We start from the raw sequence: 114302 nt of genomic DNA on the forward strand, positions 1-114302 counted from the left end.
CCTCGACGAGGAGTTGCCGGGCGTGGATACGCTTTTTGACCCCGACGCGATCGACGACGACGTGCTGGCCTTGATGTTTATTTCGTGCCATCCGGTGCTATCGAAGGAGTCACGGATTGCCTTGGCGCTGCGCGTCGTCGGTGGACTGGGTACCGGCGAAATCGCGAAGGCTTTTCTCGTGCCAGTGCCGACGGTTCAGGCACGCATAACCCGCGCCAAAAAGACGCTCGCTGCGGCCAAAGTCCCCTTCGGTGTGCCGGAACCGCACGAGTTGGTCGAGCGGCTTGGCTCAGTCCTTCAGGTCATCTACTTGGTCTTTACGGAAGGGTCGTCTGCATCGAACGGCGACGAATGGATTCGCACGAAATTGGCCAACGAAGCACTCCGGTTGGCCCGCGCGTTGGTGCGTCTCCGGCCGCAGCCTGAGGTATTCGGGCTGCTCGCATTGTTGGAGCTCACTGCAGCCCGTTTTCCAGCACGACTTGACGCGTCTGGCTGGCCTGTCCTGCTGGAGGACCAGGATCGACGCCTATGGGACCAGTCGGCCATCCGGCGCGGACGCGCGGCGCTCGCTCAGGCTGTGGCGGCTGGGCGTGGGCTGGGCGCGTACGGTCTCCAAGCGTCCATCGCCGAGTGTCACGCGGTGGCGCACTCCGTGGCTGAGACCGACTGGCAGCGTATCGTCATCCTCTACGAAGCTCTCGGTCGGCTGACACCGTCACCCGTGATCGACCTGGGCCATGCTGTCGCAGTCGCGATGGCCTCTGGTCCGGCGGCCGGGCTCGCTCTAGTTGACGCCATTGCGTCACGGGGCCATTTGGATGGCTCACACCTGTTGCCCGCGATCCGGGGCGAATTGCTTACCCGACTTGGCCGTCCGGACGAGGCGCGGGCAGCGCTCGAGCAGGCCATCGAGCTGTGCGCCAACGTCGTCGAAAGCGCCATGCTTCAGCGCAAGGTCGACGGTGTAGCCCACTCGTAGAGATACTTACCGATGAACCCAAAGCAACGAAGACATAAGCAGCTGCCACTCGTACAGCTGGCGCCGACGCCAAAGCCAGCCAGCTCTAAGGATGTTTCTCGAAGGCTGTCCGGCTGGGGGGCTAAATTCAAAAGTTATTCACTAGGCCCGAAGGAGAATAGACAAAAATGTTACTCAAGAATATTGACCTAAAAGTCACTGAGTACATCGAAAACTCAGCCGATTTTGCCAGACCCATCCTCGATCACCTTCGAGAGCTGATACATAGAAACTGCCCCGATGTAGTGGAATCCATCAAGTGGGCGATCCCGCATTTTGACTACAAAGACGATTTTATGTGCGTTCTGGCTTCCGCCAAGAATCACTGTTCGCTCACATTCATAAAGTCAGAATTCATGAGCGATCCCCGGTTCGCTGGTGGCAAAAAGGTGAAGCCGGGTCAGCGATTCATGAGCAGAATCACGAGCATGACCGAGCTGCCATCAGATGAAGAGCTCACAGGCTTTGTCAAACAAGCGATGGACTTGAACGAAAGAGGCGTAAAACTCGACAAGACTGCCAAAGCTGCACCAAGCAGCAAATCCTTGGACACTCCGGGATATTTCCTGCAAGCACTCTCCACGAATCCCGTTGCAAAACAAGTTTTTGAAAACCATTCACCGTCATTCCGCAAGAACTATATTGTGTGGCTTGAAAGTGCAAAGACCGAGGCCACTCGACAACGAAGAATCGACGAAGCCCTGGAATGGATTGCCGATGGCAAGGGACGATTCTGGAAGTACGAAAAATAGAACGGCGCCGTCGAGCTGCCAGCGCCCCGGTTCTCCATCCCAATCCCGACCCTAGTTGGCGCGCGCACTACTTGATGTGTCACCATGGCGCCATGGAAACGCATGTATTGATCATTGGCGGCGGCATTGCTGGACTGTCTCTGGCGTGGCAGTTGGCCCCGACTGTTCCCGTAATTCTGGTGGAGGCTGAGAGGACGTTGTCGTATCACACCTCCTCACGCTCGGCCCGGCAGATGCAGCCCGGCTACGGGCCGGCTCCTATTCAGGAATTGACGCACCGGAGCATAGCCCTGGTGGAGCAAATTTCCGCCGGCCTGTCTTCGCCCATTCTCATTCCCCGGCACCTCATGACCCTTGGTACGGTGGCAGAAGTTCAGGCACTCGTGGCCACACACAGTTCCTTGACCGCGCTCGATCAGGCCCAGACCATGCATCGCAGCCCGGATCTGCGCCCGGAGACCTTTGAAGCCGCAGCGCTCGATGAGACAGCCCACGAAGTGGACGTCCCTGCCCTTCTGGACTTTTACCGGCGCGAGGCCGTGGCGGCAGGTGCGGTATTTCTGACGGAGCACCCTGTCACCGCGGTAGAAGCCACGGGCGCCGGATTCACCGTGACGGCTGGCGGGCACACCATCGAGGCGCGGATAGTTGTCAACGCCGCCGGGGCGTGGGCAGACACGGTGGCGCAGATGGTGGGTGCCCGGCCTCGTGGTCTACGGCCATACCGGCGCAGCGTAGCCATTGTGTCCACTCAATTCCCAGTGGATCCCGCCGGGCCCATGGTGGAGCCAGCTGATGAGTCCTTCTACTACAGGCCCGACGGCGGTCACCTCCTGATCTCGCCGTGCGAGAGTGTCCTTGCCGAGCCAGGTGACGCACAAGTGGTGGAGGCAGACATCGCCCAACTAATCCAGCGCATTGATGCCGTGACCACCCTGAGGATCACCGGCGTCGTCCGGGCATGGACGGGGCTGCGGACCCAGCCGGCCGACGGATTGCCGGTGGTGGGAATGGACACGGAGGAGCCCAACTTTTTCTGGCTGGCCGGGCAGAGCGGCTACGGAATTCAAACGTCGGCGGCACTAGCCACCATGGCCGCGCAGCTGGTCACCGGGACGCTGCCCGATGAGGACAGTGCGTTGGCCGCTGCACTGAGTCCACAGCGTGCGGGACTGAACTAGCTGGTGGCCCCGGAGGCCACGACGCCCACGCCCAGCACGGCCAAGATGCCGCTGCTGATGCGTTCAATGAGGGTGTTAACCTTGGGCTTGCGCAGCCACTTCATGGCCCGGTAGGCGAGGAATGCGATGGTGGCCAGGTAGAGGAATCCGATGACCGCCAAGGTGAGTCCTAGAATCATGGCAATGGCCAGTGTATTGGCGCCCTGGGGGATGAACTGGGGCACAACGGCCAGATAGAACAGGCCCACTTTGGGGTTGAGCAGGGTGGATACGACGCCGGCGCCATAGCCTGCGCGTTTGCTGTAAACCAGCGGTTGGTGACCGTCGCCGCCGGCGGCGATCCCGGCTTTGGCGGCCTTGCGGGCCTTCAAAAATGAGGAGATGCCCAAGTAGAGCAGGTACAAACCACCGGCAATCTTGATCCAGCGGAACACTTCGGCGGACTGTTCCAAAATGGCGGCTAGGCCAAAGCCCACCAAGGCGGCCCAGACTAATGCGCCCGTGCCAGAACCGGCTGCCGCAGAAATGCCCGCGCCCACTCGGCTCAGTGAAATGCGCAGCACCATAAATGTGTCAGGCCCGGGAATAAGGGCCAGCATGAGGCACAGTCCGGCAAAGGCCAAGAGCGAAACAAAGGTCATGAAGTCCATTCTCCGGCCCAAGTTCCCACTCCCGCAAGCTGGCCGGCATGCTGGTGTCCGTTATCCCAGACTCAACCCCGCGCTGAGGCACCCCAACCAGCCCGCCGCCGTCGTACGCTAGGGCCATGAGTGAACTGATCAGCAATATTGGCGAACTGATGACCCAAGACGGGGAGCTTGGCACCTTGCGTGACGCGGCCATGGTCCTTGAGGGCGAGCGCATTGCCTGGATCGGCCCCAGCAGCGAGGCTCCGGCCGCCGACAAGCACACGGATGCGCAGGGAAGGGCGGTGCTTCCTGGCTGGGTGGATTCGCATTCGCACCTCATTTTTGCAGGGGATCGGACGGCCGAATTTGAGGCGCGCATGGCCGGCGAAAGCTATAGAGCCGGTGGAATTGCGCTCACCGTGGAGGCAACACGCGCCGCCACCGATTACGATCTCACCCGCCTCGGCTTGGGACGTTTGGCGGAAGCCGTATCCCAGGGCACTACTTATCTGGAGACGAAAACCGGGTACGGCCTGGACGTCGAGCAGGAGGGTCGCAGCGCCAGAATCGCCTCCACCGTGGCCGATCAAGTCACGTTTTTGGGTGCCCATCTTGTCCCCAGCGGCATGGACGCCGACGCCTACACCGAGCTGGTCTGCACCGATATGCTCGACGCCGTGCGCCCCTACACCGATTGGGCCGACGTCTTTTGTGAGCGTGGCGCCTTCACCCCGGACCAGTCGCGCGCAGTGCTCACCGCCTGCCGCGACTCCGGCTTGGGATTGCGCGTGCACGGCAACCAGCTGGGTCACGGAGCAGGTGTTGAGCTCGCCGTGGAGTTCGGCGCGGCGAGCGTTGACCACGTGAATTTCCTGACGGACGACGACGTTGCGCTCCTTGCGCAGTCCTGGTCCGGTTGGGACGGGGGAGCCAACGCGGGGCGCGGGGCTGGGCAGCGCGGCACTGTCGCGACGGTGCTTCCCGCCTGCGATCTCTCCACCCGAGCTCCGTTGGCTCCCGCCAGAACGCTGCTGGATGCCGGTGTGCAACTGGCCATTGCCTCCAACTGTAATCCTGGAACGTCGTACACGTCCTCGATGGCATTTTGTGTGGCCACTGCCGTGCTGCAGATGGGACTGAGCATCAATGAAGCCGTCCGGGCGGCGACCTATGGGGGAGCGCTGGCTCTGGGAGTCGAATCCGGCCGGGACGAGGATGGTCAGCGGGCTGTGGGTTCGCTGGCTGTGGGGCATCGAGCAGATGTGCACATGCTGCGCGCGCCGTCAGCAACGCATTTGGCGTACCGTCCGGGTATGCCCCTGACCGCCGGGGTTTGGCGGGCCGGGGTCCGGAAGGCTTAACTGCGCCGGTGAGGTTGATGTGTTCTCAGCCCAGTGGTGAGAGGTATTGCAGCAGATATTCACGGGCTTCGGGGGCGTGAGTACACAGCAAACGCGGCGTTTCCGGTAGTTTCAGATCCGTGTCTTTGGTGGGTTATTGGCACCTCGGCCCTGTGTGCAGCCGGAATCGCCAGCTTGGCAGTAGGGGCCGCGGAGGTTGTTGCAGCCTTTGCAAAAGCTGACAAGATTGTGAAAGCAAGCAAGCAAGCAAGCAAGCAAAGCAGTAGTTAGCTCGTATTGGGCACTAGCGGGGACCCACTAGAGAGGGAGGAATATTCACATGGGATTCATGATCTTTTTGGCAGTCTTCGGACTCATGGCATCAACCGCGCTCTTAGGATTTACTGTTGGAGGTTTTCATGAAATCGACAGAGAGACCGGCAAGAAGGCTGAAGGATTTAGTGCTGCCGTGACGGTGGCCCTTCTATTTGTGGCGGTCTGCTGCTCTTTCATCATTGTTGATCCGGCCGTCATCTCGCCGCTCTGGCTGCAGTACGTTACCTTTGCTGCGGCCCCCGCCGTGATCGGATATTCTGCTCGTTTGCTTCTTGCACAGAAACTCAGCAACTCGCAAGCCTAGATGGGTCACCCACGGCGCGCCCGGTGTCCCGTTGCTGGGATGGGTTGCGTCGTGGCTCTCACCGCATCCGACTCTTCATACGTCATTGCCCGTGGCCATACAGGGATTCAGGGCTGTTGATTCGGCGGGTTCGGGAGTACTTGCCGCGGACGCTGCCAGTATTGCCTACGCTCTCAATTCTGCAGACCCGGAGAAAAGTGGCATTCACATCAATTTGCCGAACCGTATCATGGGGCAGTTTGAAATTCATCGAAAATGACCGGATGGACCATCACTTTAACATATTCGAACCTTTTGATAATTATTAGTTTTAATCAAACATTGTATTCGAATGTGTTGACAGTAACCAAGGGTGGTGGAATTGTGGGATTAGCAGTTGGGTAGCTTTGGGGTCCGATCCGTCAACTTATTTCAGGGGATTTTCATGAAAAACAAATTTTCAAGAACAGCGGTTTCAATATTCTTGGCGTTTGGATTGCTGGCCAGTTCGGCGGCAATCAGCTCAGCCAGCCCTCAACAAGATCCACCCAACAACGAGCCCGGGCAAACCAGTGTTTTGACGGCTCTCCGCGGTTCGTGGTGAATTCCATTGTTGTCATGGATGATTCACCGCTATTCGGGCGGCGCTCCTGAGCATAATACGAGTTGTGTAGTTGGTGCTATTGACGAAGCCACGGGCGGTGCGTTTGATGTGTTTGATGCTGGTGTTGTTGGCTTCTACTTTTCCTGTAGTGGCACCGGTGACGATGAGGACCTCGATCTCTTTCCACCAGCGGCAGATGGTCCGCCACAGCCTGGTCGTCTCGGGCTGCTTTGATTCCTTCACCAGCCGCTCGAGGTCTTCCTTGGCTAGTTCGGCGTCTTCCAAGGAGCCGGTACGCAGCAGTGTCCGCACTTGTTCCTTCACATCCCACGCTGCCTTGAGTTTCCCGGTCGGATCGTCGGTGGCGAAGATTTTCTCCAACCGGGCCCGGGCCTGATCGGAAAGTGAATCGCCGGCGCGTAGGAGCAGCATCCGGTGCGCCCACGCCGGATCCACAGCCCGGCCACGACGACCCCGCACCTGGTGAGAGAGCGCCTGCCGCACCTCTGTCAGTGCCTGGTTGGCGAGCTGGATGAGATGGAAATGGTCCACCGAGACGGCGGTTCGGGGTAGCCACATCCGTAGCGCTTTCCTGAATGCTGCCGAGGGATCAATAGCTACAACTTGCACGAAGAGCCGCCACTCCAGGGGGCGTTTGATCAGCCACGCCCCGACCCCGGTGTGGTCACGGCCGTCAACAACACCAAGGATCTGGCTCGTATCTAGGTCAACAATCGTGGTCATCCACGGCTCAATCCGCTGCCATAGGTTAGTTTCCGGGTCCTTGAAGAAACGGAAGGACCGGAAGCGGTGTTCATCGATCCCCAGCATCCGCGGGCGCAGCAGATCCACGCTGGGAAGCTTCGTTGCAGCCATGTTCAAGGCCTTTTGCACCAACCACCAGGAGACGCCGTGAGCGGTTGCGGTTTCCGTGGCAGCACGGCCAGAGTCAATGACGGCCTTCACGAGAGCGCTACGGAGCCGGCTCGTAGTACGTGCCCTAGCCGGGACCTCTATCGTGGCTTCAAAGAACGTTTTGCGCGGGCACAATAACTCGTCGCAAAACAGCCGGCGCTTGGCCCAGACAACTTCCACCGGACCAGCCACAGGGATATCGCGGACGCGTTGTTGCCGGCCAGAATGGCGACGGGTGCTGATGACCCCGCAGCCAGGGCACCCGGATTCAACAGTGCTTTCAATATGGATCCTGCGTTGGCCAAAACTCAGCGTCTGGGTTTCTAGGACACGGTAGTCGTCCAGATTGAATATCGTGGTGGCAGCATCAGGGTGCACCAAAGTAAGCTCGTTCAAGGCTCGTAGTCCTGTCAAAGATGAATGCGTCAGAACATCCATCACAACAGGGCTACGAGCCACCTTTATTCAAGGACACGAAACCAGAATTCACCACGAACCACGGAGAGCCGTTTTGACGTCCGAAGAGCAGAAAGCTCAGGACGTAAAAACTCTTCAGATAGCCGAGGCCATAAGGGCCCAACGTCTGGCAGTCACTCCGTCATCTGAAGACCGAGTCCCTGACGCGGCTGCTCAGGCTGGATCTGACCAAACTCTGGAATATCACCACTGACCACCGGAGAGTATGACCGATTCTGTGTGGCCTTGAATGGAACAACAACTGCTTGGCCCGAGTGGCAGGCACCCGAACTGTGTCAAAGCATGGTGGATGTGTATATTTCAGGAGGCCAAGTCGCGCACTACAATCCGTATCTGGTGTGGCTCGTACAACTCAACGAAGCATCAGTGTCGGTGGAGTGCCTCTTGGGCGTTGTCTATTACGTGATTGCTCTCCCCGCCGAGGCGCCAACCCCGGCAGGCTGGGCGCTCATAGCCTTCGGTACGTCACTACTTGTGGCTACGTGTTCGTAAGCTCTGCCAACCGAATGGAGGAACATAATGACCAAGCAAGATGTCACTCGTCGCTACTTATGGTTTAGCGTGGGACTGGGGGCCGTTGTTACCGTATCAACGCTAGTATTTTCTGCCAAAATAACTGCGACGACAATCGCAGCAATAGCATTCGTCGTCATATGCGCAATATTCTTGATAATTTCCTATTACAAGAAAAGTGCAAACAACTAACCCCAAATTTGAAATAAGCATAGAGACGCACCCACCTGATACCAGGGAGCATCCATGCGATGCGCCCTGGTATCAGGTGTGTGCGTCTTTTAAGTGCACTGTTCAGCCTTGACACTAGCCCCAATGTCATGAGGCTAGGTCTCTGGCGTATCCGCGCGAAGCTCGTGCCAGGTGCCGTCGGTGCACGCCTTCCAACTGGATGCCGATTCGTTCACAGATGGTTGCAGGCGCGCTGTTCCGAGTGTCTAGGCTGGGCTCCAGTTGACGGAAGCCTGGATCACGGAAACCCCATTGGGAACCATCTTGGCCGCCTCGGAGGCAAAACCAGACCCCTGTGCCGTTGGCGCGAGGGACTAGTCCAGCTTGCCGACCCGCTGAGAGCCAGATTCAGTGGTCCTTGGATTGCTGCCGACCATGACGGCACCGGCAAGTCCCATCCCCAACCACTTGAGGTGGTGTCCAGCGAGTGACATCAAGAACTCCCTAAACATCTTCTGTAGGGTCCACGTGCGCATTTTGCGCGCTTGGTCTGATGATGCTTGTTACAGCTGCGGCGCGACAGGTATGCCCCGCGTCGCGCTGTTATCCATTACAAAGGACCCTTATTGCCACCCTGTGATTCTGATGGCAAGGATCTTCCCGGCGCTCAAGAAAAGTACTTAATCAGGGCACACACGGAGCGAAAGTGATTGTTTGTGATTTTTTCAGCGTACAAGCAATCAAGATGTGTTAGAATTTGGTCAACGAAATGCTTTGCGCAACGCCCCTGCGGCATCCGCGAAGCGCCTATCGAGGAGAGTGCGCGTACATGAGCGAGAACACCCAGCTTGGCCCCTTCATGGAGGCCGAACTCATCAGCCAGCCCGACGTCTGGGCCACGGCGATTGCCCAGTCCAAGAGCGAAAACCTGCTACCGGCCGACGGACAGCGCGTGGCCGTCATTGGTTGCGGTACCTCGTGGTTCATGGCGCAGAGTTATGCCACTGCCCGCGAAGCTGCTGGTAAAGGTGTTACTGACGCATTTGCTGCCTCCGAAGCGTTCCTTGGTGCCGAGCGTGGTTACGACGCCGTCATTGCCATCACCCGCTCAGGCACCACCACCGAGGTGCTGGAAATTCTGACGGCCATCAAGGGCACCGTGCGCACCGTTGCACTGGTGGGAGATGTTAACTCCCCGATCATGACGTTGGCAGACGCCGTCGTGGAACTTCCCTACGCCGATGAGAAGTCGGTGGTGCAGACCCGTTTCGCGACCACGGCGCTGACGTACTTGCTGACCAGCGTGGGTGTTGACCTGAGCCAGGCCATTGAGGACGCCAAGACCGCCGTCACCGCCCCGGTGGAGCAGGAGCTCATTGACGCCGAGCAGTTCACCTTTCTGGGCACCGGTTGGACAGTTGGCTTGGCTCACGAGGCTGGCCTGAAGATGCGCGAAGCTGTTCAGGGCTGGACGGAATCGTACCCGGCCAAGGAATACCGCCACGGACCCATCTCCATTGCAGCCCCGAACCGAGTCACCTGGATGTTCGGCGATCAGCCCGAGGGCCTGGATCGCGACATGGTCAAGACCGGTGCGCTTTACATCAACACCACTGTGCACCCGTTGGCGGAGTTGGCCCGCGTGCACCGCGTCACGCTGGAGCGCGCCCGCGCCCGCGGCATGAACCCGGACCTGCCGCGCAACCTGACCCGATCGGTCATTCTGGACGACTAGCAGCGCTGATTTCCCCGTCATTCCGGACCACGAGCAACTCCTGATGACTCTGTCAGCGCAGCAGCCCGGCAAGGGCTCTGCCGCTGGCTAAAATGTTAGGCACCCCACGTTCTTCATTGCGTGGGGTGCCTGCCGTTTACTTCCACCAGTCCCGCGCATTTTGGATGCCCGCGGGCGCTGCACGCCGAAAGAGACTTTCATGAACACCTTGACTAACCGCGGTGACGATCCCGGCGCGCAGCACACCCCCGAGCTGGTGAATGCCGTTCTGGCCTTTGACGTTGGCGGAACCGACATGAAATCCGGGATCGTCCTCGGCGACATCACCAGCGGTGACGTGGAGGTGGTGGATGTTGCGCGCAACCCCACTCCATTGGACGGTGCCCGCTCGGGAGAGACCGTCTGCGCCAGAATTGTGGAGCTGACGGCTGCGTACCGTGCGGCCCACCCCGAGCTGAATATCTCCGCCGTGGGGGTGACGGTGCCGGGCATTGTGGATGAAGCCGCAGGCGTTGGCGTGTACTCCTCCAACCTGGGCTGGAAGGACTTCCCCTTTACTGCGACCTTGAGCAAGGCGCTCGGTCTGCCTGTGGGATTCGGGCACGACGTCGGCATGGCCGGTGAAGCTGAATTCCGTCTGGGTGCCGCTGTGGGCAAGAAGGATGTGCTCATCTTGGTGATTGGCACAGGTATCGCTGGAGCAGTTTTGTGCGACGGTCGCCGTGTGGCTGGCGGCGGATATGCGGGCGAGATTGGCCATGCTCTGGTCCCGGCGCCCGACGGTTCCTTGGTCATTATGGAATCGCTGGGCTCCGCTGGTGCTGTTGCCCGGCGCTACACCGAGGCTACCGGCAACACTGTGGCTGGCGCCCGCGATGTGGTGGCTCTGGCCGCTGAAGGCGACGCCGCGGCCAGCGCCGTGTGGCGCGATGCCATCAATGCTCTGGCATTCAGTATTGCCCAGTGCGTGTCCATCCTGGGCACCGAAACAGTGGTTCTGGGAGGCGGGCTCTCCATGGCCGGAGCTGCCCTCGTTGACCCACTCGCCGCCCGCGTGGATGAACTGCTCACCTTCCATCGCCGCCCCGAATACCTGCATGCGGCGCTGGGCGAAAACGCCGGACTCATTGGGTCGGCGCTGAAGGCACGGAGCCTGGCGGCGCAGGCATGAACACCAGTAGCCCAGCCAGCCAGGCCGCCGGAGCGCAGCCAACCAGCTCAGCCAACAATGTAGTCCTAACAGTCACCCCGAACCCTGCCGTTGACGTCACCTATACGGTTGCCGGAGTGCATCTTGGCTCCTCGCATCGGGTACCGACGCCGCTGAGCAGGGCTGGCGGCAAGGGCCTGAATGTCTCACGCGTGGCACACCAGCTGGGTCACCCCACGCTGGCCCTTGCCACTGCTGGCGGCGCCACTGGTGAGCAGCTCCGGCAGGATCTGGAAGCCGCCGGCATCTGGCACCAACTGGTTCCCGTTATGGCACCGACCCGACGCACCATCGCGCTGGTCGATACCGCTGCGAATAACACCACGAGCATTTTCAATGAGGTCGGCCCAGCCCTGCAAACCGCCGAATGGCAAGCGCTGGCGGCCGCAGTGGTGGATAACCTTGCCGGTGTTCAGACCCCTGACGGCGTGCGCCGGCCAGGTGTCTTGGTAGGTTCGGGCTCCCTGCCTGATCAGGCACCGGCTGATTTCTACCCGGCGTTGGTGGCTCTGGCTCATGCGGCAGGAGTGCCGGCCATCATAGACACCTCTGGTGACGGTATTCTGGCCGCAGCAAAGGCCGGCGCGGATCTCCTCAAGCCCAACAACCACGAGTTAATGGAAGCTGTGGGGGAGCAGGATCTGGTGGCCGCTGCCCGGACGCTCATGCGACTTGGGGCTCAACGCGTCCTGGTCAGCGTGGGAGAAGAAGGCATGCTGGCCTTCAGTGCCGATGTCCCCGGTAGCTACCTGCAGGCCAGACTCCCCGCACCATTGAGCGGAAACCCCACCGGCGCGGGAGACGCGGCGGTGAGTGCGGCCGCCGTCGCACTTGCCAATGGGGAAACTGATCTGCGGGAAATTCTGCGCCAGGCCACCGCCTGGAGTGCTGCGGCAGTCCTCATGCCTGGCGCCGGGGAAATCTCGCCCACGTACGCCGAGTTGGCCAGCGCGCTCATCTTCACTAACCACTAGTCTTCTGCCACGTCGGGCAGCACCGAGAACTAAGGAATGCATTTCATGGCTTTGAGCAACACACGCGACATCATGGATCTAGCGGCGAAGGCCGGCACCGGCCAGGGTGCGTTCAACGTGATCCATCTCGAGACCATCGAGGGCCTTATTGGCGGCGCCGAGGCAGCCGGACGCCCTGTCATCTTGCAGATCTCGGAGAACTGCGCCGCGTTCCACGGTGGCCTGGAGCCGGTGGCGTTGGCTACCTTGGCGGCTGCGCGCAAGGCCTCCGTGCCGGTGGCGGTGCACCTGGACCATGCCGAAGATGAGGCGTTGGCATACCAAGCCGTTGATCTGGGCTTTGGCTCCATCATGTTCGACGGCGCGCACTTTGAGTATGAGCAAAATGTTGAGGTGACGGCCCGCGTGGCCGCGTATGCTCACGAGCGCGGCGTGTACGTTGAAGCGGAGCTGGGCAAGGTGGGCGGCAAAGATGGTGCGCACGCCCCCGGTGTGTTGACCGATCCAACCGAGGCTGCAGCGTTTGTGGCTGCTACTGGCGTGGACGCACTCGCCGTTGCAGTTGGATCATCGCACGCCATGACCGAGCGCAGCGCGGCCCTGAACCTTACCCGGATTGCGGAGCTGAAGGCTGCTTTGTCGGTGCCGTTGGTGCTGCACGGGTCCTCTGGGGTGTCCGACGAGAACATTGTGGCAGCGATTGCCGCAGGCATGACCAAGATCAACGTGTCAACGCATTTGAATGGCTTCTTCACGCGCGCTGTGCGCAATTACCTGGATGAGAATCCGGCAGTGGTCGATTCACGCAAGTATCTTGGCGCCGGCCGGGCGGCCCTGATTCCGGAAGTCGCACGGTTGCTGGATCTTTTTGCCGGCGCGACCCACATCCACAACTAAATGCGAGCGGCGATTCGCGGCCTAGGATTGAACAATGAACAGAACTGAACGACTCACCGCGATCATGAACCTGCTTGCCGCAGAGGGTCAGGTGGAGGTCGATGAAATCGTGGAGAAACTTGCTGTTTCTCCTGCGACGGCACGACGCGATCTGGACTCATTGGCCAACGAGCGCTTGCTGACACGTACCCGTGGTGGTGCCACGAGCGGTTCTGTTTCCTATGACCTTCCGGGGCGGTACAACCGCGACGATCATGCCGAAGAAAAGCAGCAGATCGCCCATGCCGCCAGTGCGCTGATTCCCAAAGGTGCTGTCATTGGTCTGTGTGGTGGAACCACCAGCACGGCCTTGGCCCAGGTGTTGTCCACGCGTGAGGACCTGATGGTCCAATCGAACCGGCCCACCTTGACTGTGGTCACCAATGCCATCAACATTGCCGCCCAGCTGGCCATCCGCCCCAACTTCAAGATCATGGTCACCGGCGGCATTGTTAACCCGCGCTCCTACGAGTTGGTGGGTCCCTACGCGGACACCATCTTGGCGCGCGTGGCCCTGGACTTCGCCTTCATTGGTGTCAACGGCATCGAGCCCGGTTCCGGACCCACCACCAATGATGAGGGTGAGGCGTCGGTGAACTCCAAGATGGCCCGCCGCGCCTCCGAGTCCTACATTTTGGCTGACGCCTCCAAGATTGGAAAGCGGGCCTTCGCCACCATGGAGGAACATGATTTCCGCAACCTCATTACGGATTCACGGATCACGGCCGCTCAATTGGCAGCCTTCAACGAGGCCGGCACGCATGTGATTGTGGCCCCGGAGATCTAGCACGGAGGTCTTGGTTAGGAGATCAGCGGGGGAGCAGCCAGCTGTACTCCAGTTCCGGGCGGCCGGGGGAACCGTGTCGTGGCGACTTACTCGCGGAACCGGTTTCCACCAAGTGATCCAGATACCGCCGTGCTGTCACCCGGGACATGGCCAGTTCGGCAGCGGCCTCGGTGGCTGAGGCAGGATGGTCATGGGTGCGGAGCCAATCAACTACCGTGCGGAGCGTCTCCGTCAGCATGCCCTTGGGCAGCACCAATTTTCCGGTGGGCCGCAACGCCGATAGCGCCAGATCGATGGCTTCCTGCGAGGTCTGTGCCCTGTTCGCCAGTACGGAGTGGTAGCTGCGGTAGTTCTCCAGTTTTTCCCGGAACGCGGAGAAGGTGAAGGGCTTGATCAGGTACGCCGTGATGCCCAGCGCTATGGCCGATCTCACCACGTGGACATCTCGCACCGCCGTGATTGCCACAACATCGGGGACGAGTCCCAGACCGTGGATGCGACGCAATAGATCCAGGCCGTGCCCGTCGGTCAGGTTCATATCCAGCAGCAGCAGCTGCACGGAGGGGATGGCGGGATCGTTCAGTGCATCCAACGCGGCTTGCATGCCGTGTGCCTCGGCCACCACCTCAAAGCCGTCCAGCCGTCGCACATAGGCGGCGTGCGCGGCCAGCGCGATGGGTTCATCGTCCACCACGAGGACCCGGATGGGTGAAGGGGTGCTCATGGTGTTCCATTCGTTGAAGAGGAGTGTGCTTCAAGGGCGTCCAGGGGGAAAATCGCTGTCATGAGGGCACCGCCGTCGTTCTCCCCGGTGATGGTTCCACCGAGAGCGGCGGTAGCGCGGCGGATCAGAGCCATGCCGTAGCCGCGTCCGCCCGGCACCACTGAGGACTTATCGGTGGTGCCTATTCTGCCAAGAATATCCAAATCGGTGGTGGGCAGGCCGGGGCCGTTGTCGGCAACCGTGATGGTGAGTTCGCCGTCGGCTACTAGCAGATCCACCCATACTGTGGGGCTCTGGGCACAGCGTGCGGCTGCATCCATGGCGTTGTCCACCAAGTTGCCCAACAGTGTCACCAATTCGCGCGGATCCAGAGTGTTGGGCGGCAAATCGCCGGAGGCCGTCAGCTCCAGCGTCACACCAAGCTCAGCTGCTTGGGCGCGTTTTCCCAGTAGGAGCGCAGCCAGAAATGGCTCATCGAGGGCTTCGACAAACTTCCCGCCCAACTGCACCGTGTCACGATGCTCAGCCGTAGCGAAGTTCAAGGCTTCGCGGGGCCGGTCCAGTTCGATCAGCGAAATGATGGCATGCAGCCGGTTTGCATGTTCGTGGGTTTGCGAACGCAAGGCCTCCACCAAGGTTTGAGTACTGCTGAGGTTGCTGGCCAGAGCCGTCAATTCTGTGTGGTCACGCAACGTTGCCACCGTGCCGGCGGGGGCGTTCTTTCCCGGGGAGAGGGCCGGGCGCTGGCTCACCACCAGGAGGCGGTCCCCGGCGAGATGGACCTCATCGGTGGCGGTCCGCCCGCTCTTCAGCAGCTCCCTGAGCGAATCGGGCAGTCCGAGGGAATCCAGACTGGGCTGCGCCGCTGATGCCGGCCCGGTAGGGGGCGCGTTGATCCCCAGAAGCAGTGCGGCGTGATCGTTGTAGAGCACCATGGCGCCGCGTGTGTCCACCAGAACCAATCCCTCACGCACCGAATGCAGCACCGATTCGTAGTAGGTAAACAGCTGGCCCAGTTCTTCAGGTCCCCAACCAAAGGTGACCCGTTTGAGGTACCGGCCCAGTGCCCAAGCGGCCAAGGAACCGGCGATCAGGAGCGCGGCTGCTAGAGCAGCTACGGCCGGGAGTCTGCTCGCTACCAGCACCTGGACATTGTCCACGGTGGTTCCTGCGGCCACCATGCCCAACACCGTCCCGTCACTGTCCTGGATGGGAACAATCACCCGGACCGAAGGGCCCAAGGTTCCGGCTGTGGTCTCAAAATATGTGTGTCCGGCCTGTGCCTGGGCGATGGATCCAACATACTGCTTGCCAATTTCTTGTGGATCGGGGTGGGTCCAGCGCACACCAGCGGGCGACATCATGGTGACGAAATCGACGTGGGCATCGGCCATAACGGACTTGGCATACGGCTGCAGAGTGGCGCTCGGATTTGGTTCTTGAGCCGCAGCCTTCACGGCAGGGGAATCGGCGATCGCGGTGGCGACGGCAAGCATACGCGCGCTGGTCTGCTCATAAGTGCGGGAGCCGGCGTCGTACACCATTACGGTGGCCAGCCCGGCGGCCAAGAGCACCACCAAAATCAGGTTGGCAACAAACAACCTGCGGGCAATACTCCAACCGCGCCACACCATGAATAACCTTTCGTGCGACCAATATGAACACAACGGTGAGATAAGTCACGTTGCGGGGCAATCTTATGTGAGGCGGATCGCATAGCCCACCTACCAATGCTAATCACCAGCGGCGCACACCAGCAAAGCAAAACGCAAGGAGTCACCATGAGCTCTCAAGGACGAGGGACCCTCAGCACGGCCAAACCCACGCGGCGCAGAATGGATAAGACCCACTGGCTGTATATTGCGGTCATCGCGGCCGTGGTATTTGGCGCCGCCATTGGTTTGCTGGCCCCTGAAGTTGGCAAGTCGCTCAAGCCACTGGGAACCATGTTCATTGCGTTGATCAAGATGGTCATTGCGCCCATCATCTTCTGCACCCTGGTGATCGGCGTTGGCTCCATTGCCAAGGCTGCCACCGTGGGCAAGGTGGGCGGCCTGGCTCTGCTGTACTTCATGACCATGTCCACCGTGGCGCTGGCCATTGGCCTACTGGTTGGCAACATTATCCACCCGGGCGCCGGCCTGCACCTGCAGCCGTACAAGGCCGGTGGCGGCGCCGAGGAAAACTCCACGGTGAAGTTCCTTATGGAAATGATTCCCGGTGACATCCCCGTGCTACCCACCCTGGTGCTGGCGCTCATGGTCGGTTTCGCCGTGCAGTCCCTAGGTAAGGCTGGCGAGCCGGTGCTCAACGGTGTCAAGCACATTCAAAAAGTGGTCTTCAAGCTGATGACCATGATCATGTGGCTCGCTCCGGTCGGCGCGTTTGGTGCCATTGCCGCCGTTGTCGGCGCCACGGGTTGGGCCGCCATTGGTTCCATGGCCATCCTCATGGGCGCCTTCTACCTGACGTGTGCACTGTTCATCGTGGTGATTCTGGGCTCCCTCCTGCGCCTGGTGACTGGCCTGAACATCTTCACCCTGATGCGTTACCTGGGCCGGGAATACCTGCTGATCTTCGCCACATCCTCCTCCGAATCCGCGCTGCCTCGCCTCATGGCCAAGATGGAACACGCAGGAGTTTCCAAGCCCGTTGTGGGCATCACCGTTCCTACCGGTTACTCCTTCAACCTTGACGGCACCGCCATCTACCTGACGATGAGCGCCTTGTTCATCTCCACCGCCATGGGCCTGCCGATGAACCTGGGTGAGCAGATTGGCCTGTTGGTCTTCATGGTCATTGCCTCCAAGGGCGCTGCCGGTGTCACCGGAGCTGGTCTGGCCACTCTCGCTGCCGGTTTGGCCGCTCACAAGCCCGTTCTGCTCGACGGCATGGGCGTCATTGTTGGCATCGACAAGTTCATGTCCGAGTGCCGCGCCCTCACCAACTTCACCGGCAACGCTGTGGCCACCTTGCTGATTGGCAAGTGGACCAAGGAGCTGGACATCGACAAGGCCCGCGAAGTGCTGGCCGGCCGGAACCCGTTCGATGAAATCAACATGGAGGACGACGACCACGGTTCTTACTCCGGTGCTGCCGATGACGCTGCTGGTGCTGCTGGGACGCGTGGTTCAGATGGCCCCGCTCAGGGCGATCGCGTCCCCGCAACGGTCTAGTCCCGAATTTCACCCGCACCACCGCCGAGTGTCCACATAATGTACGTTTCAGGCCTGAAAACGGCCTGAAACGTATCTTATGTGGACACTCGTGCTTGTGGGGGCGCCCAAAACGGCCGTTTCGGTGGGTCTGGAACGGATCAGTAGCGCCTTAGGCGAAGAATTCCTTGCCATAGTAGCTACCGGCCGCGGGCAGACCGGCGGGGACGGCGAAGACGCCCGAACCCACGTGGCGGATGTACTCGTTGAGCCGATCCGATTTGCCCAGTTTTCGCTGCAGGGCAACAAACTGCTCCGGGCTGCGTTGGAAGCTCAGGAACATGAGCCCGGCATCCAGCCGGCCCACTGAATCCAGGCCGTCTGTGAAGTTGTAACCTCGGCGCAGAATCTTGGTTCCGTTGTTGTTTTCATGAGCGGCCAAGGCTATGTGTGAGTTCGCAGCGATGATCGGCTCTTTAGCTGTGCCGCCAGCTTGTACCGCATGGAAGTCGGGAACGTCGTGTTCTTTAGTTCCCGTCAGTGGAGCGCCCTCCTTCTTGGTCCTGCCAAAAATGGATTGTTGATCGCCAATGGGGTCTTCATCCCACGTCTCAATCAACATGTGAATCTTCCGGGCCACGAGGTAGCTGCCGCCCACCATCCACGGCTGGCCGGCTTCTTCGCCAACCCACACCTGGTCCGAAAAATCGGCGGCTTCTTGAATGTTGCGGGTGCCGTCCTTGAACCCCATAAGGTTTCGCGGTGTGGCTTGCTCGGCTCCGGCAGATGCACGGCCAAAGCCCAGCACTGTCCACTTGGTCCGCACCGAGGTCCGGGCCATTCGAGCCAGGTTTCGGACAGCGTGATAGGCCACCTGAGGATCGTTGGCGCAGGCTTGAATGCAGAGGTCGCCTCCGGTGAAGGCCGGATCCAGGGACTCGCCGGCCATGGCCGGAAGGTCCGCAAAATCCATTGGTTTGAACTTCTCCAGCCCAAACCTGCCGTCAAATAACGATGGCCCAAAGCCCAACGTCAGCGTCAGCCCCTGTGGCCCCATGTCCGTGGCTTCACCGGTATCAACAGGGATGCCGTGTTCGCGTTCAGGCTGCACCTTCCCTACTGGGGAACCCGCCGTCAGCTCAGACATGGCGGCCGACCACTTGGCCAACACCAGCTGCAATTCCACGGCCGTTAGCGCTGTCACGTCAAAGGCAGTAATAACCAGATGGTCCTGCGGGGGAGTTTCTATCCCGCCCTGATGTTCCCCATAAAAGGGGTACGTCAGCGACGCCCGCTCGGCCAAGCGGTCCGCTTCGGAGACCGGCGCGGGCGCCGCGGCGTCGGCAACAGCCACACCGCCAGCGGCGCCCAAAACAAGTCCACCGGCACCGGCCACGGCGGCAGATCCGCTAAAGAACCTGCGCCGGGAAAGCTTGTCCGCGGCAGGAGTGATCTCAGTCATTTAGACAGTGGCTACTTTCTCAGCGATTTTGGCCAAGGGTGCCTGCAACGACTGAATCAGGGCGGTGAGCTTGGCGGCGTCGGACTTCTTCAATTCGTCGGTGTAGGCCTTGAACCCACCCAAAGCGTTGGCATCCTTGTAGCCATCCAGTGCCGTATTGACAGTCTCGAACTGGCCGGAAATCTGCTTGGTCAGGGTGGCATCAATCTCGTTCAGCGCCGGCTTGAGGTACTCAAATGCCTGCTGTGAACCTTCAATGTTGGCAGCAAAATCCACCAGGTCCAGCTTGGAATATGCCTCTTCTTCGCCGGTGATCTTGGAGGACTGAACCTCTTCAAGGAGTCCGCTAGCACCGTTGGCCAGCTCCTCAGGCTTGTAGGACGCATTAGTCTCGAGCTCCGCCGTCAGCGTCTTCAGCGTGGCAACATTCTTCACAATGCCAGCGGCCAGGGCCTTGGAGGACGCCGTGATGGCCTTGGCCTCGAACAGGTCCTTTTCCAACGGGTGGAAGCCAGTCCACTCTGTTCCAGGCTCGACGTCGGCCACGCGCAGGTCGAGCGCGGGGTCCAAATCGGGGAAGCTCTCAGCTACCGGTTCGATCCGCTCGAAGAACGGGCGGGCTTCAGCGTACGCCTTCTGGCTGGCGGTAACATCGCCGGAATCAACGGCAGCCTGTAGGGCAGCCGCTGCCAGCACCAAGCTATCCACCTGACCGGAGACATACTTGGCGTATCCATCGGTACCCTGCTTGAGCAGATCGCTCACACCATTGGCGGCGGCCGATGCTGCTGCGCCGGTCACGGTGAACGGCTGGTATTCCTTGCTAGCCCCGGGGCAGTACAACTGGTATTCGCCACCGGTGAGCGTGACGGTGAAGCTCACGGACTTCAAACCGGGGATCACGTTTTCACGCTCGCCCAGGATGCGCTTGTCGCTGAGTAGTTCTACCTCGCTGACAGCGGAAGCGTCCTTGTTAGCGATGGTAAACGTGACGGGACCGGCCGGGGCCGAGGTGAATTCGGGGACGCAAGCATCCTCGCCGTCGACCTTTTCAACACTGACAGCGATCTGGGCTGCGCCGTTGCTGACAGTTGCGGCGCCACCCTTGAGAGCATTAGCGGCGTTATCCGTGGTTGCCGCGCTGCCGCACGCTGACAAGGACAGGGTGAGCACGGCCATGCCGGCTAGAACGGCAGGTGCCGCTGAGCGGAAGGAGCGGGGTGCGAAGGAGATCATGAAAGTCCTTGAATTTAGGGATGGAAAGAACATGGGTGAAGGTCGTTTGGGGAGCACAAAGAGACGTTTGGTATGGACCAAGCGCGAGAGGCGGAGTTACGGGGAGGGTGCTGTCACGAGCAGCTGGCGCCGGTTGCGGCGGCCAGCAGCGAGAAGACCCAACGCGGCAATGAAGAATACGGCAGGAAGGTAACGGGACCACAACACGTTTTCGGTACTAGCCGATTCAAAGCTGTTGAGCTCGGTGACGGCGGCCGTGACGATCTCTTCGGGCACCAACCAACCGTCCTGGCCGGATACGGCAATGGTACGCGGGGTGTTCAAGCCGCCGCCGCTCAGGGTCAGGGTGGCACTCTGCGTATTGGAGGCGTCGATGATGGCATCGTTGACGAGCCAGACGGAGATTTTTCCCTTGTGGGTCCAGGCTGCCGTGAACGGTCCGGGGTTGCTGGAGCTGCTGATACCTACCGGCGTCCGCCCGCCGTTGAGCTCGGTCAAGGCATCCATTGACAGGGTGGCGGGCTCGCCCTGGCCATCAGTGGTTGCCACGGCGGTGTAGGCGGAGACTGTACGCCCGGCATGGGATTCGCTGCCATGAGGGGTGAGCGGGTAGCTGCTCTGAGCGCCGTCGGTGGCTGTGACAACGAGTGTCTTCTGGGCCGTGGCAGCGGCGCCGGAGACTGCCTTGGAACCTGCCCCAACTCCGGCAGCAACAGCCGCGCTGGCGGCGTCGCCCGAGGTGAGTTGCAGCTTGACTCCCGCATGACCTGCGGAGGTGATGGCCGGCGTCGTACCTGTTGGCGAAAGCGGATTAGCGGGGATGGCAAGAGGGGCTGCGATGATCAGCACAATCGCGGCTGCGCCGAGGACGCCTGCGGCGATGTATTGCACACGCGGCAGGGTTGCTGCGGACGGGCGCCAGGTGCGCGGCCACAGGATGAACGCCAGCATGGGGAGCAGATAGAGCGCCCAGCCCAGGACCTCCACCACGCGCGGATCGCTGGGGATGCCCAGAACGCCTGTCAGGATTGCTGCCCGCGCGCTGCCGTTGGGAGCCAGCCACGCCAAGCTGACGGTGGGATCCTGGCCCACGTTGACCCAGCCGGCCTCGTGGGCGGTGCGCAGGGATTTCATGACCAGACCGGCGGCGACGAACACCAAAAAGACGCCCGTGGCCTTGAAGAACTTGGCCAGGTTGAGTTTGATGGCGCCGCGGAACAGGAGGAAGCCGACCCCTGCGGCAATGGCCAGGCCCAGCACGGCGCCGGTTCCGGCGGCGAGTGGATCCAGGGAGGATTGGAACGCGGCCACCATGAAGACGGCGGTTTCCACGCCTTCGCGCAGGACGGCGAGGAAGGCCATGGTCGCCATGGCAACCACTGATCCGCCCTTGATGGCCGATCCGGCATGAGCTTCGAGCGAAGATTTCATGGATCGGGCGTTCTTGCTCATCCACACAATCATGAACGTCACGATGACCACAGCCACGGCACCGATGACGGTTTCCATGGCCTCTTGCTGCTGCTGGGGGAGCGCGGCGGAGACGATTTCCAAGATGATGCCCACGAGTGCGCTGAGAACCACAGCTGCGCCCACTCCCAGCCACATGGGCTTGAGGGAGACGGAATTGCGGCGCAAGAAAGCGGCAATCATGCCCACGATCAATGCGGCTTCAAGACCTTCTCGCAGGCCAATGACTAGTGTTGCAAGCACCCAATGCTCCGGGATTCCATGGATGGGAAAAACTGGGGAGTGCCTCAGCTCTCAGGCAAGGCTACCCTTAGGCCGCCAAAATCTATAATTAGGCCAGCCAAGTGTTGCCTATTGGGAAGGGTATGCGCGGTGCCGGGGAGCGGGCCCTATCGGGGTTCACCAAATGTGCTCAGGGGCGTCCATGACAGTTGTCCCGGGTTCTGCTGGTGTCCACTGTTCGAACGGTTTGTCCAGAAGGTAGCGGTCACCGTCCTTCACGAGCGTTCGTGTTGCGGCATTTTCTGGGTTGTTCAGTGATTCGAAGTACTCCACCGACCAGTGGAACCAGCGCATACAAAACAGTCGCATGGTCAGCCCGTGCGTCACGAACAGGGCGTTGGGCGCAGCATCAGCTTTGGCCCATTGGCGGAAGAGTGTCTCCATGAAGGACGACACCCGGTCGTACACATCGGAGCCGGATTCGCCCTCGCGGAAGCGGTAGAAAAAGTGACCGTAGGCGTTGCGTAATTCCTTCTGATCGGCAATCTCCGCCGGGTTCTGGAAGTTGGCCCAGTCCTGCTCGCGCAGCCGCGGCTCCTCCATAGTGGTGTCCACGAGGTCGCCTAAGTTCATGGCTTCCAGCGTCTGATAGGCGCGCAAATACGGCGAAACGTAGACCCGGACCTTCTCCCCGTCGAGCTGCCTCCGGACCTTCTCGCCGGCAGCCTTCGCCTGCAAAACACCGAGTTCGGTCAGCGGAATTCGGTAGTCGGGCAGCCGGTTGTAAATGGTCTGGTCAACATTGGCCGCCGACTGTCCGTGCCGCACCATGATGATCTGTCGGGGAGCGCTCATTCCCCGAGCTTACCGACTTGGCATGCACAACTGCGTCAGGAGCGGCATGATTACCTCTATGACTGAACCGTTGCCTTCCTTCGCCAAGCACGACGGCGTTGCTCCCGCCAGTGCCCCCGTCGCCCCCGGTGCCGGGTCGCCACCGGCGCAAGGTGCCGCATCCGCCGTCGACCATCAAGGGTGGGGCACCAAATCCCGGCGACGCCTCATTACCGAGGTGCTGCTGGTGCTGGGCGTTTCGATCGGTCAATCGGCTGTGTATTCGGTGGTGTCGCTGCTGGACAAACTCAGCCGGGCGCCCATTTCTCAGGGGACCTCCACGCTTAACGTGGTCCGCAACAACCGTGAATTCTTTGATTTCACATACCAAATTCTGGACATCTTCTTCGCCTTGGTGCCTGTCATGCTGGTGTTTTATCTGCTGGCCGAGCCCGGGAAATCCGTGTTCCGCAGCATAGGACTGGACTGGCGGCATCCGCTGCGCGACGGTCTAGCTGCGTTGGGGTTGTTGGTGGTTATTGGGGTGCCGTCGCTGGGGCTTTATGCTGCCGGGCGGGCCATGGGGATCACTACCGAGATCATTCCCAGCGCCCTGAATCAGTATTGGTGGACGGTGCCGGTCCTGGTGCTGTCGGCCATCCGGGCGGGTGTGCTGGAGGAGGTCATCCTCAACGGGTACCTGCTGGGTCGGCTGGCGAAAATTGGGCTGGGGCCCTGGGCCGCGATCGTGTTGGTGGCACTGCTCCGTGGAAGCTATCACCTGTACCAGGGGTTCGGGCCGTTCATTGGCAACGTGGCCATGGGCTTGCTGTTCGGCTGGGTCTACAAGAAGTGGGGCCGTGTGGCGCCGTTAGTGGTGGCGCACGCACTGGTGGATATCGCGGCGTTCACGCTGGGTCCGGCACTGGGCTTCGGCGGCTAGCACTCGCCGCCGTCCGCTGCCGATGCCGCGCTCGGGGGTAGAAGTTACCAAACGCGGCCGCTAACCCCGTTTAACTCAAACGTGGGGGTAGTTGTTAGCTTTCGCCCCCGGTAGACCACGGGCAAAAGGTAACAACTACCCCCTCAACTCAAAAACTAGATGGTCACCGGGCCGTTGGCCGTTTCAAAGGTGACGCTCATGATGCCGGGGGTGCCTCGCGGTGCGATCCACTCCACGGCGACATCGTTCAACGGCGCCTCGACGGGCTCACCCAACCACTCGGTGACGCGTTCGGCGCTGCCAGCGATGGTCAGCGAGGACAGGCGCACCTCGGAGGGCCGCGCCAGCGAGGGATGCAATGCAGGATCGCCTTCCCATTTGAGCATGTAGGGCACCTGCGGGTCCGCGATCAGGCCCTTGATGCCGATCTGCTGCCAGATCAACTCTTGGCCGTCTGGGAACTTGCGGTTACCCGGAACTGCGCTGCGGCCCAGTCGTTCCTCGAACGGGGCCAGATCGTCCACGGCCACGCACCAGCCCATCCAGCCGCCGCCCGCAGCGGAGCGGGCCTGCACGGCCTGTCCGAACGGTGCCTTGTCCGATGCCGGGTGGTTGAGGCACTCCACGATCTCCAAATAATGGTGGTCCGTGAGAGGAATAATCATATTGCGGGTGCCGAAACGGGGGTGCACACCACCCTTCACCGCCTTGACCCCGAGGGCTGTTGCGATTCGCTCCGTAGTGGCAGCCAATCCGTCTGATTCACTGGCGTAAGAAACATGATCCATTCGCATAACTTCATCTTGGCACTTTGTGATCCGGCTCTCGACTTAGCGTTACCTAACTCACATGGGATGTGTGATGTTGCGGGGGTCCCGGAGAGCCTGCGCCGTGGGGCAGAATTGGAGAGTGAACCAGAGCCCTGCACCCCTGAATCTGCCCACCGCCGCCGCCCAGGCCGAGCGCATCATCAACACCATTGCCGCTGAGCTGGGTGTGCGCCCCGCTCAGGTCCGTGCCGCCATTGGACTGATGGACGACGGCGCTAGCGTCCCCTTTATTGCCCGGTACAGAAAAGAAGCCACCGGTACCCTCGACGACACCCAGCTACGTGAGCTGGACGAACGCCTCCGGTACCTGCGCGAATTGGAGGCCCGCCGCGTAGTTGTCCTGGAAACCATTCACGGGCTCGGGAAGCTGACTCAGGCCCTGCGCCGTTCCGTGGAAGCCGCCGCCACGAAGTCCGAACTGGAGGATTTGTACCTCCCGTACAAATCAACGCGCAAGACCAAGGCTGATACCGCTCGCGAGGCCGGGTTGGAACCGCTGCTGGATGCACTGCTGGGAGATCCAGCGAAGTTCCCGGCCGTTGCAGCGGATGCATTTGTCAGCACAGAGCGCGGGGTGGCCACAGCAGACGATGCCTTGGCGGGTGCCCGGGCCATCCTGATTGAACGCGCCGGCCAGGATGCGGCGCTGGTCGGTGAGTTGCGTGAAAGGCTTTGGAAAACCGGCCGGCTGCGTTCCACCGTCAAGGCCGGTAAGGACGCCGACGGGGAGAAGTTCAAAGACTACTTTGACTTCGCTCAACCACCGCACACCCTGCCCAGCCACCGCGTACTGGCCTTGCTGCGAGGTGAAAAGGAGGGCGCGCTTTCGCTGGATCTTGCTGAGGGCGACACCCGTGACAAGGAGGCAACAGCCCAAGCCCGCGCGGCGTACGAGAACGCTGTAGCCCGCTCCTTGGGCATCGCCGAATCCGGACGCGGCGCCGATGCCTGGTTGATGACAGGTGCCCGGTTGGCTTGGCGCACCCGCATTCTCACCCGATTGTCAGTGGATCTGCGCGTTCGGTTGTTCCAAAGCGCCGAAGAGGAATCGGTGCGTGTGTTTGCCGCTAATCTGCGCGACGTTCTGCTCGCAGCCCCCGCTGGCAACCGTGCCACACTTGGGCTTGATCCGGGACTTCGCACGGGCACCAAGGTGGCTGTTGTGGACGGCACCGGTCAGGTGAGCGCCACCGAGACTATCTATCCCCATGCGCCGGCCAAGCGCTGGAATGAAGCACTCGCCACCTTGGTATCGCTGTGCCAAAGGCATGAGGTGGAGCTGATTGCCATAGGCAATGGAACTGCCAGCCGCGAGACTGACAAGCTGGCCACTGAACTTGTGGCCGAACTCAAGCGCGTCAACCCCGACCGTTTGGTCACCAAGCTGGTGGTCTCCGAGGCAGGTGCCTCAGTTTATTCGGCGTCGGCGCTAGCCAGTGCGGAGCTGCCCGGCATGGATGTCTCCCTACGTGGAGCCGTGTCCATCGCGCGTCGATTGCAAGATCCGTTGGCCGAGTTGGTCAAGATTGAGCCCAAATCCATCGGCGTCGGCCAGTATCAGCATGACCTCACCCCGGCCAAGCTGGACCGCTCGCTCGACGCCGTGGTTGAAGACTGTGTGAACGCGGTGGGAGTTGACCTGAACACGGCCTCGCCGGCGCTCCTGGCGAGGGTGGCCGGCGTCGGGCCTCTTTTGAGCGAAAATATTGTGGCTCACCGCAATGCGAACGGCCCCTTCAGTAAGCGCCGCGAGCTGCTCAAGGTGGCTCGGTTGGGTCCCAAAGCGTTTGAACAATGCGCTGGATTCCTGCGGATCACCGGGGGAGCGGAGCCGCTCGACGCCTCCAGCGTTCACCCCGAAGCGTACGGTGTGGCCCGGAAGATTCTCGCCGCAGCCGGGGCCAAAACTCAGGAGATCGCCGGAGGAGTGGGTGCTGTTGCGTCCGTGAACCCTGCCCAATTCATTGAGGGTGAGTTCGGTCTGCCCACTGTCAAGGACATCATCGCCGAGCTGCAAAAGCCCGGCCGCGACCCCCGGCCGCGCTTTGAGACGGCCACTTTCACTGACGGCATCGAGAAAATCACCGATCTGCACCCGGGCATGATCTTGGAAGGCACCGTCTCCAATGTGGCCGCGTTTGGCGCCTTTGTGGACATTGGCGTGCACCAAGATGGCCTGGTGCATGTCTCGGCCATGAGCAACAGCTTCGTTTCCGACCCGCACACCGTCGTCAAATCCGGTCAGGTGGTGCGCGTGAAAGTGTTGGAAGTGGAGCCGGATCGCAAGCGGATTTCGCTCACCCTGCGCCTGGACGACGAGGTTGGAGCTGGTGCGAAGTCGGGATCTCCTGCTGGCTCCCGAGGCGCGCCCCGGGAACGTGGCGGGAAGTCCGACGGCGGCTCCCGCACTTCAGGGCGCCCCTCACCTGCGGGTGGCGGAGCCAAGGGTGCCCCTCGTGCTGGGCAGTCCGGCTCGGCCCAGCCGCGCTCCCCGCAATCCGGTTCGGCCCAGTCTGGTTCGGCCCAACCAGCGGCACGCCAGAAAGGTGCCCAGCAAGGGCGTCCCGGCGCTGCGCCGTCGGCCAATACGGCCATGGCTGAGGCGTTGCGACGGGCGGGCTTGGGCAAGTAACCCCTCTGGGTGCGTCGAGTGTCCGCATAATGTCGCTTTGGAGGCTCAAAATGGCCTCTAAGTGGCATTATCTGGACACTCGAGGGTCAAAGGGGCCCCAGATGCCGGCCATCAGTCACTAATTCAGTCGGTCTCACTTTTTGTGCGGATTTTCAAACACATGTTCGCCAATAGTCATAAACTCGTCATAATCTTGCGGCTTTCCGCGCGATCTTCCACACTGGATGCAGGTCATGAGTGTCAGCGAATAGCCCCGGCTTGCTGACCGGCAACCCTCCTTCCGCGGTGGGGTGCCCCGGGTGAAGACCAGGCACCGAACCGACCGGTTCACGGTGCAAGCGCGGGCCATACTCCATAAGGACTTTCCGGCAGCGATGCGCAGGAAGGCCTTTGCCGTAGGCCACTAGTGTGAAGGAATCCATCCATGAGTAACGGTTGGTCATTTGAAACCCGTCAGATCCACGCAGGCCAGGAGCCGGACGTCACCACCGGCGCGCGAGCCTTGCCGATCTATCAGACAAGTTCGTTCGTGTTCCCCTCGGCCGAGAGTGCAGCGGCACGGTTCGCGCTAGCTGAACTGGAGCCGATCTACACGCGCATTGGCAACCCCACCCAGGACGCCGTTGAGCAGCGCATCGCCAGCCTCGAAGGTGGAGTCGGCGCGCTCCTGCTGGCATCTGGGCAGGCAGCAACCACTTTCGCAATCCTGAACATTGCCGAGGCCGGTGACCACATTGTCTCCAGCCCCAGCGTCTACGGTGGCACGTTCAACTTGCTGGCCCACTCGCTGAAGAAGCTCGGCATCGAGACCACCTTCGTCTCGGACCCCGACAACTTGGATGAATGGCGTGCAGCCGTCCGCCCGAACACCAAGGCGTTCTTCGGCGAGACTGTCTCCAATCCCCGCCAGGACGTGCTTGACCTCGAAAACATCAGTGCCATCGCCCACGAAGCCGGCGTGCCTCTCATTGTGGACAACACCCTCGCTACCCCGTACCTGATCCGTCCCATCGAGTGGGGAGCCGACATTGTCATCCACTCGGCCACCAAGTACCTGGGCGGACACGGCACAGCCATCGGTGGCGTGATTGTGGACAGCGGAAACTTTGACTTCGCCGCCAGCCCCGAGAAGTTCCCCGGATTCAACACCCCGGATGAGACGTACAACGGCCTGGTTTACGCTCGCGATCTCGGCGTGGGCAGTGCACTGGGCGCCAACCTGGCCTTCATCCTCAAGGCACGCGTCCAGCTGCTTCGCGATCTCGGCTCGGCCATCTCCCCGTTCAACGCCTTCCTCATTGCCCAAGGCATCGAGACGCTGAGCCTGCGCGTGGAACGCCACGTCAGCAACGCCGTCGAGGTGGCCACGTGGCTTGAAGGCAATGAAAACGTTGAAGCAGTGGCTTACTCTGGCATCCCCTCCAGCCCTTGGTTTGAGCGTGGCCGCAAGTACGGTCCCAAGGGCACCGGCGCGGTTGTGGCCTTCGATATCAAGGGCGGTGCCGAAGCAGGCACGCGCTTTGTTGACGGACTGGAACTGCACTCACACGTTGCCAACTTAGGTGACGTGCGCTCTCTGGTCATCCACCCGGCGTCGACCACTCATGCTCAGCTCTCACCCGAGCAGCAGCTGGCCGCTGGTGTGCGCCCGGGGCTGGTCCGCCTGTCGGTCGGCTTGGAAAACATCGCAGACATCATCGCAGACCTTGAAGCCGGATTCCGCGCTGCAAAGTCTTCAGTGAACTAAGTGACTCAAGTGATTGACTCGGCTTCGGAGCGGAACACGATTTCCCCTGGCGTTGAAATTGGTGTTGAAACGCCAGCTCCCGAGCCCGACGGCGGTCCCTGGTCGGCCGCCGTTGGGCGCGGGGGTGGCGTGCTGCGCTCCATCCACATTGGTGCGTTGCCACTGGAAGCCGGAGGCGAACTGCCGTCGGTGAGCATGGCGTTCGAATGCTGGGGGACTCTCAATGCCGCCGGTGACAACGCCGTGCTGATCCAACACGCCCTGACCGGCAGTACCCACGTCAGCCGAGGCGATTCCGATGAAGACGGTTGGTGGGAAGGCCTGGTAGGTCCGGGCGAAGTCATCGACACCAACAAGTACTTTGTGGTGTGTGCCAACATGATTGGCGGCTGCTACGGAACCACCGGCCCCTCCAGCATTGCCGCCGATGGCAAACCGTACGGCTCCAGGTTCCCGTTTGTCACCATCCGCGATTCCGTTGACGCGGAAGCACGCCTGGCTGACAGGCTCGGTATCACTACCTGGTACGCCGTCATTGGCGGATCCATGGGTGGCGCGAGGGCTCTGGAATGGGCTGTGAGCTACCCGGAGCGTGTCCAGCGTTGCGCCGTGGTGGCCTCCTGTGCTGCCAGTACGGCCGAACAAATTGCTTTTGCCCAAGCTCAGGTGCTCGCAATCCGGCAGGATCCTCACTTTGCTGGCGGGGACTACTACGAGGGGGCTGCCCCCGTCGCCGGGCTAGGGCTGGCGCGCCGCATTGCCCATATCACCTACCGTTCCGAAGCTGAGATGGGTGGCCGTTTTGGCCGTAAGGCCCAGGACGACGGCGGCACCATCAGTCATGCGCGCACCGCACCTTTCGCAGCGGGCCGTGCAGCTGATGGCCGCTACCAGATCGAAAGCTATTTGGATCACCAGGCACACAAGCTGGTGGGCCGCTTTGATGCCAATAGCTACATTGTCATCACCGAGGCACTCATGAGCCACGATGTCACGCGTGGCAGGGGAACCTTGGAGGAGGCCCTGGCTGTGGCCGCCGATGTGGAGTTCGTGGTGGCCGCCGTCAAGAGCGACAGGCTCTACTTCCCCTCTCAATCTGAGGAATTGGCTGCCGCACTTCCCGGCGAAGTTGTGGTGGGACACATTGATTCGCCCATTGGCCATGACGGCTTCCTGACAGAAGTTGCCGCAGTGGGCGCCCTCTTGCGGGATTCATTCTTCGCAGCCTAGGTGGCCGAGGTCTTGAACGCCTGGGCCTTGAAATCTAGCTCTTGAACGCTTAAATAATGGTTGGTCCCACCCTGCGGTGGGACCAACCATTATTTAAGAAGCTATTTGGCTAGAAGTTCTTGAAGATCGTTTCGCGGTGAACGGCGTACTGCTCAGCAGTCACTTGACCGTTGCGGCGGGCGGTATCCAACTCGTCGAGTTGGCGCTTGAGCTCTGCTTCGGCCCGCATACGCTCGTTGGCGAATCCGGTGGTCTGGTGACCGTGGGAGGTGTCGTAGTTGTTCAGCGGAACACCGTTGAGCAAGGTGCCCACATACGGGGCGTTCGTGGGCTGGTGGGCTACCCCGGTCCGGCCGGACGGCTTCGTGGCCGCGTAGGGATTAGCGCGCTGTTCGCGCTTTTTGCGAGAGGCGGCTTTGATCAACGAGCTCAGCAGCACCACGCCAATGATGATCAGCACAAAATAGGGAGGGGTACTAAAGGAACTACTGTTCGATGCGGCAACAGTGCCAGCAGCTAGTGGCTCAAACATAAGCGTCACAATGCACCTCTTCTAGGTAGGGCGCACCTACAAACTGCGCTTCACCCCATCCTAGTCGTGAATGCCCGCGGACCCATGGCGTGCCGCGGGCACGGTCAGCAGCGCCCCGCAACGCCGGGCCCTACTTATCCGTGTCGGAGCCTAGAATTTGACCGAACACAGGCCCAGGTGTGGGGCGCTTGGCCGTGATCCCATCGCCTGAGGACTGGTGCCGCAAGCGCCTCAGTACCCAAGGGAACAAGAACTCCCGGGCCCAGACCAGATCCTCGGCACGGGCCGCCTGCCACTTTTGGAGTGGCAGTGGCGTGGGTTCCAGTGGCACCAGCGAGTGCTGCACGTTCAGGGCATCGAGCGCCATCATGGCAATGGTGTGGTGTCCCAGCGGTGAAAAATGCAGCCTGTCCACGTCCCACATTTGTGTGCCGGCGGGCTGCCGCAGGGACCACATGTCCGCAATAATGGCGTCATGCCGAGCGGCGATGGTGCGCAGGTTCTCGTTGAAGATGGCAACCCGTCCGCGCACTATGCCCAGAACGGGAGTGTCACGGATGTCAGGACCGTTGAAGAGCAGCACCGTCGCACCAGACGCCGTCATGCGGGCCACGGCGGCATCGAGTTGTTCGGCCAAGGCGTCGGGGTCTGAGCCCGGGCGGATCAAATCGTTGCCGCCAGCGGAGATGCTGATCAGATCCGGCTTCAGTTCCAGTGCCGGTTCCAGCTGCTCGCCAAGAATCTGGCCCAGCAGCCGGCCGCGGATGGCTAGATTGGCGTACTTGAAATCCTCAGTACCATGGCTCAATTCTTCTGCCACCCTGTCGGCCCACCCGCGGTAGCCGCCGGGGCTGGAAGGCTCGGGGTCACCAATCCCTTCCGTGAAGGAGTCGCCCAAGGCGACATAGCGGGTCCAGGGATGCATCAGTATTGAATCGTTCACCTCTCCATACTGCCCGGTAACTTGGCATATGCGCTACCCGCTTTTTTGGAGAGGGCAAGCTCCGTGGAAAGATGGGCCCATGAATGCAACCCCTACAGTCCTTTGGTCACGTCCAGAAAATGAGCGCGCCGGAACTCCTCTTCTAGTCATCTTTCACGGCTACGGCGCCGATGAGGCGGACCTGTTTTCCTTGGCAGATCAGCTCCCCACGGAGTTCACTGTCGCCTCTGTCCGGGCGCCGCTGCAGGCTGGCCCCGGATACTCGTGGTTCCCGTTGAGGGACGATCTGAGCTACTCGGTGACGACAGTGACGGAGTCCGCATCCGCCGTCGAACAGTGGATTGATACGCTCCGTGACAACCACTCCTCTGTGAGTTTGCTGGGATTCTCCCAAGGCATGTGCCTGGCCACGTCACTGCTGCGCCACCGCCCGTCCGATTACGCCGCCGTGGTGGGACTGTCCGGATTTGTGGTTGATGCGCAGGGTGACCCGTACTTTGATGACGCCGCCGTTGCCGCCGTGAAGCCAGAGATTTTCTGGGGGCGCGATCAAGCCGATCCGGTCATTCCGCAGGCAGCCGTCGAGGCAACGAACACGTGGATGCACGCCCATGCCAAGCTCACCAAGGTCCTCTACACAGGTATTTGGCACGGCATCAACGCCCAGGAAATCGCGCACGTGGGCGAATTCCTGCAGTACAAGGTCTTGAACGCGCAGGCTGCTAAGTAATTCTTAAAGTACGACGGCGGCACCCGAGTTGGGTGCCGCCGTTCGTTCGCTGCCTCCCAAGCCTCGCAAGCTCGGCTCGGGACCCTCGGCAGCTCTCTAAGCGCTGGGTGGTGCGTTAGCCGCCCGTGGTGATACGAACCGATTCGCCGTTCACCGTGACGGTGTCGCCGGGGTGGAGCTGGCGGCCGCGGCGGTCATCGATCTCGCCGTTGACCTTAACCAAGCCGTTTTTGATGAGCTCGGTGGCTTCGACGCCGTCCTCGACCAGGCTGGCAAGCTTGAGCAGCTGGCCCAGGCGGATCATGTCGTCGCGGATGGGGATTTCAATGATCTCGTGTGCACTCATGTAGTTAATTGTGCCGCATGGATGGGGCGGCTGTTTACGCTCTGCCAAAGCCTAGTTTTGAGCGGCGGCTTACGGCTGCTTTGGTCCGCGGACGAGGCCAACGATCAGCAGGTAGAGCGCCACGATGATCGGCAGGGCCAGCACAACAGCGATCGCCAGCTCGGGGAGGGAGAATCCCAAGGGGTTGTAGTCCGAGATGATCACCTCTTCCCCCGGGGATCCGAAGCTAAGCGTCTGCCTCACAGGCAGAATGGCAAGCAGCAATGCACCCGGAACCCCGCCGGGAATCAGGACTGTGCCCATGATCTTCTCCCACGTCTTCCAGCGGGTCCCCATCCATAGGCCGGCCACCCCGAAGAGCCAGCCGATTCCGGCCAAGAATGCACCAAAGGGGAGAAGGATGCAGGTGGCCACCACCCACAAGGTTGAGGACTGGTGGCGCTGTGCCGGCAGTTGCTTCTGCGGCGCGCCGGGCGGGAACTGCGCGCTAGGAAACGGTTTGGCGAAATCATGCCCACCGGAGCCATCCATGTCTGACCCTGCCAACCCGGCGGCGATGTCGTCCGGGCTGCCCAGTCCGGCCAGGATTTCCGCGGTGGACTGTCCTCCTCGCTCGAGCGCTTCCGCAATGTGTTCGCGGACTCCAAAGAGAATTTCCCCGGACTGCTCGGCGGGCAGCTGTGCCAGCCTCGCCTGGATGGCGGCCAGATAGCTGCGAACCTCGGGTGCCGCATGATCGTGATTCATGGTGTTCCCCCGGTAGTGGATTTGAGTGTGTCAGACACAGAAGCGCTGAAGGTTTCCCAGACGCTGGCAAAAGCAGCTAGTGATGCACTCCCGGTGTCCGTGAGCGTGTAGTAGCGGCGGGGCGCGCCCTGCGCGGATTCCTGCCAGCTGGTTTCCACTAGTCCGTTGCGGCGCAGTCGGGCCAAGAGTGGATACAGCGTGCCCTCGCTGGTGAGCAGCCCGCGGTTCTGGAGGCCGTTTGCTATGTCCAGCCCGTACATTTCTCCGTCACCAATCGTGGCGAGGACGCAGTACTCCAGAACCCCTTTCCGGAGGTTGGTGCTGACGGTGTCGTTGAGTACCATGCAATGCACAGTACCTTGTGTTGCGCAGTCATGCAACGGTTTTTGGGCGGTGGGCGCGGTAGCGTAGACGCAGAATTCCAGCATGAGAAGACACAACGATCAGGAGAGCCAAACATGCCCACCACCCCCGAACTGATTGTCAGCGGCTACACCAGGGAAGGTTATGGTGCTGGGCCCGGGATGGTGCGCTACGCGTTGTTGGCCGATGGCACCGTGGGGGAGCAACTGGCACAAGGCACAGCCGTATCAAATCCATCGTTCCTGGCCGACGGCGGTGCCGTTCTGTTCGCTGTTGAGGAGATGGAACACGGCAACGTGGTCGCGGTGGACCCATGGTCACTAGAGGTGCTCGGTAGGGTTTCCAGCGGTGGCGCCGACAGCTGCCATGTGGCACTCGTGGACGGTGCGGTGTGGGTTGCCAACTACTCATCGGGAACGGCGGCAGTCCTTCCCGTTGAAGATGTTGTGGGTGTGGGCATTAATTCCGTTTCGCACGTAGCACCCGTCCAGCCCATAGTCCTGGCACATCCGGGCAGCGGTCCCGTGTCGGATCGCCAAGGTGAATCTCATGCGCATCAGGTCAAGGCCACGCCGTGGGGCACCGTTCTGGTCGCGGACCTTGGCGCGGACAGGGTGGATGAATACTCCGCCGAGTCCCAGGTTCGCCTAGGCTCCGCAGAACTGCCGCCGGGGACGGGTCCGCGCCATGTCGCCATCAAGGGCGAGTTTCTTCTGGTTGCCGGTGAACTCGATGGCTGCCTGCACGTCATGAGGCGCACGGTACGCGATGCGCACGGCGAATATTTTTGGCACTGGCTGTTCAAGGTCCCCTTGGCAGAGAACAGCCAAGTCATAGCGGATGCGGATCAGTTCTTCCCCTCGCACATTCAGCTCTCCGATGATGGCAGCAAACTTTATTCCGCAGTTCGCGGTCCCGACACCGTGGTGGTTTTAGACGTCAGTGGATTGAACGTTCCGGAGAACTCCGACGCGGCACCCACTCCGCCGCGGTTCCTGCAGCAGCAATCCAGCGGAGGAATGTGGCCGCGGCACTTTGCCGTTGCCACTAACAAAATGTACGTTGCCAATCAAAATTCCAACTCCGTGGCTGTCTTTAACATCGACAGCCAGGGGCTGCTCGGCCTGGAGCCCATCCAGTCCGTGGAATTTGGCAGTCCCACCTGCGTTTTGCCGCGCTAACAGCGCAAGGGTGGGCCAACAGCTCAAGTCTTGAGTCCGGCGTCGTGCTTCCTGCCTTTTATGCGCCAGACTGACGGCGAGTTCGGCGCACAAGGGACCCACCGTTGTTTTATGCGCTGAACTTGCAGGCGAGTTTGGCGCATAAGGCACCCCGCCCACTTTTATGCGCCAGACTGACCACGAGTTTGGCGCACAAGACACCAGGCGCCGGATTCCTCCCCGGTTCAGCGCATAAGGGAACAATTCCACCGGATGGCCACCGAACTGTAAGCTTGAGCGCGGGACGGACCGCACCCAGCGGCCTCGTAAGTAATAGGAGTAATACAGTGGCGCCTCAGTCCAAGCTTGACCAGGTCATTTCACTCGCGAAACGTCGCGGCTTTGTTTTTCAGGCCGGTGAGATTTACGGCGGTTCACGCTCCGCCTGGGACTACGGCCCCCTCGGTGTTGAGCTGAAGGAAAACATCAAGCGCGAATGGTGGCAGTCCTTCGTTCGTGGACGCGAGGACATGGTGGGACTCGATTCCTCCATCATCTTGCCCAAGGCCGTTTGGGAAGCCTCAGGCCACGTGGCAACGTTCACCGACCCGCTGGTCGAGTGCACCCAGTGCCACAAGCGCCACCGCCAGGACCACCTCGTCGAGGCATTCGTGGCGAAGAAGAAGCGCCAGCCCGAAGATGGCATGAGCGAGATCGTGTGCCCCGACTGCGGCACCAAGGGCCAGTTCACGGAGCCGCAGTTGTTCTCCGGCCTCATGAAGACGTTCCTCGGCCCGGTCGACAGCGAGGCCGGCATGGCCTACATGCGCCCGGAAACCGCGCAGGGCATCTTTGTGAACTTCAACAACGTGCTGACTACCAGCCGTAAGAAGCCCCCCTTTGGCATTGGCCAGATCGGTAAGGCGTTCCGCAACGAGATCACACCCGGAAACTTCATCTTCCGCACCCGTGAATTCGAGCAGATGGAAATTGAGTTCTTTGTCCCCGGCGAAGACGCCGAGAAGTGGTTCAAGGAATGGGTTGAGCTGTGCTGGGATTGGTTCATCGATTTGGGTATCAACCCGGAGAACATGCGCCGCTTTGACGTCCCCGAGGACGAGCGTGCTCACTACTCCGCCGGTACCATCGACTTTGAGTACAACTTTGGTTTCCAGGGTTCCAAGTGGGGCGAGCTCATGGGTGTCGCTAACCGTACCGATTATGACCTCGGCTCGCACTCCAAGGGTTCCGGCACGGACCTGAGCTACTTCAACCAGGCCACGGGCGAGCGGTTCACCCCGTACGTGATCGAGCCCTCCTTCGGCCTGACCCGGTCCATGATGGCGTTCCTGGTGGATGCATTTGTGGAAGATGAAGCCCCCAACGCCAAGGGCGGCGTGGACAAGCGCACCGTTCTGAAGTTGGATCCGCGTCTGGCCCCCGTCAAGGCCGCCGTGCTTCCCTTGAGCCGCAACGAGGAGCTGTCCCCGAAGGCCAAGGAGCTCGCCAACACGCTGCGCAAGCACTGGAACATCGACTTCGACGACGCCGGCGCCATTGGCCGCCGCTACCGCCGCCAGGATGAGATCGGTACCCCGTTCTGCATCACGGTTGACTTCGATACCCTCGAGGACAACGCCGTGACCATCCGTGAACGCGACACCATGAGCCAGGAACGCGTGCCGTTGGATCAGGTTCAGGCGTACTTGGCCACCCGTCTGTTAGGTGCCTAAAAAGTGGCTGAACTTTCGTATCGGCCGTGGGAGGACGGCGACGATCTGACTCTCTTGGAGATTTGGGGAGACGCTGATTCGGCCCCGGCCGGGCAATTCCGTGCCGCTTTGACCCCGGCAACTGACGCTAATCCTTGGCGTCGCACCATCGTCGCCGAGGATCAGGGCATTCCGGTTGCGGCCGGCGTGGTCTATTCCACGAAGCTGCACCCTGCCCGGCTCTGGGTCTATGTTGAGGTCGCCAAGGACCACCGTCGCTCAGGCGTTGGCGCCACCTTGATGACCATGTTGCGCCGTGAAGCTGACGGCGCGCTTGCTGCCGGTTTAGTAAGCACGACGGCGTTGCGCACCAAGGTTGCCCCCGGCACCTCGGGCGCGGAGTTCGCCGCGGCCATGGGGCTGAGCGTTTTGCAGCGCAACAGGGTTGTCGAGGTGGGCCCCGGCGCGCTGAAGCTTCCCATGTTCGGTGAGGGCACCGAGGAGGAAGCCACTGCACGCGTGCAGGATCTGGCAACCGGTTCGGTTGAGCTGACTGGAGTTGTGGGCCGCTACTACGAGTCCGTGAACCAGTGGGACCCCACCGGTCCGGTGAGCCCTGGCCTGGTTCAGCGCATGTTCCTGGACGATCTCACCGGCGCCCACGGTGCCTTGGTACTGCGGGCCGAGCCCGCCAGCGCCTTTGGTGGAGATGTTGCGCCGAGCAAGAAGGGCAAGATCCAGGCCTTTGCGCTCAGCTACTCACAGGGGCATATCGAGGCGTCGGAAGATGTCGCGGCCAGTGCCTCGGAGGTGTTCCTCGGTGTTGAACCGGCCCTGGAGAACGATGCGGCGGTGCAAGCCGTCTACGACCTGCTGGCCCTCATCACCCACCAGTACCCGGTCCTCCTGGAACTGGACGACTCCATGGAAGCTCTCTCCGCCGTGGTCAACCCCATGATCGCCGTCGGGGCAGCCAAGGTCCGCGGCACCGAAACCCTCGTCGTCGGCGAGTAACAGTTGGTCGGCGGCGGACTCGGACCCCTCGCGAGCAGTAAGATTTCTTCGGCCGCGGGCGGCCTCAGAAATCCATCCTCGCTCCGGGGCCCGAGCTCGCCGCCTCGTCAGTCGTCGTGCGCGCTGACGCTGAGCTCCGCCGCCGGCAGACGCTGGGTCTTTCGGCGCGACGGACTGGACAAGGAGTCGGGCTGGACTCCCGGAGCGGGGATGGATTTTCAAGGTCGCTCAGCGCCCGAGGAAATCTTACTGCCCGCGAGGGAGCCCAGCCCGACTCCGCCCCCACCCCAGCCGCCAACCGAACACAACCACAAGGACTGATCGCAGCCCATGGGCCATTCACATTCGCACGTTGATGAATCTTCCCTGAGCCGGCCGGAGTTGCGCCGCCGTAAGGCGATGCGGCGCCGGGCGGTGGTGCTGTTGAGCTGGATTCTGGTGCCCTTAGCCGTGCTGACCATAGTGGCCATGGTGTTCATGTGGCCCAACGCGGACAGTGCCCCCGCGCAGACCGGAAATCCTTATGCTGCGGCGCCCGGGGCAAGCATCGATTCCGGCAAGGTGGTGCGCACCGTCACCGAGGACTGCTCCCTCAATACCGGAGGCAGCCCGGGGACCAGTTGCTTTGTTGCTTTTACAGCTGTTGAGGGCAAAGGGGAAGTCCCCGTCCTGATCAGCCCGGACATCGTGCAAACCCGTGGCGTCCACACCGGCGACACCATTAGATATTTGAACCTCTCCGAGTTGTCCGCCGTCACTGGTGTGGAAGCCAACGGTCCCCAGTATGTGTTTATGGACTTCGTACGGACCTTCCCCATGGGCTTGCTGGCCGTGCTGTACGCCGTAGTGGTGGTGGCCGTGGCGCGCTGGCGTGGTTTCCGGGCCATTGTGGGTCTGGCCGGGGCGTTCGGACTGCTTGCCTGGTTCATTCTGCCGGCGTTGGCGCAGGGCCAGCCACCCATGCTGGTGGCGCTAGTAGGCTCCTCGGCCATCATGTTTGGGGTGTTGTACTTTGCCCACGGCTTCTCAGCCCGAACCTCCACGGCCCTGCTAGGCACCTTGTTTGGGCTCGGCGTCACGGCAGGACTCGCCTGGTGGGCAGTGGATGCCGCGGCCTTGGCGGGCCACTCAGGCGAATACGGCTACCAGCTCTTGAACATGACTCAGGGGATGTCCCTGTCCGGCATGATCCTGTGCGGTCTGGTGATCTCCGGCCTGGGCGTGCTCAACGATGTCACCATCACCCAATCCTCCGCCGTGTGGGAACTCTACGAACTTGCGCCCAACACCAGCACCCGGGAACTGTTCACCTCGGCCATGCGCATTGGCCGCGACCACATCGCCTCCACGGTCTACACCATTGCCTTTGCCTACGCAGGAAGCGCCATCCCGGTGCTGCTCATGGTGTCGCTTTTCGACCAGCAATTACTCCTCGCCCTCACCGGATCCGAGCTCGCCGAGGAGATTGTGCGCATCCTTGTCGGCTCCATCGGCCTGGTTCTGGCCATCCCCGTCACCACGGCGGTGGCGGTTGCCGTGGTCAAAGCCACCGGCCGTCCCCAGGCTCAATCGGTTCAGGACTCACCGGACGCTGTGCATGGTGAAGCGGCGGGCCACAAGGTTTTGGACGGCGTCTAGCTCCACTATTCGGCGCAGCACGGCGTTGCGCCAATGAAGGTACGACGCCGGGGCCCTGCGTCCCAGCGCCATGTTCAGGTGCGCTTGCCGTGCCGCTGTGCGAGCGGCTCGCATCCGTTTCCGCTCGAACGCTGCCAGCCGAGTCCCAGTTCGCTTGCCTTGGAGGGCAGCGACCACAATGGGTGCCAGACTGAGCGCATCGAGCCATCCCAGATTCATGCCCTGCCCGCCGATGGGGCTGATTTCATGCGCGGCATCGCCCACCAGCGCCACTCTGCCTGCAACCATGTGCCGGGCTAGCCGAGTCCGGACACCGAAGGCGCTGAGCATGCTGTTGGCGCCGGCATCCACCCGTGCTCCGCTGCGTTCGTCGATAAGCGTGGCTAGCTCAGCTGCGCTGGCGGACTCTTGCAGGGAATCCGTATGTGCCACCCAGCGGCGCAGCCCGCCCGGTAGCGGAAATGACTCGAGGATCCCGCCCGGCTCCAGATAGAGAATGGCGGCGGCGCCATCTGTTCCGGTGTCCGGAAAATCGCCCATCAGGTACTTGTCTGGGTAGTCCCGACCACTCGTAGGAATGCCCAACAATCTGCGCACAGTTGAGCGTGCACCGTCTGCACCAATCACCAGACGGGCCTGATAATGCGTGGCAGCTGCCGCCTCCGAAAGCGAGCCGGAGAGCGTGACGAACGTGCCGCCGTCGTGCATGGCCGTGACGCAGAAACTGCGGACGAGAGCTGACGGATCGAGTTCAAGGACCCGAGCCTCCAGCAGGGCTTCCGTGCGGGCTTGCGGGAGAGCCAGCACAAACGGATACTGGACGGACAACTTCGCGAAGGACAGCCGGGCCACCTCGGTGCCGGAGCTGCGGGCGATGCCGAGACCGATCTGCACGCCCTCGGCCACCATGGCCGCTGCGACGCCCGCCGCATCCAACGCAGCCAGCGCCGGCGGGTGGATACCAATGGCGCGAGAATGAGTGCTGGGGCCGGTGCGCTGTTCCAGAATCCGCACGGAGAGACCCTCTTGGAGCAGGAGCGCGCCGAGGAACAATCCCACGGGCCCGGCGCCAACCACAATGACGTCAAACATGCTGCTGCCCGGGTGAATAAAGCAGCAAATTCCGGTAAGGTCGCTCGGACTCAACGCGCCACCCGGCGGGCAGAATGGCGCGCAACTCTGTGGGTGTGTAGCTGCGGCGAATCGAGGTCAGGCCGTCGGGCCGAATGAACGATCCCACGGCTAGCGGAAGCGTCGCCACAGAGAACAGCGCGTAGCCTAGGCGGCTGCGGGCAATGTCGCTGTGGACCACTAACTCCTGGGCCAGCGCCGTCGAATCTGAGAGCAGGTCCGAGAATTCTGGCGGTGTCAGGTGGTGGAGCATGTGGTTTGAAATCACCACGGTGAACATGGCACCTTCGGCGAGCAGTTCGCTGCTGTGGGCCTGACGAAACTCCACATCGGATCCTGCGAGATGGCTCCGGGCGTAGGTGATGGCGCGGGGATCGGGATCGATCGCGGTGATGGACAGGCGCAGCCGGTCGCGTGCCGCCCAGCGGGCCAGCGCCGCGGGGATATCGCCTCCGCCGCAGCCAATATCCAAAAGGGTGCTGTTGCGGGTTGCTGAGAGCAGGGGGCGGATGCGTTGCTTGTACACGCTGTGCCACCGCGAGACCACGCTGTTGATCACGGGGAATTGGGCGTAGGTGCGGGCCAATGCGGCTGGATCGCAATCGGCCTTGTCCATTTCCTCAACGGCATGTTCATCACGAACGGCCAAGAATCGCTGACGGGTCAAGGCCCGGCCGGGGCTGTCCTGACGCGGGTGTTCAGGCATTGACGTCCACTGCGTGCACGCGGTCCGTTGTAGGCGCAGCAGGCACGAGGGCTGCAGCGCTAACGACCTTGGTGAACAGCCCGGTTTCCACTGTGAGGCCGGGACCAAAGGCCATGGAGCAGATGCGCTCTCGCTCAGATTCCGCGGGTTGCTCCAGGATGTGTTTGAGCACAAACATGACGGTTGCGCTGCTCATATTTCCGTAGTTGCGCAACGTTTCCCGGGCCGGAATGAGCTGTTCATCGCTGAGCGCAAGCTTGCTCTGGACCTTATCGAGAATGCTGCGCCCGCCCGGATGAATGGCCCAGTGCCGGATATCGGAATATGGCAGATTTTGCAGCTCTGGAGCCGATGCCAACAGCGGTTCCAAGGCACCCACAATGTGCTCGTCGATGATCTTGGGAACGTAGCTATCGAGCACCATTTCAAAGCCGTGATCGCCAATATTCCAGGCCATGGAGTCTTCGCCTACGGGCGTCAGGACCGTTTCAAAGTGGTCCAGTTCAAGGGCAGTAGCGCCATCGGGTAGCTCCCGCGCTGTGACTACTGCAGCCGCGGCGCCGTCGGCAAAGAGCGAGGATCCCATGATGGTGTCGGGATTGTTGGAGGTGCGCACATGCAGCGAGCAGAGTTCCACACTCACCACCAGCACCACGGCCTCGGGATCCGCCTCGCAGAAAGATTTGGCTGCACGCAATGCAGGGAAAGCCGCATAGCAGCCCATAAAACCCAGATGATAGCGCTGAACTGACGGGTTCAGCCCCAGTGCACGAACAATCTTGTAGTCGGGGCCCGGGTTAAAAAAGCCGGTGCAGGAGACGGTGATGACATGCGTGATATCTGCTGCGGCCACCCCCTGACAGGCGGCTACAGCCTTTCGCGCGGACTCGATGAACAGGGCGGTTGCGGCCGTGGCAAAGAGATCGTTGCGGTCTTTGGTGGTGGGGTTCAGCAAGAGCCCGGAGGCGCCGTCGTAAAACAGCGGATCAGGGCCACGGAAGTCCACATGCATTTCTTCCACGGCCGTGTGTCGGGTGTCGATCGCGGCTGAATCAAAGCACGTGCGCACTAGCCGCTGCCCTAGCCGGGTGAGGCCAGGTTGGGCGGCAAAGACATCGCGTGCTTGTTCTTGAACAAGGATGGTGGGCGGAACAGCTATTTCGAGAGACCTCAACATGACCGTCATAGTCCATTCTTAGGGGGTTCGGGCACAGAACACAATGGGTCGTGTAAGCCGAGGGGCCTCGATTCGTGGAACACCCCGCCGGTGCCTTACGATTGCGGTAACGCCCGGATTCGGCATGAATCCCTTTTGAGGGCAGTACATACGCCCGGGATGGGCCTTGGAATGTTGGAGGTGAGCCGCACATGGACGACGGACATAGTCGATCTACGTCACCGCGCGAGCCTCGCCGGCTTCACCGGAATTCCCGCTCTTTCTAATTTCTCCCAACTCGTGGCACCACGCGGATGTTTAGCTCCGTGTGAGATTGCTGAGCGAGCTGTGGATGATAAGCCTGGCAGCGTTCAGGCTCTTGAGAAGAGCATTCCCACCGGCATTGGTTTGTGCGGTAGCGCCTCGTAGCAGCACGCCACACACCCATATTCTGCACACGCCCGCGGTAAGCGCCGCGTTATGCCCGCGTGTGTTTTTACCGGAGGGATTCGGATCATGATCAAGTACCCAGTTCAGACTTTTGAGGACAGCGCAGAGCTGCTGAGCCGCGCGTTGAGCCAGCAGGATCTGGCTGCCATTTCCAGGGCGCTCTTGCCCTTGAATACGGCCGAGACCTTGGAACAGCTGGAACGGCTGAACACCATTGAGCGGGCGCTGGCCTACCGCACGCTGCCCAAGGGCCGTGCCGTTGAAGTCTTTGAGCGCCTCGATGCTGCCTTGCAGGCCGACCTTGTGACAGGTCTGAAGGAAGCTGAAGTTGCCGAGGTTTTTGCGCAGTTGAGCCCTGATGACCGTGTGGCACTGCTCGATGAGCTTCCTGCTTCCGTAGCTCACCGGCTCATTTCCGGGCTGGATGAGAAGGAGCGGGCGCTGACAAGCACCGTGTTGGGCTACGCCCAAGGTGCCGTTGGTCGGTACATGAGCCCGGAATTTGTCACCACTCATCCGCACCTGAGCGTGGCGCAGACGTTTGCCCGCGTGCGTTCTCAGCTGGATGACGCGGAGAGTGTTTACACCATTCCGGTGACTGATACCGGCCGGCATTTGGTGGGTGTGGTGTCTCTGCGTGATGTGTTGCGAGCCGAAGATTCGGCCTTGGTATCCAGCATCATGAAGGACCCGCTGAGCTTTCCTGCCACCGAAGATGTGGAGGAAGCTGCACGGTATTGTGCCGACGCCAAGATTCTGGTGTTGCCCATAGTCGACGCCGAGGACCGGCTGGTGGGCATCCTGACAGTTGACGACGCTCTGGCGATTCTCGAGGATGCCGAAACCGAGGACGCAGCCCGCTCGGGTGGGACCGAACCGCTACGCCGGCCGTATCTGGCCACTCCTGTGGGCGCCATTGTCCGCGCCCGGGTGGTGTGGTTGCTGGTGCTCGCAGTGGGGGCGACCCTCACGGTCCAAGTCATCGGCGCGTTCCAGGCCACGCTGGAGGAACAGGTGGTGCTCTCGCTGTTCATCCCGCTGCTGATCGGAACCGGCGGCAATACCGGCAACCAAGCCGCAACCACCATCACCCGCGCCCTGGCACTGGGCGATGTCCGTCCGCGAGATTTCCTCAAAGTCTTCGCCCGCGAGGTGCGCGTTGGCGCATTCCTGGGCTTGCTGCTGGGAACTCTGGGCTTCGTGATCGCTACGCTCGCCTTCTCCGCGCCACTGGGCTGGGTCATTGGCCTGACACTGCTGGGCGTGTGCACCATGGCGGCCAGCATTGGCGGGCTCATGCCGCTCCTGGGTAAGGCGGTCAGGGCTGATCCGGCAGTGTTCTCCAACCCGTTCATCTCGACGTTTGTCGACGCGGCCGGGCTGATCATTTACTTCCTGATCGCCACCACCATTCTGGGCCTCTAGCCACCGAAAAACGCTCCCTCACCAAATGGGGTGTTTTGGGCAACGCTCCCTCACCTGGCCCTTCTTGCCAGCCTCGGGTGAGGGAGCGTTGCCCAAAACACCCCGAAAGGTGAGGGAGCGTCTGTGGGAGTTAGGGCACTAGCTTCCCTGAGAACGTGAAAAGGATGGCGGCGGAGACTTCTTCCACGGGTGTTTCCGGGCTGAACAGCAGCCATTCCAGCCCGCCCATGAGCGTGGCTCCGAAGATGCCGCCGGCCATCAAGAGGCGGCTACTCTCGGATGTGCCAGCAGGGACCAATGGCAATAGGGCTGCACCAATCTCCGTCACGGCCTCACGACGCAGCCCCGTCACAGTTGTCTGCCAGGCCCTGTCGGTGCGGAAAATCTCAGCTGCCATGAGTTTGGCCAGGGCCTGGTTGCTGGCGATCAGGGTCAGCATGTCAGAAACCATGGACTCGATCGCGGCAAAGCCGGCACTCCGCACACGTGCAGCCGCTAAGGTTTCGGCCAGTGAACAGACTCCCGTGGTCAGCAGTTCCTCGAATAGCTTGTCCTTGGAGGCAAAGTTGTAATAGACACTGCCCTTGGCCACGCCAGCACGCTCGGCTACCTCATCCATGGTGGTCCCGGAAATACCGTGGACTGCACCGAGCTCCAGCGCGGCAGTGAGAATGGCCTTCTTGGTGGGGGAGATGCGGGGCACGGGATTCCTTGGTTTGGAGCGATGGGATCTGGATCGATGGGTACTAGACCGATGGTTACTGGGCGGAGCCCACAAGACGTGTGGCAAGCAATATCACCGAGGCCCACAGACGGGAGTCTATTCCACCAGTGAACAACTCCCGAAGTCCAGGCACAAGCTAGGCCACTGCCAGGATCTTGCGGAGGAGTGCCCTCAAGAACGCGATGGGACCCGGGCTTTTGCGTGATCTTGTTCACGAAGGAAGCTACATCCTGTCCGTGAATCCGGTGGCGACGGGGGATTCGCCAGATTTCCGGCCGGGGCACCGCGCAGAATTTGGCAGGATTTGAGAGAATTGATTTGTGACTGTTACAGACATCCCCACCAGCGATACCAAACTGGACCTCCCGCCCCTGAAACTCGGCAACATTACGGTGGACACCCCCGTGATTCTTGCCCCCATGGCCGGGATTACCAACACCGCGTTCCGCAGGCTCTGCCGCGAACACGGTGGTGGCGTTTTCGTGTCCGAGATGGTGACCTCCCGCGCACTCGTGGAGCGTACTCCGGAATCCATGCGCCTCATCAGCCACGACGACGATGAGCAGATCCGCTCCGTTCAGCTGTACGGCGTGGACCCTGAAACTGTGGGCAAGGCCGTGCGCATGCTGGTCGAGGAAGATCACGCTGACCACATTGACCTGAACTTTGGATGCCCCGTCGCCAAGGTGACCCGCCGCGGAGGCGGCGCCGCGCTGCCTTGGAAGTTGGACCTGTTCACCTCCATTGTTCAGACAGCTGTGCGCGAAGCCTCCAAGGGTGGGTTGCCGCTGACCATCAAGATGCGTAAGGGTATCGACGAGGACCACCTCACGTATTTGGAAGCTGGCCGTATTGCGCGCGACGCCGGAGTTGCTGCGGTTGCGCTGCACGGCCGCACCGCCAACCAGTTCTACTCGGGTCAGGCTGACTGGGACTCCATTGCACGATTGCGTGAGGCTCTCCCCGATATTCCGGTCCTGGGTAACGGGGATATCTGGAGTGCCGAAGACGCCATCGCCATGGTGCGCCAGACAGGCGTCGACGGCGTAGTGGTAGGCCGCGGTTGCCAGGGCCGCCCGTGGTTGTTCGGGGACCTGATGAACGCTTTCGAGGGCAGCGATACCCGCCACAAGCCCGGAATGGCTGAGGTTTCCGCTGCCGTGTACCGCCACGCCGAACTGCTGGTGGATACCTTCGACGACGAAAACAAGGCCTTGCGCGACATCCGCAAGCACATGGCATGGTACTTCAAGGGTTATGTGGTGGGCGGAGATCTGCGCGCCAAGCTGTCCTGCGTCCCCACACTTGAGGTGCTGCGCGAACTGCTGGATCAGCTCGATATGTCGGGGGAGTACCCCGGGGTTGACGCTGAAGGACCTCGCGGCCGTGCAGGCACCCCCAAGCGCACAGCTCTTCCTGCCGGTTGGCTGGATGCACGCACCCTGAGCGGATCACAAAAGGTGGAACTCGTCGGAGCTGAACTGGACGTCTCCGGCGGATAGTCCCAAGGCTCTCCCGATGGGCAGCTCGCAGAGCGAGCCGACCGTGGGCCCCTCGAGCCTGTGGGCCCAGGGCTCTCCTCATGGGCAGCTCGCAGAGCGAGCCGACCGTGGGGCCCTCGAGCCTGTGGGCCCAAGGCCCGTGGGACCCATGACGCTACGGCCAGCCTGTGGACAACGTCCCCGACCGCCGCGGCGTTGGCCCTAAACTGGGATTTATGGCCAACGAATCACAGTCTGTCTACCTGCCCCACGATCAGCAACGCTGGGTACAGGAGGCGCCAAAAACCAGTTTCCGCACGGTCTTTGAGCGGGACAGGGCACGTGTGCTGCATTCTTCGGCGCTACGCCGGCTGGGCGCCAAAACCCAAGTGGTGGCCCCAGACACCGATGACTTTGTGCGCACCCGCCTGACCCACAGCCTGGAAGTGGCCCAGATTGGCCGTGAGCTGGCAGGCACGTTGGGCTGCGATCGCGATGTGGTGGACACCGCGTGCCTGGCCCATGACCTCGGCCACCCGCCTTTTGGGCACAACGGCGAATCGGTCCTCAATTCTCTGTCCCACGCCATTGGCGGATTTGAAGGCAACGCCCAAACACTGCGGTTGTTGACCCGGCTCGAGTCCAAGGTCTTCACGCCCGACGGCGGATCGGCAGGCCTGAACCTGACCCGTGCCTCGCTCGACGCCTCAGCGAAATACCCGTGGTTTGCCGTGGATGCACCCATCATTGATGGCTTGCGGACGGGTAAATTCGGCGCCTATGCTGACGATCTTCCCGTCTTCAACTGGCTGCGCCAAGGCGCCCCGGAAGGCAAGAGTTGCATCGAGGCCCAGGTCATGGACCTCGCTGATGACATTTCCTACTCGGTCCATGACGTTGAAGATGCCATTGTTGCCGGGCATGTCCAGCTCAAGTGGCTGGCCAACCAAGACCAGCGCAACCGGGTTCTTGGCTACACGCAGCAGTGGTACCTGCCCAACGTGGATGTGGCCGAAATTGACGCCGCTCTCAAGCGCCTCGAGGCCGGGGACGTGTGGGTGCGCCACGCCGACGGCAGTCGCCGTTCCATGGCCGCCCTGAAAGATATGACCAGCCAGCTAATTGGCCGCTTCTGCCAGAGTGCCGTCGCCGCCACCCGTGCCGTGCATGGCACCGGGCCGTTGGCACGCTACGCAGGCGAGGTGGTGGTGCCGCAAGAAACGCTGCTGGAAATTGCCGTCATGAAGGGTCTGGCCACCACATTCGTCATGACCACCGATCACCGCCAGCCCATTTATCAGCGCCAGCAGGACATTCTCAGTGAGCTGGTGGCCGTGCTGAGTGTGACCGGGGATGCGCATCTGGAGACCATGTTTGCCGCCGATTGGCGGGACGCGCACGACGACGCGTCCCGGCTTCGAGTGGTTATCGACCAGATCGCTTCACTGACGGATGTATCGGCACTTGCGCTGCACGAGAGGCTCGTGGGCACCGAACGCACGCTCTTGTAGGCGCGTCCAGGGCAAGGCGCAGGGTTGCTACGGAGCTACTTACGGAGCTGTTGCGGAGTAGCCCTGCATCATGGTGGTGATCTGGTCCAGTTGTTCGGGGCTGGCAGTGGAGATAACCAGCGCCATAACGGCTGTCAGCAGCAGTGCCAGGACAACTCCAGCAAGCACAGTGATCAGGATGACTTTAGTGTCATCGTTCATGCGCGGGGCAGCGGCGACGTTTGTGTCCAGGCTCGAGTCCGTGGCGGTGGTCTGGTGAATTGCGGTAGTCATGGGGTTCCCTTTGGCTAGCTCAGTGAAAATAGTTTTGGTTCGGTTTCGAACACTTTTCCACGCCATTGGGGCGCTTCCAGTCTACGGGTGGTAGGGCTGTGAGTAGGGCGAGAACGCGGGTGATTCTAGCCACCTAGGCTGTTACCCGCAGGTTTTTGCCGGTGGTCCCGTTCGGCGTCTGGGCGCAGGAATCTCACGTAAACTGACCGGGTGGCTGGCCTGATTAAACGAGAAGATATTGATGAGGTGCGCACGCGCACCGACCTCAAGGAGATTGTTGACGCCTACGTCACCTTGAAGTCAGCCGGGATTGGTTCCTTTAAGGGCCTGTGCCCCTTTCATGACGAGCGGAGCCCGTCTTTCCACGTGCGCCCACAAATGGGTTACTTCCATTGCTTTGGCTGTCAGGAGAGTGGCGATGTCATCTCCTTCATTCAGAAAATGGACCATATCTCCTTCTCCGAGGCCGTGGAGAAGCTGGCGGGACGGATCAGTTACGAGCTGCGCTACGAGGACGGCGGAACAGGTCCGCGCCGCGAAGATGTAGGCAAGCGCCAACGCCTTCTGGACGCCCATAAAATTGCCGGTGAATTCTTCCGCGCCCAACTTCTGACTCCCGGCGCAGCCGCAGGACGGCAGTTTTTGGACGAGCGCGGCTTTGACCGTGAAGCCGCTGAGCGGTTCGGCGTGGGCTTTGCCCCGCAGGGCTGGGATGCGCTCCTCAAGCACCTGACAGGCAAGGGGTTCACGCAGGAGGAGTTGAAGATGACAGGCATGTTCTCCGAAGGGCAGCGAGGTATTTATGATCGTTTCCGTGGCCGCCTCATCTGGCCCATCCGCGATATTGCCGGGGACACCGTGGGTTTCGGTGCCCGCAAGCTTTTCGAGGACGATCAGGGCCCGAAGTACCTGAACACTCCCGAGACCAGCCTGTACAAGAAGTCCCAGGTGCTCTACGGGATTGACTTGGCGAAGAAGAGCATCGCCTCTAAACGCCAGCTCGTAGTGGTGGAAGGCTACACGGACGTTATGGCCTGCCATCTGGCCGGCGTGGACACCGCCGTGGCCACCTGTGGAACCGCCTTTGGTGCTGACCACATCAAGGTCGCCAGGCGCCTGCTCTCGGACGACGGAACTGGCGGAGAAGTAGTCTTCACCTTCGACGGCGATGCGGCAGGACAGAAGGCCGCGCTCAAGGCGTTCGACGAGGACCAGCGCTTCACAGCCCAGACGTTCGTGGCCGTTGAACCGACAGGTGCCGACCCGTGTGAGTTGCGGCAGCGCAAGGGCGATGAGGCTGTTCATGCCTTGATCCGTTCACGGCGCCCCCTGTTTGAATTCGCCATCCGCACTACTTTGGCCAAGTTTGATCTGAGCACCGTGGAGGGCAGGGTCAGCGGCCTGCGCGCCTCAGCCCCCGTGGTGGCCGCCATCCGTGACGGGTCCACCCGGATGGGCTACAGCCAGGAGCTGGCCGGCTGGCTGGGCATGGCTGACCCCAATGAGGTGCTGCGCGCGGTGAAGGGTGCTGAGCGTCGTGCTCACAGTCAGCCCGGCACTCAGGGCTCGGGGCAGGGAAACGCGAGGAGCGACGTCGTTCGTCATCAGCAGGCTCCGGCAGCCACAACCGAGGTGGAGCAGGCGCCACCCACCATGTCCCGTCCGGATCCGCGTGATCCGCAGGGACGTATGGAGCGGGAGGCGCTGGAGGTTGTTTTGCAGCATCCGGGGTTCTTGTCGGCGGGGAATTGGCAGCACTTTGCAGCCACAGAGTTTGTGGTGCCCGCTTACAAAGCCGTCCAGCAGGGAATCTATCTGGCGGGGGAGTCACAGGTGGCGTCGTCGCAGTGGCTGGAGGCGGTCCGGGAGCATGTTCCGCCTGAATTGGGGTCACTGGTGGCTGAACTGGCGTTGAGCCCGCTGCCGGCCACACGTGAGGAAACGTTGACGCGGTACTGTCGCGATATTCTGCGCCGACTTTTTGAGTTGCAAATCACCCGCCTGAAGGAAGAGCGTTTGGGAGCCTTGCAACGGATGGATCCGGCCGTAGATCCAGAGAGCTACAACCTGTTGCAGCGCGAATTGATGGAGCTGGAAACGGCTCGCAGGCAGCTGCGCGGGGACGGCTAGGGAGCCGGGGACCACTCGATTTCACAACTGGGCAACCCTTTGTTATTGTTGTTCCTGCACGATCCCCTATAGCTCAATTGGCAGAGCGTTCGACTGTTAATCGAAAGGTTCCTGGTTCAAGTCCAGGTGGGGGAGCCAAGGCAATAAATTGTCTCCGGCCCTGATGTGGGCCGGAGACAATTATTGTGTTGAGTGTGTGGAAATGATCGGTTTTGATCTAATTTGATTTGAACTGATTGTTACTGCTAAGATTTACTTGCCGCATTCCCCTATAGCTCAATTGGCAGAGCGTTCGACTGTTAATCGAAAGGTTCCTGGTTCAAGTCCAGGTGGGGGAGCCAAACACTAAAGAATCCCCGTACTCCATGCGAGTGCGGGGATTCTTTTTTGTGTTTAATAGTCCGGCTGCGGTGTGAGGTCAGGGGTTAGCGGCCACTCACATTCCAACCTGCAGGTAATGCGAAAAATCCCGCTGATTTATCGCATTACCTGCAGGCTGGAATCGAGAATGCCTGTTCAGCCGCGACTGCAGTGGAGTTGGCATTCTTGGCGGGCGGTTGTTAGCAATCCCACGCCCGGCGAGAGGACATGGTTGCGCTGGGGACTGAAAACGTTTACAGTGATTCACGTAACTGAAAACGTTTACAGTAATTCCGGTGGACTTGATCATCCTCATGTAGCGCCGGGAATGACCCAAGACTTCTAGTAAGTAGAAATTCTGCAACGACTCAAAGGAGAGCGCAGACATGGCTAACATCCACGATGTTGCGCAACGCGCAGGAGTTTCCATCGCCACCGTCTCACGCATGCTTTCTGGCGAGAATATTCGTAACAGGGCTGCTGTAGAGGGGGCCATCGCCGAACTGGGTTACCGGCCCAACGCCAGTGCGCGTGGTCTCAGGCTGGGGCGCCACCACACCATCGCCGTCATTGTCCCGGACATAGCCAACCCCTACTTTGCCACGTTGGTCCGCGGCATCGAGGAACGGGTCATGACCAAGGGCTTCCGAATCATCGTCGCCAGTAGTGATGAGCAGTTCACGGCCGAACGCGAAGTTCTGGGCGGACTTATTGACGCTGTCGACGCCGTCGCCATTGTGCCGGCTGAGGCGAGCGACCGCACGCACCGGATGCTTGCAGATCTAGGAAAACCCGTGGTTCTCATCGACCGAACCGTTGGCGATGACCCGGAATTTGATCTGGTGCATGTTGACAATGCCGGTGGTGCCCGCATGGCGGCTGAACATTTACTATCACTTGGACACCGCCGCATCGGCATCATCAGCGGCCGTCAGGAAACGCTGCCGGGCCAGGTTAGACACAAGGTATTTTTGGACACTCTTTCGTCAGCTGGTGTTCAAGTCGAGCCTGAAGACACCAAGATCGGTGAGTTCACCAGATCATTCGGCGAACGTGCGGCGCAGGAAATGATAGCCGCCAATACTGGAATCACTGCGGTTTTTGTCGGGAACAACACCATGGCCCAAGGAGCACTGCTCTCGTTGCATGCGGCTGGGGTCGGTATTCCGGGCCGACTGTCATTCCTATGTTTCGATGATTTTGACTTAGCCGAGTTACTACCCTCACCTGTGACTGTTATTTCACGTCCGGCCATCGCCGAAGGTCATGCGGCAGCAGATTTGTTGCTGGCGCGCATCGATGACCTGGAGACCGGCAGGCAACGGAAGTTCATGCACAAGGTCCTGCCCGTTGCGTTGACCGTGCGCCAGTCCTGCGCTGCTCCAGCGACTTCATGAACTAAATAGCAGACTCCACCAACCACACTCTTCAACCCCAAAGGAACTCCATGACGTTTACTATGCCCAAAAATGGCAGTGTTTTGGTGATCGGAAGCATCACCTGTGACCTCACCAGTTTCAGCGAACGGTTGCCACGGCCCGGTGAAACCGTGCTTGGTGAGGCATTCACCATGGTCCTTGGTGGCAAGGGAGCCAATCAGGCATTGGCAGCTGCACGAGCTGGCAGCTCAGTCTCGCTGATCGGCAGCGTCGGCGATGACTCATTCAGCCGACTTGTATTGGGCACGCTTGCTGAGGAAAAGATCAACACAGAGCACGTACTTCGCAGCAAGGGAGCCACCGGAATCGCCCATATTCGGGTGGACGCATCAGCTGAAAATGACATTGTCATGATTCCGCTGGCCAATTCACTCCTGAGTCCCAAGCACGTGAGGGACTCGCTGACTGCGCCTACCATGGACGCTACGGTGGCCTTGATTCAGCTTGAAATCCCTTTCGATTCAGCGTTAGAAGCTGCCAGGGGATGTAAAAAACGTGGCATTACCGTGATTCTAGATCCAGCACCTGCGCCGGAGACACCTCTGAATGAGGAATTTTGGCAGTATGTGGACATTGTTACGCCCAATGAAACCGAAGCCCAAATGATGACAGGCATCAAGGTCTATGACCAAGAATCCGCCGTCGAAGCCGGACGGTGGTTCACGGACCGAGGAGTCAGCCGCGCTGTTGTAACTCTGGCAGGTGCTGGCGCGGTTGTCGTCGAACGGCTTGGCGACCAAAAGGACGCGTCAACGCAGGTCAGCTTCCAGAAACCCTTCAAAGTCGTGGCCGTAGACACCACAGCGGCGGGAGACGCCTTTGCCGGGACACTCGGCAGCGCACTTGCCCAAGGGCTCCCTTGGGAGGACTCGCTGCGGCGAGCCATGGCAGGCGGAGCGCTGGCGGTCACCGTGGCTGGGGCCAGTCCCAGCCTTCCCCAACGCGACAGCGTTGATCATTTCCTAACCGTCAATTCGACGATCTTGTAGAACAAACCAATTCCCAGTAAGCACGCCCTCTCTACACACCCTCTACAAAGCAGTGGAGTAATAATGCGAAAAAACAGCGGTACCCTCAACCCGGCATTGTCACGGGTCATCTCCGAACTCGGGCACACCGATGAAATCGTCGTGACCGATGCCGGACTACCTATCCCCAACGGCGTAGAGCGGATCGATCTGGCACTCACGGCCAACGTCCCTGAATTTCTGCAATGCCTTGATGTTGTGTTGGCGGAAGCCAAGTTCGAAGGCGCCATTGCGGCAAGCGAGATCACCATTCATAGTCCCGAGCTTTATACCGCATTGAGTGAACGACTCAACCAGCACATGATTGCCCTTGAATTGGTGCCCCACACAGAGTTCAAGGCGCGAACTTCACAATCCAAGGCTGCCGTTCGATCCGGTGAGTTCACCTCTTATGCCAACGTGATTCTCATCGCTGGGGTGGTGTATTGAGATGACGATTTCCCTCAATGGCATCACGAAGTCTTTTGGGCCGAATCATGTACTGCGCGGTATTGACCTAAGCATCGAGCCAGGCGAAATCGTATCGCTGGTTGGGGAGAACGGCGCAGGGAAATCCACCCTCACCCGAATCATTGCCGGTGCATACCAACCCGATTCCGGTCAGATCATGATCGAGGGCGCACCCCGTAGCTACAGCGTCCCTCAGGACGCAATGGCCGATGGCGTCCAAGTGATTTACCAAGAGTTGAAAAACAACCTCTTCCCTCAACTTGATGTCGCCTCCAACATCTTCGCCCACGATGGAACCGGCGAGTTTGGCCGCTTCTTTGTCAACAAGGACAAGATGCACCGGCGCGCTGCCGAGCTGCTCGCTCAGGTAGGAATTGACGTCGACACACGGCTTGCCGTTGAGAAGTTGAGTTTTGGTGAACAGCAGTTAGTCCAGATCGCCCGATGCCTGAACCACTCCGTGCGGTTGCTGATCTTGGATGAGCCAACGGCTGCCTTGGATGACAGGGAGTCAGAGATGCTCTTCCATCAAGTCCGGAAACTCCAAGAGGCTGGTGTATCCATTATTTACATTAGCCATCGGCTACCCGAGGTGTTTGCGCTCTCGGACCGGATCGTGGTGATGCGTGACGGCCAGGTTTCGCTCAGTGGTACCCCAGCGGAACTTAGCGAGAAAGTGGTAGTTGCTGCCATGGTGGGTGGCGACGTGGAGAATTTCTACCCCAAGGAACACCACGCTACAGAGCGGGTCCGGTTGGACGTCCAGAATCTCCAGGCCGACGGCGTCAACGGCGTCTCCTTTCGGGTGCACGCGGGTGAAGTTCTTGGGATCGGTGGTGTCATGGGAAGTGGCAAGGGTGAAGTTCTCCGCGCACTTTTCGGTCTCAACGACTCCAGCGGAGCCGTTGAATTGGACGGCGATATTGTCACCCTTTCCTCGCCAAAACGCGCCATAAAAGCAGGAATCGCCTACCTCACGCCGGATCGGCAAGCAGAAGGGTTGACCCTTGCGCAGCCCATCTCGCACAACGAATCACTGGCAACCTTGGCGGACATCACACGGAACGGTGTTGTTTCCCGAAAAGCCGAATGGGAACGGTGCCAAGAAGTCTCAACCCGGCTCAGTATCAAGTGCAACAGCATCGACGATGCCGTCGGGACCCTCTCTGGTGGAAACCAGCAGAAGGTGTTGCTGGCCAGGTGTCTGCTGAGCAACCCCGCAATCTTACTGATGGAAGAACCAACGCGGGGTGTGGATGTGGGGGCCAAGGCAGAAATCTATTCCATCATCAATGACGTTGCCGCCCAAGGCGTGGCAGTTGTCCTTGTCTCATCCGATCTTCCCGAATTAGTCGAAATGTCAGACCGCGTTCTGGTCATGCGAGAAGGCAGCATCAACGCTGAACTGTCCGCCCCCGCATTGACTCAGCAAGCCGTCCTTGAAAACGCAATGGAGACCCTAGCCCGATGAAAAAAATATCAATCTTCAGTGACCAGCTGCGTGCTGTTTGGATGTTGGCGCTGGTGGCCATCGCCCTTGTCTTCGCCACACCGTTGTTCCTGCAATCCTCAAATATGCTCAACATTCTGCTCACAGCAGCTGTGGTGGCATTGATCGCCGCGGGTCAGACGTACGTCATTATTCTGGCCGAAATCGACTTGTCCGTAGGTGCCGTGTTGGGCTTCAGTGCCATCATCACGGCGTCCGTGATGAGCGATCATGGACCCGTGGCCGGCCTTGCCGCTGGTCTGCTTGTTGGAGCCTTGGCAGGAGCCATCAACGGACTGTTGGTTACCAAAACAAGGATGCCGTCATTCATCGCGACTTTGGCTACCATGTCTATTTTTGCTGGCCTTACCCTGCAATTCTCCCAAGGTAACCCGGTCAAAGTCACCAGTGAATCATTTCTATTCCTGGGTCAGGGACACCTCTTGGGGATACCCACACCAATCTGGATCATGGTCGGCGCTACCGTGCTGTTCGGCTACATCCTTGCCCGGACGCGATACGGCCGCGAGCTTTACGCCACCGGCGACAACGAAGATGCTGCGCGCCTTGCCGGAGTCAACACCGCTCGCGTGAAGATCATGGCTTTCATGATCTCCGGTGTACTTGCAGCTGTTGCTGGGTTCATCCTCACGGCACGTCTGGGCACTGCCCAGCCCACGGCAGGCTCCGGGCTTGAACTCTCCGCCATTGCAGCTGTCATTATCGGTGGTACCAGTTTGGCTGGCGGACGTGGCGCCCTACTGGGCACCGTGGTTGGTGCTGTCCTCCTGTCCATGATTGACAACGGACTGAACCTCTTGAATGTTTCCCCGTTCTTGCAGGGAGTGGTTAAGGGTGCCGTTATCTTGTTCGCTGTCTACATCGACCGCAACTCCGGTGTCCTCATGCGAATCTTCCGCCAGCCACCGCCCTCCGGGCCGAAGACCTCAGCCGGCTCCTTGGAAATGGGTGCGCGGGCACGCACACCTCAGATCGCAGCGATTACGATTCTGGCGTTGCTGGTGGCAGGAGCTGGTGTCACTACAGTTGTTCGCGCTAATGCTGAAAATGGCGCAGTAGGCTCGGCTAAATCGGCCACCTTGGTGATCTCCACTCTCAACAACCCGTTCTTTGTCTCTGTGGCCGACGGCGCCAAGAATGAGGCAATGAAATTGGGTATGGCCCTCGACGTGCAAAACGCCAATAACAATGACACGCAGTCCTTGAACCAGGCCACCACGGCGTTGGTGAAAAAGCCCGATGTACTAGTTCTTGATCCCACTTCTAGTGAGGCCGGAGGGTCCATCACGGTCCAGGCAAACCAAGCGAACGTACCGGTTGTAGCCTTTGACCGCATGCCGGATCAGGGAAAATTGGCGGCCTTCATCGGTTATGACGCAGTACAAGCGGGCCGTAATGGCGCAAAAGCACTGTGCGATGCAATGGGCGGATCCGGAAAAGCAGCCGAGCTTCAGGGAATCCTGGGTACAAGCGTGGCCCGTGATCGCTCTAACGGATTCCAAGAGGGTATGAAGAAATGCTCTGGAGTGGAACTGGTAGCGGTTCAGTCGGGAGATTTTGATCGAGGCAAGTCCTTGGACGTGACAACAAACATGCTCCAGGCCAATCCGAGCATCTCTGGAATCTACGGAGCCAACGATGAAATGGCGCTCGGTGCCGTTGCGGCCGTCAAGTCTCGCGGACTGTTGGCCTCGATCAAGATCGTTGGAAACGATGGCATCGGAGATGCGCTCGATGCGGTCAAGAACGGTGAAATGTACGCAACCAACGCAGAATCCCCGTTTGCCTTGGGCCAGGCAGTGATCAAAACCAGCCATGCAGTAGCGGCAGGTGAAACTGTTGAGGAATCCCTCGTTTTGCAAGGAAAGCTTGTCACCGGTGCCAGCGTCAGCGAATTCTGTGATTATCTTCGCGACTTGGGCGACGTAGACACCTGCAAGTAAACCGGTCGGGCGGAGCCTGACAGGACATAAACCAACTAGAGAAGGATGAACATAATGAAACTGACCCCGGAAATCTTGGCCCAAATGGTCGACCACACGTTTTTGCAGTCCACAGGGACTCAGGCCGAGGCCGAGTCAGCCGCAGCAGACGCTGCGCGCCTAGGCGCCTACTCCGTGTGTGTCTCGCCGTCCATGCTGCCATTGGCGACTTCCACGTCCAAGATCGCTGCGGTGTGTGGCTTTCCGTCTGGCAAGCACCACAGCCAGATCAAGGCAGCGGAAGCTCAATTGGCAGTGCAAAATGGCGCGGATGAGATTGACATGGTCATTGATGTAGGAGCGGCCTTGGCCGGAAACTTCGACGCTGTCCAAAGCGACATTGCGGCAGTTCGTGCAGCCGCCCCCGCACCTAGCGTCCTGAAAGTGATCTTGGAGACGGCAGCGCTCACTGATGAACAGATTGTTCGTTGCTGTGAGATTGCAGAGAGCTGCGGCGCTGATTTCGTCAAGACGTCCACGGGCTTCCATCCAGCCGGCGGCGCTAGCGTTCACGCCGTCGAGCTGATGGCCAAAACCGTGGGTGGGCGGCTAGGCGTCAAGGCATCGGGTGGTATTCGCGACTGGGCAACGGCCCAGGCCATGGTCGACGCCGGAGCCACGCGACTTGGGTTGTCTGGCACCGAGGCTGTCCTGAGCGGCAGTACTTCGGTGGGGTACTAATACCAAAATAGAGTTTTCGTTACTACCCGGGCCTCAAAATCTGCGCTAGTTGACCCGCACAGCCAAAGAAAAGAACCGCAGCCCCAACCTTGGTAGGGACTGCGGTTCTTGGCGTACGGGTTCAGATCGACGGGACCATCCGCGGACGCACAATGAACCACAGTGCAGCCATGGCCAGCAGAATGCTGCCACCCATGACAATCGCCATGGGGGTGGCCGTGGTGACGCCCATGAAACCAACCACTGGGGTGATGAGGCCGGCGAAGCCAAAAGTTGCGGCACCGAGCAGTGAAGCCGCAGTTCCGGCTTGCTTGCCATTGCGTGCCAAGCCCAAGACCTGGACGGAGGGGAACATGAACCCGGTGGCGCAGATGAAGAACCACAACGGCACAATAACGCCCCACAGGCCAAGGCCTAGTTGGTCGCAAATAATCATGGCAGCAGCGGCGGCTACCTGCGCCACTGTGGCCCACGCAATGACCCACTGCGGGCCAGTGTGGCGCATGATCCTCGAAGCGACTTGAACGCCAACCACCACTCCGATGGAGTTCACGGCAAAAAGATACCCGTATTGCTGTGGCGTGAAACCAAAGGTGTTTTGGAAAAGGAATGTTGACGCAGAGAGATACGTAAAGAGTGCCGCGAAGTTCAATCCGCCCACAAAGAGCGTGCCGACAAAGATTCTGTCGCTGAACACAGCCTTATAGCGGTCGGCGACACTCACGCCGTCGGACTTCCGCTTTTCAGGAGGCAGGGTCTCAATGATGAACACGGATGCTGCCACTACTACCAGAGCGCCGTACCCGGCCAAGAACCAGAAGATGCCTGGCCAGTCCATGATGCCCAAGAGTTGGGAGCCAACCACGGGCGCCAAGATGGGGGCCATGCCGTTGACCAAGGCCATGCGGGAAAGCATACGGACCAGCTGGTACCCGCCGAAGAGGTCCCGGACCATGGCCATTGCCACAACGCCGCCACCGGCGGCACCCACACCCTGCAGGACACGGAATACGCCCAGCATGGTGATATCAGTGGACATGGCGGCACCGATGGAGGCCAGCACATGCAGTGCTGTGGCCAGAATCAGTGGCATCCGGCGACCAAACTTGTCGCTGAAGGGTCCTACGACCAGCTGGCCAGCCGCGAAGCCGATGGTGGTTGCCGTCAGGGTCAGCTGAACAGCGGTGGCACTGACGGCGAACTCTTCGCCGATGATGGGAAATGCGGGGAGATACAGGTCAATCGTGAACGGGCCAAGAGCGGTGAGCAGTCCCAGTACGAGAATATAGATCAGCTTTTGGCGGCGGGATAAGGAATCGCCGGGGTGAACGGTGGTGGTCAAGTAAAGAATCCTCAAAAATGGGGGTGTTCGCGTTGCTTAGGTCTTGTGGTGAAAGAGTGCCACTTCCTGAATTATGTAGTGCCCCTGTGAAACGGTGCAACTAGGGTCCAATTCGCATCAGGGCCACTCCCATGTGAGCAACTCAATGGGAAGCTTTCCTATTCCGCAGCGGTGCCACGGCAGGAGGGGGCCCACTGCAGGGGCGATGGATGGTAATTTTGACATTAAGGTAGTGCCACCGCGGTGGAGGTGCTACAAAGAATTCGGGTTCGTGCCGGTGTCTGCACCGTCAACACGGACCCTCACTACGGAGGCGGTCTCAGTGACGGATGCTCACAAGGAGCTGCATATCGGGGCGGGCGAAAACCGAAGGGACAACGGTTCTGTGCTGCTTGATGCAGCCAAGACAGCAACACGGTTGCTGCCACGGCAAATCAACGATGAAATTGCATTAGCCAAGCTGGAGCTGGAACACAAAAAATCCAAGGTCAGCGGCGTGGCAATCTTTGCAGCCCTGGCCTTGGTATTTACTGTGTTACTAGTCATTGCCCTAGTAGTCGCCGCCATCGCTGGCCTGGCTACAGTGGTGCCGCTGTGGCTATCGGCACTAATTATTTGTGCAGCCCTGCTGGTGGTTGTGGGGATCAGCGGTCTCATTGGTTACAAGAAGTTCAAGTCCTTGCTGCCGCTGCTGCCCCAGCAGGCCTGGCGCGGGATTCGCCATGACATCGGCATAATTAAGGAAGGCCGGGACTTTGACCCGACCAGCCTGGACCGGGTTGAACTGACCAAGGAACAGAAGAAGGCGGCCGCCGCAGAAGCCGATGCTGCCGCAGCCAAGGCCAAGGCTGAACGGGCTGCCAAGGAAGCCGAGCATGGCCCCAAGGCCAACGAAAACGAACTCTTGGCACGCACTGCGGCACGTCGCGAACACTTATTGGGCTTGCGTGAAGACCTGGTGTCCGAGGCTGACGTGAAGAAGCAGGCCACGTATTTGATGGATTCCGCCAAAACGCGTGCACGGGAAACCATCAATCAGGCAGCCTCCGGTGCGGTAGGTCAGGCAGTGGAAACGGCTAAGGAACGGTGGAAGCCTTTGACGGTTCTGGCCGTGTCGGCCACGGTATGTGGGCTCTTGCTGCGAAAGTTGTTGAAGAAATAATCTGCACCCAAAATAAGGCGATTCAGGGGACCGGCACTTCCGGAGCTGCTCAGGCAGCCCGCTGTGACGGCTCTGGGGGAGGTGACCGAAATGGCTGAGCGTGCTGCCACGAACATTGACAAGTCCAATGCCATTGTCACGATTCCTAACATCATTACGGTGATCCGGTTCCTGGGCACGCCCTTGTTTGTGTGGTTGGTGCTGTCTAAGCAGGAGTACGGCTGGGGCGTCTTCGTCTTGGCCATGATGGGCTGTACCGACTGGATTGACGGTTACGTTGCCCGCAAGCTCAATCAAACGTCGCAGCTTGGCAGAATCATGGATCCGCTGGCGGATCGCGTGGCCCTCGTGGCGGTTACGATCACCTTGGTTCTGGCCGACATCCTGCCCTTGTGGCTCCTGCTGCTCTTGGTGATTCCCGACGTCGTGCTTCTGGCGGTAACGCTGTACTTCTTCCGCGGAGATGCTGATCTCAAGGTCACCATGTTGGGCAAGACCCGAACCGCCGCGCTGATGGTGGGCACGCCCATGTTGCTGCTGGCCAAGGCGTTGGATTCTGATTTCACGTTCGTGACGGCCTGGGTGATCCTTGTCGCAGGCATGGTCATGCATGTGATTGCGTTCACTCAATACATGGTGGTAGTTCTGGCCAAGCACCGAGACCTGCATATGCCTGCCGGGTCTGATCAGGCTGGGTCTGCTAAATCAGGCCGTGGTGCTCCACAGCGAGGCAAGCCATGATGTGGGTGGCGGTATTGTGCGCCGTGGCTGGGGCCTTCTTCCTGGCCTTCGGTGCACAACGCCAAGGCAGTGCAGTGAAGAACAATACTGGCGGACTGGCACTTGGTGGCTCCGGCTTCTTGCGCCTACTCACCAACCCGCGCTGGGTGTTGGGACTTGTCCTGCTGGGTGTTGGCATGGCTTTGAACGTGGTGGCCTTGACGCTCGGGACCTTGACAGTAGTGCAGCCTATCGGGGCGATCGCTCTGGTCATCACCACGATTGTAAATTCACGCGATGAGGGGATCAGGCTCAACCGCGCCACGGTGGTTTCCATCACAGCCTGTGTTGCCGGCAGTGCGCTGTTCGTCCTTCTGGCAGTCAACGCGGTCCGGGAAAGTACCCACGTGACGCCCTCTGAAGAACTGACGGTTGTGATGCTGCTGGCGGTGGTGGTCACCGTTTTTGGTGGCACTTTCATCATGTTCAAGCGCCGCCTGAAATCCTTTTTCTACATCGTTGGATCCGGCGTACTTTTTGGTTTTGTCGCCGTCTTGACGCGCATCATCTCCAAACAGATCTTTGATCCGAATGGCTTATTTCTCCTCAATGTGCAGTGGTATTCAGTGATTGCCATTGCAGCGGCTGGGGGACTGGGCAGTTGGTTTGTACAAAGCGCCTACTCCAACGGCCCGCCTGATTTGGTGATCGCCGGGTTGACTGTCATTGACCCGATTGTGGGTATTGCCATTGGAATTGCCATTTTGGGTGAGCTTCGCGACGATGTGCCCGCCGTGCTGGCGATTGCCATGGCTGGGGCCGCTATCCTTGCTATCGTTGGGGTCATAGCGTTGTCAAGACACCACCCGGATGTGGTGAAGCGGCGTCGAGCTGCAAAGAAATAGCAATGTAAACAAGGTCCAGCCCGTGGGCCAGTTATGAATCCACCAGGAGTTTTATCCGTGTCATCAACCACGAGTGATAGCGCCCAAAAGCCGCTAACCATTTTGATTGCGGCAGATACTTATCCGCCCCACATCAACGGGGCAGCACAGTTCTGCTTCCGCTTGGCGACAGGGATGAAGGCCCGTGGGCACAAGGTGCACGTGATGGCATGCCGCGCCGACAGTGGCCCCATGTTTAAGGAAGAGCGTTCCGAGGCAACCGTACACAGGCTCCGCTCGCGTTCGGTTCCCACTAACGAATACTTCCGAATTTGCCTGGGCTGGGAGATCAAGAAGGACATTGTGGCCCTCTTCGACGTCATCAAGCCTGATGTCGTGCATGTGCAAAGCCACTACATGATTGGCGGCCGCGTTGTATCCGAGGCGCAGCGCCGCGGCATCCGCATTGTGGCTACGAACCATTTTATGCCCGAGAACTTGAACCCGTTCCTGCCGTTCCCACAGTGGTTCAAGAACATCGTTGGCCGTGTCTCCTGGCGTGATATGGGCAAGGTCATGAGCAAGGCCGATGTCGTCACCACGCCCACGCCCCTTGCCGCAAAGGCCATGCATGAACATGCATTCCTGCGTAAGGTTTTGCCGCTTTCCAACGGCATTGATTCGGGAAACTACGAGCTGGCTGAGGGCGAAGTAGCTCCACGCAACCCGTATCCGACAGTCGCCTTCGTGGGCCGTCTGGCGCAAGAGAAGCATATTGATGTGCTTATAGACGCGATTTCCAAGACACCTGCTGACCTGAACCTGCACCTGGTGGTTGTGGGTGGCGGCGAGGTCAAGAACGCGCTCAAGGCCCAGGCCGAGAAGTTGGGGCTTACCTCACGGGTGAGCTTCACGGGTCTGATCAGCGATGAAGAATTGCGCGAGGTTTACCTCAAGGCAGATCTGTTCGTCATGCCGGGCACCGCAGAACTGCAGTCACTGGTCACGTTGGAAGCCATGAGTGCTTCGACTCCTGTGGTCCTGGCTAACGCCATGGCTCTGCCGCACTTGGTTGAAGATGGTGTCAACGGCTACTTGTTCAAGCCAAACGATAGTGATGACCTGAAGGAAAAGATCACCACCATCATGCGTCTGTCACCTGAGGACCGTGCTGCGATGGGTGCGGCGAGTCACTCAATGGTGGCCCGCCATGGGCTGACCAAGACTCTGGACACCTTCGAGGACATTTATCGTGGCGGAAGCTACGAGGATCATGCGGTTTAGCTCGTGATCCCCTAAGATCGTAGGAGTGCTTTTTCCTTCTACTGCAAAGTTGGCAAGGATGAGGTGCCCTGCATGGGGCCATAGCTCAGCTGGTTAGAGCGCGGGACTCATAATCCTAAGGTCCTCGGTTCAAGTCCGAGTGGCCCTACATGTAAAGTGCCCCTGAACTGCGGAAACGCAGTTCAGGGGCACTTTTGTTTTGGATGTTCAGGGGGTGAATCACGTCCGACAACTTGGCTTCCGCGAATGCCGTTCCACCGTGGTTGACTCATCGCATGACTATTCCAAAGACAAAAACTAAAGCCGCCAAGATGGCAGGTGATGCCATCATCGGTTGGGGAACCATTGCAGCAATTATTGGATTCGTTCTTGCATTCGCCACCGCTGGGAGTGGCAGCGGGCTGGCCGCAACTCTGACGCTCACCATTGGTGGACTCCTGATGGTCATCATCGGATACCTGAAACGCATATCGGAAGCCCTCAAAAACAGACCTTAACTGGATTGGTGCTTCCGCCGCAGGTCAAGATGCCCTTGGGGGATTCCAGGCCTGCGGCTTGACTATTTATAGTGATCGTTCGGGTAGGAGGCTCCGTAGCTACCTTGTCTTCGTGTTGCCTGCGCCACACCTCTTGCTGTAAGTTACTGGTGAGTAACATATTTGGCTTTCGGCCGAACAGCTGATGGTTTAACAAAGAGTACAAGCGAAGGAATTTCCGTGCCCAAGGCTGCAGTAGATATTAACAACCTCCCCTATGCTGATGGCGACTTCTATGGATTTGAGCAGATGCTCTCCGAGAAAGAGCGCGCGCGTCTGCAGGAAATCCGCGATTTCCTAGCCAAGGAAGTCAAGCCGATTGCCACGGATTGCTGGAACCGTGGCGAATTCCCGATGGAGATCATCCCCAAGCTGGCCGAGCTGGACATCATGAGCCCTGTCCACCGCCAGGGCTACTCGAACCTCTTCGCTGGACTTGCCCACGCGGAATTCACGCGCGCCGACGCCTCCATTGCCACGTTCATGGGTGTCCATGACGGGTTGTTCACCGGCTCCATTGAAGCGCTGGCATCCGAAGAGCAGAAGGCCGCGTGGCTACCGGATATTTACTCTCTGAAGAAGATTGGTGCGTTCGGACTGACTGAACCTCTTGGTGGCTCCGATGTAGCTGGTGGAACCCGAACCACCGCTGTGCGAGACGGCGATAACTGGATCCTCAACGGCGCCAAGCGCTGGATCGGCAATGCCACGTTCTCCGACTGGGTAGTTATTTACGCTCGCGACGTCGCGGATAACCAGGTCAAGGCCTTCATGGTGGACACCACGCTCAAGGGCTACAGCGCTACCAAGATTGAAAACAAGACTGCATTGCGTACCGTCCAGAACGCCGACATTGTGCTGGAGAACGTAGTGGTCCCGCACAGTCACAAGCTGGCCGGTGGCAACAGCTTCCGTGACACCAACAAGGTTCTGAAGGTCACTCGCCTCGCTGTCGCGTGGCAGGCTGTGGGACAGCAGATGGCAGCCTTCGATGTCACCCGCCGCTATGCCATCGAACGCGAACAGTTTGGCCGACCCATCGCTTCCTTCCAGATGGTGCAGGATCAGCTGGTCAAAATGCTGGGCAACACGGTTGCTTCCACCAGCATGATGGTCAGGCTGTCACAGCTGGAAGATCTTGGTCTGGCAAAGGACGAACAGTCTGCACTGGCCAAGGCGTTCACCACGGCCAGGATGCGCGAGACGGTAGCCATGGGACGCAGCCTCTTCGGTGGCAACGGCATAGTCACGGACTACGAAATTGCCAAGATTTTCGCAGACTCCGAGGCCATCTACTCCTACGAAGGCACCTACGAGATCAACACCCTCGTTGCAGGACGCGCCATCACGGGAATCTCCGCCATCGTCTAGTCCCGCAACAACGCTTATGCGAGAATCCCAAGACGAGTCTGGCGCCAGTGCACAACTGGCGCCAGACTCGTCTGCAATCCAGCGCATAGGGAACCGCGTCGCTTGAGGCGCTTAGGAAGTTCGCGTTCACGGGCAGTCCGGAGAACGTCAGTCCATGGATCATTCAGTCCACCAGCGACAGCAGCACCGATGGGCGCAGATCGAGGATGAACTGCAGGGGATTGAGGTAGTCATCCCCATCCCGCACGCCCCAGTGCAGACACGAGGGCGTCGCGGAACCGTCGCAATGCGTTGGCCCCTTCACCGTGCCAATCTGCTGCCCTCGAACCACCGTGTCGCCGGCTTTGAGCGGTGAAAGCACTGGCTCGAAGCTCAGCCGCAAACCATTGTCCACGGCGATGGTCAAGACTGCTCTATTTACGACGACGCCGGAGAAGGCCACCACCCCGGATGTTGGCGCCAGCGCGGCGGCGCCCTGAGGAGCGGCCAAATCCACTCCCCGGTGCCCACTGAGCCAGGTCTCCTCCGGTGGGTCAAAAGCACGCGTCACCGCGGGTTTGCCCGCCAGTGGCCACCCCCAGGCGAGGGAAGCTGGGAGTGGAGCGGCCGACGTCGTACGTGAAATAGTTGCGGCAGAAACCGCGGGGGAGACCAGAGCGGATCCAGGCGAAAAGATCAGGCCTAGCAGTGCTGAGAGAAGCAGTGAAAGCCGGCCGAAAGTGATGTTCATCCATTTAGCCTGATCCCACAGTGGGGTAATCGCGAGAGGACAGCTGCCAAATGTGGGCAGTGGGCCGCAAAGTACAGGCTGTGGGGGACTGAGCTTGGTACGTCAGCGCGGGCCCACTGTAGTAACATTGACAGAGCAGTGTGCTATTTGTGCGCTGACTACGCGCACCCCACCCTGATGAGCATCCTAAGAGTGATCTTGGATCCTGCTGATGGATTGTGCCCATACGGTCCACCTCACGGTGGTTCATGGAATGCACGATGGGTGCCAGGAGCAAGGAACCAGTTCGGGAAACCGCTGGAACCAAGGCTAAATAACCGTAAATTATCAAAAAGGAGCGTCGGCATGCCCGTCGTAACAATGCGCCAGCTGCTTGACAGCGGCGTCCACTTTGGACACCAGACCCGTCGTTGGAACCCGAAGATGAAGCGATTCATCCTGACGGAGCGCAACGGCATCTACATCATCGACCTGCAGCAGTCACTGTCTTTCATTGACCGCGCATACGAGTTCACGAAGTCCACCGTTGCACACGGCGGAACCGTACTCTTCGTCGGTACCAAGAAGCAGGCTCAGGAAGCCATCGCAGAGCAGGCCACTCGTGTTGGCATGCCTTACGTAAACCAGCGCTGGTTGGGCGGTATGCTCACCAACTTCCAGACGGTTTCCAAGCGTATTGCTCGCATGAAGGAACTCGAAGAGATCAACTTCGAAGATGTTGCTTCCTCGGGTCACACCAAGAAGGAGCTCTTGCTCCTCAAGCGTGAACTCACCAAGCTGCAGACTAACCTCGGTGGTATCCGCAACCTGACCAAGGCACCGTCCGTGCTCTGGGTTGTTGACACCCCGAAGGAACACCTCGCCATCGACGAGGCTCACAAGCTGAAGATCCCCGTTGTTGCCATCTTGGACACCAACTGCAACCCTGACGAAGTTGATTTCCCGATCCCGGGTAACGACGACGCCATCCGCTCCGTTGCACTGTTGACCCGCGTCATCGCCGATGCTGTTGCAGAAGGCCTGATCGCCCGTAACAACAAGGCAACCGGCAACACCGAAGCACCGGCTGAGCCGTTGGCTGAGTGGGAGCGCGAACTCCTCGAGGCACCCGCCGCTGAAGCTGCTGTTGAAGCACCGGCCGCTGAAGCTGCTGTTGAGGCTCCCGCCGAAGCTGCAACCGAGAAGTAAGAATCTTTTCCCGGTAGCCCTGATGGATTCATCCATCTAAGTTGCCACCCAAGGAATCAGACGCTGGCAGGATCGCACCGCTCACAAGGCACAGCGGTCCTGCCAGAACTGGCCTACTGCTTATTTACATACTTAAACATTTACACTGAGGGGTTCACATGGCGAACTACACCGCCGCTGATATTAAGGCTCTGCGCGAGCGCACGGGCGCAGGCATGATGGACGTCAAGAAGGCTCTCGACGAGGCCAACGGCGACGCCGACAAGGCCATGGAGCTCATCCGCATCAAGGGCCTCAAGGGTGCCACCAAGCGCGAAGGCCGTTCAACTGCTGAAGGCCTCGTTGCCGCAGCTGTTGAAGGTGGCGTTGGTGTCATGGTTGAGGTCGCTTGCGAAACTGACTTCGTTGCCAAGGCTGCTCCCTTCATCGAATTTGCCAACACGGTTCTGGCCACGGCTGTCGCCTCCGGTGCAGCCGATGTTGAGACCCTGCTGGCTGTTGACGTTGATGGCAAGCCCATGTCTGAGGCTGTCATTGCAGCCGGCGCACTGTTGGGCGAAAAGGTTGCCATCCGCCGCCTGGCCCGCATTGAGGGTGCAACTGTTGACGCTTACCTGCACAAGACTTCCAAGGACCTCCCGGCCCAGGTTGGCGTGCTGTTCGCTATTGACGGTGACAACCAGGAAGTCGCTCACGACGTAGCCGTGCACATTGCTGCAATGTCCCCGACATTCCTGACCCGCGACGAAGTTGCTGCTGACGTCGTCGAAAGCGAACGCCGCATCGCTGCAGAAACCGCACAGGCAGAAGGCAAGCCTGAAGCTGCTATGACGAAGATCGTTGAAGGCCGCTTGACCGGCTTCTTCAAGGAAATCGTTCTGGTTGACCAGCCCTTCGCTAAGGATTCCAAGAAGAGCGTTGCCGCTGTTCTGTCCGAAGCTGGCGTCAAGCCTGTTGCCTTCGCACGCTTCCGCGTCGGAGCATAATTACACAATTGTGAACCGCACCCTTTAGTGCGATAACAAGGATGTGACGAAGAAGGGGTGGCCGCAAACTGCGGTTGCCCCTTCTTTGCGCCCAAGCATCGGATATGATCTTAGACGCACCTCCTGCGCCGGTACCGCCCGGCGTGGCGCGATTGCAGCCTGCATCAAGCATCAAGCATCAAGCACAATGGCACGTAGCAGTTGGTATCGAGAGCACCCCAACACCAGCAGCCAAATATCTGTACCCACGGAAGGCACTATGACCACGAATATTTCGCAGACAGAGCAGAGTAGCGCAGCACCTACAGCGGGAGTCACCAAACGCCGTCGTGTGTTGCTGAAGCTCTCCGGCGAGGTCTTTGGCGCAGGCAAGCTCGGCGTTGATCCCGATACCATCCGCGGCATTGCCAAGCAGATCGCCAGCACCGTCGGCCAGGTCGAGGTGGCCATTGTTGTAGGTGGCGGCAACTTCTTCCGCGGCGCCGAACTCTCCGCTTCCGGTATGGACCGCTCCCGCGCGGACTACATGGGCATGCTTGGCACCGTCATGAACTGCCTGGCTCTGCAGGACTTCCTCGAGCAGGCAGGCGTGGACACCCGTGTCCAGAGCGCCATCACCATGGGCCAGGTTGCCGAAGCCTACATCCCGCGGCGTGCCATCCGTCACATGGAAAAGGGCCGTGTTGTCATCTTCGGCGCTGGCGCCGGTCTGCCGTACTTCTCCACCGACACCGTGGCTGCCCAGCGTGCGCTGGAAGTCCACGCTGACGAGGTCCTCATGGCCAAGAATGGTGTTGACGGCGTCTACACCGCTGACCCTAAAAAGGACCCCACCGCCGTCAAGCTGGACAGCCTCAGCTACGACGAGGCTATGGCCCGTGACATCCGCGTCATGGACCAGACAGCGTTCAGCCTGTGCAAGGACAACAACGTGAACATGCTGGTCTTTGGCATGGAAGGCGAAGGCAATGTAGCCCGCGCCATCCTCGGTGAAGAACTGGGTACCCGGGTCACCCCGTAAATATCCGGCAGACCTACCGACTGGCGGGGCGCTGCGGCGCGCCCGTCACGGTAGGATGGTTTCAGAATTGCCGTGGGCATGTGCCGCGGAAAGTAGTAGAGACACTTATTGAGGGAGAGACGCGTGATCGAAGATACCTTGCTCGAAGCCGAAGAGAAGATGGACAAGGCCGTTGAGGTAGCCAAGGAAGAATTCTCCGCGGTTCGCACCGGCCGGGCCAACCCTGCCATGTTCCACAAGGTCATGGTTGAGTACTACGGTTCACCAACCCCCTTGCAGCAGCTCGCCTCCTTCGCTGTTCCGGAGGCTCGCACCTTGCTCATCACGCCGTTCGACAAGACGGCCATGCATGACATTGAGCGTGCCCTGAGCTCCTCTGAAGTGGGTGCGAACCCGTCCAATGACGGTAACGTCATCCGCATCATGATGCCGGAACTGACCCAGGAACGCCGCAAGGAATACGTCAAGATTGTGCGCACCAAGGGTGAGGACGCCAAGATTTCCGTCCGCAACGTCCGCCGCAAGGCCAAGGAGCAGCTGGACAAGCTGGTCAAGGATGGCGACGCTGGCGAAGATGATGGCAATCGTGCCGAGAAGGAATTGGACGCGCTGACCAAGTCTCACACGGAGAACATCGATGAGTTGCTCAAGCGCAAGGAAGTCGAGCTTCTCGAGGTCTAATGAAGGACCCAAAGCGCACGCCGGCCGGTTCCGACAAGGAGCCGGCCGCGTCAAATCCGGACGTCGAGCTGGTTCCGTCGCCAGCCGACTATCAATTTCCTTCTCGGAAAGCACGCCGTCAAGCTGAACTGACTGGCATGATTCCCATCATCGTGCCCAAAAAGAGCGTGCCTGAGTCTTCTGTGCCCTTGGCCCCTGTGGCAGCGGTGCAGGAATCAACTGATTCAAAGGCTCCCGTTTCCGAGGACGCTACGGCGCGCCCTAAGAAGAGCAAAGGCCCCAAGAAGAACGACGGCGGCACTCGCCAAGGTGCCGCTGGCACCGACAGCGTCGATGCCACAGGCGCCGAGACTTCCGAGACCGGGGCCTCAGACTCGGAGACAGCAGCGGCTCAAACTGTGGATGCTGGTGAGCCCAACACTGACAGCGCCAGCACCAATGTCTCAGCCACCGAGCAATCCACCGTTGACTCATCTGAGAAGGCTGAGAAGGCTGAGAAGTCTGAAATATCTCAGACATCTGAGAAATCTGAGACGCCAAAGAAGCCCAAGCAGGCACAACCCGCTACGCCATCCACAACGCAAGAGCAGGAAGAAGCGGCAGTAGCCGCAATTTCCCAGGCCAGCAAGGATAGCGACACGGACACTGTCTCCGGCAACGGTGCAGACAACGGCACAGATGACGGCGCGCCCAGTGCCGCTCATGACGGAACAGCAACTGCCACGGAGACCAGCACGGTTGAGTCCGTGGTGGAGAAGGGTGCTGTCCAGGATATTGTTCTGGACGATGACACTCCTGCTGGCCTCGCCGAAGCAGCGGCGCCTGAAGAGCTTGTGCCTGCTATGGCAGGTGCCGCACCGGGTCCGGTCTCCGCATTCCAGGTGACGGGCCTTCCCGTCATCCCTGTTCCGGGGGCCCCCATCGCGGGAATGCCTGCTGGTGCCACAGCCCTGAAGCTGCCACGAACCCCCAAGGCTGGACGGGACCTTCCAGCGGCCATCACCGTTGGTATTCTCTTGCTGGTGGTAGTCCTTGGTCCGATGCTTTTCTTCCCCGTTGCTTTTGTAGTTGTAGCCACAGTATTTGCGTGTCTTGGTGTCTGGGAAGTTACTCGAGCAATTGCCGGGCGAGGGATCAAGGCTCCCTTGACACCTGTCATGGTAGGAGCCTTGGCCATGCCAGCGTCGGCTTATTTTGCCGGCTCTGAGGGGCTGCTATTCGCTCTCGTTGCCAGCGCTGGTGCCACTGTTTTGTGGCGTTCTTTGGATCCGGAGCCGGGTGCCGTCAAGAGCATCCTGTCCGGTGTTTTCTCCTTGATGTGGATACCGTTCCTGCTGAGCTTTGTTTTCTTGATGCTGCGCGGGGAAGACGGCCCAACGGTAGGATTGACGCTGGATCTGGCCCACGTGAACCCAGGCGTGGTTCAGGTGATCATCATGCTTCTGCTGGTGGTTGCCAACGATACCTTTGGTTACTTGGTGGGTGTGTTGTTTGGAAAACATCCCATGGCACCAAAAATTAGTCCGAAAAAATCCTGGGAAGGATTTGCCGGGTCGCTGGGTGGAGCTACCTTGGTAGCCATTCCCGCAACCGTGTTTCTTCTGGACCAGCACTGGTGGGTGGGCTTGGCCCTGGCCATCGGCATGGTCTTTGCCGGAACTGGAGGAGACTTCGCCGAGTCTATGGTGAAGCGCGAACTCGGCGTCAAGGACATGAGCAACCTCCTGCCCGGCCATGGGGGAGTTATGGACCGGCTGGACTCCATCTTGTTTGCTGCTCCCGTGGCTTACGCGATCTTTACTGTTTTAGGCCAGTTCTAAGGCTAGGACCCTGTGCCATGCAGCGTGAGTTGCACCTCTGACGAGAAAAATTCAAGGAATGACTGTGACTGTGGAAGAAACAACCCGGACCAACTCCAAGTTCAAACTGGTGGGTCCCAAGGACGTTGGCTACAACGTCAAGCAAGTGGACGTGTTCTTGGAGCGCGCCCGCGCATACTTCCTGAACACGGATACTCATGGGAAGGCCATCACCAGCCGCGACGTGCGAACAGCCTCCTTTGATCCCGCCCGCGGCGGCTACAGTGCTCAGGCCGTTGACGCCGCCATGGACCGGATCGAAGATGAGTTTGTGCTGCGTGAAAAGGAACTGCTGATCGCAGACCAGGGCGAGAAAGCCTGGATGATGAAGATTGGCAAGACAGCGTCAGTGTTGCGCGCCCGCTTGCACCGTCCCGACGGAGAGCGTTTCCGTCGCCCGTCCAAGCGCAACGCACAAAGCTACAGTGTTGAAGACGTGGATCTGCTGTGCCGCGAACTTCTTGTCTACATTGAAGACAACGGCGAGCTCAGCGTTGATGTTGTGCGCCGTGCAGTGTTTGCCCCCGCACATGGTGGCGAGGGCTACGAGGAGAGCCAGGTCGACGCATTCCTCGATCGCGTAGTGGAGCTTATGGCGTCGATTGACCCGGTGCCCGGAAAATAGCAATGGCTCAACGCCGTTCAGCTGGCCTGTGATCTGGGATTCTCCTGTGCCAGAGGCCGCTCTGGCACATGTAGTTTTGTCATAAACCGTGAGAGCGATGCGCTGCGCCGGTGCTTGGTCGCCTTCGAGACCACAATAGTGACTATAAAGGCGGCCGGCACTGTCCATGCAGCGGGCTGCGTCAGGACATCGCGCCACGGGGAGTCCATGCCCATCCGTGAGCCTGCCAGGATGGCGGCACCGCATAGCACCGCCCCCGTGAGCATTCCGGCAACCGCACCGGCATCTGTCAGTCCGCGCCACCATATCCCCAGCAACAGTAGGGGGCAGATGGTTGAAGCCGTGAAAGCAAAGACAAGGCCCACACTGCCCGCCAGGGCCAGCGAATCGGTCATCATGGCAAAACCGAAAGGCACCACGGCGGCCAGGACGGCTGCCAGTCTGAAACCCCTCACGCTTCCGCCCAGTAGGTCCTGACTGATGACACCTGCCAGTGAGACCACCAAACCCGAGGTTGTAGACAGGAATGCGGCGAAGGCGCCGGCAACCACAAGGGCCGAGAGTAAGTCTCCGCCCAGGCCACCAATCAGCGCGCCCGGCAGCAAAAGCACCGTTGCGTCGGGAGAGCCACCTTCTGCAAGTGAAGGCAGGAACACCCTTCCCAACACTCCGTAGATGGTGGGGAAGATGTAAAAAATCGAGAGTAACCCCAGAACTATCAGGGTGGTGCGGCGGGCGGCTGCGCCGTCGGGGTTGGTATAGAACCGCACCAGCACATGAGGCAGGCCGAGCGTGCCAAAGAGCAGCGCGATCAGCAAGGAAAGAGTTCGATACGTCGAGCCGCCGTCGATTGCTTCAGGTGGCGGGAACAGCTCGGTGCCGGCCGGGATGATGGGGCCGCTGCCACCGCCACTGAGCGTCAACAGGATGAAAATGATTGGGACCGCCAAAGCAGTGAGCTTGAGCCAGTACTGGAAGGCCTGTACAAACGTGATGGACCGCATGCCGCCCGTGACCACCGTCAAAACCACCACCAACACCACAGCCCCCGCGCCCACCCACGACGGCAGGCCTGTGGTGGTGCGAATGGTGAGAGCGGCCCCGTGCAATTGCGGGACTATGTAAAACCAGCCCACTATGACGACCAGAATGCTGGTGACATACCGGGCGGTGCTGGATTCAAGCCTGGCCTCGGCGAAATCGGGGATGGTGTACGCCCCGGAGCGGCGCAGAGGTGCTGCCACAAAGAACAGCAGCATCAGGTAGCCGGCGGTGTAGCCGATGGGGAACCACAAGGCATCGATTCCAGAGATGACGATCAAGCCAGCGATGCCCAGAAAGCTTGCCGCTGAAAGGTACTCCCCGCCAATGGCTGATGCGTTCCACCAGGGTTTGACGGTCCGTGAGGCTACGTAGAAGTCGCTGGTGGTGCGGGAGACTCGAAGTCCGTAAAAGCCAATGACAGCTGTGACCACAGAGACCACTATCAGTGCCGCATACCCAATGGCCGGGTTCACTTTTCCTCCACCAAGTCCCGGTACTGATCTTCATTCTTCGTGGCAGCCCTGACATACAGCCAGGCACAAATGCCGATGATGGGATACGCGCCTACCCCGAGCAATAGCCATGGCGCGGGGACGCCCAGAATTCGCCAATCGGTGAAAAGTGGAACCCAGCGCACCAAGGCCCAGCACACCAGGAGTGAGGCCATGAAACCGGCGGTGACCACCAACCCCAGCCGCAATTGGGAACGGATCAAGGACTGTACCATGACCTCTCCCACGGCGGTTTGTTCAGCAACTTCTTGTGAAACGCTGGTTTCGGCGAAGACGTGCCGGGCCTGTGTTCGCGGCGCTGCCACCCTGACGCGACCCCGGGCCGGGGGGCGGCTGGGGCCGATGTTCACGGCGCCGGCCGCACGCGGGTGGCCTGCAAATGTTCGCGCAGCACTGGCACGTGCCTGCGGCTGACCGGCAGGACCGCGTTGCCCACAGACACTGTTGGTTTGGCAGCGCTGAGCTTCAACGCGGTAACAAACGCCATGCACACCAGATACGACCGGTGAATGCGGACAAAACCAGAGTCAGCCCAGCGTAATTCCAAATCGGTCAACGGGACACGGATAAGGTAGCTGGCCTCGGCGGTGTGCAACCGGGCGTAGTCACCCTGAGCCTGAACAAACTTCACCTCGTCGAGCCTGATGATCCGGCTGATACCACCTTGATCCACGGTGATCATCTCCACGTCTTCGGCAGCCACTGAGGGGTGGGCCACCAGCTCCACCACTCGGTCCACTGTGCGGGTCAACCGTTCGGTCCGCAGCGGCTTGAGGAGGTAATCAACGGCGGCCAGTTCGAAGGCTTCCAGGGCCCGGTCGTCGTCGGCCGTGACAAACACGACGACGGGCGGGTTGCTTCCCCGGCCAATCACCTCTGCCAACTCCAACCCTGACAGCCCGGGCATGTGAATGTCCAGGAACACCGCGTCAACTCTATGTACTGCCAGCAGCGCCAATGCTGCGGCACCGCTCATGGCCCGGTGGATGGTGCCTACCCTCGGGTCGCGACCCAAAAGAAACGCCAACTCTTCCACAGCGGGCAACTCGTCGTCGGCGACCAGGACATTAATCATGGGGCTAAGCCTAACGGCCGCGGGGCCCCAAACGTGGGCCCACGCCCGCTAGGGGCCCGCGGCGAGCTTGCGAGCGGTGGGGGCGGGTGGGGAGAAGCGAGTTTAGGGGAGGGCGTAAGGCGCTAACCTCCGAGGGGCCCGACGCGAGCCCGGGAGCGGTGGGAGGGCGTAAGGCGCTAACCTCCGAGGGGCCCGCCTGAGCGACGCGAGCCCGGGAGCGGTCAAGCCTTAGGCATCATTGCCTGGTTGGTTCTTCGGTACGGTCATGGTGATGAGCATGCCGTGACCAACGCCGGTGTCGATGGTGAGTCCGTGGTCATCCCCGTAGACCTGGCGCAGGCGCGAGTCCACATTCCGCAGTCCTACGTGCGTCCCGTCGTGGCGCCCCGCCAAAACGAGCCGCAGTTGCTCGGGGTCCATCCCCACGCCGTCGTCCTCGATAGTGACCTCGGTGTAGGCGCCCAGATCCCTGGCACTGATCTGTACCAAGCCCTTGCCCACCTTGGCCTCGAGCCCATGCCGGACCGCGTTCTCCACGAGCGGCTGCAGGCTCAGGAACGGGATGACCGTGCTCAGGACCTCGGGGGCAATCTGCAAGCTGACCTGGAGCCGGTCACCGAACCGGGCATTCTCCAGCAGCAGGTACCTGTCAATGCAACGGAGCTCTTCAGCCAGCGTAGTGAAGTCCCCGTGACGGCGGAACGAGTAACGGGTAAAGTCGGCGAACTCCACCACCAGGTCCCTTGCTCGCTGCGGATCGGTGTTGATAAAGGAGGCGATGGCGTTGAGCGAGTTGTAGATGAAATGCGGGCTGATTTGGGCTCGAAGAGCACGTACTTCCGCTTCCGCCAGCAACGTACGCGAGGCACTCAGCTCAACCAATTCCAGCTGAGCTGAGACCCAAGCCGCCACCTCATTCGTGGCGCGTACAAGACCCGCAGTGGGTGACTTTGACAGGATCATGACGCACCCTACGGCCCGGGAATCAACCTTGAGCGGACAAATGACGGCCGCCTTCAGGTCACTATCCGGCGCCAGACCAAGGGCTTTGCGCAGCGGCTGGTCCAGGTTAGCCACCTGAGTTCTGCCATTGCTGAGCGCTCTCGCCACAATGCCCATGACGACGTCGGACTCGGGTTGCCGGGCCGCGGCACCGGTGCCATCCCACGCGAGGAGAGCGGCGTCATCGGTCATGGCAAATGCTGCACAATTGAGCAGCGTTCGCAGCTGCTTGCTCGCCTTCAGAGCGCCCGCAGGCTCAAGTCCGTCTCGTAACTGTTCGCCGGCTGCGGCAGCTGAATGGAGCGCAGCAAAAGTGGCGTGCTCAGCCTCGGTGCCAAGTTCCCGGTGCGAACTTGAGAGCCGGAAGCCCACAGCTGCCACCACGGCGGCGGCAGCCACCACGACAGCGATGGCTGTAATGAGCAAGAGGGTGGATTCGCTCAGCAGGGGAGTGGGCATGCTGTAAAGAATAGCGGCCAAGTCACCGTTCGGCGCACCGACAATGCCATTCACCGCGGCAAGGCCCAAAGTGCTCATGAATGTGACCTGCAGCACTCCATAGTAAAGGGGATCGCATCACTCAAGGAGGAATGATGGGTAATTCAGCCCACGCAAGCAAGAAGAATCCCGTGGACTTCATCGCTGAACAGAACTCGGAAGAGTTCAAGGCGCTCAAGAAGTCCCATAGGAATTTTGTCTTCCCCGTAGCCATTGGCTTTTTAGTTTGGTACTTCGCCTACGTTCTACTGGCCGCCTACGCCCATGACTTCATGTCCATCAAGGTTTGGGGCAACTTCAATATTGGCCTGATCATGGGCCTGTTGCAGTTCGTCACCACCTTTGGCATCACCACTTGGTATGTCACGTACGCCAACCGCAAGCTCGATCCGCAAGCTGCAGTCATTCGCACCCGGCTGGAAAAGCAGATCGATGATGCCGGCATGACTAAGGAAGAGGTTTAGCTCATGAGCCTGTCTTCAACACTTTCCGCCGCAGCGCCGATGGCAAAAACGCTCAGTGAGCAAACCAAGGAAAACTCCTGGATCAACATTTTGATCTTCGTTGCTTTCGTTGCCATCACCATGATTGTCGTGTTCCGGGCCAGCCGCAACAACAAGACAGCGGCAGACTACTACGCCGCTGGTCGGTCCTTCTCCGGCGGTCAGAACGGCACCGCCATTGCCGGTGATTACCTCTCCGCTGCATCCTTCTTGGGCATTACAGGAGCCATCGCCGTCAACGGTTACGACGGCTTCCTCTACTCCATTGGCTTCCTTGTGGCCTGGCTGGTGGCACTGCTGCTAGTTGCTGAACTGTTGCGCAACACGGGCAAGTTCACCATGGCAGATGTCCTCTCCTTCCGCCTGAAGCAACGCCCCGTCCGCATTGCTGCAGCGACCACCACACTGGTGGTGTGCTTCTTCTACCTGCTGGCCCAGATGGCCGGTGCTGGTGGCCTTGTTTCGCTGCTGCTCGGTTTGGACAACTCCAACAAGGCAGGTCAGAACATTGTCATCGCTGTAGTCGGCGTCCTGATGATCGTGTACGTACTCATCGGCGGCATGAAGGGCACCACCTGGGTTCAGATCATCAAGGCCTTCCTGCTGATCATTGGTGCTGGCATCATGACCATCATTGTGCTGGCCATGCACGGCTTCAACCTCTCCACCCTCATGGATGCCGCAGTGCAGACCTCCATCAATGAAGGCGGCGTTGGCGAGGCACTGCTGAACCCGGGCGCCCAGTACGGCAAGGCCCCGCTTGACTTTGTTTCACTGGCGCTGGCATTGGTGCTCGGTACCGCGGCTCTGCCGCACGTGCTGATGCGCTTCTACACTGTCCCCACTGCCAAGGAGGCTCGCAAGTCTGTTGTTTGGGCCATCTGGCTCATCGGCGGGTTCTACGTCTTCACCCTGGTTCTGGGTTATGGCGCTGGTGCACTCATCGGCAAGGAAGCAATCCTGTCCGCTCCCGGCGGCGTCAATGCTGCGGCTCCGCTATTGGCATTCGTTATTGGCGGTCCGATCCTGCTTGGTTTCATCTCCGCCGTTGCTTTCGCCACGATCCTTGCAGTGGTGGCCGGGTTGACCATCACGGCAGCAGCATCCTTCGCTCACGATATCTACTCCAACGTTATCGTCAAGGGTGATCCCAAGCCGGAGATGGAGGTCAAGGTAGCCCGACGCACTGTCATTGTGATTGGCTTGGTCGCCATTGGCGGCGGCATCTTGGCCAACGGTCAGAACATTGCGTTCCTGGTAGCGCTGGCCTTCGCCATTGCTGCCTCTGCCAACCTGCCTACCATCATTTACTCGCTGTTCTGGAAGAAGTTCACCACGCAGGGTGCCCTGTGGAGCATGTACGGCGGTCTGGCCTCGGCCATCCTGCTGATCGCATTCTCCCCGGTGGTTTCCGGCAACGAGAAGGCCATGATCCCCGGCGCCGACTTCTCCTGGTTCCCGCTGGCCAACCCCGGTATCATCTCCATCCCGCTCGCCTTCTTCCTGGGCTGGTTGGGCACTGTGTTGGATAAGAACTCCGAGGATCCGCGCATACAGGCTGAGATGGACGTCCGTTCACTCACCGGCGTTGGAGCCGAGAAGGCCTCCGACCACTAAAAGGTCTAGTACGCGTCAAGGCCCCGTTTACCGTCATAATTACGACGGCGGACGGGGCCTTTTGCGTTCCGGTGCGGCATTGGCGGCGGGTTGGATGGGTTCATTTAGTGGTGGTGACCCTGGTCCTTCAACCGTTGGATATTCTCGGGTACCACGTTGTTGTCATGGTCGCTGTGGCCCGAATCGCTGTGCCCCGAATCGCTGTGGCCTGAGTGGGGCACGGCAAGCTCACCTGCCGTTGATGCGGCCATGCCAACAGTGGTAAGTGCCGCAACGAACAGCGATGTAGCAAAAAGCGTTCCCACCACGGCAGCCGCTGATCGTGGCTTGGTTGTCGCTGCCGCCGCACCCTCCGCCGAAGCAGCATTACCTGGAGAGTTTCCTTGGATGCCGCTCCTGCGCAGAGGCGCATTGCGTTGCCAGCCCAATACTGCTGTTGCCGAGAGTTCCAGAGCCAGCATCGTGGCAAGCGTTGCGTCAAAGGTCCGCTCCGCAGCGGGCATCCGCCACAGTCCCATCAGCAGGCCGATGAGATGGACGCCCGCGGCGAGTGACAAGACAAGAAGCACAATGTCAGCCCTGAGGAGCTTTCCGTGTCGCAATGCCCAAAGACCATAGCCAAGGGCCGCCAGCCCATAGATGGCCGAGAAAACGCCGAGTACCCCCAGCACGATGGTGCCGCTACCGCCTGAGGAGGATACGCCGTCGGAAGTTCCGTTGAGTCCGGGTAGCAAACTTGACGCCGCCGCACTCGAAAGGGCAGCGATTCCCAGCAGAGCCACGCACGTGAACAGCCATGCCGGTTCATTGGCGGAAGCCTCAGTGCTCCGTTGCTGCACCGTGGCGGCTGCTCTTCGCTCATGCCCGGCGGTGTGCCCAGCGGTATTCTCGGCGGTTTTCATGGTTAGGCAGTCGCGGTGGAGGAGGTGACGCGATCCTGTGAGAGGCCTACCGCGAGCAGCACGATGGCGCTTCCCAGGTGGAGCACGTTGTCGGCGCCGTTGAGGGCGATGATGTTCAAGGCCGTGCCAGGCAGGAACAGCCCGACTATTCCAACCAGCAAGTACACCGAACCCACGGTGGAGTTCATGGTCTTGGCAGCCTTGGTCGAGGCCAGCCCGGCGAACAGAAGGGCGGCGCCAATGGCCAAGTGAATCACGTTGTGCAGCGGATTGACCTCAAAAACAATCAAATTCCGGCCTTCGGTGGCAAAGAATCCGATGCCGCTGGTGACGAAGAATCCAAGGATTCCAACCAAAAGATAAACGGCGCCAAAGACGGTGGCTAGCAGCCTGTTCGGTGAAGTGCGCATGATGAATACTCCTTTTTCGTAGACGAAGCGTGATGACGATTCGTCTGGTCCTGATACGGGCTCATGATGAACCTGTGCCAGTAATTCGGAGCAGCGACTGGCGTGGATTGGGAGGGCGTGGACTATTTTTTCAGATCCCGCTCCAGCAGTGGGGTCATGCGGAAGGGGACTAGTTCCTGCATGGCCAGTGAGGTCTCGGTCCGTTCCACACCGTCACAGGCCAGGATCTTTCCGTTGATGCGGAACAGATCCTCGGCTCCCGTAGACACCACCCGTATCAGGAGATCCGCGCGGCCACTGAGACCGTGGGCTTCAACTACCTCCGGGATCGCTGCCAGTGAGGTCGCCAGAGCGCTCAGTTTCTGCTGTTGGACATGGATCGAAATGAACGCGGATAGCGGGTAGCCCAAAGTGCTCGCGTTGATGCGGTGGTCAAACGGTAAGAATGCGTGGCGCTTCTCCAGCGACACCATGCGGGCTTGGACCGTGTTGCGTGAGAGTCCCAAGTGTGCGGCCATGGCAACCACGGTTTGACGTGGATCCTGTATCAGCGCCAGCAAGATCCGGGCGTCTGTTCCATCAAGTTCATTAATATGAGGCATAGTGCGCAGATTAGCACGGTTGGACAAGTGCGCGCTGGGCACTATGCTCAATTATTTTCTTGGTTATTGCACCAGATGTAGCACGTGAGTAGGGTCACACTCATAGGGATTTATCCGGTCAGCACGCAAGGAGGCGAGCGCCATGAATGATTCGCGCCATGGGACCACGGTCCCTGCAGGCATGCATATGCACCACCTCATTACGGCTACGGGGGAACGCACCAGCGATGAGCTGTTGGATGAGTTTGTCAGCGATGTTGACCATGTAACTCTGCGTGGCTTGTACCGGGACATGCTGGTCATTCGTCGCATCGACTTTGAAGCCACGGCTCTCCAACGTCAAGGACAGCTTGCCCTGTGGCCCCCGTTGTTGGGGCAGGAGGCAGCTCAGATTGGTTCCGTCCGCGCACTTGATCCGGAAGATTTCATCTTCCCCACCTACCGGGAAAACGGAGTCGCCTATATCCGCGGCGCCAACCTTGCCGGCATCATGAGCACCTGGCGTGGCAGCGCCAATACCGGCTGGGACCCGCACGAATTCAACATGGCCACCCCGCAAATCATCATCGGAGCCCAGACACTGCACGCTACGGGGTATGCCATGGGAATTGCCATGGAAGGCAAGGAATCCCTGTCCATTGCCTACTTGGGAGATGGCGCCACGAGCCAGGGTGACGTTCATGAATCCCTGGTTTTCGCTGCCAGCTTCCAGGCGCCGGTGATTTTCTTCTGCCAAAACAACCACTGGGCCATCTCCGAGCCTGTGGGCCTGCAATCGCACCTGCCACTGGCCAGCCGTGCCTCCGGCTACGGCATACCCAGCCTGCAAGTGGACGGCAACGATGTCCTGGCCGTTCTGGCCGCCACCCGTTGGGCCGCCCGCCGCGCCCGCACCGGCGGTGGCCCCAGTTTTATCGAGGCTGTCACCTACAGGATGGGCCCGCACACCACCGCCGATGACCCCACCCGATACCGCGGCGTCACCGAGTTGGAGGAATGGGCCGCCAAGGACCCGCTCACGCGCCTGCGAAGCTACCTCTTTAACGCTGGAATGCTCGACGCCGAAACTGAGGCTGCGATCGCAGCGGAGGCTGACGCTGTGGCCGCCGAGCTACGGGACGGCTGCATCAACCTTCCTGACCCGGAAGCACTGAGCGCCTTTGAAAACGTTTATGTTGACCCTCATCCCGTGCTTGATCGCCAACGCGAGGAGTACCGGCGGTACCTAAGCTCTTTCGAAGGGAGCGCATCATGAGCAAGCTGAGCCTGACACAGGCCATCAATGCCGGACTTCGCAAGGCTATGGAAGACGATCCCAAGGTGGTTCTTTTAGGGGAAGACATTGGCACCTTGGGAGGAGTCTTCCGTGTCACTGACGGATTGATGAAGGACTTTGGCTCTCACCGCGTCATCGATACTCCGCTGGCAGAATCAGCCATCATTGGCACCGCCGTGGGCCTGGCCTACCGAGGCTTCAGGCCCGTCTGCGAGATCCAGTTTGACGGATTCATTTACCCAGGATTCGATCAGATTGTCTCCCAAGTGGCCAAGCTACACATGCGCACCCATGGTCAAGTGCGGATGCCACTGACCATCCGTGTACCGTTTGGCGGCGGCATTGGCTCCCCGGAGCACCACTCGGAATCACCAGAGGCCTATTTTGTGCACACGTCGGGGCTGCGCGTCATCAGCCCCTCCAGCCCCCAGGACGCTTACACCATGCTGCGCCAGGCCATCGCCAGCGATGACCCCGTTCTCTACTTTGAGCCCAAGCGCCGCTACCACACCAAGGGTGAGGTGGATCTGGCTGCGCCGCTATCTGCCGCTCCCGAGATGGGGTCCGCGCGCGTAGTCTGCGCCGGAACCGATGTCACCCTAGTTGCTTACGGCCCACTGGTGAAGACGGCCATGGACGCTGCCAGTGCTGCGGCCGATGAAGGCATCTCGATCGAAGTCATCGATCTACGTTCGCTCTCACCCCTTGACTATCCAACGCTGATCGAATCCGTGCGGCGGACAGGACGGCTGGTCATTGCTCATGAGGCTGGCAAAACCATGGGACTCGGGGCTGAAATTACCGCGACAGTCACGGAGCGGTGCTTCAACTACCTAGAAAGCGCACCGGTGCGAGTCACCGGATTTGATATCCCGTATCCGCCGTCCAAGCTGGAAAAGCACCACCTCCCGGACCTTGACCGGATACTCGACGGCGTTGACCGCGCCTTGGGACGCACCAACTCACAGACTGGCATGGAGGACTAACATGATCGCTGAATTCAAACTCCCCGACCTAGGTGAGGGCCTCACCGAATCCGAGATTGTCAGCTGGCAGGTGGGTGTGGGTGACACCGTGACACTGAACCAGGTTCTGGGCGAAGTGGAAACAGCCAAGGCAGTGGTGGAACTACCCTCGCCTTACGCTGGCGTGGTCACGGCCATCACCCACGAGCCCGGCACCATGGTGGAAGTTGGCGAAGTTATCATCGCCTTCGAGGTCTCGGCTCCAGCAGGTGCGCAAGTTTCGCCTACAACGGGAACCGCGTCCGAAGAGCAAGCTCCCAAGCGGGTACCTACGCTGGTAGGTTACGGCGCAGATCCGGAAACCTCTACCCGTCCCGCGCGGCGGGCTCGAGCAGCGGCTGGTGCCGGCAGCTCGGCCATCAGTGACGCCCAGGCCGCTCATGCTGCTCCGACAGTGCAGCACGCTGCTCCCGTGCAGTCTGTTCCGCCCGTGCGGCCCGTGCAACTGGAGGACGCCCCTGACGTCCGGATGCAGCCGGATCGGCCCAGGTCCACGCCGCCGGTGCGCAAACTGGCGCGGGATCTGGGAATTGAGCTGGAATCACTGACGGGCACGGGGGAGCGAGGGCTGATCACCCGCGAGGACGTGGTCGCCTTTGTCGGGGACCACACGCAAGGTGCCGGGAGCCCGGTGGCGGGTGCGGCGTCGTCAGCGCAAAGCCAGCGAGAGGTGCGCACGCCCATTAAGGGAGTCCGCAAATTCATGGCTCAGGCCATGGTGGAGAGCGCCTTCACAGCTCCGCATGTTACCGAATTCCTGACAGTTGATGTCACGGCTGGGATGGATTTCCTTGCCAAGTTGCGCACCCACAAGGAGTTCGACGGTGTGAAGGTCACCCCGCTGACGCTGGCAGCCAAAGCGGTGACCCTGGCGCTCTCGCGGCAACCGGCGCTGAACTCGCGGTGGGATCAGGAGCGGGCGGAGGTTGTCACCTACAACTACCTCAACCTGGGTATTGCCGCAGCCACGCCTCGCGGATTGCTGGTGCCCAACATCAAGGATGTTCAGGATTTGGGGCTGCGCGCGCTCGCCGTAGCGTTGGGGGACTTGGCGAAGACGGCCCGGGATGGGAAGACCCCGCCTTCGGATTTGGCGGGTGGCACCTTCTCCATTACCAACATTGGCGTGTTTGGGATCGACGCCGGTACGCCCATCTTGAACCCGGGCGAGGCTGGCATTTTGGCCCTTGGTGCGGTGCGCCGGGTGCCGTGGGAGCACGAGGGGGGGATTGCCCTGCGGCAGGTCATGACCCTCAGCCTTTCCTTTGACCACAGGCTCGTGGACGGGGCGCAGGGATCGCGCTTCCTGGCGGATGTGGGTGCCATGATGGCTGATCCGGCCATGGCGCTGGTTCTGGGCTAAGTCGCGGAGGGGCGGGCCTGGAGTGGCGCAGCGTGGTGCCTTAATCCGCGCTGGGGAATGGCACATGCATTGCAACCTTGAGGCTCTGGTTCCGGCGAGTCCACGGACGTATATTTGTAGTGACCCCCACTCTGGGAGCCAACTGATAAGGAGGTTGGTATCGATGAAGAAGTGGAATCGCTGGCAAGATTATGTTGCCGTGATCGCGGGCTTGGTTGCTGCTCTGTCAACACTGTGGACAACTCAGGAATCCGGATCCATGGTCATGATGATTGGTTGCGGCGTCCTACTGATGGCATCGGGAATCTGGAACCTGATGAGCCCCGGGCAGCCGGTGGCTGAATGGGTGCAGATGGTCCTCGGAGCCCTGTTGTTTATTTCCCCGTGGCTGGTTGGCTACACAACTCACATGGGTGCGGCATGGACGTCCTGGATCGCTGGTGGCGTGGCCCTGATTGTTGGGATGCTCGCACTGCAGCCCAGCATGCACGAGCGTGCCGATACCCATCACGGAGGCGCGGCAGCTCACTGATTCCCGTTTGGGCACCTTGGCCCAGCAAATGATCCCGATTCCGCCTGATGATAACGATATTTCGGTCTCATCAGGCGAAATCGGGATCATTTTTGCTCGATCACCGTCACGGAGCAACAGCTCGAACGCCATCCGGGCGACGGCGTGGGGACTGATGCCCCGCCCGTGGCTATGTGCCGGTCAACCCCGCCCAGGCCATGGCTTCTAGCACCTGCCGGGCCGTAGCATCCCGCTCGCCGTGGATGCGCACGCTGTAAGGGGTGGAGTTGATCAGACCGAAAGCCGCATGGGCTTGCAGGCGGCGCACTGTCACGGCCCGCTCCGGAAAAAGCCTGCCCAACACCTCGACCCAGAGCTCAACGTAGGCGCGCTGCAAGGATCTCACGGCGGCCCTGTCGGCAGTGCCCAAACTGTCAAAGTCTCTGTCCTGAACCCGGATCACATCGGGCTTGTTCAATGCGAAGTCAACCTGGAAGGCCACCAGCGCTCGCAGGGAGGCACCGTCGTCGTGCGTGGCATTCAGGACTGCCCGGCCGCTGGATAAAAGGTCCTCGCTGACCTCCACCAACAGCGCCCCGAGCAGTGCCTGTTTGCCGTCGAAGTGCCGGTATACGGCTGGCCCGCTGACTCCGGCGGCGGCTCCCAAGTCCTCGATGGAGACGCCATTGAAACCGCGCTGGGCGAACAAGGTCGCGGCGGAGCGTAGGAGCACTGTGCGGCGTTCGGCCTTGGCTTGCGTGCGGGCTGTAGTTGGTTGTGAACTCATGACTCCCTCTGTGCTGGACATCACAGAATAGAAAGACTAACCTGAAACTCAGTTAGTGGTTATTAACTTAGTGTATCGCTCACGGAGCAGATGAGGGTCGATGGAGACTTTGCGGAGCCAGATAGAGCCAGCAGGGGAGGCGTTTGCGGGCAATGACGCTGCGCAGCGGGCCCTGGTGGAGGAATTGCGCGGGCATTTGCGCACCACGGCGCAGGGCGGGCCGGAAAAGTCGCGCCAGCGTCATGTCTCCCGCGGCAAGCTGCTGCCCCGGGACCGGGTGAACCACCTGCTGGATGACGGCAGCCCGTTCCTGGAGATTTCACCGCTTGCCGCACATGAGATGTACGACGGCGCGTCCCCCGGCGCCGGGGTCATCGCCGGCATCGGCGTGGTTGCGGGCCGCCACGTCATGGTCGTGTGCAACGACGCCACGGTCAAGGGCGGCACCTACTATCCGCTGACGGTCAAGAAGCATCTGCGTGCGCAGGAGATTGCGCTCGAAAACAGGCTGCCCTGTATTTATCTGGTGGATTCCGGTGGCGCGTTTCTGCCCAAGCAGGATGAGGTGTTCCCGGACAAGGAGCACTTTGGCCGGATCTTCTTCAACCAAGCCCAAATGTCGGCCCGAAAAATCCCGCAGATTGCCGCCGTCATGGGCTCCTGCACCGCGGGCGGGGCGTACATGCCGGCCATGAGCGATGAGACAGTCATTGTGCGCAACCAGGGCACCATCTTCCTCGGCGGTCCGCCGCTCGTGAAGGCAGCCATCGGCGAGATCGTGACTGCGGAGGAGCTGGGCGGCGGCGAGGTGCACGCGGGCATCTCGGGCGTCGTGGATCATCTCGCCGAAAACGATGAGCACGCTCTGTCCATCATCCGCGACATTGTCTCCACGTTCCCGCCCAATCCGGCACCGGCCTGGGCGCTCACCGACCCGCAGGCGCCCGCCGTCGAGCCTTCAGAGCTCTACGGTGCTGTCCCCACGGACCTGAACACGCCCTATGACATCCGAGAGGTCATCGCCCGGCTGGTGGACGGCAGCAAGTTCCACGAATTCAAGAAGAACTACGGCACCACTCTGGTTACCGGATTTGCCACACTTCATGGCCATCCGGTGGGCATCGTGGCCAACAACGGCGTGCTGTTCAGCGAATCGGCCCTGAAGGGTGCGCATTTCATCGAGTTGTGCGACCAACGAGGCATCCCGCTGATCTTCCTACAAAACCTCAACGGCTTCATGGTTGGCAAGGACTACGAACACGGCGGCATCGCCAAACACGGCGCCAAGATGGTCACCGCCGTCGCAACGGCCCGCGTGCCGAAGCTGACAGTCATTGTGGGCGGGTCCTTTGGTGCCGGCAATTACTCCATGTGCGGGCGAGCCTATAGCCCCCGTTTCCTGTGGATGTGGCCGGCGGCGCGGATCTCCGTCATGGGCGGCAACCAGGCCTCCTCCGTGTTGGCCACGGTCAAGCGAGATGCGCACGAACGCAGCGGCCACGACTGGTCCGCCGCGGAGGAAGCCGAGTTCAAGGCTCCCATCCTGGCCCAATATGAGCACCAGGGCAGCCCCTACTATTCCACCGCCCGTCTCTGGGACGACGGCATCATTGACCCTGCCGACACCCGCACCGTCCTGGGCCTGGCCCTAGACGTGTGCGCCAGAACCCCGCTGCCGGAGACCTCCTTCGGTCTCTTTAGGATGTGAGCCACCATGACTGAAGCTGCTGACACACCACTTTTTGACACAGTCCTTTTTGGCACCGTCCTGGTGGCCAATCGAGGAGAGATTGCCTGCCGCGTCATCGGCACTTTGCGCGCTCAGGGGATCCGTTCCGTTGCCATTTATTCAGAGGCCGACGCCGGGGCCCGCCACGTGCGCGAGGCCGATTTGGCGCTGTCTATCGGTCCCGCCGCGGCGAGTGAGAGCTACCTGAACATTGCGGCCGTCGTCGAGGCTGCCCGTGCGTCGGGTGCTCAGGCCGTGCACCCGGGCTACGGCTTCCTGTCCGAAAACCTCGACTTCGCAAAGGCCCTGGATGCTGCCGGCATCGTCTTCATTGGGCCGAACATTGAGGCCCTGAATGTCATGGGCGACAAGATTCGCTCCAAAAACCATGTATCCGCCGCTGGCGTGCCCGTGGTGCCCGGCATCTCCGAGCCCGGGCTCACGGACGCTGACTTGATTGCGGCGGCCGCTGACATAGGCTATCCGCTGCTCATCAAGCCCTCCGCCGGTGGTGGCGGCAAGGGCATGCACAGTGTGTTCGGCGCTGAGGAACTGCCTGCCACCCTGGCCACGGCCCGGCGCGTTGCCGCTGCGTCCTTTGGTGACGACACCCTGTTCCTGGAACGCCTCGTGGCCAACCCGCGCCATATTGAGGTGCAGATCCTCGGCGACACCTTTGGCAGTGTCGTACACCTGGGCGAGCGAGAATGTTCGCTGCAACGCCGTCACCAAAAAGTCATCGAGGAGGCTCCCTCGCCGCTACTCTCTGGGTTGGCGGACGGATCAGCTATCCGTGCGCGGCTTGGTGCCGCAGCTTGTGCGGCAGCAGCGAGCGTCAACTACACGGGTGCGGGAACTGTGGAGTTCCTTGTCTCGGACGACCGCCCGGATGAGTTCTTCTTCATGGAGATGAACACCCGCCTGCAGGTGGAGCACCCCGTCACAGAGATGGTGGCTCGGGTGCGTGGCGAGGCACTGGACCTGGTGGCGTGGCAGCTGCGGATTGCGGCCGGGGAGAAGCTCGACTTCGGCCAGGCCGATGTCACGCTTGAGGGCCATGCTGTTGAGGCGCGTGTGTATGCGGAACAACCATCCGAGGGATTCCTGCCCGCCACCGGAACCATCGTTGGGCTAGATGAGTCTGTAGCGCTGCGCCCCGGCGTTCGTGTTGACAGCTCCTTGGTGCGGGGCCTCGAGATCACATCCAACTACGACCCCATGCTGGCCAAGGTCATCGCTTGGGGGAGCGACAGGACGCAATCGCTGGAGCGACTCGATGCCGCTTTGGCCGACTACGTGGTCCTGGGCGTTCCCACCAACGTCGAATACTTGCGCCTGCTCCTGGCCGACCCCGACGTCCGGGCTGGCCGCCTCGACACCAACCTCATTGAACGCAAACTGCCGGACATGATGTTCCGCGCGACAGGTGCCGCAGAGTATGCCGCCGCGGCATTCGCGGCACGGGTAAGTGCGGCTGCGGCCCGGAATTCCCTCGGCGGCTATCCGACCAATCGGCCGCTGGCGGCCTCGGTCTCCTTTACGCCGCCTACGGGAACACCGGCTCCTCCGCCGCTTCGACCGTGGCAAAGGAGCGACAACTGGCGGCTCGGAGACGCGGCACCCTGGCGCAGCACCTGGGCGGCACCCGGCCGCACCGGCGTGGCAACGGTCAGCGGTACGGAAGGTCTCGGCGTCGTGCGCGTCAACGGCCTGGGCGAGAGCGTCCAGGAATTGCCGGCGTCGATGGACGGCTACCAGGTTGCCGTGGCCGGGGACACCGTGTTCCTGGGATCCGGCGGGTGGAGCGTTGCGCTGGAACGCCTAGACCGTGATGCGGCCACGGCACGCATGCTGGCCGGGCTGGAACGGGAGGACGCCGCGGCCGATCCCCAACTACGCAGCCCCATGCCCGGCACAGTCACCGTGGTCAACGCCAAAACGGGGGAGCGGGTGGAGGCCGGGACCGTGCTGTTGGCGGTCGAAGCCATGAAGATGGAACACCAGATCACAGCCCCCATGGCCGGGACCGTGCACATTGGCGTCAGCGTGGGCTCGCTGGTCAAGGCGGACCAGGTGGTTGCCACCGTAACGCCAGACGCCGGTGCACCCGCACCAGAAGACAAGTCAACAACAAGCCCTGAAGGGGAATGACAGTGCCAAACTTTGAACTCAACGACGAGTACCAGGCCCTCAGCGACATGGTGCGCGAATTTGCTGACACCGTGGTGGCTCCGGTCTCTGCCAAGCACGACGAGGAACATAGTTTCCCCTACGAGGTCGTGGCACAGATGGGGGAGCTGGGCCTGTTCGGCCTGCCATTCCCTGAAGAATTCGGCGGCATGGGCGGGGACTACTTTGCCCTTTCTCTAGCGCTGGAACAGTTGGGGCGGGTGGACCAGTCGGTGGCCATCACCCTCGAAGCGGGGGTGTCCTTGGGAGCCATGCCGGTGCACCGCTTCGGCACGCGGGCGCAGAAGGAGCAATGGCTGCCTGCGTTGACTAGCGGAGAGGCGCTCGCAGGCTTCGGCCTGACCGAGCCCGACGCCGGATCCGACGCCGGGGGAACCGCCACCAAGGCCCGGCTGGAGAATGGCGAATGGGTCATTGACGGCTCCAAGCAGTTCATCACCAACTCCGGCACGTCCATCACCAAGTTCGTCACCGTCACAGCCGTCACCGGTACCTCGGAACGGGCAGATGGAAGCCTGAAGAAGGAGATTTCCACCATCATCGTGCCCAATGGGACCCCTGGTTTCACGGTGGAGAAGGCGTACAACAAGGTGGGTTGGAACGCTTCCGACACCCACCCGCTCACCTTTGCTGGTGTCCGTGTCCCAGAGGAAAACCTGCTGGGTGAGCGAGGCCGCGGCTACGCCAACTTCCTATCCATCTTGGATGAGGGGCGCATTGCCATCGCCGCCTTGGCCACCGGCGCCGCCCAAGGCTGCGTCGATGAGGCTGTTCGGTATGCCAAGGAACGCAGCGCCTTCGGCCACAACATTGGCCACTACCAGGGCATCTCCTTCAAGATCGCCCGCATGCAGTCTCGCGCCCATGTGGCCAGGCTGGCCTACTACGACGCCGCCTCACGCATGCTCGCCGGCAAGCCCTTCAAGACCGAAGCTGCCATCGCTAAGATGGTCGCAAGTGAGGCAGCCATGGATAACGCCCGGGATGCCACACAAGTATTCGGCGGTTACGGCTTCATCAACGAGTTCTCCGTAGCCCGCCACTACCGCGATTCAAAGATCCTGGAGGTTGGCGAAGGAACCACGGAAGTCCAGCTGATGCTCATCGCCCGCGAATTGGGCCTCTAAGCCACCCGAAAGGCACCCGCCATGATCAACAAAGTAGTTGCATCCCCGGCCGCCGCAATCCACGACATTCATAACGGCGCATCGCTCGCCGTCGGCGGTTTTGGCCTGTGCGGCATCCCCGTGGCGCTCATTGGCGCCCTGCACGACGCCGGCACCTCTGGGCTGGAGACCATTTCCAATAACTGCGGCGTAGACGATTGGGGACTTGGCATCCTGCTCAGCGACGGGCGCATCCGCCGCACCGTCTCCTCCTATGTGGGGGAGAACAAGGAATTTGCCCGCCAGTTCCTCGCCGGTGAGCTCGAGGTGGAGCTGACCCCGCAGGGCACACTCGCGGAGAAGTTGCGGGCCGGAGGAGCTGGCATCCCTGCGTTTTACACCGCGGCAGGTGTAGGAACCCAGGTCTCCGAAGGTGGCCTGCCGCGCAAGTACGACGGCGCCGGCGGGGTTGCGATAGCCTCGCCACCCAAGGAAGTACGCACCTTTGGGACGGCAGAGTTTGTACTGGAGGAATCGCTCACCCCGGACTTTGCGTTGGTGCACGCATGGAAGGGCGACCGCCACGGGAACCTCATCTTCCACGCCACTGCCATGAACTTCAACCCGCTGTGCGCCATGGCCGGGAAGATCACCATTGCCGAGGTGGAGGAATTAGTGGAACCGGGGGCGTTGGATCCCGAACACATCCACGTTCCCGGCATCTTCGTCCAACGCGTGGTTCACATCCCAGCAGGATCTCCCGGCAGTGAAAAGCGCATTGAAAAGCGGACCGTGCAAGCTGAACCGGACTCCGCTCCGGCTGGCACCAACGGACAGGAAGCGTAACCATGGCACTCACACGTAACGAGCTCGCTGCTCGGGTGGCACAGGAGCTGCACAACGGGCAGTACGTGAACTTGGGGATTGGCATGCCCACGCTCATCCCCAACTTCATCCCCGCAGGGGTGGAGGTGGTGCTGCACTCTGAGAACGGGATTCTGGGGACAGGGCCCTATCCTGCCGAGTCCGACGTCGACCCTGATCTGATCAATGCCGGCAAGGAAACCGTCACCGTCAATAAGGGGGCCGCGTTCTTTGACTCGGCGCTCTCCTTTGGCATGGTCCGCGGGGGCCATGTGGATGTCGCGGTACTGGGCGCCATGCAGGTCGCGGCCAATGGAGACCTGGCTAACTGGATGATCCCTGGCAAGATGGTCAAGGGCATGGGCGGTGCCATGGACCTGGTGTTTGGCGCCAAGAAGCTCATTGTCATGATGGAACACACGGATAGGGATGGCAATCCCAAGATTGTCTCCGAGTGCACCTTGCCGCTGACCGGGAAAGGGTGTGTGGACTTAATCGTGACGGACCTGGCTGTTATTGAGGTGACAGCCGATGGACTCGTTTTGAAGGAGCTGGCCCCAGATGTCACAGTGGAGCAGATTGTTGCCGCCACGGGAGCCCCGCTGAACCTGGAGATGCATGATGTGGACAACGTATGAATGAGGAAAACGAAGGCCACCCCAAGGACCATAAGGTGCACGCTGCCCCTGCCCAATCCGCAACTTCGGATCGGGAATCTCAGGAACCCCGGGTAGTGATGCAGCGCGGGCTGTACTTTGATGAGTTACAGATCGGTACGGTGTACCAGCACCGGCCCGGGCGCACGATGACGGAGGCAGATAACGTCCTGTTCACCACCATGACCATGAACACCCAAGCCCTGCATCTGGACGCTGCGTGGAGTGCCCAGCAGCCCTTTGGCCAAAGGCTCATGAACTCCATGTTCACGCTCTCCACCATGGTGGGACAGTCCGTAGCCCAGCTGACCCAGGGCACCATCGTGGCCCAGCTGGGCATGAGCGATATTTCCTTCCCGCACCCGCTGTTTCACGGCGATACCCTGTACACCGAGACGGTGGTGACGGAGAAGCGGCTCTCGGAATCCCGGCCGGGGCAGGGGATTGTGGTGATGGAACACATCGGACGGAACCAATCCGGCGTCGTGGTTGGAAAAGCCAGCCGAACAGCACTTTTTTGGCTCAAGCCAACCGATCAACACTAAGGAGTTCACCATTTCTGTGAGCCAGGACTTCACTATGGGCCCGGCGCTGCTGTTTGCCCCGGCAGACCGGCCCGAACGCTTTGCCAAGGCGGCAGATCGTGCCGATGCCGTCATCATCGACCTCGAAGATGCCGTGGCGCCAAGCGCCAAGGCGCAGGCCCGGGAAAATATGGTGGTCAGCACGCTGGATCCGGCCACCACCATGGTGCGCATCAACGCCCTGGACACGGCCGACGCCGCCTTGGACCTGGCCGCATTGGCGCGCAGCCCGTTCCGGACCATTATGGTGGCCAAGGCCTGTGATCCGGCCGCCATTGCTGCCCTGTCCGAGTACGCCGTGGTTGTGCTGTGTGAGAGCGCGGCCGGGATCATGGTGGCACCGGAGTTGGCGAAACTGCCCAACGTGGTGGGACTCATGTGGGGAGCCGAAGATTTGGTGGCTTCCTTGGGCGGGACCTCCAGCCGCTTCGCTGCCGGCGCTAGGGCTGGCCAGTACCGGGCCGTGGCACTCCACGCGCGCTCGCAGCTATTGTTGGCTGCCGGAGCGGCGGGCAAGGTGGCCATCGACTCCATCTACGCAGACTTTGCCGATCTTGCGGGATTGGCCGAGGAATCCGAGGATGCGGTGGCGAGTGGTTTCGGCGCCAAGGCGTGCATCCACCCGTCGCAGGTTGCCGTGATCAGGGATGCCTACCGGCCGTCGGAGGCTTCGGTTGCCGGAGCCCGGGAGTTGTTGGCGGCCGCAGAGGCAGCCGGCACGGGTGTGTTCGCGTTCAAGGGCCAGATGGTGGATGGCCCCATCCTGCTCCACGCAAGGCAAACCCTGCGCCGCGCCACCCCTTAGCCGACGCCGCATCACTTTCCGGCGGTTTATCGCGAACGCCGCATCACTTTCCGGTGGTTTATCGCGAACGCCGCATCACCAGTTTCCGCGTGGCACAGACTTCAACCACCTGACGAGGAGTTGCCATCGTGGACGATTACCCAGACCCCGGACAGGTGTCCCTTGCGGACATGAACGTCAAGCAGCGGATCAGCCTGGTTCCGTCCGCCTTGGCTGTCCTGTCCCTGCTGTGCAGCATGCTGCTGAGTTGGGTGGTATCCAACGGCGCATCTGGTGGCCCTGTCGGTGTTCGCCGTGATACTTGCCTACGCCGAGGCGGTCATGCTGTCCTTCGGCTCAGCCGAGGGGCGTCTGGGGACGTTGGCGGAACGTTCCTCTGGATGATGGGCGGCGCGGGGCTGTTGGCGTTTTCGGGACTGGCAGCGTTTCAGTGGCCGCGCCGGGAAGTTTAAAGTACGACGGCGGGAGGCCACCAGATAAGGTGGCCTCCCGCCGTCGAGCTCAAAACCGGAAGATGGTGCGGCGTGCCCCGAAACCAGCCGGAATGTGGTGCGGCGTCGGGGCGGGTGGAACTTAGACCGCGGCCAGGGCGCCTTCGCGCACGGTCTTCATGGCGTTGGTCCAGGAAACCAGCTGATCGAACATGGGCTCAACCGAGGCGGCCTGCTGCTCGGTGGGCTTGAAGACGGAGAAGTTCTCGAAGTCGGTGAAGAGGGAGAACATGCCGGTCTTCTGAACGTGGGCAACCTGGAGTTCGGAGAGGATACCGCGCAGGTGCTCCATGGCACGCGCACCGTAAGCGGAGCCGTAACCCACCATGCCGGCAGCCTTGTTGTTGAACTCAGCGTTCAGGTAGGAGATGGCGTTAGCCAGAGCGGGCTGTACGGAGTGGTTGTACTCGCCGGTGATGAAGATGTAGCCGCCGAACTCGTTCATCTTTGCGGCCCAGACCATGGTGTGTTCGTTCTGGTAGTTCTGGTACGCGGCGGGGTAAGCCTCATCCAGGAGCGGCAGGTTGAAGTCGGCAATGTCAACGAGTTCGTAGTCAGCGTCTCCGCGGAGCTTGGCCTGAGCCAATACCCACTCAGCAACTCCTGAGTTGTTACGGCCGGGACGAGTTGAACCTGTGACGATGGCGATCTTAGTCATGTGAGATGCTCCTTGTGAGGTGGAGACCCGCACCCTTGAGTAGGTGACGCGTCAACTAAAACTTGATGTTTCAATCATTGCGCGAGAAGATTGATGTGTCAACTAACTTTTCTATGAATGTGAGACACATCATGTCCGAGCCCCGTTGGCTCAGTCCCGAGGAGCAAGTCACCTGGTTGGAGCTGCGTGAATTCACCTCCGGGTTGCCGCGCGCCACCGACAGGCAGTTGCATCAAGAGGCCGGGATGTCAGGCGGAGAATATGCCGTTCTGGCCGCCGTCTCCGAAGCTCCAGCCGACGGCGTCCGCTCAGGCGACCTTGCCAGGATCCTCGGCTGGGAAAAATCCCGTGTTTCCCATCTGCTGCGGCGCATGGAGGGCAAAGGGCTGCTGGGGCGTTGTGCTGTCAGTGCCGACGGACGCGGGCAGGAGATCACGCTGACGCCTCAGGGCTGGAACGTTGTCAGGGCCGCGGCACCGGGCCATGTCACCATGGTGCGCGAAACAATTTTTGACCCGCTCACGGCCGACGAGCAGTTGCAATTGCGCAACTCCCTGCGCAAGATCCGTGATGCGGCCATTGAGCGCGGCCTCTGGTAGGCCAGCCCATGTAGGAAGTTGGCGGCCCGCATCACGGCGCAAGTGCGGAATACTGGTAAGCATGACGCATCGTAAAGTGATCATCCTCGGCTCAACAGGTTCCATCGGCACGCAGGCGATTGACGTCGTCGACCGTTCCGCGCTCCCCGACGGTACGCCGCGCTTCAGCGTCACCGCCATCAGCGCTGGCGGCGGAAATCTTGAGCTGTTGGCTAACCAAGCCGTGCACCTGCGGGTTTTGGCCGTGGGTACTGCAGCGGACGACGCCGGGACCTTGCGTTCACTGATTGAGGCAGGTGCCGCCGCCGCTGGCTTGGGTGACTTCAGCCCTGAGATCTTCACCGGCCCGGACGCTTCAACCGTTATCGCGGCCTGGGGTGCGGGCTCGGCTGATGCAGCCGATGTGGTGCTTAATGGCATCACCGGATCCATCGGCCTGGCACCGACTCTCGCAGCGCTGGCTACGCCGGCCATTTTGGCGTTGGCCAACAAGGAATCGCTCATTGTGGGTGGTGCGTTGGTCAAGGACGCGGCATCTCCCGGGCAGCTGGTGCCCGTTGATTCCGAACACTCCGCCCTGGCTCAGGCACTCCGTTCAGGGGCTGCAGGGGAGGTGGACAAGCTCATTGTGACAGCGTCTGGCGGACCGTTCCGTGGCCGCAGCCGGGAAGAGCTCGCCGACGTGACGCCGGCCCAGGCTCTCAAGCACCCCACCTGGGACATGGGCATGATGGTCACCACCAACTCGGCCACGCTGGTAAACAAAGGGCTTGAAGTCATCGAGGCTCATCTCCTCTTTGACGTTCCGCTGGATCGGATCGAGGCCGTGGTGCATCCCCAATCCGTGGTCCATTCCATGGTGCAGTTCACTGATGGATCAACGATTGCTCAAGCCTCGCCGCCGGATATGCGTCTACCTATCGCTTTGGGCATGGGGTGGCCGGACCGGGTTCCCGGTGCGTCGGCACCGTGTGACTGGAGCAAGGCTGCCACGTGGACGTTTGAACCACTCGATAACGTGGCGTTTCCCGCCGTCGAACTTGCCAAGGATGCGGCCCGGCGGGGGAGTACCTGCCCCGCCGTCTATAACGCCGCCAACGAGGAAGCGGTCCATGCCTTCCATGCAGGCCGGATAAGCTTCTTGGACATTGTGGACACTATTGCTCAAGTTCTCAGTGAACACACACCCAGTTCGCAGCTGACGCTCCACACCGTGTTGGAAGCTGAAGTGTGGGCACGCGCACGCGCCAACGAGCTGCTGGCCGCTAAGGGCTGAGAAAGCTATTTGGCCAAAAAAATTGAACGCAGGAAGTAAATTGTGACTGTTTTGCTTTTCATTGGCGGAGTGCTTTTTGTAGCCGTCGGCATTGCCCTTTCCATCGCGCTGCACGAGGTGGGGCACTTGTTGCCTGCCAAGCTGTTTAAGGTCCGGGTTACCCGGTACATGATTGGCTTTGGCCCCACCGTCTGGTCGCGCAAAAAGGGTGAAACCGAGTACGGCATCAAAGCCATTCCGGCTGGCGGCTACGTGGCCATGGTCGGCATGTACCCGCCGAATCCCACTGACGGCAGCGTTCGGCCCTCGAGTACCGGCATGTTCCAAACCTTGGCCACCGAGGCACGCAGCGCAGCCCATGAGGAAGTGGGGCCGGAGGACGCCAACCGCGTCTTCTACAAGCTCCCCGTGTGGAAGAAAATCATCATCATGCTCGGTGGACCGGTCATGAACCTGCTCATTGGCGTGGTGCTCATGGGTGTCTTGCTGATGGGCTTTGGTATGGCTCAGGCAACCACCACAGTCTCCGAGGTCAACGCCTGCCAAGTTGCCTACGGCGAACCCGTGCCAACCGACTTAAGTAACTGCACCAAGACTCCGGCCGCTGCCGCTGGGCTGAAGCCCGGAGATGTCATCACCTCCTTTGACGGCAAGGATGTTACGGACTGGGCCGCGTTCACAGAGCAAGTGCGAGCTTCAGCTGGTAAGACAGTGCCGCTGGTCTACGAGCGTGCTGGCCAGTCCATCTCCACCACCATCACCCCGGTCTTGACCGCCCGTCCCGTCATTGGCTCAAACGGCCAGGCAGAAGTGGATGCGTCAGGAACCGCCGTCACCGTCCAGGCAGGCTTCCTTGGCGTTGGGCCCACCTCAGCTATGGTGCGGCAACCGGCGTCGAGCGTTCTTCCTACGGTGGGGGAAAACATTGTCCAGATTGGTGGCGTTGTTTTCCAACTGCCGCAGAAGCTGGTGGGTGTAGCCCAGGCGGCCTTCAGCGCCGAACCGCGTGACCCCAATGGCCCCATCTCGGTGGTTGGTGTGGGGCGCGTGGCCGGCGAGGTTGCGGCCATGGAGCAGATTCCCGTGAGCTCCCGCGTTGCCACACTGATCAGCTTGCTGGCCGGGGTCAACCTGGCGCTGTTTGTGTTCAACTTGATCCCGCTATTACCGCTCGACGGCGGACACGTCCTCGGTGCGCTCTACGAAGGTGTGCGGCGTTTTGCTGCCAAGGTGTTCAAGCGCAAGGATCCGGGCCCGTTCGACATCGCCAAGTTGCTTCCCGTGACCTACGTGGCGGCCGTGGTGCTGATTGGCATGGGTGCCCTGTTGATCTACGCTGACATCGTCAAGCCGGTTAACATCTTCGGTTAGTGTGTCCGGCCGCGCTGGCGCTGGGTTGCGAGCTGCTTGCGAGTCAGGACGCCCTACAAAGTGGCACCTCAAAATGGTTGATATGTACTAAACAATCGATTACGGTTTAGTCATGTTTGTTTTGACCATTGACCAACGCGGCAGTCGCACCCACGGCGACAGGGTTCCGGGACTTTTGGCGCTCCTTTCTGATGTGGACGCAGTTCTGGGGTTCGAGCGGTCCGTGGGTGATGAGGTTCAAGGTGTCCTCGCGGATCCGGAGGTGGTTGTCGAGACGGTGACTCGAGTTCTTCGGGAACGTGACTGGTACATCGGCATTGGACTAGGTGCAGTTGACCTGCCGTTGCCGAAAAGTTCCAGAGAAGCCTCGGGCAATGCCTTTGTTGCAGCACGGGAGGCTGTTGAAGCCGCTAAAAAAACAGGAGATCGCGTCCCATTGTGCGTGCGGACACCCGTTTCAGCAGCTGCGCAATGGGCTGCGGCCGCAGAAGGTGTTTTAGTGCTCCTAGGTGATGTGGTCAGGAAGCGTTCCGACGCTGAATGGCGAGTCATAGACGCACTTGACGCGGCTCCTGGAGTGGCCCAAAAACAAATTGCCCAGCAGCTGGAGATCAGTCCGCAGGCCGTCAGTAAGTCAATATTCCGCTCTGGTCGGCAGGAAGAGCTGGCAGGGCGGCGTGCCGCGGCACTTCTTCTAGAAGAAGCTCTGCGCGGCTTAAATGTCAGTGGCACCCGGTAGATTTCAACTATGAAAATGTCTAGGGACCCAACGGGCGGTTGCTGATGCAAGGGAGTATGTATGGAAGCGTTGTGGATAGCTGGGGCACTAGTGGTGGCCGTTTTTGGCGGTTGGCCGGTGACGGCCGGAATTCTCAGGCTCGCCCGCTCCAAAACAGTGCGGGCTGCGGACGCGGCCGAAGCTGACGGGCAGGCGTCCGGTGAGCTCGACGGCTCGGGCCCGGAAACTGCTTCCGAAACCTTGCCGGCTGGCGATCCCCACACGGAAAACCCGCCCGAAACAGCGCTTGAAACAGCGCCTGAAGCCGCCACGCCATCGGAATCCGCCACACCGTCAGCGCCGTCAGCACCCAAAACCGAAGTGTTGCGTGGCGGTCTGCTGATCGGTTGCCTAGAACGTGCAGCCGTGGCGGTGGCCATTCTTTCTGGACAGCCTGTAGCTATCGCCTATGTGGTGGCCATCAAGGGCCTTGGCAGGTATCCGGAGTTGAAGGATACGCCAGCTGCCAGTGAACGGTTCATCATTGGCACGTTGGCATCCATGCTGTGGGCTGCCAGTGTTGCGGTGCTGACCAAAGCGCTCCTGTTATAGGGTAAACAGATGTCTATCTTTGCTGTCGAATATGTCTATGGTCCAGAAGCTGAAGAAGCCCGCGTGGAACACCGCCCCCGGCACCGTGAATGGCTCAATGCCTTGGCTGAAGCTGACGTTGTGCTCGCATCGGGCCCCTACGCCGATGGTGCCGGAGCCCTGCTGATCTTCCGTGCCGAGAGCCAGGAAGCGGTTCAGGACTTGGTTGCACAGGATCCCATGACCCTTGGCGGCGGTGTCACCGGTTTGAAGATTTCCGGCTGGAACCCGGTGATTGGCAAGCTCAGCGGTTACTTGGGATAAAGGTCACTGGCAACCGATCCCTGCCAGTCAGTGAAAAGCAGACATCGAGCCTACAATCGTAGGTAGATGCTGTGAGAAACGTTTTGCGGCGCCACAAAACGGCGTTGCTGCCGCACCCTTTGATTAGATGAACTCTTAGGAGAATATTTTGACCTCCGTCAGTCTCGGCATGCCGCCGTTGCCACCGCCCGTTCTTGCGCCCCGTCGTAAAACTCGGCAAATCAAGGTCGGCCCCGTGGGTGTGGGCTCCGATTCGCCTATCAGCGTCCAGTCGATGACAACCACCCCCACCACTGACATCAACGCCACGCTGCAGCAGATCGCAGAGCTCACTGCTTCTGGTTGTGACATCGTCCGTGTTGCCTGCCCGTCGCAGGATGATGCAGACGCCTTGCCCATCATTGCCCGCAAGTCGCAGATCCCCGTCATTGCAGACATCCACTTTCAGCCCAAGTACGTCTTTGCGGCTATTGAAGCTGGCTGTGCCGCTGTTCGTGTGAACCCCGGTAACATCCGCAAGTTCGACGACCAGATCAAGCAGATCGCCATGGCGGCCAAAGATCACGGCACGTCCATCCGCATCGGCGTCAATGCTGGTTCGCTCGAGCCGGGCATCATGAAGAAGTACGGCAAGGCAACCCCCGAGGCACTCGTTGAATCGGCCGTCTGGGAAGCCTCACTCTTTGAAGAACATGGCTTCCATGACTTCAAGATTTCGGTCAAGCACAATGACCCCGTCATCATGGTTGCCGCCTACGAATTGCTCGCCGAACAGGGCGACTGGCCGTTGCACCTCGGCGTCACCGAGGCCGGACCAGCATTCCAGGGCACCATCAAGTCCGCCACAGCGTTTGGCGCCCTGCTTGCCAAGGGCATTGGTGACACCATCCGCGTCTCACTCTCCGCACCGCCGGTTGAGGAGATCAAGGTGGGCAACCAGATCCTGCAGTCGCTGAACCTGCGCCCGCGCAAGCTGGAAATTGTCTCCTGCCCGTCGTGCGGCCGAGCCCAGGTTGACGTGTACAAGTTGGCTGAAGAAGTCACCGCTGGACTAGAGGGAATGGAAGTTCCCTTGCGCGTTGCTGTCATGGGCTGCGTTGTCAACGGCCCCGGCGAAGCCCGCGAGGCTGACCTGGGTGTGGCCTCCGGAAACGGCAAGGGCCAGATTTTTGTGAAGGGAGAAGTCATCAAGACTGTTCCTGAAGATCAAATTGTTGAGACACTCATTGAAGAAGCGATGAAACTAGCCGAACAGATGGAGTCCGATGCCGATGACGCGACTCTCCAAGGTGGCCCCGTGGTTAGCGTCTCCTAAGGAGACTCGCCACGAACCGGTGCGCGTCCTTGGTCACCGGGACACGGACGCGCTCCGGCGGCTGATCGCGCGCGACCGCGTCGCCAATGTCTTTGCCGACTCGCTCATCAAGCAATACAACAGTGCCGCTCCGGCTTTTCCTGGGGCCGTCATGTTGGGCTCTTTCGAGAACGACGGCGTGAACTTGGCTGCCGCTTGTTGGGTAGGTTCCAATGTGGTTCCTATAGAAGCTTCCGTAGACAATGCCCGCGCCTTTGGGCGGTGGATTCTGGATCATTGGCAGCCGCATGCCTCCATCTTCGGCCCGGCCGATGCCACTTTGGCCATCATGGATGTGCTTCAGGAAGCCAGCATTTCAGCGCAGGAGATCCGAGCCAATCAACCTCTGTTGAGCATTTCTGGGCCGCCCCATGTAGAGCCGAATCTTGCCTTGACTGTCAGCGAGAGCAGACAATTCAGCGACGTCCTGCTGGCCGCCGCAGCCATGTTTGAAGAAGAAGTTGGATACTCACCATTCCTGGGCGGCGAGGCCAACTATCGCCGGCGGGTCGCCTGGTTGATCAGCAGTGGATTCTCCTTTAGTGATGTCGAAGCTGACGGAGAAGTCATTTTCAAGGCAGATCTGGGTGCCGTGACAGAGCATGCAAGCCAAGTCCAAGGCGTCTGGATGAATCCGCGCTACCGCGGACTGGGACTGAGCGCGGGATATATGGCGGCCGTGGTCACCTTGGCTCAAAAACACGCAGCGGTGACCAGCCTCTACGTCAACGACTACAACACTGCGGCCAGAGCCTTGTACGAGCGAGTGGGCTTTGAACAAATCGGCACCTTCGCCACGGTCCTGTTCTAAGCTCCAGCCCTCCCCATACCTTGAAACCTCGGCTGCAGTCTCAGTCGCCCGGCCCGTCGAGTGTCCACTTACGGTACGGTTTGGGGCCGCAACGGCTCGGAAACGTACCTCAAGTGGACACTCGACGGGCCTTTCCTACGGAGCCACGCTGGTTCGTTCCCCACCAGTGCCTATCTGCTCTGCCTGTGCCCTGCAACGGGCCTAGTCAATCGACCAACCAACCCGGCCCAGTGCACTAACCAATCCGGCCAGTGGAGCACGATGACGTCCTGTAGCTGCCCTCCGAGGCGACGAATTGAGCCATTCCACCTCTTGAGTGTCCACTTAATGTACGGTTTGGTGCCGAAACGGCTCGGAAACGTACCTTAAGTGGACACTCGGCTGGCTCAGAGTGTGACGAGCCTCCCATCGATGCGATCCGTGCGATACGATTATGCAACTTGTTGCGCAAAGGAGTGCTTTCATGAATGCTGGCCAATATCCCCACCTGTTTACCCCGCTGGACCTAGGATTCACCACGCTGCCCAACCGTGTGCTGATGGGTTCAATGCACGTCGGTCTGGAAGAGCTTCCCGGTGGTTTTGACCGCATGGCGGCGTTCTATGCCGAGCGGGCACGCGGGGGAGTGGCCTTGATGGTCACCGGCGGCATCTCTCCCAATGAAGCTGGCCGGCCCATGAAGGGCGGTGCCAAGATCAGTACGGTCGAAGAAGCGGAACAGCACAGGGTCGTCACAGCAGCGGTGCATGCCGAGGGTGGAAAAATCGCCCTGCAGCTGCTCCACTTTGGCCGTTACGCATCCCACCGGGGGCTGGTCGCGCCCAGTGCCGTGCAGGCACCCATCAGTCCGCTCACCCCACAACCGCTGACAGGTGAGGAAGTGGAGCAAACTATCGAGGACTTCGTCCATGCAGCGCAGTTGGCGCAATCCGCCGGGTACGACGGCGTGGAAATCATGGGCTCCGAAGGCTACCTGATCAATGAATTCATCGCCAAGAGAACCAATCACCGCACCGATGAATGGGGCGGATCCTACGAGAACCGCATCCGCTTCGCTGTGGAAATTGTCCGCCGCGTCCGCGAACGAGTAGGCGAAAACTTCATCATCATCTATCGGCTCTCCATGCTGGACCTCGTTGAGGACGGCTCTACTCTGCCCGAAGTCATCGAACTGGCCCAGGCCGTGGAGAGGGCGGGCGCCACCATCATCAATACCGGCATCGGCTGGCATGAAGCACGCATTCCCACCATCGCCACCTCGGTGCCACGCGCCGGTTACGCCTGGGTGACCAAAAAGGTCATGGGCTCGGTCAAGATTCCCCTGATTACCACCAACCGCATCAACACCCCCGACGTCGCAGAGCAGCTCCTTGCCGACGGCACGGCCGACATGGTCTCCATGGCCCGCCCATTCCTCGCCGATGCGTTCTTCATGCGCAAGGCTCACGATGGCCGCAGCGATGAGATCAACAGCTGCATCGCCTGCAACCAAGCCTGCCTGGATCACACGTTCGTCGGTAAAACGTCCTCATGCCTGGTCAATCCGCGGGCCTGCCACGAGACCGAAATCGTCATTGAAGCCACATCAGCGGTCAAAAAATTCGCCGTGGTGGGTGCCGGGCCGGCCGGATTGGCATTTGCCGTCACCGCGGCCCAGCGCGGTCATCAGGTCACGCTCATGGAGGGTTCGGGGGAGATTGGCGGGCAGTTCAACATTGCCAAGCAGATTCCCGGGAAGGAAGAATTCCACGAAACCATCCGCTACTTCAACCGTCAGCTACAGCTGTTGGGCGTGGACGTCGCGCTGAACACCACAGCCACCACCGAGAAGCTCCTAGGCGGTGGCTTTGACGAGATCGTGCTGGCCACCGGTGTCACTCCACGGATTCCGGAGATCGACGGCGTGGACCATCCCAGCGTGCTCACGTACCTCGACGTCCTCCGGGACAAGGCTGAGGTGGGCGCCAATGTAGCCATCCTCGGGGCCGGCGGCATCGGCTTCGACGTGGCCGAATACATCACCGCGGGCAGTCCCAGCGCCACGCTCGTGCCTGAGAAGTTCTATCGGGAGTGGGGCATCGACACCGACTACGCCAACGCCGGTGGCATCACCGATCCCGCTCCGGAACCGCCCCTGCGCCGCGTGGGCCTGTTCCAGCGCAAAGAGAGCAAGGTTGGCGCCGGGCTGGGCAAGACCACCGGCTGGATCCACCGCACCGCCCTGAAATACAAGGGTGTGCAGATGGTTCCGGGTGTGGAGTATCAGAAGATTGACGACGCCGGACTCCACCTTCGCGTCAACGGCACCGACACGGTTCTCCCCGTAGATACTGTCATCTTGTGCACCGGTCAGGATCCTCGACGGGAGCTGGTGGAGGGGCTGGAAGCTGCGGGCGCCGTCGTGCATTTGATTGGCGGGGCAGATGTGGCTGCCGAGTTGGACGCCAAGCGCGCCATCGACCAGGGTACGCGTTTGGCAGCGCGGCTCTAGTGTCGCTGACTCACGCAATTCTGACGTCGCTGTTGGAGAAGCCGTGCACGGGGGCCGAATTGGCGCGGCGATTCGATAAGTCCTTGGGCTTCTTTTGGCAGGCCACGCATCAACAGATTTACCGGGAGTTAGGGAAGATGGAGGGTGATGGCCTGATTAAGGCGCACGGGTTGCCCACCGCTCGTGGACAGCAGCGCCACTTCGAGGTGCTCGCGGGCGGACGCGATGAACTGGCCAGCTGGTGTGCGCAAGAGGGGGAGATGCGCCCCATCAGAGACTCATTGTTAGTGCGGATGCGGGCCGCCGCGGTGCTGGGCAGCGTGGATGTCACGGATGAGATGCGCCGACATATGGTGCTTCATGGGCAAGTTTTGGAACGGTACCAAGCCATCGAGTGGCAGGATTTTCCAGCCGAGAAGTCACGGTCCGCAGCGGAAGAGTTGCAGTTGGCTGTGGTGCGGGCTGGTATCGCTTATGAAAAGTCGTGGCTGACGTGGTGCCGCAGTGCGTTGGCCGAGTTGGGCGAATCCTAGTTCGGTAGCTGCCGCAGTGACGGGCCGGTGGTGGGGACTACGCGCTGGCGGATTCCTGCTCGGCGGCTTGTGCCTTGACGCGCACAGATGTCTCTTCGAGCATGGTGGCCGTCTGTGTGATGACGGGTGAGTAAGAGGAACGCCAAGCGTGTTTGAACACAAAAGCGTCGGGGCCTTCCCAGCGCAGGTCACCACTGATGCGTTGACTCAGCTCGGCGTTGATGCGTCTTAACTCCGAATGTGCGTGGTCAAGGGCCCGGGCAAATTCCCGCAGCTCATCCGGATCGGCGCCATGCAGGCTGCTGCTCATTGACTCTCCTGCAGTTGCTGTGTTCGAAGTGTGTGGCGGTCTTTCAAAGGCTGACAGCCATGGGCTCAGGCGAGCAATGTCACGTTTGGCATGCCATCGTCTCTGACCTTCGCACCAGTACAACACTAGGTCCGCAGGTGGCAATAACGCGATGGGCAGAGGTCCCCATGTCTAAGGTCAGGTGTCTCGGGTCAGGCGGTTCGACGACGTAAGGTCAAGGACGCCAGAAGCACCCCAGCCAGCACGAACGCGGCCATGACTACCAAGTCCCTAACCAGCTGGCCCGTGGGGCTGCTATGGGCAGCCACCTGTTGCAGCCCATCCACCGCGAAACTCAGCGGCAGGACGTTAGAGATCGCCTCAAGGACAGCGTTCATCTGGTCTCTGGCCACAAACAGCCCGCACAACAGAATCTGCGGGATGACCACCACTGGCATGAATTGCACGGCCTGGAATTCGGTGGTGGCAAACGCCGAACACAAAAGCCCCAACACCACACCCAAAACCGCTGTCAGCACCGAAATCAACACCACCCAGCCGGCGTTGCCCGCAATCTTCATGCCGAAGATCCAGTAGGCGGTTCCCGTGGCTACCAGAGCTTGTGCGGTGGCCATGATGGAAAACGCCAGAGCGTAGCCAAAGAGCAGATCCGCCTTGTGAATGGGCGTGGTCAGCAACCGTTCAAGCGTGCCAGATGTGCGCTCACGCAGCATGGTGATGGAGGTGACAAGGAACATCACCACAAAAGGAAAAATGCCCAGCATCATGAGCCCCACCCGGTCAAAGGTGCGGGGCATGCCTGGGGCAAGCGTCTCGTTTTGGTACAGCCAGTAGACCAGCGCCAGCAAGATGGCGGGCACTACCAAAATCATGGCAATGCTTCGGGGGTCACCGCGCAGCTGAAGCAGTACGCGCCGGCAGGTGGAGAGCAACATGGAGAGATTCATGAGCCAACCTTTCGCTCGGAATCCGCTGCAGCCTGAATCAGACGCAGAAAAGCCAACTCCAGATCGTCGGTTTCGCCGCTTTGACGTAATTGTTCCGGGGTCAGCTGGGCCAACAACATCCCCTCGCGTAACAGCAGGAGCGAATCACAGTGGCCTGCCTCCTCCATGACGTGGCTGGAAATTATCAGCGTGGTGCCCTCGGCAGCCATGGCCGAAAACTGTTCCCACAGATCAGCTCGTAACACCGGATCAAGGCCCACAGTGGGTTCATCCAGCACCAGCAGCCGCGGCTTACCCACCAGAGCGCAAGCTAAAGACACGCGGCTGAACTGTCCGCCAGATAAGTTGCCAGCCTTTCGCTTAGCGAACTCGGAAAGCCCGACGGCGGCCAGCACCGCATGTGCGTCCGCTCGGCTGCCGCCGTGCACAGAGCCAAAATAGCGGACGTTGTCCAAGACGCTCAGGTCCTTGTAGACGCTGGCCCCCTGGGTGACGTAGCCGACGTCGTGCCTATTGCGAGGGTCCCCGGCGGGGCGGCCCAGCACCGTGACAGAACCCGCAGCGATCTTCTGGACCCCCACGAGGGAGCGCATGAAAGTTGTTTTTCCGCTGCCGGAAGGGCCCAGTAGCCCGGTGATTCGCCCCTCCGCAATGTTGCAGGTGATGTTGGCCAGGACGGTGGCCCTTCCTCGGTGCACACGGAGGCCATCAACGCTGACACTAACGGGGCCGGTGGTGCCCGAAGGGTCCGCAGGAACGGGGGCAAAGGGTGGCTCCGGGGCCGGCATCACTGCTCGGTGAGACATCGGTCCTCCTAGATTGCAGGGTCAGGGGCGTCTGACTTCAAACTAGACCCGCACTGAGGCACTGTCCAGCATGCGCGGTTCCGCAAGCACGGAGGTGCGCCAGAGGACCAGACTGCGCAAGATGTTCCATGGAGATTCATCGGATAGTCCTTGCGAACGTACAGAAAGGACACGTACTTTGGCACTGCTGCACGGCCTAGATGCAGCTTCCACACCCACGTGGAACAAAGGAACACTGAAAGGACTCACTGTTATGGCAGTTTCGGTTAATTTGGCAAAGGCATTGGATAAAGAATTTGAGGACAAGTCCCTCAAGGAAATCCTCGACGCATCACCGGCAGCACTGGCAGGAATCACAGACGCCAAGGCAGCTGCGCTGAAGGAACTCTTGGGCATCAAGACCATCCGCGAACTCGGCAGCAACAAATACTTCGCCACAGCTGGAGTCCTTGTGGCACTGGAGAACAAAGCCGGTTAGTCCCCACGCCCTCCCCAAGTGCAGCCGCTGGCGCGTCTGCGCTTGGGGCCCCTCGGGCGCGTGGGCCCAACTGATCGGGATGGGACAGCCGCTGGCGCGTCTGCTCTTGGGGCCCCTCGGGCGCGTGGGCCCAACTGATCGGGATGGAGCAGCCGCTCACCTTTGGGCGCAAATGATGAACGGTTTTGGTGGAACTTTGTGTCTGGGCTCCGCATTTGCCCAGCTCGGGGGCGAATATGTGCCACGGCGCCGCGTGAACCGGTAGATTAGTACCTGTTCGTCCTGAATGAGGACGGCGCCCACCCACTTCAAGAAATGGAATATTTCGCGTGGCACTTCGCCTTTCCACCCTCTTTTTACGTACCCTGCGTGAAGATCCCGCAGACGCCGAGGTAGACAGCCACCGGCTGCTTCTGCGCGCCGGCTACATCCGCCGCGCGGCTCCTGGTATCTACACCTGGCTCCCACTGGGCCTGCGCGTGCTGCGCAAGGTCGAAGCCATTGTGCGTGAGGAAATGGACGCGATCGGCGCCCAGGAAGTGCACTTCCCCGCCCTGCTTCCTCGCGAACCGTATGAGACCACCAATCGCTGGCAGGAATACGGCGATAACTTGTTCCGCCTGCAGGACCGCAAAGGTGCCGACTACTTGTTGGCCCCCACGCACGAGGAAATGTTCACGCTGCTGGTCAAGGACCTGTACTCCTCCTACAAGGACCTGCCGCTGAGCCTGTACCAAATCCAGAACAAGTACCGTGACGAGGCTCGTCCGCGCGCGGGCCTCCTGCGTGGCCGCGAGTTCATCATGAAGGATTCCTACTCCTTTGACATGGACGACGCCGGACTGGACGCCAGCTACATGGCTCACCGCGCTGCCTACGTGCGTATCTTTGAGCGCCTCGGATTGGAAATCATCCCCGTCACGGCAACTGCCGGTGCCATGGGTGGTTCCAAGAGCGAAGAGTTCTTGCACCCGATGGCCGTTGGTGAAGATACCTTTGTACGTTCACCCGGAGGCTATGCAGCCAACGTAGAAGCTGTGACCACCGTGGTCCCGGCCGAAATCGATTTCAGCAACGCTCCCGCTGCTCAGGTTTTGGACACCCCTGACACGGCAACCATTGCCACGTTGGTGGCTGCGGCCAACCAGCACGCTCCGCGCGCCGAGGGCGAATGGACGGCAGCTGACACCTTGAAGAATGTGGTTCTGGCTGTTGACCTGCCTACCGGCGAACGCCAGATCGTGGTGGTGGGCTTGCCCGGAGACCGCGACGTCGACCTTAAGCGCATCGAAGCCAACATCAGCGTGCACCTGCCCGTCGGTGGAGAAGTAGGCGTCGAAGCTGCTGGTGAAGCAGACCTGAAGAAGAACGAACTTCTGGTCAAGGGATACATCGGCCCGGGCCTGAGCCTAGATGCTGCTGTGCTCGGTGCCGAGGCTTCCACGAAGCTGCTGTACCTGGTTGATCCTCGCGTGGTCTCCGGCACAACCTGGATCACCGGAGCCAACGAAGAAGGCAAGCACGTGTTTGGCCTCGTGGCTGGGCGCGACTTCACCTGGGATGGCACCGTTGAAGCCGCACAGGTTCGCGAAGGCGATCCCGCTCCCGACGGCTCCGGCCCCCTTGAAGCTGCCCGCGGCATTGAAATGGGCCACATCTTCGCCTTGGGTACCAAGTACGCCGAGTCATTGGGCCTAAAGGTTCTGGATAAGAACGGCAAGCTCTCCGTTGTCACCATGGGCTCCTACGGCATTGGTGTTACCCGCGCCGTTGCCGCTCTGGCTGAGTCCAACCACGATGACAAGGGCCTGATCTGGCCCGCTCAGGTTGCTCCGGCCGATGTTCACGTTGTGGCTGTTGGCCGCGGCGAGGAAATCTTTGAGGCAGCAGCCCAGCTCACCGCCGATCTTGAAGCCAAGGGATTGGACGTCATTTACGATGACCGACCCAAGGTTTCCCCCGGTGTGAAGTTCGGCGATGCCGAGCTCATCGGTGTCCCCACCATCCTGGCCGTGGGCCGCGGACTGGTAGACGGCGTCGTGGAAATCAAGAACCGCGCCACTGGCGTTGCCGAGAACGTGCCGGTCGCCGAGGCCGTTCAGTACATCCTCGACCAGCAGTAACCAGTAGCACCACCCTTCGGCCCGGCTTCGGGACCCGACCCCTCGCGGGCAGTAAGATTCTTTCGCGCGGGCCCCAACCTCGTTCCTCGGCTGGGGCCCGCGCGCCAAAGAATCCATCCCCGCTCCGGGGCCAGCTTTCTGCGCGGCCCATTCACGCAAGGTTCAGGAGCCGACATTTTTTGTAGGCGACGTAAAGGAGATGCCAAAGGCCGCTCGCGGCCGACGCGTCGGATAGTCGCCGGAAAAATGTCGGTCCTGAACCGTTCGGACTTTGAATAGGTACACATGATTTCCGGCTTTGAAAACATCACGATGGCCACGATTTTATTGATCATTGTGGCCGGTTTTGCTGCCGGCTGGATTGATGCCGTGGTGGGCGGGGGCGGTCTCATACAGCTGCCCGTGATGCTGATGATCCCTGGCATTACGCCTGTTCAAGCACTGGCTACCAATAAGATGGGGTCGATCTTCGGCACAGCCACCAGCTCCGTGACGTATTACAGGCGCGTGAAACCGGATCTGCGCACAGCCCTGCCTATGGCCGGCGTTGCCCTTCTGGGCAGCGTGGGCGGTGCCGTGGTGGCTGCCAGTTTGCCGGGATCGGTCTTCAAACCGATCATCGTTGTGGCACTCGTTGCGGTGCTCCTGTTTACAGCATTCAAACCCAGCATGGGCGAGCTGACGGCTCTGAGGCATTCAGGTCGTAAGCACTACTTCGTGGCCGCGTGCATTGGCGGTCTCATCGGCTTTTACGACGGCCTGATTGGACCCGGCACCGGATCCTTCCTCGTCATCGCCATGGTGAGCCTCATGGGATATGCCTTCCTCGAGGCCAGCGCCAAGGCGAAGATCGTCAACCTGGCCACGAACGCCGGGGCATTGATGTTCTTCCTCCCGCATGGCTCCTTGCTCTGGGGAATCGGTCTGATTCTGGGAGGGGCCAACATGGCTGGCGGCTACCTCGGCGCACGGATGGCCGTGAAGCAGGGCAGCAAATTCATCCGGGTTGTTTTCCTGGTGGTTGTGGGCGTTCTCATCGTCAAACTAGGCATTGACGTGGTCAACGAGAACGTCCTGCACCGCTAAGACAGTAGCCAGGCGCTGCCCTTAGTGAAGGGTTTTGAGTTGATGCGCAGCGGGTAAATCTGGCAGCGTCTTGCCCGCCATGGTGCTCGCCACCCAGAGCGACCTCGTAGCATCGCCACTATGCCCGGCCTCTTCCAAATAGCAGAGGGCGTTTTCGACTTCGCGAACAATGGTCCACGCCACCGCAAGCCCTTCATCCAGCCCGGCTGCCTGAGCAAGTTGTGAAGCACGACGGCGTAGCCCGGCTTCTGCGTTGCGGTGCGGCAAATCCTCCAGTCTGTTCCACAGACAAGGGGCTACGGCAAACTCGGCATCGCCGACTTGGGCTTGAGGGTCGATGGCCACGTAGTCTTTTGCGTCAGCTTCACCTGCGACGGGTGTGCCGGTCTTGGCCAGAATGTTGAGGTAGTGGAGGTCCGTATGGACCAAAACATCATTGTTGCTGCGGCGAGAAACTGCTCCGTGCGTCTGGCAGACCTCCAAGGCAGCTTCGAGCAACCAACGCGGAAACGGTTCAGCCAGATCGGCCCAGCGTTGGGGGAGCTCGTCGCAGTACCTTTCGGCTGTGGCCGCGACTTGGGGAATGAGCCGCCATTCGGGGCGCGCGTCCGGATGGATCGACAAGTCCTTAAGCAGCTTTCCCCACACTGCGATGGCTTCATCCATGGGGATTTTCAGGAGTGGACGTGATTGATCCAGACGCTCCAGTAACAAGGCGCCGAGTGACGCGTCACTGTCCAGGAGGGCCACAGCCCCCTGGCCGCTCCATAGGGTGAGGGCAAGAGGTTCTAACAGGGCCTCGTCGTGCGGGAAGGCAAGTTTCAACGCAGCCGGGGCTCCGCCGGAGGTCCGTACCGGCACCACAATTCCGGTGTGCCCGTGCCAAGGAAGAGCGCCTGAGGGCAGATCAACGTCCAGCTGCCACTGTTCAATGGCCTGATGAAGGAAAGCTGGCAAGTGCCCCAACCACGCCCGGTCTTCAAGAGTCTGACGGTGCCGCCGCTGCAGCGGCTCGGGGACTGGTACTTTGATGCTCACAGTAACGAGCCTATCCGTTGGCACCGGGGCGAGCCCACCGCCGTCGTGCATTGAAAAAATTCATTTCAGGACGGTGCCTAAGGATCAGCCGACCAGACCACTGGCTCCCAACAGGCTCCCGATCGCGAAGCTTGCCGCGAGGGCCAGCGCTCCGCCCAGCACCACCCGGACTGCGGCCTTGACGCGCGAGCCGCCGCCAATCGTGGCTCCGATCCAACCGGTGACGCCCAAAGCGAGCAGGACGGCCAGGAACGTTACCGGGACACGGGCGCCAACCGGCGGCAGCAGGATCGCCAACATGGGCAAAATGGCACCCAAGGTGAAGGCGATTGCGGAGGCGAAGGCTGCGTGCCAGGGACTGGCAACATCGGCGGCGTCCAGATTGAGTTCGGCCGACAAGTGCGCCGCGAGAGCGTCATGTTCACTGAGTTCCCCAGCTACCAGGTCGGCCGTGGCGGGGGAGAGCCCCTTGTTGACATACGCTTGAGCCAGCTGAGAACGCCCCTTTTCAGGTGCTCGTTGGAGCGCTTCTTGCGTGCTGGCGATCATGGCCTTTTGACTGTCGCTCTGGCTACTGACGGAGACGTACTCACCCAGAGCCATGGAGATGGCCCCGCCCACGAGGGCTGCCGCGCCGGCGGTGAGGATGGCGCCGGATCCGTGGGTGGCCCCGGCAACACCGACTACGACGGCGGCCACGGAGACAATGCCGTCATTGGCGCCGAGTACGCCGGCTCGGAGCCAATTCAGGCGTTGTGCAATTTCCCTGGTTCTGGAGAGCTCCCGAGGCCGTGTCAGTTCTTGCGTGCGCTTCATATCAACAAGCTAAGCACTGCACCAAAATGGCCGCTAGCAAGGAAAGGATGTCCTCGCGAAGGCTTGCCTGTCCTCAGTTAGTGGGAGAGCTCGGCACTGTTGCGGCTTCCTGGCCGATGCCAGGCAACGCGTCAATTGTTCCGCCCCAAAAGGTGTGTGTCTTGATGGAATCAAGGAGCCACAAGACGGAAATTTCTCGGAGGTTACTGCCATTGAGTGGCTGCTGCGTGGCGTCTGCTGCAGTCGCAGTTGAAGTGCCGACCGTGGCCTCGGCGGCAGGGGGTACACCGGTGCTGCTCTCGGTACTCAGGGCTGACAAATCTGCGTAGATGGCACCGAGTTCTGACTCGAGGGTGCGCAGTGCTTGCTTGGGTAGCGTTGTGAACGCGGCATCGAGTGCGAATCCTGCTACAGGTGCTGCCGGGGGGAGGCAGCGCAGGCGTAATTCCTCGTTGAGGACTTCGAGCTTTTCCTCATGCCGGGCCAAGAGCGCTGTCGACTTGCTGAATTGTGGTTCGGCGAATCGGGTGGTGGCCACCTGATAGGCGTAGACGGCTTTTTGCTCGGCCGCGGCGGCGGCGGTCAATGCGGAGTCGACGGTGACGCCGGGGCGCGGGTCCAGAGTCGAGGTGCATTGGGGGCCGGTCGGGACGGCGAAGCTAACTTTTGCTGGCAGAAATGCGGAAGCCGGTACGGCAGCACCTATGGCGGACCCTAGTTGTTCGGCTTGCAGGAGCTGGCTGGTGCCGACGGAGGCAAAGACGCGGCCCATGGAACTCTGCGCTGTTTGCGCGTTAGTTAGGAGCGAATCTGCATTTGATGCTAGGCCCTGGAGGAGTTCGGCGATGGTGGATGCCGCCGGGGCCAGTGCCGGTGCCGTTGTTGTTGCCGTTGGACCATCACTGGGCAGGCCATTGCTAAGTGCTGCAGCTTGGATTCCCAAGTGTGCGGCGGTTGTGGATAGTTCCTTGCGCACCACAGGAGTAGTTGCTGCATTTGCCAAGGTGAGGGCACTTGCTTGCAGGGTGATGGTTGCTTCCCAGGCAGCTTGGCGTTGGCGTTGAGTCGGCGAATCGTGGTTCACGTCCACCTCGGGCCCCGACAGCACGGTTCCCGTGGCCACTACCACCGCGGAGATGACCAGCAAGAAGAACAGTCCGCGGATAGCGGCCACAAAGCGATTGCGCTTCGTGCGCGGCTTTGATTTTCCCGCACGGGCCCGCTGTGCGGACTCTGGAGCTGCTTCGCTGTTGCTGTCGGAGTCAGCGTCTGTGACATCGGTGACGGCGTCATTGGGGCCGGAGTTTCCGCGGCCTGCATTCTCTTTAGCTGAGAGTGCCGCAACGGCATCTCCACCATTTTCGGCTTGTTGCTCCGCCAGTCGACGTTCGCGCCGTGAAAGCGGGGCAGCGGCAGCGGCAGCAGCAGCTGCGGTGTCAGCGGGGCCGGATCCAGCAGTTTCAACAATGTCGGATTTAACGGGGACAGTGTCAGCAGTGCCGGATTCAGCAGGGCCAGATTCGGCAGCATCAGATTCACTGGCGGCAGGTTCAGCCACATCTTCCGTGATTTGAGTATCTGCGTTGGAGTCGGGATCGGCCAGCGTTGCGGCCTGCTGCGCCGTTGCTTCAACATTTGTGTCCCTGACAGGAACTTCACTGTCAGGAACGTCAACGTCAGGAACCGCGCTGCCAGGAACTTCACTGTCAGGAACCGCGCTGTCGGTAACTCTGGCTTCGATGGCTTCGATGGCTTCGATGGCTTCGGTGGACGTTGCCATCTCATCGTTTGGTTCAACGCCGGTTGGCTCGGCCGCGACAACTTCGGCAGGGGCTGCTTCGTCGGGCCCTTCCGCGGCGATTTTCTCCTTAACCACAAGCGCAGTGTCAGTGTCAGCGTCTTTGTCAGTGTTGGTTTTGTCTTCTGTGCCGGCATCTGCGCCATCGGCGGCTGGCCTCACAGTGCCAGCCCTCACAGCGCCAGTCCTCACCGTGCCAGCGTCGAGGGGAGTCTGAGCCTCGGCCGGCTCGGATTTGCGCTCAGCGGGTATCGGCTCAGCC

106 protein-coding genes, 3 tRNA genes and 1 riboswitch (2 of these 110 cut by a window edge) are annotated in these 114302 nt (G+C 60.6%); of the genes, 73 read left to right on the top strand and 36 right to left on the bottom strand.

Going from position 1 to position 114302, the window contains the following annotated elements; all coding sequences use genetic code 11:
• From CXQ93_RS02885 to CXQ93_RS02895, 3 genes are all read left to right on the top strand, one after another.
• Positions 1-982: the 3' portion of an RNA polymerase sigma factor gene (locus CXQ93_RS02885; protein ID WP_104108947.1), read on the top strand. It extends 272 nt beyond the left edge of the window; the window shows 982 of its 1254 coding nt (coding positions 273-1254); the start codon falls outside the window, past its left edge; its stop codon occupies positions 980-982.
• A 167-nt stretch (positions 983-1149) separates the two neighbouring features.
• Positions 1150-1773, top strand: coding sequence for a YdeI family protein (locus CXQ93_RS02890; RefSeq protein WP_104108948.1), 624 nt, complete (start codon positions 1150-1152; stop codon positions 1771-1773).
• 92 nt (positions 1774-1865) lie between these two features.
• Complete coding sequence (locus CXQ93_RS02895; RefSeq protein WP_181036025.1) at positions 1866-2954, top strand: FAD-binding oxidoreductase; 1089 nt, start codon at positions 1866-1868, stop codon at positions 2952-2954.
• Here the strand turns inward: CXQ93_RS02895 and CXQ93_RS02900 are convergent.
• A complete protein-coding gene (locus CXQ93_RS02900; protein WP_104109190.1) occupies positions 2951-3595 on the bottom strand; it encodes a LysE family translocator in 645 nt (214 codons plus the stop codon). The two genes, CXQ93_RS02895 and CXQ93_RS02900, sit on opposite strands and share 4 nt — an antisense overlap.
• A gap of 125 nt (positions 3596-3720) precedes the next feature.
• On the opposite strand from CXQ93_RS02900, the gene CXQ93_RS02905 reads away from it, so the two are divergent.
• Positions 3721-4944, top strand: coding sequence for an amidohydrolase family protein (locus tag CXQ93_RS02905; protein WP_104108950.1), 1224 nt, complete (start codon positions 3721-3723; stop codon positions 4942-4944).
• Between the two features lie 319 nt (positions 4945-5263).
• Positions 5264-5563, top strand: coding sequence for a hypothetical protein (locus tag CXQ93_RS02910; RefSeq protein ID WP_104108951.1), 300 nt, complete (start codon positions 5264-5266; stop codon positions 5561-5563).
• Positions 5564-6158: 595 nt separating this feature from the next.
• Here CXQ93_RS02910 and CXQ93_RS02915 read toward each other — a convergent pair.
• Positions 6159-7457 (bottom strand): ISL3 family transposase, encoded by a 1299-nt coding sequence (locus tag CXQ93_RS02915; protein ID WP_104109191.1) that lies wholly within the window; start codon positions 7455-7457, stop codon positions 6159-6161.
• 372 nt (positions 7458-7829) lie between these two features.
• On the opposite strand from CXQ93_RS02915, the gene CXQ93_RS20370 reads away from it, so the two are divergent.
• The 6 genes from CXQ93_RS20370 to CXQ93_RS02940 all read left to right on the top strand — a co-directional run bounded on the left by CXQ93_RS20370 (position 7830) and on the right by CXQ93_RS02940 (position 13864).
• A complete protein-coding gene (locus CXQ93_RS20370; protein WP_146073150.1) occupies positions 7830-8030 on the top strand; it encodes a hypothetical protein in 201 nt (66 codons plus the stop codon).
• Between the two features lie 1021 nt (positions 8031-9051).
• Positions 9052-9957, top strand: coding sequence for an SIS domain-containing protein (locus CXQ93_RS02920; RefSeq protein WP_104108952.1), 906 nt, complete (start codon positions 9052-9054; stop codon positions 9955-9957).
• A gap of 199 nt (positions 9958-10156) precedes the next feature.
• A complete protein-coding gene (locus CXQ93_RS02925; protein WP_104108953.1) occupies positions 10157-11128 on the top strand; it encodes an ROK family protein in 972 nt (323 codons plus the stop codon).
• Positions 11125-12141, top strand: coding sequence for a 1-phosphofructokinase family hexose kinase (locus CXQ93_RS02930; protein ID WP_104108954.1), 1017 nt, complete (start codon positions 11125-11127; stop codon positions 12139-12141). Before CXQ93_RS02925 ends, CXQ93_RS02930 begins: the two co-directional genes overlap by 4 nt.
• A gap of 45 nt (positions 12142-12186) precedes the next feature.
• Positions 12187-13038 (top strand): class II fructose-bisphosphate aldolase, encoded by an 852-nt coding sequence (locus CXQ93_RS02935; RefSeq protein ID WP_104108955.1) that lies wholly within the window; start codon positions 12187-12189, stop codon positions 13036-13038.
• Between the two features lie 34 nt (positions 13039-13072).
• The gene (locus tag CXQ93_RS02940; RefSeq protein ID WP_104108956.1) at positions 13073-13864 is read left to right on the top strand and encodes a DeoR/GlpR family DNA-binding transcription regulator; all 792 of its coding nucleotides are present in this window, start codon (positions 13073-13075) and stop codon (positions 13862-13864) included.
• A 22-nt stretch (positions 13865-13886) separates the two neighbouring features.
• On the opposite strand, the gene CXQ93_RS02945 is transcribed toward CXQ93_RS02940, so the two are convergent.
• Together CXQ93_RS02945 and CXQ93_RS02950 are read right to left on the bottom strand one after the other, a co-directional pair.
• Positions 13887-14588 (bottom strand): response regulator, encoded by a 702-nt coding sequence (locus tag CXQ93_RS02945; RefSeq protein WP_104108957.1) that lies wholly within the window; start codon positions 14586-14588, stop codon positions 13887-13889.
• A complete protein-coding gene (locus CXQ93_RS02950) occupies positions 14585-16222 on the bottom strand; it encodes a sensor histidine kinase (protein WP_256939450.1) in 1638 nt (545 codons plus the stop codon). The genes CXQ93_RS02945 and CXQ93_RS02950 overlap by 4 nt, the downstream gene beginning before the upstream one ends.
• Before the next feature lie 147 nt (positions 16223-16369).
• Between CXQ93_RS02950 and CXQ93_RS02955 the strand changes: the two genes are divergently transcribed.
• Positions 16370-17764 carry a cation:dicarboxylate symporter family transporter gene (locus CXQ93_RS02955; RefSeq protein ID WP_104108958.1) on the top strand — a complete coding sequence of 465 codons (1395 nt, stop codon included), beginning with the start codon at positions 16370-16372 and terminating at the stop codon, positions 17762-17764.
• Between the two features lie 151 nt (positions 17765-17915).
• On the opposite strand, the gene efeB is transcribed toward CXQ93_RS02955, so the two are convergent.
• From efeB to CXQ93_RS02975, 4 genes are all read right to left on the bottom strand, one after another.
• Positions 17916-19205, bottom strand: a complete 1290-nt coding sequence (gene efeB, locus CXQ93_RS02960) for an iron uptake transporter deferrochelatase/peroxidase subunit (protein ID WP_104108959.1) — start codon at positions 19203-19205, stop codon at positions 17916-17918.
• Positions 19206-20441: an iron uptake system protein EfeO gene (efeO, locus tag CXQ93_RS02965; protein ID WP_218711821.1), complete on the bottom strand. Its 1236-nt coding sequence runs from the start codon at positions 20439-20441 to the stop codon at positions 19206-19208. It lies immediately after the preceding gene.
• A 96-nt stretch (positions 20442-20537) separates the two neighbouring features.
• Entirely contained in the window at positions 20538-22154 is a 1617-nt protein-coding gene (gene efeU, locus CXQ93_RS02970; RefSeq protein ID WP_104108960.1) for an iron uptake transporter permease EfeU, read from the bottom strand.
• A 156-nt stretch (positions 22155-22310) separates the two neighbouring features.
• Positions 22311-22988 (bottom strand): histidine phosphatase family protein, encoded by a 678-nt coding sequence (locus CXQ93_RS02975; RefSeq protein WP_104108961.1) that lies wholly within the window; start codon positions 22986-22988, stop codon positions 22311-22313.
• 58 nt (positions 22989-23046) lie between these two features.
• Between CXQ93_RS02975 and CXQ93_RS02980 the strand changes: the two genes are divergently transcribed.
• Positions 23047-23910 carry a CPBP family intramembrane glutamic endopeptidase gene (locus CXQ93_RS02980; RefSeq protein ID WP_104109194.1) on the top strand — a complete coding sequence of 288 codons (864 nt, stop codon included), beginning with the start codon at positions 23047-23049 and terminating at the stop codon, positions 23908-23910.
• A 155-nt stretch (positions 23911-24065) separates the two neighbouring features.
• Here the strand turns inward: CXQ93_RS02980 and CXQ93_RS02985 are convergent, their stop codons facing one another.
• A complete protein-coding gene (locus tag CXQ93_RS02985; protein WP_104108962.1) occupies positions 24066-24704 on the bottom strand; it encodes a VOC family protein in 639 nt (212 codons plus the stop codon).
• 115 nt (positions 24705-24819) lie between these two features.
• Here CXQ93_RS02985 and CXQ93_RS02990 point away from each other — a divergent pair, with 115 nt between their 5' ends.
• From CXQ93_RS02990 to CXQ93_RS03000, 3 genes are all read left to right on the top strand, one after another.
• Positions 24820-27372, top strand: coding sequence for a Tex family protein (locus CXQ93_RS02990; RefSeq protein ID WP_258068550.1), 2553 nt, complete (start codon positions 24820-24822; stop codon positions 27370-27372).
• Between the two features lie 229 nt (positions 27373-27601).
• Positions 27602-27719: riboswitch (SAM riboswitch) on the top strand.
• Positions 27720-27796: 77 nt separating this feature from the next.
• Positions 27797-29119: a bifunctional o-acetylhomoserine/o-acetylserine sulfhydrylase gene (locus CXQ93_RS02995; RefSeq protein WP_104108964.1), complete on the top strand. Its 1323-nt coding sequence runs from the start codon at positions 27797-27799 to the stop codon at positions 29117-29119.
• A gap of 129 nt (positions 29120-29248) precedes the next feature.
• Positions 29249-30349, top strand: a complete 1101-nt coding sequence (locus CXQ93_RS03000; RefSeq protein WP_258068574.1) for a homoserine O-acetyltransferase — start codon at positions 29249-29251, stop codon at positions 30347-30349.
• A gap of 109 nt (positions 30350-30458) precedes the next feature.
• Here the strand turns inward: CXQ93_RS03000 and CXQ93_RS03005 are convergent, their stop codons facing one another.
• Both CXQ93_RS03005 and CXQ93_RS03010 read right to left on the bottom strand, forming a co-directional pair.
• Entirely contained in the window at positions 30459-30881 is a 423-nt protein-coding gene (locus tag CXQ93_RS03005; protein WP_104108965.1) for a hypothetical protein, read from the bottom strand.
• A 130-nt stretch (positions 30882-31011) separates the two neighbouring features.
• Positions 31012-31806: an SGNH/GDSL hydrolase family protein gene (locus CXQ93_RS03010; RefSeq protein WP_104108966.1), complete on the bottom strand. Its 795-nt coding sequence runs from the start codon at positions 31804-31806 to the stop codon at positions 31012-31014.
• A gap of 97 nt (positions 31807-31903) precedes the next feature.
• Between CXQ93_RS03010 and CXQ93_RS03015 the strand changes: the two genes are divergently transcribed.
• On the top strand, positions 31904-32554 hold the full coding sequence (locus tag CXQ93_RS03015; RefSeq protein ID WP_104108967.1) for an alpha/beta hydrolase: 651 nt from the start codon (positions 31904-31906) through the stop codon (positions 32552-32554).
• A 115-nt stretch (positions 32555-32669) separates the two neighbouring features.
• On the opposite strand, the gene CXQ93_RS03020 is transcribed toward CXQ93_RS03015, so the two are convergent.
• The 3 genes from CXQ93_RS03020 to CXQ93_RS03030 all read right to left on the bottom strand — a co-directional run bounded on the left by CXQ93_RS03020 (position 32670) and on the right by CXQ93_RS03030 (position 33991).
• Positions 32670-32900, bottom strand: coding sequence for an RNA-binding S4 domain-containing protein (locus CXQ93_RS03020; protein ID WP_104108968.1), 231 nt, complete (start codon positions 32898-32900; stop codon positions 32670-32672).
• Between the two features lie 69 nt (positions 32901-32969).
• Complete coding sequence (locus tag CXQ93_RS03025; RefSeq protein ID WP_104108969.1) at positions 32970-33647, bottom strand: hypothetical protein; 678 nt, start codon at positions 33645-33647, stop codon at positions 32970-32972.
• Complete coding sequence (locus tag CXQ93_RS03030) at positions 33644-33991, bottom strand: PadR family transcriptional regulator (protein WP_104108970.1); 348 nt, start codon at positions 33989-33991, stop codon at positions 33644-33646. Before CXQ93_RS03030 ends, CXQ93_RS03025 begins: the two co-directional genes overlap by 4 nt.
• A gap of 114 nt (positions 33992-34105) precedes the next feature.
• Between CXQ93_RS03030 and CXQ93_RS03035 the strand changes: the two genes are divergently transcribed.
• The 4 genes from CXQ93_RS03035 (at position 34106) to CXQ93_RS03050 (ending at position 39534) form a co-directional block, all read left to right on the top strand.
• Complete coding sequence (locus CXQ93_RS03035; RefSeq protein WP_181036026.1) at positions 34106-35191, top strand: beta-propeller fold lactonase family protein; 1086 nt, start codon at positions 34106-34108, stop codon at positions 35189-35191.
• A 326-nt stretch (positions 35192-35517) separates the two neighbouring features.
• The gene (locus tag CXQ93_RS03040) at positions 35518-36903 is read left to right on the top strand and encodes a glycine--tRNA ligase (RefSeq protein ID WP_104108972.1); all 1386 of its coding nucleotides are present in this window, start codon (positions 35518-35520) and stop codon (positions 36901-36903) included.
• 3 nt (positions 36904-36906) lie between these two features.
• Entirely contained in the window at positions 36907-37896 is a 990-nt protein-coding gene (locus CXQ93_RS03045; protein WP_104108973.1) for a GNAT family N-acetyltransferase, read from the top strand.
• 330 nt (positions 37897-38226) lie between these two features.
• Positions 38227-39534, top strand: a complete 1308-nt coding sequence (locus CXQ93_RS03050; RefSeq protein WP_104108974.1) for a YibE/F family protein — start codon at positions 38227-38229, stop codon at positions 39532-39534.
• Here CXQ93_RS03050 and CXQ93_RS03055 read toward each other — a convergent pair.
• From CXQ93_RS03055 to CXQ93_RS03065, 3 genes are read right to left on the bottom strand one after another with little or no spacing between them, the layout of a single operon-like run.
• Positions 39478-40626 (bottom strand): NAD(P)/FAD-dependent oxidoreductase, encoded by a 1149-nt coding sequence (locus CXQ93_RS03055; protein WP_104108975.1) that lies wholly within the window; start codon positions 40624-40626, stop codon positions 39478-39480. The two genes, CXQ93_RS03050 and CXQ93_RS03055, sit on opposite strands and share 57 nt — an antisense overlap.
• Positions 40619-41371 carry a class I SAM-dependent methyltransferase gene (locus CXQ93_RS03060; RefSeq protein ID WP_104108976.1) on the bottom strand — a complete coding sequence of 251 codons (753 nt, stop codon included), beginning with the start codon at positions 41369-41371 and terminating at the stop codon, positions 40619-40621. Before CXQ93_RS03060 ends, CXQ93_RS03055 begins: the two co-directional genes overlap by 8 nt.
• Entirely contained in the window at positions 41364-42557 is a 1194-nt protein-coding gene (locus tag CXQ93_RS03065; protein WP_104108977.1) for a type III polyketide synthase, read from the bottom strand. Before CXQ93_RS03065 ends, CXQ93_RS03060 begins: the two co-directional genes overlap by 8 nt.
• 486 nt (positions 42558-43043) lie before the next feature.
• On the opposite strand from CXQ93_RS03065, the gene mgtE reads away from it, so the two are divergent.
• On the top strand, positions 43044-44402 hold the full coding sequence (gene mgtE, locus CXQ93_RS03070) for a magnesium transporter (protein ID WP_104108978.1): 1359 nt from the start codon (positions 43044-43046) through the stop codon (positions 44400-44402).
• Between the two features lie 130 nt (positions 44403-44532).
• Here mgtE and CXQ93_RS03075 read toward each other — a convergent pair whose 3' ends face one another.
• Complete coding sequence (locus CXQ93_RS03075; protein WP_181036027.1) at positions 44533-45105, bottom strand: TetR/AcrR family transcriptional regulator; 573 nt, start codon at positions 45103-45105, stop codon at positions 44533-44535.
• 341 nt (positions 45106-45446) lie between these two features.
• Between CXQ93_RS03075 and dusB the strand changes: the two genes are divergently transcribed.
• Together dusB and CXQ93_RS03085 are read left to right on the top strand one after the other, a co-directional pair.
• Positions 45447-46628 carry a tRNA dihydrouridine synthase DusB gene (dusB, locus tag CXQ93_RS03080; protein ID WP_181036028.1) on the top strand — a complete coding sequence of 394 codons (1182 nt, stop codon included), beginning with the start codon at positions 45447-45449 and terminating at the stop codon, positions 46626-46628.
• A 215-nt stretch (positions 46629-46843) separates the two neighbouring features.
• A complete protein-coding gene (locus CXQ93_RS03085) occupies positions 46844-48118 on the top strand; it encodes a deoxyguanosinetriphosphate triphosphohydrolase (protein ID WP_104109197.1) in 1275 nt (424 codons plus the stop codon).
• A 39-nt stretch (positions 48119-48157) separates the two neighbouring features.
• Here CXQ93_RS03085 and CXQ93_RS03090 read toward each other — a convergent pair whose 3' ends face one another.
• Positions 48158-48391: a hypothetical protein gene (locus tag CXQ93_RS03090; protein ID WP_146073151.1), complete on the bottom strand. Its 234-nt coding sequence runs from the start codon at positions 48389-48391 to the stop codon at positions 48158-48160.
• 210 nt (positions 48392-48601) lie between these two features.
• On the opposite strand from CXQ93_RS03090, the gene dnaG reads away from it, so the two are divergent.
• From dnaG to deoC, 9 genes are all read left to right on the top strand, one after another.
• The gene (dnaG, locus tag CXQ93_RS03095) at positions 48602-50521 is read left to right on the top strand and encodes a DNA primase (protein ID WP_104108981.1); all 1920 of its coding nucleotides are present in this window, start codon (positions 48602-48604) and stop codon (positions 50519-50521) included.
• 62 nt (positions 50522-50583) lie between these two features.
• Positions 50584-50659, top strand: a tRNA-Asn gene (locus CXQ93_RS03100).
• Positions 50660-50786: 127 nt separating this feature from the next.
• Positions 50787-50862, top strand: a tRNA-Asn gene (locus CXQ93_RS03105).
• 405 nt (positions 50863-51267) lie between these two features.
• Positions 51268-52278 (top strand): LacI family DNA-binding transcriptional regulator, encoded by a 1011-nt coding sequence (locus tag CXQ93_RS03110; RefSeq protein WP_104108982.1) that lies wholly within the window; start codon positions 51268-51270, stop codon positions 52276-52278.
• A gap of 50 nt (positions 52279-52328) precedes the next feature.
• A complete protein-coding gene (locus CXQ93_RS03115) occupies positions 52329-53309 on the top strand; it encodes a ribokinase (protein ID WP_104108983.1) in 981 nt (326 codons plus the stop codon).
• Positions 53310-53372: 63 nt separating this feature from the next.
• On the top strand, positions 53373-53777 hold the full coding sequence (rbsD, locus tag CXQ93_RS03120; protein WP_104108984.1) for a D-ribose pyranase: 405 nt from the start codon (positions 53373-53375) through the stop codon (positions 53775-53777).
• 1 nt (position 53778) lies between these two features.
• Positions 53779-55269, top strand: coding sequence for a sugar ABC transporter ATP-binding protein (locus tag CXQ93_RS03125; RefSeq protein WP_104108985.1), 1491 nt, complete (start codon positions 53779-53781; stop codon positions 55267-55269).
• Positions 55266-57251 (top strand): substrate-binding domain-containing protein, encoded by a 1986-nt coding sequence (locus CXQ93_RS03130; protein ID WP_104108986.1) that lies wholly within the window; start codon positions 55266-55268, stop codon positions 57249-57251. Before CXQ93_RS03125 ends, CXQ93_RS03130 begins: the two co-directional genes overlap by 4 nt.
• Positions 57252-57296: 45 nt before the next feature.
• Positions 57297-57971: a deoxyribose-phosphate aldolase gene (deoC, locus tag CXQ93_RS03135; protein ID WP_218711836.1), complete on the top strand. Its 675-nt coding sequence runs from the start codon at positions 57297-57299 to the stop codon at positions 57969-57971.
• Positions 57972-58092: 121 nt separating this feature from the next.
• Here deoC and CXQ93_RS03140 read toward each other — a convergent pair whose 3' ends face one another.
• A complete protein-coding gene (locus CXQ93_RS03140) occupies positions 58093-59313 on the bottom strand; it encodes a multidrug effflux MFS transporter (protein ID WP_104108988.1) in 1221 nt (406 codons plus the stop codon).
• A gap of 322 nt (positions 59314-59635) precedes the next feature.
• Here CXQ93_RS03140 and CXQ93_RS03145 point away from each other — a divergent pair, with 322 nt between their 5' ends.
• From CXQ93_RS03145 to CXQ93_RS03175, 7 genes are all read left to right on the top strand, one after another.
• Complete coding sequence (locus CXQ93_RS03145) at positions 59636-60475, top strand: phage holin family protein (protein ID WP_258068552.1); 840 nt, start codon at positions 59636-59638, stop codon at positions 60473-60475.
• Positions 60476-60565: 90 nt separating this feature from the next.
• Entirely contained in the window at positions 60566-61216 is a 651-nt protein-coding gene (locus CXQ93_RS03150; protein ID WP_104109198.1) for a CDP-alcohol phosphatidyltransferase family protein, read from the top strand.
• Positions 61213-62100, top strand: coding sequence for a DMT family transporter (locus CXQ93_RS03155; RefSeq protein WP_104108990.1), 888 nt, complete (start codon positions 61213-61215; stop codon positions 62098-62100). The genes CXQ93_RS03150 and CXQ93_RS03155 overlap by 4 nt, the downstream gene beginning before the upstream one ends.
• Before the next feature lie 57 nt (positions 62101-62157).
• Entirely contained in the window at positions 62158-63363 is a 1206-nt protein-coding gene (locus tag CXQ93_RS03160; RefSeq protein ID WP_258068553.1) for a glycosyltransferase, read from the top strand.
• A gap of 74 nt (positions 63364-63437) precedes the next feature.
• Positions 63438-63511, top strand: a tRNA-Ile gene (locus tag CXQ93_RS03165).
• Positions 63512-63638: 127 nt separating this feature from the next.
• Positions 63639-63860: a hypothetical protein gene (locus CXQ93_RS03170; RefSeq protein WP_104108992.1), complete on the top strand. Its 222-nt coding sequence runs from the start codon at positions 63639-63641 to the stop codon at positions 63858-63860.
• A gap of 219 nt (positions 63861-64079) precedes the next feature.
• On the top strand, positions 64080-65270 hold the full coding sequence (locus tag CXQ93_RS03175) for an acyl-CoA dehydrogenase family protein (RefSeq protein WP_104108993.1): 1191 nt from the start codon (positions 64080-64082) through the stop codon (positions 65268-65270).
• Between the two features lie 163 nt (positions 65271-65433).
• On the opposite strand, the gene CXQ93_RS03180 is transcribed toward CXQ93_RS03175, so the two are convergent.
• On the bottom strand, positions 65434-66000 hold the full coding sequence (locus tag CXQ93_RS03180; RefSeq protein ID WP_104108994.1) for a M23 family metallopeptidase: 567 nt from the start codon (positions 65998-66000) through the stop codon (positions 65434-65436).
• Positions 66001-66345: 345 nt separating this feature from the next.
• Between CXQ93_RS03180 and rpsB the strand changes: the two genes are divergently transcribed.
• From rpsB to CXQ93_RS03210, 6 genes are all read left to right on the top strand, one after another.
• Positions 66346-67188, top strand: a complete 843-nt coding sequence (gene rpsB / locus CXQ93_RS03185; RefSeq protein ID WP_104108995.1) for a 30S ribosomal protein S2 — start codon at positions 66346-66348, stop codon at positions 67186-67188.
• A 158-nt stretch (positions 67189-67346) separates the two neighbouring features.
• Positions 67347-68174 (top strand): translation elongation factor Ts, encoded by an 828-nt coding sequence (tsf, locus tag CXQ93_RS03190; protein WP_104108996.1) that lies wholly within the window; start codon positions 67347-67349, stop codon positions 68172-68174.
• 259 nt (positions 68175-68433) lie between these two features.
• On the top strand, positions 68434-69195 hold the full coding sequence (gene pyrH, locus CXQ93_RS03195; RefSeq protein WP_181036029.1) for a UMP kinase: 762 nt from the start codon (positions 68434-68436) through the stop codon (positions 69193-69195).
• Between the two features lie 123 nt (positions 69196-69318).
• The gene (gene frr, locus CXQ93_RS03200; RefSeq protein WP_104108997.1) at positions 69319-69876 is read left to right on the top strand and encodes a ribosome recycling factor; all 558 of its coding nucleotides are present in this window, start codon (positions 69319-69321) and stop codon (positions 69874-69876) included.
• A gap of 137 nt (positions 69877-70013) precedes the next feature.
• Positions 70014-71696: a phosphatidate cytidylyltransferase gene (locus CXQ93_RS21015; RefSeq protein WP_258068554.1), complete on the top strand. Its 1683-nt coding sequence runs from the start codon at positions 70014-70016 to the stop codon at positions 71694-71696.
• Between the two features lie 58 nt (positions 71697-71754).
• Positions 71755-72360 carry a DivIVA domain-containing protein gene (locus CXQ93_RS03210; RefSeq protein WP_104108998.1) on the top strand — a complete coding sequence of 202 codons (606 nt, stop codon included), beginning with the start codon at positions 71755-71757 and terminating at the stop codon, positions 72358-72360.
• A gap of 17 nt (positions 72361-72377) precedes the next feature.
• Here CXQ93_RS03210 and CXQ93_RS03215 read toward each other — a convergent pair whose 3' ends face one another.
• From CXQ93_RS03215 to CXQ93_RS03230, 4 genes are all read right to left on the bottom strand, one after another.
• The gene (locus CXQ93_RS03215) at positions 72378-73877 is read right to left on the bottom strand and encodes a cation acetate symporter (protein WP_104108999.1); all 1500 of its coding nucleotides are present in this window, start codon (positions 73875-73877) and stop codon (positions 72378-72380) included.
• Positions 73874-74131, bottom strand: coding sequence for a hypothetical protein (locus tag CXQ93_RS03220; RefSeq protein ID WP_258068555.1), 258 nt, complete (start codon positions 74129-74131; stop codon positions 73874-73876). The genes CXQ93_RS03215 and CXQ93_RS03220 overlap by 4 nt, the downstream gene beginning before the upstream one ends.
• Before the next feature lie 131 nt (positions 74132-74262).
• Positions 74263-74991, bottom strand: a complete 729-nt coding sequence (locus CXQ93_RS03225) for a LytTR family DNA-binding domain-containing protein (protein WP_104109000.1) — start codon at positions 74989-74991, stop codon at positions 74263-74265.
• A gap of 228 nt (positions 74992-75219) precedes the next feature.
• On the bottom strand, positions 75220-76437 hold the full coding sequence (locus CXQ93_RS03230) for a sensor histidine kinase (protein WP_374953385.1): 1218 nt from the start codon (positions 76435-76437) through the stop codon (positions 75220-75222).
• 149 nt (positions 76438-76586) lie between these two features.
• Between CXQ93_RS03230 and CXQ93_RS03235 the strand changes: the two genes are divergently transcribed.
• Together CXQ93_RS03235 and CXQ93_RS03240 are read left to right on the top strand one after the other, a co-directional pair.
• The gene (locus CXQ93_RS03235; RefSeq protein WP_181036043.1) at positions 76587-76955 is read left to right on the top strand and encodes a DUF485 domain-containing protein; all 369 of its coding nucleotides are present in this window, start codon (positions 76587-76589) and stop codon (positions 76953-76955) included.
• 39 nt (positions 76956-76994) lie between these two features.
• The gene (locus tag CXQ93_RS03240; RefSeq protein WP_218711868.1) at positions 76995-78611 is read left to right on the top strand and encodes a cation acetate symporter; all 1617 of its coding nucleotides are present in this window, start codon (positions 76995-76997) and stop codon (positions 78609-78611) included.
• Between the two features lie 104 nt (positions 78612-78715).
• Here the strand turns inward: CXQ93_RS03240 and CXQ93_RS03245 are convergent, their stop codons facing one another.
• The 3 genes from CXQ93_RS03245 to CXQ93_RS03255 all read right to left on the bottom strand — a co-directional run bounded on the left by CXQ93_RS03245 (position 78716) and on the right by CXQ93_RS03255 (position 80516).
• Positions 78716-79513: a hypothetical protein gene (locus tag CXQ93_RS03245; RefSeq protein ID WP_104109003.1), complete on the bottom strand. Its 798-nt coding sequence runs from the start codon at positions 79511-79513 to the stop codon at positions 78716-78718.
• A gap of 2 nt (positions 79514-79515) precedes the next feature.
• Positions 79516-79923, bottom strand: a complete 408-nt coding sequence (locus CXQ93_RS03250) for a DUF4383 domain-containing protein (RefSeq protein ID WP_104109004.1) — start codon at positions 79921-79923, stop codon at positions 79516-79518.
• Positions 79924-80045: 122 nt separating this feature from the next.
• Positions 80046-80516: an Lrp/AsnC family transcriptional regulator gene (locus CXQ93_RS03255; RefSeq protein ID WP_104109203.1), complete on the bottom strand. Its 471-nt coding sequence runs from the start codon at positions 80514-80516 to the stop codon at positions 80046-80048.
• A gap of 151 nt (positions 80517-80667) precedes the next feature.
• Between CXQ93_RS03255 and pdhA the strand changes: the two genes are divergently transcribed.
• The 4 genes from pdhA to CXQ93_RS03275 all read left to right on the top strand — a co-directional run bounded on the left by pdhA (position 80668) and on the right by CXQ93_RS03275 (position 84721).
• Complete coding sequence (gene pdhA / locus CXQ93_RS03260) at positions 80668-81780, top strand: pyruvate dehydrogenase (acetyl-transferring) E1 component subunit alpha (protein WP_104109005.1); 1113 nt, start codon at positions 80668-80670, stop codon at positions 81778-81780.
• Positions 81777-82787 carry an alpha-ketoacid dehydrogenase subunit beta gene (locus tag CXQ93_RS03265; RefSeq protein ID WP_104109006.1) on the top strand — a complete coding sequence of 337 codons (1011 nt, stop codon included), beginning with the start codon at positions 81777-81779 and terminating at the stop codon, positions 82785-82787. Before pdhA ends, CXQ93_RS03265 begins: the two co-directional genes overlap by 4 nt.
• 1 nt (position 82788) lies before the next feature.
• Positions 82789-84189 (top strand): dihydrolipoamide acetyltransferase family protein, encoded by a 1401-nt coding sequence (locus CXQ93_RS03270; RefSeq protein ID WP_104109007.1) that lies wholly within the window; start codon positions 82789-82791, stop codon positions 84187-84189.
• 163 nt (positions 84190-84352) lie between these two features.
• Entirely contained in the window at positions 84353-84721 is a 369-nt protein-coding gene (locus tag CXQ93_RS03275) for an SPW repeat protein (RefSeq protein WP_104109008.1), read from the top strand.
• A gap of 169 nt (positions 84722-84890) precedes the next feature.
• Here CXQ93_RS03275 and CXQ93_RS03280 read toward each other — a convergent pair whose 3' ends face one another.
• A complete protein-coding gene (locus CXQ93_RS03280) occupies positions 84891-85487 on the bottom strand; it encodes a TetR/AcrR family transcriptional regulator (protein ID WP_258068556.1) in 597 nt (198 codons plus the stop codon).
• A 100-nt stretch (positions 85488-85587) separates the two neighbouring features.
• Here CXQ93_RS03280 and CXQ93_RS03285 point away from each other — a divergent pair, with 100 nt between their 5' ends.
• The 8 genes from CXQ93_RS03285 to CXQ93_RS03320 all read left to right on the top strand — a co-directional run bounded on the left by CXQ93_RS03285 (position 85588) and on the right by CXQ93_RS03320 (position 93873).
• On the top strand, positions 85588-87195 hold the full coding sequence (locus CXQ93_RS03285; RefSeq protein ID WP_104109010.1) for a carboxyl transferase domain-containing protein: 1608 nt from the start codon (positions 85588-85590) through the stop codon (positions 87193-87195).
• A 6-nt stretch (positions 87196-87201) separates the two neighbouring features.
• Complete coding sequence (locus CXQ93_RS03290) at positions 87202-89367, top strand: biotin carboxylase N-terminal domain-containing protein (RefSeq protein ID WP_104109011.1); 2166 nt, start codon at positions 87202-87204, stop codon at positions 89365-89367.
• A gap of 2 nt (positions 89368-89369) precedes the next feature.
• A complete protein-coding gene (locus tag CXQ93_RS03295; RefSeq protein WP_104109204.1) occupies positions 89370-90533 on the top strand; it encodes an acyl-CoA dehydrogenase family protein in 1164 nt (387 codons plus the stop codon).
• A 21-nt stretch (positions 90534-90554) separates the two neighbouring features.
• On the top strand, positions 90555-91358 hold the full coding sequence (locus tag CXQ93_RS03300) for a CoA transferase subunit A (RefSeq protein WP_104109012.1): 804 nt from the start codon (positions 90555-90557) through the stop codon (positions 91356-91358).
• 2 nt (positions 91359-91360) lie between these two features.
• Positions 91361-92014: a CoA transferase subunit B gene (locus CXQ93_RS03305; protein WP_104109013.1), complete on the top strand. Its 654-nt coding sequence runs from the start codon at positions 91361-91363 to the stop codon at positions 92012-92014.
• A 98-nt stretch (positions 92015-92112) separates the two neighbouring features.
• A complete protein-coding gene (locus tag CXQ93_RS03310; protein ID WP_256939472.1) occupies positions 92113-92577 on the top strand; it encodes a MaoC family dehydratase in 465 nt (154 codons plus the stop codon).
• Positions 92578-92611: 34 nt separating this feature from the next.
• Entirely contained in the window at positions 92612-93421 is an 810-nt protein-coding gene (locus tag CXQ93_RS03315) for a CoA ester lyase (protein WP_104109015.1), read from the top strand.
• 128 nt (positions 93422-93549) lie between these two features.
• On the top strand, positions 93550-93873 hold the full coding sequence (locus CXQ93_RS03320) for a hypothetical protein (RefSeq protein WP_104109016.1): 324 nt from the start codon (positions 93550-93552) through the stop codon (positions 93871-93873).
• 121 nt (positions 93874-93994) lie between these two features.
• On the opposite strand, the gene CXQ93_RS03325 is transcribed toward CXQ93_RS03320, so the two are convergent.
• Positions 93995-94570, bottom strand: a complete 576-nt coding sequence (locus CXQ93_RS03325; protein ID WP_104109017.1) for an NADPH-dependent FMN reductase — start codon at positions 94568-94570, stop codon at positions 93995-93997.
• 131 nt (positions 94571-94701) lie between these two features.
• On the opposite strand from CXQ93_RS03325, the gene CXQ93_RS03330 reads away from it, so the two are divergent.
• The 10 genes from CXQ93_RS03330 to CXQ93_RS03375 all read left to right on the top strand — a co-directional run bounded on the left by CXQ93_RS03330 (position 94702) and on the right by CXQ93_RS03375 (position 104638).
• Positions 94702-95169 (top strand): MarR family winged helix-turn-helix transcriptional regulator, encoded by a 468-nt coding sequence (locus CXQ93_RS03330; protein ID WP_104109205.1) that lies wholly within the window; start codon positions 94702-94704, stop codon positions 95167-95169.
• Between the two features lie 61 nt (positions 95170-95230).
• Positions 95231-96445, top strand: coding sequence for a 1-deoxy-D-xylulose-5-phosphate reductoisomerase (gene dxr / locus CXQ93_RS03335; RefSeq protein WP_104109018.1), 1215 nt, complete (start codon positions 95231-95233; stop codon positions 96443-96445).
• A 39-nt stretch (positions 96446-96484) separates the two neighbouring features.
• Entirely contained in the window at positions 96485-97816 is a 1332-nt protein-coding gene (locus CXQ93_RS03340) for an RIP metalloprotease (RefSeq protein ID WP_104109019.1), read from the top strand.
• A gap of 112 nt (positions 97817-97928) precedes the next feature.
• The gene (locus CXQ93_RS03345) at positions 97929-98555 is read left to right on the top strand and encodes a helix-turn-helix domain-containing protein (RefSeq protein ID WP_104109020.1); all 627 of its coding nucleotides are present in this window, start codon (positions 97929-97931) and stop codon (positions 98553-98555) included.
• 60 nt (positions 98556-98615) lie between these two features.
• Complete coding sequence (locus tag CXQ93_RS03350) at positions 98616-99146, top strand: hypothetical protein (RefSeq protein ID WP_104109021.1); 531 nt, start codon at positions 98616-98618, stop codon at positions 99144-99146.
• Positions 99147-99155: 9 nt separating this feature from the next.
• Positions 99156-99449, top strand: a complete 294-nt coding sequence (locus CXQ93_RS03355; RefSeq protein WP_104109022.1) for a YciI family protein — start codon at positions 99156-99158, stop codon at positions 99447-99449.
• A 148-nt stretch (positions 99450-99597) separates the two neighbouring features.
• A complete protein-coding gene (gene ispG, locus CXQ93_RS03360; protein WP_062290751.1) occupies positions 99598-100764 on the top strand; it encodes a flavodoxin-dependent (E)-4-hydroxy-3-methylbut-2-enyl-diphosphate synthase in 1167 nt (388 codons plus the stop codon).
• The gene (locus CXQ93_RS03365; RefSeq protein ID WP_308470598.1) at positions 100715-101614 is read left to right on the top strand and encodes a GNAT family N-acetyltransferase; all 900 of its coding nucleotides are present in this window, start codon (positions 100715-100717) and stop codon (positions 101612-101614) included. Before ispG ends, CXQ93_RS03365 begins: the two co-directional genes overlap by 50 nt.
• Positions 101615-102077: 463 nt before the next feature.
• Positions 102078-104105 carry an FAD-dependent oxidoreductase gene (locus CXQ93_RS03370; RefSeq protein WP_104109024.1) on the top strand — a complete coding sequence of 676 codons (2028 nt, stop codon included), beginning with the start codon at positions 102078-102080 and terminating at the stop codon, positions 104103-104105.
• Positions 104105-104638, top strand: coding sequence for a PadR family transcriptional regulator (locus tag CXQ93_RS03375; RefSeq protein ID WP_104109025.1), 534 nt, complete (start codon positions 104105-104107; stop codon positions 104636-104638). The genes CXQ93_RS03370 and CXQ93_RS03375 overlap by 1 nt, the downstream gene beginning before the upstream one ends.
• 37 nt (positions 104639-104675) lie before the next feature.
• On the opposite strand, the gene CXQ93_RS03380 is transcribed toward CXQ93_RS03375, so the two are convergent.
• The 3 genes from CXQ93_RS03380 to CXQ93_RS03390 form a co-directional block, all read right to left on the bottom strand.
• Positions 104676-104948 carry a hypothetical protein gene (locus CXQ93_RS03380; protein WP_104109026.1) on the bottom strand — a complete coding sequence of 91 codons (273 nt, stop codon included), beginning with the start codon at positions 104946-104948 and terminating at the stop codon, positions 104676-104678.
• Positions 104949-105139: 191 nt separating this feature from the next.
• Complete coding sequence (locus CXQ93_RS03385) at positions 105140-105895, bottom strand: ABC transporter permease (RefSeq protein WP_181036031.1); 756 nt, start codon at positions 105893-105895, stop codon at positions 105140-105142.
• A complete protein-coding gene (locus CXQ93_RS03390) occupies positions 105892-106701 on the bottom strand; it encodes an ABC transporter ATP-binding protein (protein ID WP_258068557.1) in 810 nt (269 codons plus the stop codon). The genes CXQ93_RS03385 and CXQ93_RS03390 overlap by 4 nt, the downstream gene beginning before the upstream one ends.
• Before the next feature lie 253 nt (positions 106702-106954).
• Here CXQ93_RS03390 and CXQ93_RS03395 point away from each other — a divergent pair, with 253 nt between their 5' ends.
• From CXQ93_RS03395 to CXQ93_RS03405, 3 genes are all read left to right on the top strand, one after another.
• Positions 106955-107179: a hypothetical protein gene (locus CXQ93_RS03395; protein ID WP_104109207.1), complete on the top strand. Its 225-nt coding sequence runs from the start codon at positions 106955-106957 to the stop codon at positions 107177-107179.
• 329 nt (positions 107180-107508) lie between these two features.
• On the top strand, positions 107509-109302 hold the full coding sequence (locus CXQ93_RS03400; RefSeq protein ID WP_104109028.1) for a proline--tRNA ligase: 1794 nt from the start codon (positions 107509-107511) through the stop codon (positions 109300-109302).
• 285 nt (positions 109303-109587) lie between these two features.
• Entirely contained in the window at positions 109588-110388 is an 801-nt protein-coding gene (locus CXQ93_RS03405; RefSeq protein WP_104109029.1) for a TSUP family transporter, read from the top strand.
• A gap of 21 nt (positions 110389-110409) precedes the next feature.
• Here CXQ93_RS03405 and CXQ93_RS03410 read toward each other — a convergent pair whose 3' ends face one another.
• The 3 genes from CXQ93_RS03410 to CXQ93_RS03420 all read right to left on the bottom strand — a co-directional run.
• On the bottom strand, positions 110410-111426 hold the full coding sequence (locus tag CXQ93_RS03410; protein ID WP_308470599.1) for an aminoglycoside phosphotransferase family protein: 1017 nt from the start codon (positions 111424-111426) through the stop codon (positions 110410-110412).
• 84 nt (positions 111427-111510) lie between these two features.
• The gene (locus tag CXQ93_RS03415) at positions 111511-112242 is read right to left on the bottom strand and encodes a VIT1/CCC1 transporter family protein (protein WP_104109031.1); all 732 of its coding nucleotides are present in this window, start codon (positions 112240-112242) and stop codon (positions 111511-111513) included.
• Between the two features lie 73 nt (positions 112243-112315).
• On the bottom strand, positions 112316-114302 hold the 3' portion of the coding sequence (locus tag CXQ93_RS03420; protein ID WP_104109032.1) for a DUF4439 domain-containing protein. The gene runs 410 nt beyond the window's last position; the window shows 1987 of its 2397 coding nt (coding positions 411-2397); its start codon lies beyond the right edge, outside the window; its stop codon occupies positions 112316-112318.

This window comes from Arthrobacter sp. N199823 (assembly GCF_002929705.1).
Taxonomy (GTDB): domain Bacteria; phylum Actinomycetota; class Actinomycetes; order Actinomycetales; family Micrococcaceae; genus Specibacter.

What these genes read in the sequence shown, in the direction of transcription:
- CXQ93_RS02890 (WP_104108948.1), top strand. Translation starts at nt 1,150, where the DNA reads ATGTTACTCAAGAATATTGACCTAAAAGTCACTGAGTACATCGAAAAC.
- CXQ93_RS02895 (WP_181036025.1), top strand. Translation starts at nt 1,866, where the DNA reads ATGGAAACGCATGTATTGATCATTGGCGGCGGCATTGCTGGACTGTCT.
- CXQ93_RS02900 (WP_104109190.1), bottom strand. Translation starts at nt 3,595, where the DNA reads ATGACCTTTGTTTCGCTCTTGGCCTTTGCCGGACTGTGCCTCATGCTG.
- CXQ93_RS02905 (WP_104108950.1), top strand. Translation starts at nt 3,721, where the DNA reads ATGAGTGAACTGATCAGCAATATTGGCGAACTGATGACCCAAGACGGG.
- CXQ93_RS02910 (WP_104108951.1), top strand. Translation starts at nt 5,264, where the DNA reads ATGGGATTCATGATCTTTTTGGCAGTCTTCGGACTCATGGCATCAACC.
- CXQ93_RS02920 (WP_104108952.1), top strand. Translation starts at nt 9,052, where the DNA reads ATGAGCGAGAACACCCAGCTTGGCCCCTTCATGGAGGCCGAACTCATC.
- CXQ93_RS02925 (WP_104108953.1), top strand. Translation starts at nt 10,157, where the DNA reads ATGAACACCTTGACTAACCGCGGTGACGATCCCGGCGCGCAGCACACC.
- CXQ93_RS02930 (WP_104108954.1), top strand. Translation starts at nt 11,125, where the DNA reads ATGAACACCAGTAGCCCAGCCAGCCAGGCCGCCGGAGCGCAGCCAACC.
- CXQ93_RS02935 (WP_104108955.1), top strand. Translation starts at nt 12,187, where the DNA reads ATGGCTTTGAGCAACACACGCGACATCATGGATCTAGCGGCGAAGGCC.
- CXQ93_RS02940 (WP_104108956.1), top strand. Translation starts at nt 13,073, where the DNA reads ATGAACAGAACTGAACGACTCACCGCGATCATGAACCTGCTTGCCGCA.
- CXQ93_RS02945 (WP_104108957.1), bottom strand. Translation starts at nt 14,588, where the DNA reads ATGAGCACCCCTTCACCCATCCGGGTCCTCGTGGTGGACGATGAACCC.
- CXQ93_RS02950 (WP_256939450.1), bottom strand. Translation starts at nt 16,222, where the DNA reads ATGGTGTGGCGCGGTTGGAGTATTGCCCGCAGGTTGTTTGTTGCCAAC.
- CXQ93_RS02955 (WP_104108958.1), top strand. Translation starts at nt 16,370, where the DNA reads ATGAGCTCTCAAGGACGAGGGACCCTCAGCACGGCCAAACCCACGCGG.
- efeB (WP_104108959.1), bottom strand. Translation starts at nt 19,205, where the DNA reads ATGACTGAGATCACTCCTGCCGCGGACAAGCTTTCCCGGCGCAGGTTC.
- efeO (WP_218711821.1), bottom strand. Translation starts at nt 20,441, where the DNA reads ATGATCTCCTTCGCACCCCGCTCCTTCCGCTCAGCGGCACCTGCCGTT.
- CXQ93_RS02975 (WP_104108961.1), bottom strand. Translation starts at nt 22,988, where the DNA reads ATGAGCGCTCCCCGACAGATCATCATGGTGCGGCACGGACAGTCGGCG.
- CXQ93_RS02980 (WP_104109194.1), top strand. Translation starts at nt 23,047, where the DNA reads ATGACTGAACCGTTGCCTTCCTTCGCCAAGCACGACGGCGTTGCTCCC.
- CXQ93_RS02985 (WP_104108962.1), bottom strand. Translation starts at nt 24,704, where the DNA reads ATGCGAATGGATCATGTTTCTTACGCCAGTGAATCAGACGGATTGGCT.
- CXQ93_RS02995 (WP_104108964.1), top strand. Translation starts at nt 27,797, where the DNA reads ATGAGTAACGGTTGGTCATTTGAAACCCGTCAGATCCACGCAGGCCAG.
- CXQ93_RS03005 (WP_104108965.1), bottom strand. Translation starts at nt 30,881, where the DNA reads ATGTTTGAGCCACTAGCTGCTGGCACTGTTGCCGCATCGAACAGTAGT.
- CXQ93_RS03010 (WP_104108966.1), bottom strand. Translation starts at nt 31,806, where the DNA reads ATGCATCCCTGGACCCGCTATGTCGCCTTGGGCGACTCCTTCACGGAA.
- CXQ93_RS03015 (WP_104108967.1), top strand. Translation starts at nt 31,904, where the DNA reads ATGAATGCAACCCCTACAGTCCTTTGGTCACGTCCAGAAAATGAGCGC.
- CXQ93_RS03020 (WP_104108968.1), bottom strand. Translation starts at nt 32,900, where the DNA reads ATGAGTGCACACGAGATCATTGAAATCCCCATCCGCGACGACATGATC.
- CXQ93_RS03025 (WP_104108969.1), bottom strand. Translation starts at nt 33,647, where the DNA reads ATGAATCACGATCATGCGGCACCCGAGGTTCGCAGCTATCTGGCCGCC.
- CXQ93_RS03030 (WP_104108970.1), bottom strand. Translation starts at nt 33,991, where the DNA reads ATGGTACTCAACGACACCGTCAGCACCAACCTCCGGAAAGGGGTTCTG.
- CXQ93_RS03035 (WP_181036026.1), top strand. Translation starts at nt 34,106, where the DNA reads ATGCCCACCACCCCCGAACTGATTGTCAGCGGCTACACCAGGGAAGGT.
- CXQ93_RS03050 (WP_104108974.1), top strand. Translation starts at nt 38,227, where the DNA reads ATGGGCCATTCACATTCGCACGTTGATGAATCTTCCCTGAGCCGGCCG.
- CXQ93_RS03055 (WP_104108975.1), bottom strand. Translation starts at nt 40,626, where the DNA reads ATGTTTGACGTCATTGTGGTTGGCGCCGGGCCCGTGGGATTGTTCCTC.
- CXQ93_RS03060 (WP_104108976.1), bottom strand. Translation starts at nt 41,371, where the DNA reads ATGCCTGAACACCCGCGTCAGGACAGCCCCGGCCGGGCCTTGACCCGT.
- CXQ93_RS03065 (WP_104108977.1), bottom strand. Translation starts at nt 42,557, where the DNA reads ATGACGGTCATGTTGAGGTCTCTCGAAATAGCTGTTCCGCCCACCATC.
- mgtE (WP_104108978.1), top strand. Translation starts at nt 43,044, where the DNA reads ATGATCAAGTACCCAGTTCAGACTTTTGAGGACAGCGCAGAGCTGCTG.
- CXQ93_RS03085 (WP_104109197.1), top strand. Translation starts at nt 46,844, where the DNA reads ATGGCCAACGAATCACAGTCTGTCTACCTGCCCCACGATCAGCAACGC.
- CXQ93_RS03090 (WP_146073151.1), bottom strand. Translation starts at nt 48,391, where the DNA reads ATGACTACCGCAATTCACCAGACCACCGCCACGGACTCGAGCCTGGAC.
- CXQ93_RS03110 (WP_104108982.1), top strand. Translation starts at nt 51,268, where the DNA reads ATGGCTAACATCCACGATGTTGCGCAACGCGCAGGAGTTTCCATCGCC.
- CXQ93_RS03115 (WP_104108983.1), top strand. Translation starts at nt 52,329, where the DNA reads ATGACGTTTACTATGCCCAAAAATGGCAGTGTTTTGGTGATCGGAAGC.
- rbsD (WP_104108984.1), top strand. Translation starts at nt 53,373, where the DNA reads ATGCGAAAAAACAGCGGTACCCTCAACCCGGCATTGTCACGGGTCATC.
- CXQ93_RS03125 (WP_104108985.1), top strand. Translation starts at nt 53,779, where the DNA reads ATGACGATTTCCCTCAATGGCATCACGAAGTCTTTTGGGCCGAATCAT.
- CXQ93_RS03130 (WP_104108986.1), top strand. Translation starts at nt 55,266, where the DNA reads ATGAAAAAAATATCAATCTTCAGTGACCAGCTGCGTGCTGTTTGGATG.
- deoC (WP_218711836.1), top strand. Translation starts at nt 57,297, where the DNA reads ATGAACATAATGAAACTGACCCCGGAAATCTTGGCCCAAATGGTCGAC.
- CXQ93_RS03150 (WP_104109198.1), top strand. Translation starts at nt 60,566, where the DNA reads ATGGCTGAGCGTGCTGCCACGAACATTGACAAGTCCAATGCCATTGTC.
- CXQ93_RS03155 (WP_104108990.1), top strand. Translation starts at nt 61,213, where the DNA reads ATGATGTGGGTGGCGGTATTGTGCGCCGTGGCTGGGGCCTTCTTCCTG.
- CXQ93_RS03170 (WP_104108992.1), top strand. Translation starts at nt 63,639, where the DNA reads ATGACTATTCCAAAGACAAAAACTAAAGCCGCCAAGATGGCAGGTGAT.
- CXQ93_RS03180 (WP_104108994.1), bottom strand. Translation starts at nt 66,000, where the DNA reads ATGAACATCACTTTCGGCCGGCTTTCACTGCTTCTCTCAGCACTGCTA.
- rpsB (WP_104108995.1), top strand. Translation starts at nt 66,346, where the DNA reads ATGCCCGTCGTAACAATGCGCCAGCTGCTTGACAGCGGCGTCCACTTT.
- tsf (WP_104108996.1), top strand. Translation starts at nt 67,347, where the DNA reads ATGGCGAACTACACCGCCGCTGATATTAAGGCTCTGCGCGAGCGCACG.
- pyrH (WP_181036029.1), top strand. Translation starts at nt 68,434, where the DNA reads ATGACCACGAATATTTCGCAGACAGAGCAGAGTAGCGCAGCACCTACA.
- CXQ93_RS21015 (WP_258068554.1), top strand. Translation starts at nt 70,014, where the DNA reads ATGATTCCCATCATCGTGCCCAAAAAGAGCGTGCCTGAGTCTTCTGTG.
- CXQ93_RS03210 (WP_104108998.1), top strand. Translation starts at nt 71,755, where the DNA reads ATGACTGTGACTGTGGAAGAAACAACCCGGACCAACTCCAAGTTCAAA.
- CXQ93_RS03220 (WP_258068555.1), bottom strand. Translation starts at nt 74,131, where the DNA reads ATGGTACAGTCCTTGATCCGTTCCCAATTGCGGCTGGGGTTGGTGGTC.
- CXQ93_RS03225 (WP_104109000.1), bottom strand. Translation starts at nt 74,991, where the DNA reads ATGATTAATGTCCTGGTCGCCGACGACGAGTTGCCCGCTGTGGAAGAG.
- CXQ93_RS03235 (WP_181036043.1), top strand. Translation starts at nt 76,587, where the DNA reads ATGGGTAATTCAGCCCACGCAAGCAAGAAGAATCCCGTGGACTTCATC.
- CXQ93_RS03240 (WP_218711868.1), top strand. Translation starts at nt 76,995, where the DNA reads ATGGCAAAAACGCTCAGTGAGCAAACCAAGGAAAACTCCTGGATCAAC.
- CXQ93_RS03245 (WP_104109003.1), bottom strand. Translation starts at nt 79,513, where the DNA reads ATGAAAACCGCCGAGAATACCGCTGGGCACACCGCCGGGCATGAGCGA.
- CXQ93_RS03250 (WP_104109004.1), bottom strand. Translation starts at nt 79,923, where the DNA reads ATGCGCACTTCACCGAACAGGCTGCTAGCCACCGTCTTTGGCGCCGTT.
- pdhA (WP_104109005.1), top strand. Translation starts at nt 80,668, where the DNA reads ATGAATGATTCGCGCCATGGGACCACGGTCCCTGCAGGCATGCATATG.
- CXQ93_RS03265 (WP_104109006.1), top strand. Translation starts at nt 81,777, where the DNA reads ATGAGCAAGCTGAGCCTGACACAGGCCATCAATGCCGGACTTCGCAAG.
- CXQ93_RS03270 (WP_104109007.1), top strand. Translation starts at nt 82,789, where the DNA reads ATGATCGCTGAATTCAAACTCCCCGACCTAGGTGAGGGCCTCACCGAA.
- CXQ93_RS03275 (WP_104109008.1), top strand. Translation starts at nt 84,353, where the DNA reads ATGAAGAAGTGGAATCGCTGGCAAGATTATGTTGCCGTGATCGCGGGC.
- CXQ93_RS03280 (WP_258068556.1), bottom strand. Translation starts at nt 85,487, where the DNA reads ATGAGTTCACAACCAACTACAGCCCGCACGCAAGCCAAGGCCGAACGC.
- CXQ93_RS03285 (WP_104109010.1), top strand. Translation starts at nt 85,588, where the DNA reads ATGGAGACTTTGCGGAGCCAGATAGAGCCAGCAGGGGAGGCGTTTGCG.
- CXQ93_RS03290 (WP_104109011.1), top strand. Translation starts at nt 87,202, where the DNA reads ATGACTGAAGCTGCTGACACACCACTTTTTGACACAGTCCTTTTTGGC.
- CXQ93_RS03300 (WP_104109012.1), top strand. Translation starts at nt 90,555, where the DNA reads ATGATCAACAAAGTAGTTGCATCCCCGGCCGCCGCAATCCACGACATT.
- CXQ93_RS03305 (WP_104109013.1), top strand. Translation starts at nt 91,361, where the DNA reads ATGGCACTCACACGTAACGAGCTCGCTGCTCGGGTGGCACAGGAGCTG.
- CXQ93_RS03310 (WP_256939472.1), top strand. Translation starts at nt 92,113, where the DNA reads ATGCAGCGCGGGCTGTACTTTGATGAGTTACAGATCGGTACGGTGTAC.
- CXQ93_RS03315 (WP_104109015.1), top strand. Translation starts at nt 92,612, where the DNA reads ATGGGCCCGGCGCTGCTGTTTGCCCCGGCAGACCGGCCCGAACGCTTT.
- CXQ93_RS03325 (WP_104109017.1), bottom strand. Translation starts at nt 94,570, where the DNA reads ATGACTAAGATCGCCATCGTCACAGGTTCAACTCGTCCCGGCCGTAAC.
- CXQ93_RS03330 (WP_104109205.1), top strand. Translation starts at nt 94,702, where the DNA reads ATGTCCGAGCCCCGTTGGCTCAGTCCCGAGGAGCAAGTCACCTGGTTG.
- dxr (WP_104109018.1), top strand. Translation starts at nt 95,231, where the DNA reads ATGACGCATCGTAAAGTGATCATCCTCGGCTCAACAGGTTCCATCGGC.
- CXQ93_RS03345 (WP_104109020.1), top strand. Translation starts at nt 97,929, where the DNA reads ATGTTTGTTTTGACCATTGACCAACGCGGCAGTCGCACCCACGGCGAC.
- CXQ93_RS03350 (WP_104109021.1), top strand. Translation starts at nt 98,616, where the DNA reads ATGGAAGCGTTGTGGATAGCTGGGGCACTAGTGGTGGCCGTTTTTGGC.
- CXQ93_RS03355 (WP_104109022.1), top strand. Translation starts at nt 99,156, where the DNA reads ATGTCTATCTTTGCTGTCGAATATGTCTATGGTCCAGAAGCTGAAGAA.
- CXQ93_RS03365 (WP_308470598.1), top strand. Translation starts at nt 100,715, where the DNA reads ATGCCGATGACGCGACTCTCCAAGGTGGCCCCGTGGTTAGCGTCTCCT.
- CXQ93_RS03370 (WP_104109024.1), top strand. Translation starts at nt 102,078, where the DNA reads ATGAATGCTGGCCAATATCCCCACCTGTTTACCCCGCTGGACCTAGGA.
- CXQ93_RS03380 (WP_104109026.1), bottom strand. Translation starts at nt 104,948, where the DNA reads ATGAGCAGCAGCCTGCATGGCGCCGATCCGGATGAGCTGCGGGAATTT.
- CXQ93_RS03385 (WP_181036031.1), bottom strand. Translation starts at nt 105,895, where the DNA reads ATGAATCTCTCCATGTTGCTCTCCACCTGCCGGCGCGTACTGCTTCAG.
- CXQ93_RS03390 (WP_258068557.1), bottom strand. Translation starts at nt 106,701, where the DNA reads ATGTCTCACCGAGCAGTGATGCCGGCCCCGGAGCCACCCTTTGCCCCC.
- CXQ93_RS03395 (WP_104109207.1), top strand. Translation starts at nt 106,955, where the DNA reads ATGGCAGTTTCGGTTAATTTGGCAAAGGCATTGGATAAAGAATTTGAG.
- CXQ93_RS03405 (WP_104109029.1), top strand. Translation starts at nt 109,588, where the DNA reads ATGATTTCCGGCTTTGAAAACATCACGATGGCCACGATTTTATTGATC.
- CXQ93_RS03415 (WP_104109031.1), bottom strand. Translation starts at nt 112,242, where the DNA reads ATGAAGCGCACGCAAGAACTGACACGGCCTCGGGAGCTCTCCAGAACC.